Source organism: Mucilaginibacter sp. P5_A4 (assembly GCF_056400605.1).
Genome location: NZ_JBFUKX010000005.1, coordinates 1 through 115,343 on the forward strand (window position 1 = coordinate 1; position 115,343 = coordinate 115,343).

Annotated in this window: 109 protein-coding genes, 2 tRNA genes and 2 pseudogenes (1 of these 113 running past the window's edge); 61 read left to right on the forward strand and 52 right to left on the reverse strand. The window is 41.9% G+C overall.

Annotated features, from left to right (window positions below):
* A partial coding sequence (locus AC1DQW_RS04790) for a ligand-binding sensor domain-containing protein (RefSeq protein ID WP_477453072.1) occupies positions 1-1,781 on the reverse strand: 1,781 nt, incomplete at its 3' end.
* 383 nt (positions 1,782-2,164) lie between these two features.
* On the opposite strand from AC1DQW_RS04790, the gene AC1DQW_RS04795 reads away from it, so the two are divergent.
* Positions 2,165-2,911 (forward strand): hypothetical protein, encoded by a 747-nt coding sequence (locus tag AC1DQW_RS04795; protein ID WP_477453073.1) that lies wholly within the window; start codon positions 2,165-2,167, stop codon positions 2,909-2,911.
* 266 nt (positions 2,912-3,177) lie between these two features.
* A complete protein-coding gene (locus AC1DQW_RS04800) occupies positions 3,178-3,444 on the forward strand; it encodes a helix-turn-helix domain-containing protein (protein WP_477453074.1) in 267 nt (88 codons plus the stop codon).
* Between the two features lie 74 nt (positions 3,445-3,518).
* Here AC1DQW_RS04800 and AC1DQW_RS04805 read toward each other — a convergent pair whose 3' ends face one another.
* Positions 3,519-3,719 (reverse strand): hypothetical protein, encoded by a 201-nt coding sequence (locus tag AC1DQW_RS04805; protein ID WP_477453075.1) that lies wholly within the window; start codon positions 3,717-3,719, stop codon positions 3,519-3,521.
* Between the two features lie 276 nt (positions 3,720-3,995).
* On the opposite strand from AC1DQW_RS04805, the gene AC1DQW_RS04810 reads away from it, so the two are divergent.
* From AC1DQW_RS04810 to AC1DQW_RS04820, 3 genes are read left to right on the forward strand one after another with little or no spacing between them, the layout of a single operon-like run.
* Positions 3,996-4,373, forward strand: coding sequence for a plasmid mobilization protein (locus tag AC1DQW_RS04810; RefSeq protein ID WP_477453076.1), 378 nt, complete (start codon positions 3,996-3,998; stop codon positions 4,371-4,373).
* A complete protein-coding gene (locus AC1DQW_RS04815) occupies positions 4,363-5,343 on the forward strand; it encodes a relaxase/mobilization nuclease domain-containing protein (protein ID WP_477453077.1) in 981 nt (326 codons plus the stop codon). Before AC1DQW_RS04810 ends, AC1DQW_RS04815 begins: the two co-directional genes overlap by 11 nt.
* Before the next feature lie 43 nt (positions 5,344-5,386).
* Positions 5,387-5,989 carry a hypothetical protein gene (locus AC1DQW_RS04820; protein ID WP_477453078.1) on the forward strand — a complete coding sequence of 201 codons (603 nt, stop codon included), beginning with the start codon at positions 5,387-5,389 and terminating at the stop codon, positions 5,987-5,989.
* 477 nt (positions 5,990-6,466) lie between these two features.
* On the opposite strand, the gene AC1DQW_RS04825 is transcribed toward AC1DQW_RS04820, so the two are convergent.
* The 4 genes from AC1DQW_RS04825 to metG all read right to left on the reverse strand — a co-directional run bounded on the left by AC1DQW_RS04825 (position 6,467) and on the right by metG (position 12,439).
* Positions 6,467-8,152, reverse strand: a complete 1,686-nt coding sequence (locus tag AC1DQW_RS04825) for an RNA-binding domain-containing protein (RefSeq protein ID WP_477453079.1) — start codon at positions 8,150-8,152, stop codon at positions 6,467-6,469.
* 554 nt (positions 8,153-8,706) lie between these two features.
* Positions 8,707-9,924, reverse strand: a complete 1,218-nt coding sequence (locus AC1DQW_RS04830; RefSeq protein WP_477453080.1) for a tyrosine-type recombinase/integrase — start codon at positions 9,922-9,924, stop codon at positions 8,707-8,709.
* 248 nt (positions 9,925-10,172) lie between these two features.
* Positions 10,173-10,244 (reverse strand) — tRNA-Arg (locus tag AC1DQW_RS04835).
* A gap of 122 nt (positions 10,245-10,366) precedes the next feature.
* Positions 10,367-12,439, reverse strand: a complete 2,073-nt coding sequence (metG, locus tag AC1DQW_RS04840) for a methionine--tRNA ligase (RefSeq protein WP_477453081.1) — start codon at positions 12,437-12,439, stop codon at positions 10,367-10,369.
* A gap of 113 nt (positions 12,440-12,552) precedes the next feature.
* Here metG and AC1DQW_RS04845 point away from each other — a divergent pair, with 113 nt between their 5' ends.
* Complete coding sequence (locus AC1DQW_RS04845; protein WP_477453082.1) at positions 12,553-13,500, forward strand: S66 peptidase family protein; 948 nt, start codon at positions 12,553-12,555, stop codon at positions 13,498-13,500.
* 511 nt (positions 13,501-14,011) lie between these two features.
* Here the strand turns inward: AC1DQW_RS04845 and AC1DQW_RS04850 are convergent.
* Positions 14,012-14,638 (reverse strand): annotated as a pseudogene (locus AC1DQW_RS04850) (IS5 family transposase); the annotation flags it as partial.
* A gap of 284 nt (positions 14,639-14,922) precedes the next feature.
* On the opposite strand from AC1DQW_RS04850, the gene AC1DQW_RS04855 reads away from it, so the two are divergent.
* Complete coding sequence (locus AC1DQW_RS04855; RefSeq protein ID WP_477453083.1) at positions 14,923-15,330, forward strand: DoxX family protein; 408 nt, start codon at positions 14,923-14,925, stop codon at positions 15,328-15,330.
* 54 nt (positions 15,331-15,384) lie between these two features.
* On the opposite strand, the gene AC1DQW_RS04860 is transcribed toward AC1DQW_RS04855, so the two are convergent.
* From AC1DQW_RS04860 to AC1DQW_RS04875, 4 genes are all read right to left on the reverse strand, one after another.
* Positions 15,385-16,341, reverse strand: coding sequence for a carboxypeptidase-like regulatory domain-containing protein (locus AC1DQW_RS04860; protein WP_477453084.1), 957 nt, complete (start codon positions 16,339-16,341; stop codon positions 15,385-15,387).
* 243 nt (positions 16,342-16,584) lie between these two features.
* Positions 16,585-17,433 (reverse strand): BT_3987 domain-containing protein, encoded by an 849-nt coding sequence (locus tag AC1DQW_RS04865; protein WP_477453085.1) that lies wholly within the window; start codon positions 17,431-17,433, stop codon positions 16,585-16,587.
* A 19-nt stretch (positions 17,434-17,452) separates the two neighbouring features.
* The gene (locus AC1DQW_RS04870; protein WP_477453086.1) at positions 17,453-18,949 is read right to left on the reverse strand and encodes a SusD/RagB family nutrient-binding outer membrane lipoprotein; all 1,497 of its coding nucleotides are present in this window, start codon (positions 18,947-18,949) and stop codon (positions 17,453-17,455) included.
* An 11-nt stretch (positions 18,950-18,960) separates the two neighbouring features.
* Complete coding sequence (locus tag AC1DQW_RS04875) at positions 18,961-22,134, reverse strand: SusC/RagA family TonB-linked outer membrane protein (protein ID WP_477453087.1); 3,174 nt, start codon at positions 22,132-22,134, stop codon at positions 18,961-18,963.
* Between the two features lie 237 nt (positions 22,135-22,371).
* Here AC1DQW_RS04875 and AC1DQW_RS04880 point away from each other — a divergent pair, with 237 nt between their 5' ends.
* From AC1DQW_RS04880 to AC1DQW_RS04895, 4 genes are all read left to right on the forward strand, one after another.
* Entirely contained in the window at positions 22,372-22,704 is a 333-nt protein-coding gene (locus AC1DQW_RS04880; RefSeq protein WP_090639171.1) for a PadR family transcriptional regulator, read from the forward strand.
* Positions 22,705-22,728: 24 nt separating this feature from the next.
* Complete coding sequence (locus tag AC1DQW_RS04885) at positions 22,729-24,393, forward strand: PspC domain-containing protein (protein WP_477453088.1); 1,665 nt, start codon at positions 22,729-22,731, stop codon at positions 24,391-24,393.
* A gap of 31 nt (positions 24,394-24,424) precedes the next feature.
* Positions 24,425-24,625, forward strand: coding sequence for a hypothetical protein (locus AC1DQW_RS04890; RefSeq protein WP_477453089.1), 201 nt, complete (start codon positions 24,425-24,427; stop codon positions 24,623-24,625).
* 245 nt (positions 24,626-24,870) lie between these two features.
* Positions 24,871-27,321, forward strand: a complete 2,451-nt coding sequence (locus AC1DQW_RS04895; protein ID WP_477453090.1) for an outer membrane beta-barrel protein — start codon at positions 24,871-24,873, stop codon at positions 27,319-27,321.
* 100 nt (positions 27,322-27,421) lie between these two features.
* Here the strand turns inward: AC1DQW_RS04895 and AC1DQW_RS04900 are convergent, their stop codons facing one another.
* Positions 27,422-29,917, reverse strand: a complete 2,496-nt coding sequence (locus AC1DQW_RS04900; protein ID WP_477453091.1) for a M14 family metallopeptidase — start codon at positions 29,915-29,917, stop codon at positions 27,422-27,424.
* 564 nt (positions 29,918-30,481) lie between these two features.
* Here AC1DQW_RS04900 and recQ point away from each other — a divergent pair.
* The 3 genes from recQ to AC1DQW_RS04915 all read left to right on the forward strand — a co-directional run bounded on the left by recQ (position 30,482) and on the right by AC1DQW_RS04915 (position 34,539).
* The gene (gene recQ / locus AC1DQW_RS04905; RefSeq protein WP_477453092.1) at positions 30,482-32,650 is read left to right on the forward strand and encodes a DNA helicase RecQ; all 2,169 of its coding nucleotides are present in this window, start codon (positions 30,482-30,484) and stop codon (positions 32,648-32,650) included.
* Between the two features lie 42 nt (positions 32,651-32,692).
* Complete coding sequence (locus tag AC1DQW_RS04910; RefSeq protein ID WP_477453093.1) at positions 32,693-33,112, forward strand: putative quinol monooxygenase; 420 nt, start codon at positions 32,693-32,695, stop codon at positions 33,110-33,112.
* A gap of 83 nt (positions 33,113-33,195) precedes the next feature.
* On the forward strand, positions 33,196-34,539 hold the full coding sequence (locus AC1DQW_RS04915; protein WP_477453094.1) for a UDP-N-acetylmuramoyl-tripeptide--D-alanyl-D-alanine ligase: 1,344 nt from the start codon (positions 33,196-33,198) through the stop codon (positions 34,537-34,539).
* A gap of 139 nt (positions 34,540-34,678) precedes the next feature.
* On the opposite strand, the gene AC1DQW_RS04920 is transcribed toward AC1DQW_RS04915, so the two are convergent.
* The 3 genes from AC1DQW_RS04920 to AC1DQW_RS04930 form a co-directional block, all read right to left on the reverse strand.
* Complete coding sequence (locus AC1DQW_RS04920; protein ID WP_477453095.1) at positions 34,679-34,936, reverse strand: Txe/YoeB family addiction module toxin; 258 nt, start codon at positions 34,934-34,936, stop codon at positions 34,679-34,681.
* Positions 34,927-35,133, reverse strand: coding sequence for a DUF2683 family protein (locus AC1DQW_RS04925; protein WP_477453096.1), 207 nt, complete (start codon positions 35,131-35,133; stop codon positions 34,927-34,929). The genes AC1DQW_RS04920 and AC1DQW_RS04925 overlap by 10 nt, the downstream gene beginning before the upstream one ends.
* 79 nt (positions 35,134-35,212) lie before the next feature.
* Positions 35,213-36,349 (reverse strand): NAD(P)/FAD-dependent oxidoreductase, encoded by a 1,137-nt coding sequence (locus tag AC1DQW_RS04930; protein ID WP_477453097.1) that lies wholly within the window; start codon positions 36,347-36,349, stop codon positions 35,213-35,215.
* 328 nt (positions 36,350-36,677) lie between these two features.
* Between AC1DQW_RS04930 and AC1DQW_RS04935 the strand changes: the two genes are divergently transcribed.
* The 7 genes from AC1DQW_RS04935 to AC1DQW_RS04965 all read left to right on the forward strand — a co-directional run bounded on the left by AC1DQW_RS04935 (position 36,678) and on the right by AC1DQW_RS04965 (position 43,116).
* A complete protein-coding gene (locus AC1DQW_RS04935; protein WP_477453098.1) occupies positions 36,678-37,406 on the forward strand; it encodes a zinc metallopeptidase in 729 nt (242 codons plus the stop codon).
* A gap of 223 nt (positions 37,407-37,629) precedes the next feature.
* Entirely contained in the window at positions 37,630-38,211 is a 582-nt protein-coding gene (locus tag AC1DQW_RS04940) for an RNA polymerase sigma factor (RefSeq protein ID WP_477453099.1), read from the forward strand.
* A complete protein-coding gene (locus AC1DQW_RS04945; protein ID WP_477402820.1) occupies positions 38,208-38,711 on the forward strand; it encodes an anti-sigma factor in 504 nt (167 codons plus the stop codon). The genes AC1DQW_RS04940 and AC1DQW_RS04945 overlap by 4 nt, the downstream gene beginning before the upstream one ends.
* Positions 38,712-39,186: 475 nt before the next feature.
* Positions 39,187-40,275 carry a PAS domain-containing sensor histidine kinase gene (locus AC1DQW_RS04950; RefSeq protein ID WP_477453100.1) on the forward strand — a complete coding sequence of 363 codons (1,089 nt, stop codon included), beginning with the start codon at positions 39,187-39,189 and terminating at the stop codon, positions 40,273-40,275.
* A gap of 114 nt (positions 40,276-40,389) precedes the next feature.
* Positions 40,390-41,277 (forward strand): PfkB family carbohydrate kinase, encoded by an 888-nt coding sequence (locus tag AC1DQW_RS04955; protein ID WP_477453101.1) that lies wholly within the window; start codon positions 40,390-40,392, stop codon positions 41,275-41,277.
* Between the two features lie 138 nt (positions 41,278-41,415).
* The gene (gene ku / locus AC1DQW_RS04960; protein WP_477453102.1) at positions 41,416-42,186 is read left to right on the forward strand and encodes a non-homologous end joining protein Ku; all 771 of its coding nucleotides are present in this window, start codon (positions 41,416-41,418) and stop codon (positions 42,184-42,186) included.
* Between the two features lie 102 nt (positions 42,187-42,288).
* On the forward strand, positions 42,289-43,116 hold the full coding sequence (locus AC1DQW_RS04965) for an N-acetylmuramoyl-L-alanine amidase (protein ID WP_477453103.1): 828 nt from the start codon (positions 42,289-42,291) through the stop codon (positions 43,114-43,116).
* A 100-nt stretch (positions 43,117-43,216) separates the two neighbouring features.
* On the opposite strand, the gene AC1DQW_RS04970 is transcribed toward AC1DQW_RS04965, so the two are convergent.
* Positions 43,217-44,884 (reverse strand): glutamine--tRNA ligase/YqeY domain fusion protein, encoded by a 1,668-nt coding sequence (locus AC1DQW_RS04970; protein WP_477453104.1) that lies wholly within the window; start codon positions 44,882-44,884, stop codon positions 43,217-43,219.
* Positions 44,885-45,033: 149 nt separating this feature from the next.
* Between AC1DQW_RS04970 and AC1DQW_RS04975 the strand changes: the two genes are divergently transcribed.
* The 4 genes from AC1DQW_RS04975 to AC1DQW_RS04990 all read left to right on the forward strand — a co-directional run bounded on the left by AC1DQW_RS04975 (position 45,034) and on the right by AC1DQW_RS04990 (position 47,720).
* Positions 45,034-45,396 carry a TM2 domain-containing protein gene (locus AC1DQW_RS04975; RefSeq protein WP_477412554.1) on the forward strand — a complete coding sequence of 121 codons (363 nt, stop codon included), beginning with the start codon at positions 45,034-45,036 and terminating at the stop codon, positions 45,394-45,396.
* Positions 45,397-45,430: 34 nt separating this feature from the next.
* The gene (locus AC1DQW_RS04980) at positions 45,431-46,528 is read left to right on the forward strand and encodes a Nif3-like dinuclear metal center hexameric protein (protein ID WP_477453105.1); all 1,098 of its coding nucleotides are present in this window, start codon (positions 45,431-45,433) and stop codon (positions 46,526-46,528) included.
* Entirely contained in the window at positions 46,528-47,271 is a 744-nt protein-coding gene (locus AC1DQW_RS04985; protein WP_477402811.1) for a zinc ribbon domain-containing protein, read from the forward strand. The genes AC1DQW_RS04980 and AC1DQW_RS04985 overlap by 1 nt, the downstream gene beginning before the upstream one ends.
* 65 nt (positions 47,272-47,336) lie before the next feature.
* Entirely contained in the window at positions 47,337-47,720 is a 384-nt protein-coding gene (locus tag AC1DQW_RS04990) for a ribosomal maturation YjgA family protein (RefSeq protein ID WP_477453106.1), read from the forward strand.
* Positions 47,721-47,752: 32 nt separating this feature from the next.
* Here the strand turns inward: AC1DQW_RS04990 and AC1DQW_RS04995 are convergent, their stop codons facing one another.
* From AC1DQW_RS04995 to AC1DQW_RS05020, 6 genes are all read right to left on the reverse strand, one after another.
* Positions 47,753-48,823 carry a PA0069 family radical SAM protein gene (locus AC1DQW_RS04995; protein WP_477453107.1) on the reverse strand — a complete coding sequence of 357 codons (1,071 nt, stop codon included), beginning with the start codon at positions 48,821-48,823 and terminating at the stop codon, positions 47,753-47,755.
* A gap of 29 nt (positions 48,824-48,852) precedes the next feature.
* Positions 48,853-49,497 carry a response regulator transcription factor gene (locus tag AC1DQW_RS05000; protein WP_477412564.1) on the reverse strand — a complete coding sequence of 215 codons (645 nt, stop codon included), beginning with the start codon at positions 49,495-49,497 and terminating at the stop codon, positions 48,853-48,855.
* A complete protein-coding gene (locus tag AC1DQW_RS05005) occupies positions 49,463-50,293 on the reverse strand; it encodes a sensor histidine kinase (RefSeq protein ID WP_477453108.1) in 831 nt (276 codons plus the stop codon). Before AC1DQW_RS05005 ends, AC1DQW_RS05000 begins: the two co-directional genes overlap by 35 nt.
* Positions 50,260-50,688 carry a hypothetical protein gene (locus AC1DQW_RS05010; RefSeq protein ID WP_477453109.1) on the reverse strand — a complete coding sequence of 143 codons (429 nt, stop codon included), beginning with the start codon at positions 50,686-50,688 and terminating at the stop codon, positions 50,260-50,262. The genes AC1DQW_RS05005 and AC1DQW_RS05010 overlap by 34 nt, the downstream gene beginning before the upstream one ends.
* Positions 50,689-51,039: 351 nt before the next feature.
* Positions 51,040-51,543 (reverse strand): hypothetical protein, encoded by a 504-nt coding sequence (locus AC1DQW_RS05015; protein ID WP_477453110.1) that lies wholly within the window; start codon positions 51,541-51,543, stop codon positions 51,040-51,042.
* A 254-nt stretch (positions 51,544-51,797) separates the two neighbouring features.
* Complete coding sequence (locus AC1DQW_RS05020; RefSeq protein ID WP_477453111.1) at positions 51,798-52,151, reverse strand: hypothetical protein; 354 nt, start codon at positions 52,149-52,151, stop codon at positions 51,798-51,800.
* Positions 52,152-52,303: 152 nt separating this feature from the next.
* Here AC1DQW_RS05020 and AC1DQW_RS05025 point away from each other — a divergent pair, with 152 nt between their 5' ends.
* Positions 52,304-53,389 (forward strand): metallophosphoesterase, encoded by a 1,086-nt coding sequence (locus tag AC1DQW_RS05025; RefSeq protein WP_477453112.1) that lies wholly within the window; start codon positions 52,304-52,306, stop codon positions 53,387-53,389.
* A 71-nt stretch (positions 53,390-53,460) separates the two neighbouring features.
* Here the strand turns inward: AC1DQW_RS05025 and AC1DQW_RS05030 are convergent, their stop codons facing one another.
* The 3 genes from AC1DQW_RS05030 to rsfS form a co-directional block, all read right to left on the reverse strand.
* Positions 53,461-54,108: a LutC/YkgG family protein gene (locus AC1DQW_RS05030; RefSeq protein WP_477453113.1), complete on the reverse strand. Its 648-nt coding sequence runs from the start codon at positions 54,106-54,108 to the stop codon at positions 53,461-53,463.
* Positions 54,109-54,164: 56 nt separating this feature from the next.
* Positions 54,165-56,273, reverse strand: a complete 2,109-nt coding sequence (gene ftsH, locus AC1DQW_RS05035) for an ATP-dependent zinc metalloprotease FtsH (protein WP_477453114.1) — start codon at positions 56,271-56,273, stop codon at positions 54,165-54,167.
* A 90-nt stretch (positions 56,274-56,363) separates the two neighbouring features.
* Positions 56,364-56,738 carry a ribosome silencing factor gene (rsfS, locus tag AC1DQW_RS05040; protein ID WP_477407719.1) on the reverse strand — a complete coding sequence of 125 codons (375 nt, stop codon included), beginning with the start codon at positions 56,736-56,738 and terminating at the stop codon, positions 56,364-56,366.
* A gap of 47 nt (positions 56,739-56,785) precedes the next feature.
* On the opposite strand from rsfS, the gene AC1DQW_RS05045 reads away from it, so the two are divergent.
* The 4 genes from AC1DQW_RS05045 (at position 56,786) to pfkA (ending at position 60,903) form a co-directional block, all read left to right on the forward strand.
* A complete protein-coding gene (locus tag AC1DQW_RS05045) occupies positions 56,786-57,556 on the forward strand; it encodes a biotin--[acetyl-CoA-carboxylase] ligase (protein WP_477453115.1) in 771 nt (256 codons plus the stop codon).
* A gap of 3 nt (positions 57,557-57,559) precedes the next feature.
* Positions 57,560-58,012, forward strand: a complete 453-nt coding sequence (locus AC1DQW_RS05050; RefSeq protein WP_477453116.1) for a protein-disulfide reductase DsbD N-terminal domain-containing protein — start codon at positions 57,560-57,562, stop codon at positions 58,010-58,012.
* Between the two features lie 18 nt (positions 58,013-58,030).
* Positions 58,031-59,776 carry a protein-disulfide reductase DsbD family protein gene (locus AC1DQW_RS05055; RefSeq protein WP_477453117.1) on the forward strand — a complete coding sequence of 582 codons (1,746 nt, stop codon included), beginning with the start codon at positions 58,031-58,033 and terminating at the stop codon, positions 59,774-59,776.
* Between the two features lie 149 nt (positions 59,777-59,925).
* Positions 59,926-60,903, forward strand: a complete 978-nt coding sequence (gene pfkA, locus AC1DQW_RS05060; RefSeq protein ID WP_477453118.1) for a 6-phosphofructokinase — start codon at positions 59,926-59,928, stop codon at positions 60,901-60,903.
* Between the two features lie 128 nt (positions 60,904-61,031).
* On the opposite strand, the gene AC1DQW_RS05065 is transcribed toward pfkA, so the two are convergent.
* On the reverse strand, positions 61,032-61,574 hold the full coding sequence (locus AC1DQW_RS05065; RefSeq protein WP_477453119.1) for a 5' nucleotidase, NT5C type: 543 nt from the start codon (positions 61,572-61,574) through the stop codon (positions 61,032-61,034).
* A gap of 145 nt (positions 61,575-61,719) precedes the next feature.
* Between AC1DQW_RS05065 and AC1DQW_RS05070 the strand changes: the two genes are divergently transcribed.
* The 4 genes from AC1DQW_RS05070 to AC1DQW_RS05085 all read left to right on the forward strand — a co-directional run bounded on the left by AC1DQW_RS05070 (position 61,720) and on the right by AC1DQW_RS05085 (position 66,203).
* A complete protein-coding gene (locus tag AC1DQW_RS05070) occupies positions 61,720-62,247 on the forward strand; it encodes a 30S ribosomal protein S16 (RefSeq protein WP_477453120.1) in 528 nt (175 codons plus the stop codon).
* 79 nt (positions 62,248-62,326) lie between these two features.
* A complete protein-coding gene (gene rimM, locus AC1DQW_RS05075; protein WP_477453121.1) occupies positions 62,327-62,854 on the forward strand; it encodes a ribosome maturation factor RimM in 528 nt (175 codons plus the stop codon).
* A 126-nt stretch (positions 62,855-62,980) separates the two neighbouring features.
* Entirely contained in the window at positions 62,981-64,336 is a 1,356-nt protein-coding gene (locus AC1DQW_RS05080) for an APC family permease (protein WP_477453122.1), read from the forward strand.
* 214 nt (positions 64,337-64,550) lie between these two features.
* Complete coding sequence (locus tag AC1DQW_RS05085; RefSeq protein WP_477453123.1) at positions 64,551-66,203, forward strand: M28 family metallopeptidase; 1,653 nt, start codon at positions 64,551-64,553, stop codon at positions 66,201-66,203.
* A 191-nt stretch (positions 66,204-66,394) separates the two neighbouring features.
* Here the strand turns inward: AC1DQW_RS05085 and AC1DQW_RS05090 are convergent, their stop codons facing one another.
* Both AC1DQW_RS05090 and gltX read right to left on the reverse strand, forming a co-directional pair.
* A complete protein-coding gene (locus AC1DQW_RS05090) occupies positions 66,395-66,757 on the reverse strand; it encodes a TM2 domain-containing protein (protein ID WP_477453124.1) in 363 nt (120 codons plus the stop codon).
* Positions 66,758-67,112: 355 nt separating this feature from the next.
* On the reverse strand, positions 67,113-68,633 hold the full coding sequence (gene gltX, locus AC1DQW_RS05095; RefSeq protein ID WP_477453125.1) for a glutamate--tRNA ligase: 1,521 nt from the start codon (positions 68,631-68,633) through the stop codon (positions 67,113-67,115).
* A gap of 173 nt (positions 68,634-68,806) precedes the next feature.
* On the opposite strand from gltX, the gene AC1DQW_RS05100 reads away from it, so the two are divergent.
* A complete protein-coding gene (locus AC1DQW_RS05100; RefSeq protein ID WP_477453126.1) occupies positions 68,807-70,018 on the forward strand; it encodes a sensor histidine kinase in 1,212 nt (403 codons plus the stop codon).
* On the forward strand, positions 69,996-70,511 hold the full coding sequence (locus AC1DQW_RS05105; RefSeq protein ID WP_477412599.1) for a DinB family protein: 516 nt from the start codon (positions 69,996-69,998) through the stop codon (positions 70,509-70,511). The genes AC1DQW_RS05100 and AC1DQW_RS05105 overlap by 23 nt, the downstream gene beginning before the upstream one ends.
* 105 nt (positions 70,512-70,616) lie before the next feature.
* Here AC1DQW_RS05105 and AC1DQW_RS05110 read toward each other — a convergent pair whose 3' ends face one another.
* The 3 genes from AC1DQW_RS05110 to dusB form a co-directional block, all read right to left on the reverse strand.
* A complete protein-coding gene (locus tag AC1DQW_RS05110; RefSeq protein ID WP_477412601.1) occupies positions 70,617-70,991 on the reverse strand; it encodes a DUF6249 domain-containing protein in 375 nt (124 codons plus the stop codon).
* Between the two features lie 274 nt (positions 70,992-71,265).
* Positions 71,266-71,652, reverse strand: coding sequence for a Co2+/Mg2+ efflux protein ApaG (gene apaG, locus AC1DQW_RS05115; protein WP_477400872.1), 387 nt, complete (start codon positions 71,650-71,652; stop codon positions 71,266-71,268).
* 47 nt (positions 71,653-71,699) lie between these two features.
* A complete protein-coding gene (dusB, locus tag AC1DQW_RS05120; protein ID WP_477453127.1) occupies positions 71,700-72,692 on the reverse strand; it encodes a tRNA dihydrouridine synthase DusB in 993 nt (330 codons plus the stop codon).
* Between the two features lie 40 nt (positions 72,693-72,732).
* Here dusB and AC1DQW_RS05125 point away from each other — a divergent pair, with 40 nt between their 5' ends.
* The 4 genes and pseudogenes from AC1DQW_RS05125 to AC1DQW_RS05140 all read left to right on the forward strand — a co-directional run.
* Positions 72,733-73,680 (forward strand): lysostaphin resistance A-like protein, encoded by a 948-nt coding sequence (locus tag AC1DQW_RS05125; RefSeq protein ID WP_477453128.1) that lies wholly within the window; start codon positions 72,733-72,735, stop codon positions 73,678-73,680.
* Positions 73,680-73,892, forward strand: coding sequence for a putative signal transducing protein (locus AC1DQW_RS05130; RefSeq protein WP_477412607.1), 213 nt, complete (start codon positions 73,680-73,682; stop codon positions 73,890-73,892). Before AC1DQW_RS05125 ends, AC1DQW_RS05130 begins: the two co-directional genes overlap by 1 nt.
* Complete coding sequence (locus AC1DQW_RS05135; RefSeq protein ID WP_477453129.1) at positions 73,889-74,692, forward strand: phosphatidate cytidylyltransferase; 804 nt, start codon at positions 73,889-73,891, stop codon at positions 74,690-74,692. The genes AC1DQW_RS05130 and AC1DQW_RS05135 overlap by 4 nt, the downstream gene beginning before the upstream one ends.
* Positions 74,693-74,715: 23 nt before the next feature.
* Positions 74,716-75,369 (forward strand): annotated as a pseudogene (locus AC1DQW_RS05140) (phosphatidylserine decarboxylase family protein); the annotation flags it as partial.
* A gap of 462 nt (positions 75,370-75,831) precedes the next feature.
* Here the strand turns inward: AC1DQW_RS05140 and serS are convergent.
* Entirely contained in the window at positions 75,832-77,103 is a 1,272-nt protein-coding gene (serS, locus tag AC1DQW_RS05145) for a serine--tRNA ligase (protein WP_477453130.1), read from the reverse strand.
* A 149-nt stretch (positions 77,104-77,252) separates the two neighbouring features.
* Between serS and rsmI the strand changes: the two genes are divergently transcribed.
* The 3 genes from rsmI to lnt are packed head-to-tail and all read left to right on the forward strand — an operon-like array spanning position 77,253 to position 80,160.
* Positions 77,253-77,972: a 16S rRNA (cytidine(1402)-2'-O)-methyltransferase gene (gene rsmI, locus AC1DQW_RS05150; protein ID WP_477453131.1), complete on the forward strand. Its 720-nt coding sequence runs from the start codon at positions 77,253-77,255 to the stop codon at positions 77,970-77,972.
* Positions 77,973-77,979: 7 nt separating this feature from the next.
* Positions 77,980-78,516, forward strand: a complete 537-nt coding sequence (locus AC1DQW_RS05155; RefSeq protein WP_477453132.1) for a DUF1572 domain-containing protein — start codon at positions 77,980-77,982, stop codon at positions 78,514-78,516.
* 18 nt (positions 78,517-78,534) lie between these two features.
* Positions 78,535-80,160 carry an apolipoprotein N-acyltransferase gene (lnt, locus tag AC1DQW_RS05160; RefSeq protein WP_477453133.1) on the forward strand — a complete coding sequence of 542 codons (1,626 nt, stop codon included), beginning with the start codon at positions 78,535-78,537 and terminating at the stop codon, positions 80,158-80,160.
* Positions 80,161-80,186: 26 nt separating this feature from the next.
* Here the strand turns inward: lnt and AC1DQW_RS05165 are convergent, their stop codons facing one another.
* Genes AC1DQW_RS05165 through AC1DQW_RS05190 form a run of 6 tightly spaced genes read right to left on the reverse strand, consistent with a single transcriptional unit; the run spans position 80,187 to position 87,476 of the window.
* A complete protein-coding gene (locus tag AC1DQW_RS05165; protein WP_477400862.1) occupies positions 80,187-81,047 on the reverse strand; it encodes an N-acetylglucosamine kinase in 861 nt (286 codons plus the stop codon).
* Entirely contained in the window at positions 81,044-81,424 is a 381-nt protein-coding gene (locus AC1DQW_RS05170) for a response regulator (RefSeq protein WP_477412621.1), read from the reverse strand. The genes AC1DQW_RS05165 and AC1DQW_RS05170 overlap by 4 nt, the downstream gene beginning before the upstream one ends.
* A 47-nt stretch (positions 81,425-81,471) precedes the next feature.
* Complete coding sequence (locus AC1DQW_RS05175) at positions 81,472-82,791, reverse strand: TolC family protein (RefSeq protein WP_477453134.1); 1,320 nt, start codon at positions 82,789-82,791, stop codon at positions 81,472-81,474.
* Positions 82,792-82,796: 5 nt separating this feature from the next.
* Entirely contained in the window at positions 82,797-85,925 is a 3,129-nt protein-coding gene (locus tag AC1DQW_RS05180; RefSeq protein WP_477453135.1) for an efflux RND transporter permease subunit, read from the reverse strand.
* A 5-nt stretch (positions 85,926-85,930) separates the two neighbouring features.
* Positions 85,931-87,010 (reverse strand): efflux RND transporter periplasmic adaptor subunit, encoded by a 1,080-nt coding sequence (locus AC1DQW_RS05185; RefSeq protein WP_477453136.1) that lies wholly within the window; start codon positions 87,008-87,010, stop codon positions 85,931-85,933.
* A gap of 10 nt (positions 87,011-87,020) precedes the next feature.
* Positions 87,021-87,476, reverse strand: a complete 456-nt coding sequence (locus AC1DQW_RS05190) for a MarR family winged helix-turn-helix transcriptional regulator (protein WP_477453137.1) — start codon at positions 87,474-87,476, stop codon at positions 87,021-87,023.
* A 168-nt stretch (positions 87,477-87,644) separates the two neighbouring features.
* On the opposite strand from AC1DQW_RS05190, the gene AC1DQW_RS05195 reads away from it, so the two are divergent.
* The 11 genes from AC1DQW_RS05195 to rplS all read left to right on the forward strand — a co-directional run bounded on the left by AC1DQW_RS05195 (position 87,645) and on the right by rplS (position 94,767).
* Positions 87,645-89,399 carry a M61 family metallopeptidase gene (locus AC1DQW_RS05195; RefSeq protein WP_477453138.1) on the forward strand — a complete coding sequence of 585 codons (1,755 nt, stop codon included), beginning with the start codon at positions 87,645-87,647 and terminating at the stop codon, positions 89,397-89,399.
* 151 nt (positions 89,400-89,550) lie between these two features.
* Positions 89,551-90,492: a hypothetical protein gene (locus AC1DQW_RS05200; protein ID WP_477453139.1), complete on the forward strand. Its 942-nt coding sequence runs from the start codon at positions 89,551-89,553 to the stop codon at positions 90,490-90,492.
* Positions 90,492-90,911: a hypothetical protein gene (locus AC1DQW_RS05205; protein WP_477453140.1), complete on the forward strand. Its 420-nt coding sequence runs from the start codon at positions 90,492-90,494 to the stop codon at positions 90,909-90,911. The genes AC1DQW_RS05200 and AC1DQW_RS05205 overlap by 1 nt, the downstream gene beginning before the upstream one ends.
* An 8-nt stretch (positions 90,912-90,919) precedes the next feature.
* The gene (locus AC1DQW_RS05210; protein ID WP_477453141.1) at positions 90,920-91,120 is read left to right on the forward strand and encodes a helix-turn-helix transcriptional regulator; all 201 of its coding nucleotides are present in this window, start codon (positions 90,920-90,922) and stop codon (positions 91,118-91,120) included.
* A 15-nt stretch (positions 91,121-91,135) separates the two neighbouring features.
* Positions 91,136-91,522 carry a VOC family protein gene (locus tag AC1DQW_RS05215; RefSeq protein ID WP_477453142.1) on the forward strand — a complete coding sequence of 129 codons (387 nt, stop codon included), beginning with the start codon at positions 91,136-91,138 and terminating at the stop codon, positions 91,520-91,522.
* A gap of 34 nt (positions 91,523-91,556) precedes the next feature.
* Positions 91,557-91,928, forward strand: coding sequence for a VOC family protein (locus AC1DQW_RS05220; protein WP_477453143.1), 372 nt, complete (start codon positions 91,557-91,559; stop codon positions 91,926-91,928).
* Between the two features lie 115 nt (positions 91,929-92,043).
* Positions 92,044-92,718, forward strand: coding sequence for a tRNA (guanosine(37)-N1)-methyltransferase TrmD (gene trmD, locus AC1DQW_RS05225; protein ID WP_477453144.1), 675 nt, complete (start codon positions 92,044-92,046; stop codon positions 92,716-92,718).
* A gap of 163 nt (positions 92,719-92,881) precedes the next feature.
* Positions 92,882-93,448 (forward strand): RNA polymerase sigma factor, encoded by a 567-nt coding sequence (locus tag AC1DQW_RS05230; RefSeq protein WP_477453145.1) that lies wholly within the window; start codon positions 92,882-92,884, stop codon positions 93,446-93,448.
* 41 nt (positions 93,449-93,489) lie between these two features.
* The gene (locus AC1DQW_RS05235; protein WP_477453146.1) at positions 93,490-93,981 is read left to right on the forward strand and encodes a hypothetical protein; all 492 of its coding nucleotides are present in this window, start codon (positions 93,490-93,492) and stop codon (positions 93,979-93,981) included.
* 4 nt (positions 93,982-93,985) lie between these two features.
* Complete coding sequence (locus AC1DQW_RS05240; protein ID WP_477412645.1) at positions 93,986-94,231, forward strand: hypothetical protein; 246 nt, start codon at positions 93,986-93,988, stop codon at positions 94,229-94,231.
* Between the two features lie 188 nt (positions 94,232-94,419).
* A complete protein-coding gene (rplS, locus tag AC1DQW_RS05245; RefSeq protein ID WP_295720757.1) occupies positions 94,420-94,767 on the forward strand; it encodes a 50S ribosomal protein L19 in 348 nt (115 codons plus the stop codon).
* Positions 94,768-95,582: 815 nt separating this feature from the next.
* Here the strand turns inward: rplS and AC1DQW_RS05250 are convergent.
* The 4 genes from AC1DQW_RS05250 to AC1DQW_RS05265 are packed head-to-tail and all read right to left on the reverse strand — an operon-like array spanning position 95,583 to position 100,324.
* A complete protein-coding gene (locus tag AC1DQW_RS05250; RefSeq protein ID WP_477400842.1) occupies positions 95,583-96,098 on the reverse strand; it encodes a glutathione peroxidase in 516 nt (171 codons plus the stop codon).
* A 41-nt stretch (positions 96,099-96,139) separates the two neighbouring features.
* Positions 96,140-96,571, reverse strand: coding sequence for an rRNA maturation RNase YbeY (ybeY, locus tag AC1DQW_RS05255; RefSeq protein ID WP_477453147.1), 432 nt, complete (start codon positions 96,569-96,571; stop codon positions 96,140-96,142).
* Positions 96,571-96,993 (reverse strand): ATP-binding protein, encoded by a 423-nt coding sequence (locus tag AC1DQW_RS05260; protein ID WP_477400838.1) that lies wholly within the window; start codon positions 96,991-96,993, stop codon positions 96,571-96,573. Before AC1DQW_RS05260 ends, ybeY begins: the two co-directional genes overlap by 1 nt.
* A gap of 1 nt (position 96,994) precedes the next feature.
* Positions 96,995-100,324: a DUF4175 family protein gene (locus AC1DQW_RS05265; protein WP_477453148.1), complete on the reverse strand. Its 3,330-nt coding sequence runs from the start codon at positions 100,322-100,324 to the stop codon at positions 96,995-96,997.
* A 260-nt stretch (positions 100,325-100,584) separates the two neighbouring features.
* On the opposite strand from AC1DQW_RS05265, the gene AC1DQW_RS05270 reads away from it, so the two are divergent.
* A tRNA-Pro gene (locus tag AC1DQW_RS05270) sits at positions 100,585-100,658 on the forward strand.
* Positions 100,659-101,036: 378 nt separating this feature from the next.
* On the opposite strand, the gene AC1DQW_RS05275 is transcribed toward AC1DQW_RS05270, so the two are convergent.
* Positions 101,037-101,822 carry a hypothetical protein gene (locus AC1DQW_RS05275; protein WP_477412653.1) on the reverse strand — a complete coding sequence of 262 codons (786 nt, stop codon included), beginning with the start codon at positions 101,820-101,822 and terminating at the stop codon, positions 101,037-101,039.
* A gap of 624 nt (positions 101,823-102,446) precedes the next feature.
* A complete protein-coding gene (locus tag AC1DQW_RS05280; RefSeq protein ID WP_477453149.1) occupies positions 102,447-102,935 on the reverse strand; it encodes a hypothetical protein in 489 nt (162 codons plus the stop codon).
* A gap of 459 nt (positions 102,936-103,394) precedes the next feature.
* On the opposite strand from AC1DQW_RS05280, the gene AC1DQW_RS05285 reads away from it, so the two are divergent.
* The gene (locus AC1DQW_RS05285; RefSeq protein WP_477408686.1) at positions 103,395-104,111 is read left to right on the forward strand and encodes a LytR/AlgR family response regulator transcription factor; all 717 of its coding nucleotides are present in this window, start codon (positions 103,395-103,397) and stop codon (positions 104,109-104,111) included.
* A 252-nt stretch (positions 104,112-104,363) separates the two neighbouring features.
* On the forward strand, positions 104,364-104,687 hold the full coding sequence (locus AC1DQW_RS05290) for a hypothetical protein (protein ID WP_477453150.1): 324 nt from the start codon (positions 104,364-104,366) through the stop codon (positions 104,685-104,687).
* A gap of 303 nt (positions 104,688-104,990) precedes the next feature.
* On the opposite strand, the gene AC1DQW_RS05295 is transcribed toward AC1DQW_RS05290, so the two are convergent.
* The 6 genes from AC1DQW_RS05295 to AC1DQW_RS05320 all read right to left on the reverse strand — a co-directional run bounded on the left by AC1DQW_RS05295 (position 104,991) and on the right by AC1DQW_RS05320 (position 108,788).
* Positions 104,991-106,055 (reverse strand): fatty acid desaturase, encoded by a 1,065-nt coding sequence (locus tag AC1DQW_RS05295; protein ID WP_477453151.1) that lies wholly within the window; start codon positions 106,053-106,055, stop codon positions 104,991-104,993.
* Between the two features lie 49 nt (positions 106,056-106,104).
* Positions 106,105-106,428 (reverse strand): hypothetical protein, encoded by a 324-nt coding sequence (locus AC1DQW_RS05300; RefSeq protein WP_477453152.1) that lies wholly within the window; start codon positions 106,426-106,428, stop codon positions 106,105-106,107.
* A 1-nt stretch (position 106,429) separates the two neighbouring features.
* Positions 106,430-106,552: a hypothetical protein gene (locus AC1DQW_RS05305; RefSeq protein WP_477453153.1), complete on the reverse strand. Its 123-nt coding sequence runs from the start codon at positions 106,550-106,552 to the stop codon at positions 106,430-106,432.
* 64 nt (positions 106,553-106,616) lie between these two features.
* The gene (locus tag AC1DQW_RS05310; protein ID WP_477453154.1) at positions 106,617-107,348 is read right to left on the reverse strand and encodes an acyl-CoA desaturase; all 732 of its coding nucleotides are present in this window, start codon (positions 107,346-107,348) and stop codon (positions 106,617-106,619) included.
* 671 nt (positions 107,349-108,019) lie between these two features.
* Positions 108,020-108,250, reverse strand: coding sequence for a hypothetical protein (locus tag AC1DQW_RS05315; protein WP_477405943.1), 231 nt, complete (start codon positions 108,248-108,250; stop codon positions 108,020-108,022).
* 130 nt (positions 108,251-108,380) lie between these two features.
* The gene (locus AC1DQW_RS05320) at positions 108,381-108,788 is read right to left on the reverse strand and encodes a response regulator (RefSeq protein WP_477453155.1); all 408 of its coding nucleotides are present in this window, start codon (positions 108,786-108,788) and stop codon (positions 108,381-108,383) included.
* 163 nt (positions 108,789-108,951) lie between these two features.
* Between AC1DQW_RS05320 and AC1DQW_RS05325 the strand changes: the two genes are divergently transcribed.
* Positions 108,952-109,965: a LacI family DNA-binding transcriptional regulator gene (locus AC1DQW_RS05325; protein ID WP_477453156.1), complete on the forward strand. Its 1,014-nt coding sequence runs from the start codon at positions 108,952-108,954 to the stop codon at positions 109,963-109,965.
* Between the two features lie 88 nt (positions 109,966-110,053).
* On the opposite strand, the gene AC1DQW_RS05330 is transcribed toward AC1DQW_RS05325, so the two are convergent.
* Both AC1DQW_RS05330 and AC1DQW_RS05335 read right to left on the reverse strand, forming a co-directional pair.
* Positions 110,054-110,683, reverse strand: a complete 630-nt coding sequence (locus AC1DQW_RS05330) for a nitroreductase family protein (RefSeq protein WP_477453157.1) — start codon at positions 110,681-110,683, stop codon at positions 110,054-110,056.
* Positions 110,684-110,747: 64 nt separating this feature from the next.
* A complete protein-coding gene (locus tag AC1DQW_RS05335) occupies positions 110,748-112,982 on the reverse strand; it encodes a transglycosylase domain-containing protein (protein ID WP_477453158.1) in 2,235 nt (744 codons plus the stop codon).
* A gap of 118 nt (positions 112,983-113,100) precedes the next feature.
* On the opposite strand from AC1DQW_RS05335, the gene AC1DQW_RS05340 reads away from it, so the two are divergent.
* The 3 genes from AC1DQW_RS05340 to AC1DQW_RS05350 form a co-directional block, all read left to right on the forward strand.
* Positions 113,101-114,186 carry an Mrp/NBP35 family ATP-binding protein gene (locus AC1DQW_RS05340; protein ID WP_477453159.1) on the forward strand — a complete coding sequence of 362 codons (1,086 nt, stop codon included), beginning with the start codon at positions 113,101-113,103 and terminating at the stop codon, positions 114,184-114,186.
* A gap of 153 nt (positions 114,187-114,339) precedes the next feature.
* Positions 114,340-114,618 carry a NifU family protein gene (locus tag AC1DQW_RS05345; RefSeq protein WP_477406865.1) on the forward strand — a complete coding sequence of 93 codons (279 nt, stop codon included), beginning with the start codon at positions 114,340-114,342 and terminating at the stop codon, positions 114,616-114,618.
* 116 nt (positions 114,619-114,734) lie between these two features.
* Positions 114,735-115,343 carry the 5' portion of a hypothetical protein gene (locus AC1DQW_RS05350; RefSeq protein ID WP_477406867.1) on the forward strand. The gene runs 18 nt beyond the window's last position, so the window shows 609 of its 627 coding nt (coding positions 1-609); its start codon is at positions 114,735-114,737; the stop codon falls past the right edge of the window.

Genomic DNA, 115,343 nt, shown 5'->3' on the forward strand with positions numbered 1-115,343 from the left:
GCCGGGAGCCCGCTTTTTTTTGTCAGCGAGATAATAGTGTTTGTTTTGCGATTCACCACACACAATCCGCCCCCGGCCACTATCCATATCAAACCCCGGCTATCCTCATTGATATTGCTTATTTCATTGTCAATTAAACCATCTTTTGCGGTATAGTGGCTTGCCCGCCGGCCGTCTTTCCATATAACATCTACCACCCATCCTCCCCCTATCCAGATATTGCCATGTTTATCCTCGAAGATGGAGAATATGATGGTAGAACTGATATCAGCCTTCGTTAATGGGTGGTAAAATATTTTTTTTTCACGGTCGAAAATTTCGAGCCCCCCAAAAAGCGTTCCTATCCACAAACGGTGAGACGAGTCTTCCAAAATGCTAAATACCCGGTTATCTGCAATACTGGTGGCCACGTTATCGTTGTGTTTRTAATGGCTAAACGTTTTCCCGTCAAAGCAATCCAAACCGCCAAAATAGGTACCTATCCATAATTTTTGGTCATGATCTATACAAAGGCTAATAATTATATCGCTYGAYAAGCTGTTGCTRTCGTTAGGATTGTTTTTGTATTGGGTGTATACGCCCGTTTTGCGATTAAAATAAATGAGGCCGCCGCCATTGGTGCCGATCCATAAATTCCCCAGTTTATCTTCTACAAATTTATTGATATCGTTAAACYTTAAACTAGCCGGATCAGARTCTAAATGCCTGAAAAGCGGGAACTTGATAATATTTTTATGATAATAACTTATTCCCTTTTTATTAGTACCGGCCCATATAATACCTAAGTTATCCTTATAGAGTGTTGCGGTGTTTTGCCTTAATGAGGTAGGGTCATCTCCCTTATTTAGCAGATAGGTGATTGTCCAATTCTTTTTATCCAGCACATTTACCCCCCCATGGTCAGTCGCGATCCATATTAAGCCATCATTAGCCTGAACAATGTTGGTAATAAGGTTCGTTTTTAACTTTATCCCGGGTGATTCTTTATCAATATGCCTGAAAGTCCCTGTTGACGGCTGGTAATAAGATAGGCCCAAATCATTGTACGGCAAGTAAAACCATAAATCACCATCGCGGTCGACGAGCAGTGTATAACGATCTTTCTTATTATTAGTTACCTTGTTAAATATGCCGGTGCGATAGCTGATCGTGTTAAGTTTAACATCAAGCATCTCCACCATTCCGTCAGTATAAACTATCCAAATATTGCCTTTAACGTCAGAGGTGATATCTGCAATGGAACCTGGGTATAACGAGGGAACCCCGTTAACACTATGAAAATAACGCGTCGTCTTTTTGCTTATGGCGTTATATCTGTAAATGCCCGAATCGGCATATAAAAACCAAAAGTCTGCAGCGCTGCTGCGTTCAATTTTTTGAGGATCATTAACGGGTAGCTTCAAAGGACGTGACAATAATGACATATCATTATTAAACCGCTCGGTTTCCGGATCATAGAAACAGAAGCCGGTGGTGGTTGATATCCATAATTTTTTGTCAGGCCCTTCAAAAATACTTCTTATATAATCGAAATTAATAGAATTCTTATTATTTGCGTCGTGCCTGAATACTTTAAAGCTATAACCGTCATATCTGTTAAGACCTAAAGAAGTACCAAACCACATAAACCCCTCAGAATCCTTAAAAATGCTGGTGACCTGATTGTGCGACAGCCCGTTACTTATATCAAGGTGCGAAAACCGGTATTGATTGCCTTGCGCAAAATTGTTCGTGTAAGCAAAAAACAACACTGAAACAACAATATAAAGTTTTAAACGCATTAAAATTTAGTTGAGATCTTCGAAATCGGGAACCTGGCCCTTTAGCAAGCCGGTACTCTAAGATAGCATAAAAGTAAGATAAAATCGTAATTAAAGAGATAAAAGTGGCAATTCCTTATCTCATCACCAAAATATAAATAACCAATTTCTGAAGCAAACGGGTTGCCATGCTATGGTACGGACCATGCCTGAACTTACTGCTGTCTTTTCATCGAAAATCTGCTTGAGGGCATAAAAAAAGCCCTTTTATCGCTGTAAAAAGGCTTTTTAGAAAAGGGGTCCGAGACTGGGCTCGAATCAGTTATTTATGAAAGCAAATTCCATATTCTCTCAGTCATATAAACTAAAACTATGGTAACTCGTTTATCAAGAAATATTGTTGTATGCCTTCAGACACTTATTTCAAATTCCGCGGCCGGTTTGAGTTAAACCCTCATCGTTACGATATCGGCTGGCCGATATTTACAGACAGAGTTTTCGGTTTAAATTTCTTTGTCAATAAGATTTATAAGATCAAAAAAGATGAGTACGCTACGTTTTACAATTACCAGTTAAATCATTACCTTAAGGGGAACGTCGGACAGGAAGAGGCTTTTTTCGATCATGTTTATGATATTGTAAATACCAGGATTAAATTCTACAAAGGCCTTAAGCCATCTGCTCAGGGATTGAAATTTACCGCCAAACTGGAAGCGTTTCTGGCATACTTGGAAAGTATTGATCAGTGGCACAAAACACAGCCCTTGGAATCAGTCATCGCTGATAAAAATAAACAGATTGACCAGTTAGAAGCAAGAATCAAAGAACTAGAGAACCAGGTTAAAGAATACGTTAAATATGAAGCCGGTGAAAAGATCGTCATCAGTAAGGATGGTCTGCCGGTGTTCATTGACCTGATTGATCAGGTGAGGGATTTGAAATTGCCGAATGGCAATAAGCTGGTGAACAGCCAAACGGCAAGTCCTTGGTATAAACTGATCGCCAAGCACTTTCTCAATGGTGATAAACCCATAGCAATCGGCACCGCCCAGAATTATTTCCCGGCCGACAAGGATAACCCGCCGCCGAAATACACGATCATCAGCGAAAAAGATAAACTCTTCAAAGTTATTCAAAAGCCTAAGAAATAGGCTTTTGTCTTTTCATTCGTGACCAAACGCCTCCAATGGTCATTCATTTTGCTGTTTTAGCCCTCACTTTTGAACCATTGTATTCAGTGGCTGGTATTTTATTGTTCCGCTGAACGGGTTTAATAAAGAAAGGAGGGCATCGCCATGCAAAACTAAACAAGATGAAATAAACAAAAATTGGGGGTCACCCTATTAAAGTCCCCAAGCAATAAAATAGGGCTTGCCCAAATTTGGGCAAGAATTATTCACGAAAAAAATATATTAAAATGACAGCAATCGAATTGATCACCAAGGAGGATTTAAGGGACTTTAAAGGGGAGTTATTGACAGAGATCAAACAACTGTTACAGCCGGGACATGGACAATCTAAAAAATGGCTGAAGAGTGCGGAGGTAAGAAAGCTGCTGGGCATTTCGCCCGGCACCCTGCAAAACCTGCGGATCAATGGGACACTACGTTTTTCCAAAGTTGGCAGCATTATGTACTACAAACTGGAAGACATCAACAAGATCTTGGAGGGTGAGGACAAATGAAGTTGCAGAAGGAAATTTTTAGAGAATTGGCGGGATACACAAACCTGGTCAGACGCATGGAAAAGGACAACCGCTTACTGCCAACGCATCTCAGTTTGTTCACGGGCCTGTTTGTTTGCTGGCAGCGTAATGGTTTTGTAAGCCCGTTCACTGTGACCCGGAAAACGCTCATGGCGTTTTCCAAAGTCGCTTCGATAGCGACATATCATAAGTGCATCCGGGAACTGGATGAGTTTGGTTATATCCGTTATCAACCATCCTATCATCCAAAGCATGGTAGTCTAGTTTACTGGCCAGAAACCGTAGACAGTTAGCGGCGGTATGGCGGACGAATCCGCGCAAAGCTTCGCTTTGCGAAACCGGGAAACTGCATACCGCCTGCGGTATGCAGCCCATATACAGATAGCTGTATATATCAGGGGACAATTCTACGACCAGAAAGGAGCGAGTTAATGTTTTTGCTACACAAAAACCCGGATCGACCCCGTTGGGGTGATCCGGAACTCGCTCCCGTTGGTCGATTTTGAGGAGGGTTTTAAGGGATTTTTTTTATGACAGGATTAATTGAAAACGATAAAACACAAAAAAGGCGATTGCCCGGCAGACCGAAAAAAACGGTCAGCCGAAGCGATTTCCTGATGGTGAGGCTAACGCCAACAGAGCGGATTTTGATCGAAGGACGGGCAAAAAAAGCTGGGCTGAAATCCAGTGAATGGTTTCGTCGTGCTGCCAAAAGTGCAAAGGTTTTCCCGCGATTTACCGTAGAAGAAAGTAGCTGGTTCAGGATGCTGGCAGGGCTTGCCAATAACCTGAACCAGTTGACCCACCTCGCCCATGTGGCGGGATTATTTTCACTGGGATTGAAATGCCAGGCTATGCTTCAGCAGATCGATGAGTTATTAACCAAACTTAATAGCCATGATGGGTAAGCCGATAACCGGGAGAAGTTTTGGCGGCTGTATCCGTTACGTGGTCAATAAACAGGAGGCAAAAATCCTTTCTGCCGAAGGCGTGCGGATACAGGATGCAAACACGCTTATAAAAGATTTTAATCTCCAGCGAAAGATGCGGCCGGAGTTAGGTAAAGCGGTCGGGCATTTAGTACTTAGCTGGAGTAAGGAAGATCTATCCAAGCTGAGTGATGAGATCATGGCGGAGCGGGCAAAAGAGTATATGGCAAAAGTAGGTATCCGAAATACCCAGTATGTAATCGTTCGCCATAGCGACAGGGAACACCCTCACCTGCATCTGGTCTATAACCGGGTAGATAATAATGGAAAGACGATTACTGATAAAAACAACTTTGCAAAGAATGTCAAAGCTTGTAAGGAAATTACCTTGAAGTATGGATATCATTTGGGGGAGGGAAAAAATTTGGTCAACCGACAGGCATTACGGGGTAAGGAAAAGGTCAGGTATGAATTGTTTGATGCGATTAAAGCGGCGGTTAAACATTCCGTAAGCTGGAAGCAGTTGGAAGCTGCATTGCAAAAGCAGGGTATCACAATAGATTACAAATTCCGTAGCGGTACACAGGATGTACAGGGTATTTCTTTTCAGAAAGGGGATATCAAAATGAAAGGATCGTCAATTGACCGGAGTTTAAGCTATAGCAAATTAGGTGTGGCTTTGAACCGGAACCTGCAAGTTCAACAGTTCCACACAGCAAGAGAAGCTAATCAGTCATCATTGGCCATCCAGTTACGGGATGCAATTCAGCAAAGTGTTATGGCTGAACACGCGCGTAGCCCCGATGGCGGTAAAGGGCTATTGGCAACCTTGCTGGAACCTCAATTTACAGCAGCGCCTCCAGATCCAATGGGCGATGCGGATATAGCCCGCAGGAAAAGAAAGAAGCATGACGCGGAACATTTCCAGTCCCAGGTAATAAGCAGGTAAAATGATTAATTAATGTGAGTGTTAAACAATTAAATCAGGTGTTATGCAACAGGAAGATTTAGAAGAAAAAGTAACGATGCTGGAAGAGTTGATTCAGGGCTTTATCGGAAGAATGACGATCATAGAAACCGAAATGCCGGGATTTTTAAATACCTTTTTACAGCAATATAAGGAAACACTGGATAGGATCGCATCCCGGATAGAGCAATCAAATAAGAGATATGACGACCAAAAGATCCAGCAGCAGATAGATGAGGTAAAAAAACTGGTAGCGACTGTTCCCAAAGTCATTGGAGTTAAAACCAGCCATCATTTCGGACGATGGTCGAAAAGCTTGATTATAGGGACTGTAGTTGCTTTTATAGCAATGGCAGGATCTATTGGAACAGCTTTATACCTTAACCACCAAAATGACCGGCTAAACAGCGAAGCTTATAATTTTTGGTTAGTGAGGGCAATATATCCTGCAACAGCAGACAGTGTGCTATCTAAATTAAAGAGGGATCCGGATGGCTTCTCGGCAAAGGCAGCGAAGGCAATGGAGAAGCAACAAGCTATCGCAGCAGCAAAAGCGATTGCCGAACAGGCTGAAAGAGAACAGAAAGAAGCTAAAGAGAATTTGGAGAAGGTAAAGTCGGGCAGGTGATATCAATGAAAGCCATTCAGCTGCGGCAGGTGGCTGCATTTCACCACGCGCTGCGCTCCGGGTTTCATTCCGCCACCAGCCTCGCTGCCGCACATGCCGGAGTGTATTCGTTCCTCTTACACACCGGCCTTTCCCGCCCGCGGGTTAGCGGTTAGTCACAGCACCGCGGCCACAAAATTAGCTCACGCAGGAAAACGGTAAAGGGTATATGAACGGGGCAGGGTTGTTTGTTTTTTTATTGGCTTGCCCCGCCCTTGACCGTTTTCCTACTTTAAGCTACAGGTGTTTAAGCGATGCAATGACTGGGTGTGGCTGTAATAAAAGATAACTTATAAACCTTTCGACTGTTTAAATAACTCTACTTTTTCTCAACCTCTAATTAACTCTAATTAAATAGCCTGCTATTTATACTTAGAATTACTAATATCTCTAATTAAACTCTAATTAACATCGTTAATTAGAACTCTTTTATAACAACTATTCTTTTGATCTTTTTCTTTCCTCCTTCCCCAGCTTCCACTGTGGCTTGGAATCACTTCCTTCATTCCAAATCGATCCTTTCTTTCGCATCTCTGATATCAGATTGTTTATTTTAATTTTTTTCTGATGTTCATTCATCCAATCCGGTAACTTCGTCCACAACAATTCATCTATATCCTTCCGTTCCAAATGTCCATGTTGATGAATTGATTTCTTGACAAGATCAATGTAATAGGCTTTATCTAAAGCCCTATTTTTAGAATATTCCGCTTTTTGCCCTGTTTGACTGGCGACATCAAGTGAAATGTAATAATTAGGTTTTCTTCCTTCTATTAACTTCTTCATCCGAAGGTGCTTTTCCTCTACCGGCGTAAGTTTCTTCCTTTTTTGAACTTTATCCAACAGGATAATCTCATCTAAAGTGAGGTCTTTATGACGTGCCAATACCCTAGCGAAATCCATATCTAAAACTTTACCAGCCAAAGTCACTTTAACTTTACCACCAGTTAAATCATAATCAGGTAATGGGAACAATCGTTGCCTTTGGAAGTTAAAGATTTTCTTGATACCTCCTCCTGCCGTATCCACCATCTTCAAATTGAACATAGCGGTTGCTAAAAACTTATTACGGTAATGTTCTTCAGGTGCATCGTCCTTCACAACGCGTTCTACAGAACCGGGAATAAAAGAACCATAATTAGTGAATATCAGAGCTTCGTCCTCAATCTCCACTACATTAATTCTTCCACCTAATGTATAATCCTGGTGAGCAATACAATTGTTTAATGCTTCCCGGATACTATAAGGTTCGTAACGTAAAGTTTCTTCGGGAAATAAAGTCGTCTCTGTAATATATCGATATTTGAGGTTCCTTATCTTGGCATATACCTTGTCTACAGCCAGCAGTAGTGGGCAATTAAATATTTCGTAATCCTTGTCTGTATTGTGGGTGTCTTTCAGCACCCACCTGATCTTGATCTCTGCAGGGCTTAAAAAGTGTTCGGATTCTTCACGCCCTAAAAGAATGAGCGCTGTCCTGGTAATTTTATCCTTGATCGTTATTTTTGCTTTATTTAGAAAAGTAACATCATTCCAGGTGTCAATTTCTTCAGCTTTATCCGGAAACTTGCTTCTATAGTTTTCCCTTGCAATTTTTATTGCTTCAGGATCAAGATCTGCAATAATCGCTTCTTTAATAATACCTGCACTCCAATCCTCGCTGTTGCGTTGTGTACGGATACGCTCAATCTCTTCTATATTCAAAGGCACTAATTCTTCGCCGTCCCTGCCGTAATAGTGACCGTCGAAACTTACCGGCAACCCTCTGGGCGCTGGTGGGATTTGAAACATCAACACTCGTCCTTCAGGTAAAAAAACTTCATGGATTTCCATGAAAGTAATCCGATTACTCGTTTTATTAGCAATCTCCCCTTTAAGACTGTCCAAATCTTTTCGGCCGGGTCGAAAAGCTGTTCCTACAACGGTCTGATCATTTTTAACTCCCATGATAAACCAGGCATCAGCTCTGCCGTTAAGGTTGGCTTCATTGGAAAGCGCTGAGAAATATTTACCAAGCTTAGTTAGATCATAGGTATTCTTCGCTTCTTTAAATTCGACGGTCTCGGTTTCGGCTGGAAGTGCAATTAATTCCGCAAACTTTACTTGAAGCGATTTTTGATCCATTATTTTTATTGTACTGTATCCAAAGTTACGTTAAAAGCTACATTTATGAAAAGACCCATATTTGCTCAAAGATTACTCAAACACAAAATATAATTTTTTAAAGTAAGTCAGCAAGGTACCCTTCAGAGGTATTGTAAGTCCATTCAAACCGGTTACCTTTCGGTGCCTGCCGCGGATCACCCGACTGGTATATAATCAAGCACATTGTTTAAAGTTTTCCTGTTTACCCCATTGCACCTTTATAATAAAACTCGCGCCAGCAATCCCGGTACAAGTAAATCAAAGATCGCATTACCTTAATAGATCGTATCGCCGGTATATTCTGCCTTTTGTATACCACCGGATCAACAATGTGCTTTTCCCTTGAACACCTCGTTAATGAATTCAATTAGTAAATCACGTTTAGGACAATACCGAAAATCCTCTCGAAGCCGAAATGGATCATTAAATCAATATATATATTGTTTTTTTAGGCATGGTTAAATAATTAAACCGTTTCTATTCAAGGGAAATAGAAACGGCGAAATAAGCTATTGAATATTGAAAGATTAGAATCAGGCGGGCTTATACTTCTTCCGCAACATGGCCATGTCTGAGCCTACCTTGATATCAAGTACCTTAGCATAGTGTTGAGTCGTTTTTATACTGGTGTGTCCAAGCATTTTGCTTACACTCTCTATGGGCACGCCATTGGCTAATGTAACCGTCGTAGCGAAAGTATGCCGGGCCATGTGAAAGGTCAATAGTTTGCTTATACCACAAACGTCCGCGATCTCTTTTAGATAACTGTTCATTCTTTGGTTACTTAATACCGGTAACACAAGATTCTTATTTATGCATTGCGGATGATCGGCGTACCTTTTTACGATATCTTCAGCCGCAGCTAACAAAGGTATTCTTGATGCAGTATCCGTTTTCTTTCTGTTCGTAAAAATCCATTGTTCGCCATCAACGCCTTTCGCAATCTGATGGCGCTGTAATTTTTGGACATCAGCATAAGCCAGGCCCGTATAGCAGCAGAAAACGAAAGTATCCCGAACCTGGATCAGACGGTCAATGGTCAGCTCCTTATTCGCTATTTTCTCCAGTTCATCCTCAGTTAAAAACTCTTTTTCCTTAGCTTTCGCTTTTGAGCGGTAATTAATAAAAGGATTCTCAACGAGCCACTTGTTGTTTAAGCAGTTGTTGACAATTTTTCTAAGGTGTTTGATATATTTGGCAGCGGAAACGCCGCTGCATTTACAGGTGGTCTTTAGATAAAACTCGTAATTGAGTATAAAGGCATGATTCAGACTTTTAATGTCAACATCTGCAACACCATATTTATACTTTACAAATTCAGCGAGGTGCTTAAAAGAGCTACGGTAGCTTTTTAACGTATTCTCTTCAAATCCATTTCCGATCAATGCTTTTACCTGATCGTTGTGCTCACTAAATAATGCCACCACGTGGTAGCGCTTTTCAGCCCGTCCTATAAATTGATTACGCAATTTATCCGCAGTGATCGCTTCACCTGCAATCAGCAATTGCTGATGAGCACTATTTACTTTGGTGTGTAAGATATCCAGATAGCTGTTCAGCGCCCTTATATCTTCTTTAGTGCCAATTCCTCGCCCGGAATGGCTATTCCAACGGGATGGATCACACTCCCTTCCGGCAGAAAATTCTGACCTTTTACCGTCAACGGTGATCCGCATATAAATGGCAGCAGCGCCTTCTTTGTAGTTTTTTTGCTTCCTTAAGTAAAAAAGCAGATGGAAATTACTTTTCATAACAACGTACTTTAAATGATCAAAAGTAAGTTTGCGAGCATCTTCCATCAAGATGTTCATCTTTTGAACATATTGAATATCAATTAATTACGACATATTCGGTGAGTAGAGATTTGTTCTGGAGGTACTCACCGAATTTGACACCTTTTTGTTAAAAATCAGTGCATTTTTTGGTGTTTTGACCATAAAACAAAAGCCTGCAATCATTTGATTTGCAGGCTTTTATATCATTTTAATACTATTTTCAGTGGTCCCGACGAGAATCGAACTCATATCTAGAGTTTAGGAAACTCCTATTCTATCCGTTGAACTACGGGACCATTATGGCTGATAAAGGCAAAACCTCAATCAGCTTGCAAAGGTGCAAATTATCAATGAAAAATCACATGCCTTAACAGCAAATTTTTATCGGCAAAAATCTGCACATCCGTAATGTGCACATCTACCTAATTACTGCCCCGTTATGAAAATCATCTATCGGTGCTACAAAGCTTAGTTTCCCTTCACTGTTCTCAGCCATCAGGATCATTCCTTGTGATAGGATGCCCTTAATCTCACGCGGTTCCAGGTTTACCAGGATGCTTACCTTTTGACCAATGATTGCCTCCGGCTCATAATATTCCGCGATGCCCGATACTACCGTGCGCTCATCGATGCCAGTATCAATGGTCAGCTTTAGCAGCTTTTTGGTTTTGGCAACTTTTTCGGCAGCCTGGATAGTTCCGGTGCGGATATCCATTGCGGCAAAAATATCATAATTGATATTGTCCTTTGCGGGTTGCATATCAATACTTTGGAGCGGAGTTGCAGCTGCCTTTTTAGCCTGCAACTTTTGCAGTTGATATTCTATTACCTCGTCCTCTATCTTCTCAAACAACAACGAAGATGGGTTTAGCTGGTGCCCATTATTAAAAAAAAATTCCTGGTCGTAAGTAATAACTTCATTTGGCCAGTTAAGCATAGCTATGATTTTTTTAGCGGTTGCCGGTAAAAACGCCTGCGCTGCAGTAGTTAAATGACCTATGATGAGCAAACAGTTATGCAGGGTCTGCTTAGCATCCTCAGGATTGGTTTTAATAGTTTTCCAGGGTTCTTTTTCTGTTAAATAGCGATTGCCAAGGCGGGCTATATCCATTACCGCCTGTAGGGCCTGGCGATAGCGGTATGCCTCCAGGTTTTTCTCTATCTCGTCATAACAAATACCTATTTCAGTATTAAGGTATTCGTCGTTAAGCTCAATTTTATCAGTAGTGCCTTCAATTTTACCATTGTAAAATTTATGCATCAGTATCATCACCCGGTTTACAAAGTTGCCAAGTATAGCTACCAGTTCGTTATTGATACGGGCCTGGTAGTCTTTCCAGGTAAATTCACTGTCGCTGGTTTCGGGCAATATAGAGGTAAGTACATAACGCAGTTCGTCCTGCTTGCCAGGGAATTCTTCCAGGTACTCATGCAACCAAACAGCATGGTTACGTGAAGTAGAAAGTTTATCGCCCTCTAAATTTAAAAACTCATTGGCAGGTACATTTTGTGGTAAAATATATTCACCGTGAGCATGCAATATAGATGGGAAAATAATACAGTGAAATACAATATTATCTTTACCAATAAAGTGCAGCAAACAAGCATTATCCTGCTCATCGGCTTGTTTTTTCCAGTATAGTTTCCAATCTTTATTGTTGTCAATAGCCCATTGTTTGGTGGCAGAGATGTATCCTATTGGTGCATCCATCCAAACGTATAGTTTCTTGCCCTTAGCTTCTTCCAGGGGTACATCTATTCCCCAATCCAGGTCGCGCGTCATGGAGCGGGGTTGCAGGCCCGATTTAAGCCATGATTTACATTGACCAAACACGTTTGTTTTCCAGCTGCCTTCTTTGGTATCTATCCATTGCTCCAGCCAGGGTTGGTATTTATCAAGCGGAAGGTACCAATGTTTGGTTGGCTTTAATACAGGCGCTTTGCCACTTAAGGTTGATACCGGGTTAATCAGGTCGGTAGGATTTAGTGATGTACCGCACCTTTCGCACTGATCACCATACGCATTCTCATTATGGCAATTCGGGCAGGTCCCGATGATGTACCGGTCGGCCAAAAATTGCTGATAATCCTCGTCGTAGTACTGTTCGCTCATTTTTTCGATGAACTCATCCTTTTCATACAAATTCAGAAAAAACTCCTGCGAAAGATCATGATGTATTGGAGACGAGGTGCGGTGATAAATATCAAAGGCTATCCCAAACTCTTCAAAACTTTCTTTTATCTGCGTATGGTACTTATCAATAATAGCTTGCGGGGTTGTGCCCTCCTTTTTAGCCTTTATGGTAATAGCTGCACCATGCTCATCTGAGCCGCAAACATATAATACATCCTTTTTTTTGAGCCTTAAATGCCGCACAAAAATATCGGCAGGCAGGTAAGCGCCCGCAAGATGACCAATATGCAGTGGACCGTTGGCATAAGGTAAAGCCGATGTAACCGTATATCTTTTATATTTGTTGAGTTCTGACATTAATAAAGAGGCGTTATAAATAATTGGCAAAGATAAATTATTTAAGTTGGAAAAGCCCGGATACAGTGAAGTCCGAAATACAGATGCGAAAAAAAAATTATTATTATTGACCTATGGATAATCCCGCTCATACAGTTTCTTCCGGTCGTTCGGTTCCCCCTGCTTCCAGGCTCCCAAGCTATTTAAAAAAAGGAGATAAAATAGCTATCACCTGCCCTGCAAAAAAGTTGCCCGGGCCAATGACAGATGCCATCGTACTTTTACAATCATGGGGATTAGAGGTTGTATTGGGCGAAACCGTTGATGCATCATATCACCAGTTTGCCGGCGATGATGAGTTAAGGGCGAAAGATCTGCAGCGTTTTATCGATGATGATACCATAAAGGCTATTATAGCGGCCCGCGGCGGCTATGGAACTATCAGGGTCATTGACAGGGTTAACTTTAGCGCGTTTGCCCTAACCCCTAAATGGATTATCGGCTTTAGCGACATTACTGTGCTACATGCACACCTGTTTGCAAACTACCAGGCGCAAACCATACATGGGCAAATGCCTGTAAATATTCCCGATGCATCAAACCGCTCATTGGATACTTTGCGTAAAGCCTTATTCGGCGAGAATTTAAGTTATCAATTTACTTCGCATACTCAAAATCGCGTGGGCGAGGGTAAGGGGATACTGGTTGGTGGTAATTTATCGTTGCTGGTAGCTATCTCCGGCTCTGTATCGGATATTGACTATACCGGCAAAATATTATTTATTGAGGATGTAGGGGAGTATCTGTATAGTGTAGACAGGATGCTGCGCTGCCTGGATAGGGCCGACAAACTTAAAAGCCTTGCAGGTTTAATTGTAGGAGGCTTTACCGATATAAAGGATAACGACATCCCATTTGGACAAACTGTACCTGGTATAATTATGGATATCGTACAACAATATGACTATCCCGTTTGCTTTGATTTCCCGGCCGGACATATCCCCGATAATTGCAGTTTAATATTGGGGCGAAATATTAGTTTAAACGTACAGGAACAACAGGTAAGTGCTCAGTTTGTCTGAATCCGTATTTTCAGAGTGAAATAATCAACAGATCTAAGAGTCTGTTTAAATTTGATTTATTAAGTGTTCCATTTGAGCGCAGTGGAACACCCCGAACGCTTTGGAACGCATTATGGCTGATTATCAACAACTTACGCATTGTAAAAATCAACAAAGACCGGAACACTTATGCGACTGATAATCAACATTATAAACCCCAATATTAACTTGTGATTAAAATAAAGCTGACGGACTGTAGTTCGAGATCTGAATTTATCTCTCGCAAAGACGCTAAGACGCAAAGTGATTTACTTCTTTTTTCTTTGCTAATTAATTTCTATATAGTGTTCCTGTCTTCACTATAAATACACTTTTTTGAAGAAAAATCAATTTATATCGGGATATATAGAGCCGGATTAATTAGAAACTTATCATCCGCCCATCTCACAAATCCGGCAAATTTTAGCCTCAATTTAAGAACCACAAAAGGTATAAATCAAAAATCTATAGTTTAATGGCACTTAGAGGCTGTTTAAAAACGGTTCAACATAATTCTTATGGCGGATAAATGAACGATAGCTACACTTGTGGAGTTGAATCGCTCATAATTTTTAGCGGTTCTTCGATTTGTATCTATCCAGGCAAATGTTCGCTCTGCAATCCATCGTTTTGGAAGTACTTTAAAGATGTGTAATTCGCTTCTTTTAATTACCTCAAAAACTATTTTGAACATCTTCTTTACTTTATCAATTAATGCACCCCGGTAACCATTAACAGCAAATATTTTGATGACACCGTTCCATGTTTCACATAGCTTGGAGATCACCTCCGTCGCTCCGTCTCTGTCTTGTACTGAAGCTCCTTGAACAACGACTGCCAGAATCATCCCAAGTGTATCCACTATAATGTGGCGTTTAATCCCTTTTATTCTTTTTCCTGCATCAAATCCCCTGCTTTCACTGCTTACAAGCGTTGATTTGACGGATTGGGCATCAATTATGCCTACCGTCGGCTGTTCTTTTTTGCCTTGCTTTACCCTCGTCTTTTGAACCAGACTTTCCTGAATTACTTCAAAAACCTCCTGCCTTTTCCATGTGTTAAAGTAATAATATACCAGCTGCCAGGGGGCAAAATCTTTCGGAAGCATCCGCCATTGGCAGCCCGTTTTTACTAATTATAAGATCGCGTTTACGATTTCACGCAAGTCATATTTTCCGGCTGCGTTGCGAATCGAAATATTTTGATATAACTTGCCATTGGCCATCGCTTAAATTGCTCGGATAATTTGTCATACTAATTGAGTTTGTGGTTATTCACAATTAGTACTTATTCGGCCATTTGGCGATGGCCTTTTTACCCACTTTTTAACACATACTCTTTTATTTCATTCGTTTTTAAACAGCTTCTAATCAATAATAAATAAGTTAAAAACAATTATTACATATGGCACTACTCGGCAATTTAGGCAATTACAAAAACACGGGACTATTAATCATCCGCGTGGGTTTAGGCATTATGTTTATTTATCATGGCTATCCCAAACTCATGGGCGGCGTAAAAGGCTGGGAACATTTAGGGGGATCAATGAAGTATGCAGGCATTCATTTTTTACCTGTAGTGTGGGGATTCCTGGCAGCAGCAACCGAACTGTTGGGCGGCTTTCTGCTTATAATAGGGCTTGCTTTCCGGCCGGCATGCATCCTATTGTTGGTTACACTTATTGTTGCTACCTTAACTCATTTTGGCAGCGGTGGCGATTTAGGAGACGCGGCACACGCCATTGAAGATGCAATAGTATTTGCAGGGCTTATTTTTATTGGCCCTGGGAAATATAGTGTGGATAAGAAGTAACCCCGCAAAAAAGCCGGCCTCCGTTTTACAAAGGCCGGCCTTTATTATCACCAGTTACTGATTCATATACTCACCTAAACTTCTCAGGTAATTCTCATCAATATCGCTGTCATTATCAGCGAAGAATTTTTTCACCTTATCCGGCTCCGTAGTAAATGCCGCTTTTATCGCTTTACTTTTAAGCTCCGTCTTTTGTGGCACTCCTCCGGGTAATTTTACAACATAGTAAACATTTTCATCTTTATATTCATCGTAGTTATTGCCGCTTGATGTTATGCCGTTGGTACTAAAACTGGCTTTTATAAAAGTTGTTGACAAGTCTTTGTATATTTTGTATTTAGGGCCTGAGGTAAGTACCTGCACGTAATGTTTAGCATTAATAGCTTGCACATCCTCAAAAACATAGGGCTGCGCATTTTCATCATATAATGTAAATCCCTTTATCTCTTGCTTAACTACTAAAAGCGCGGTTGTTTTATTACGGGTAAATAATAAATTTCCACCAACTTTATCGTAATTAAACAGGTACTCATCATCTTGTTTTATTGAATCTTTGGGGGTTATTGCAAAACCGTGCACCCAGTCGCCAAATAAAAAACGACTGCCGTGTAATCCTTCCTGCCCGGTTCCTATCCTGTTAATCGATACGTTATGGTCAACTATGCTTTCATCACGCGTAAAAAAATTTGCCGCAGACGCTTTAATAATTGTGGTTTGACTTGATGAATCCCCCGTCATTACAACTTTAATATTAGCGAGGTTATTAAGACCGGCCCTTACCAAATTGTGAAATTTAGCGGTTATTATTAGGTTCGACCCAGGATCGACCATTAAGCTAAATGCACCGTTAGGATCAGAATAAGTAGCATAAGGATGCTGCGAATCGTTTATAAAAGCAAAGGGAATTGGTTTGCCCTTTTGATCGGTTACTGTACCGTTTACTGATACTGTGGTTTGCGCTATTGTTATTTTGCTTATTATAATAAGACCTAAAAGAATTACTTTGTGCATATATACGGCTGTTCGTGTTACTTATTGATGTACTTAAGGTTTATAAATATAAAACTTAACATTACTACTTATTGTAACTTATTTGTAGCATATACAATAATAATGAACAAAGGAAAAAAATTCCCGACGCTCAATAGTCTGCATTGCAAAAACCAGCATCCTCATCCTTCCACTACATAAAAGGCAAAAAAAACGTCCCGATGATATCATCGGGACGTTAAGAGTTTAAACCTTTTAAAGCTATTATTTGCGTTTCAACGTTTCTGAAATAATACGTGGCGCAGCCGCATTATAGAAATAATTTAACGTAAAAGTTTTCGTTGCAGGGTCATACTTATTAACAAGTCCAGGTATGTTAGCAGCACTTGGCTGGCTAACACTTGTTACGGTTACTGAATTATCAAGAGCAACAGTGATTTTTATATCCGTCTTTAAATCTGCTAAAGCACCTCCGCTAATTGATGTTGCACCTGCTGTTCCCATAGCGACGTCGTAGCTAAAGGTGAATGTACCAGCAGTAGGGTGAATCCTTGAACCACTTGCGGTATAAGTACCGTCATATTGGTTTTTAACCTGCACATTGTATAAAACAGTTTTGAAATTACTAATCTGCTGGCCACCGCCATCAACAATAGTTAACGGTAAAACAAAATTAGTACTTGATGCATCAATTAAATTTGATTTGACGTTGATCACAAAGTTAGCCGAGTTTTGATTAGCGGGTATAGTTGCAGTAAATGTGCTACTATAAACAGCTGCCGGCAATATTTCATAAGTAGTACTATTAGCTTTATTATATGCTGCTAATGCCGCAGGATCAACAGCCAATTTTACAGTTATTGCAGACGACAGTGTTTTAGGCGCTGCCAGGTTTACTTGTAAATTTATTGGAATTGGCGTTGAAGAAATATCAAGGGCCAGTGCCTGGAATAACCCTCCTTTTGCCCCAACACCTGTTGCAGATGGCAACTCAACTAATGGCACAGCACTTGCAAAATCCACATAATGCTTATCATCCTTAAGGCATGAGCTTAGGCTCGCCATGGAAACAAGCGCGACAAAAGCTGTTTTAATATATAATTTCGTTTTCATTTTCTTTTTGTTTTAAATGTTATTTAGCCCAAAATATTTTAGAGGTAAATACAGAGATCGTACCCTCTCCGGCCACGTTAGCCGCGTTGGTTTGATATTCTACAGATGGATACGGAATGCGTGTTACCTGGTTTGGAGGGTTTGCACCCGGATAGATTGACAATGGAATATCATTAGGATAGCCTGTTCTGCGGAATTCATTGAATGCCTCAAACGCTCCATAAATGGCAAGCGCTTTCCATTTCTCGTTAATAATAGCCTGTTCCTGAGCTGCGTCTGAAACGCCAGCCGGGTAAGGGTTAGCTGCGATGTACGTGTTTGCCTGCGCCTCAGTTAAACCAAGATCAGCGTATGATGCTGAAATACCAGCATTATACAATGTAGCTACGCTGATACCACTGGTTGTAATGTATCCGCTTTTTACTCCTTCAGCCTGTAAAAATAAGGCCTCAGATGCCGACATGATAACCGCATCCATAGTTGCCGATTTTAGCAAACCTGTTCCAACTTTACTTGGTGCAACAGTCGGCGGTTGTGTTTCGCCAAACCTGGTTGAACTGATGGTACCCGTTGAGGTAGGTAAATACACTGCGAAACCGCGAACGTCACTATTTTGTGTAAGCTTTGTTGCACCATAAGTATTAGCCTGGTATTGGTTTTTATTGGCCTGAGAACCTCCGTTTTGAGTAGTACCATAGTTTCTCCAAAGCGGGCTTTGCTGACCACCGGTTGCGTCACTATTCAAATAACCCGGATTTACTTTAGCAGCACTGGAAGCGTCGATATAACCTATGCTCTGTGTGGCCGTTACAGCTGCTTTTAACGCCGCTGTTTTTGCTGTAACATTACTTTGGCGTAATGCTATCCTTAATTTAATAGTGTTAGCAAATTTCAACCATTTGGTCATATCGCCCTGATACATAATATCTTCAGCGCCAGGAGAAGCAGGAGGCACCGCAGCCTTTTGGTTGTTTTGAATACTTGCAATGGCTGCATCAATGCGTTTTAGCAGGTCATCATATATAGCCGAACCTTTGTCGTACTTAGGGTTCAGGTTTTTTGTGCCCTGTAATGCCTCTGTATATGGAACATTGTTATAATTATCAACCAATGCCTGGTAGTCAAATACAAGCATGATTTCGGCAATCGCCTGGTAATATGGCTGAGTGGTTGAAGCTTTCATCGCATTATAATTTGCTATGTTAAGATAAAGCGGGGTCCATGAATCATAAGATGCAGAGGTGATCTGGTACGACTCAAGCGCTACGTTTGCCTGGAAACCTGTGCTCCAGCTTAGGTAGCCCATCCAGTTGGCGTACATCACATAGCCACCTAAACCACCGGGACCAACGTTATTGGTGATATCGGCTGTTGTTTTTAATGCACCGGTTAAGGCCAGCTGTGGCGTTGTTGTTACCGGCTGGTTAGGGTTAGTTGACAACTCCAGGTAATCTTTTTTACAACTGCTTCCCACTATAGTAAGCGTTGCAAATATGATAGATAAATACTTTTTCATTGTTAAATTAATTAAAATGTCAGTGTTAGGTTAGCGCCATAGATACGGCTTGCAGGCATTTGCTGGGTACTGTTAACACCAATATCTCCATTAGTAGAACTGTTGGCAAATTCAGGGTCAACCCAGTTGTTGGTTTTTGGCCTCCACATAAATAGGTTACGGCCAATTATAGCAAAGTTAGCACGTTTGATAAATCTTGTCTTTTTGATCCATTTTGACAGATCGAATGAAAGATTTGCCTCACGCAGTTTCCAGAAAGCGCCGCTTGTTACATAAGTGCTTCCGGATGTATAGTAGGCGCCATTATCCCAGAAACCAAGATTACCATCCTGCACACTTACAGTTGTGTTGGGTGTATAAACCGGTGCAGCATCAGTACCTGTATTGATTACTGAATTTGGGAAAATAAAACGCTGACGATCTGATGATACCGAGAATTGGGACACACCTGCCGCAGTAGCTGATCGTAAACTTTGACTATATATTACGTTACCTGAACGGTATTCTTCAGTTACTGATAAGGTAATGAATTTATAGCTGATTGTTTGTGTTAAACCTAATACGTATTTTGGAGTGGTTTGCCCGGCGTTAATAAGGTTAGGGTTAGCTGATGGATAGCCTGTAACCGGGTCAACAATAGCACGGCCCTGTGGATCGCGGTTAATATCAGTAACATATAAAACGCTATATGGCTGGCCAACTACCGCACGGGTATTAGCATTGGTATAACCACCTAATGATAGTTGTTTAGTTTCGCCAAACAGCGATAATACTTTTGAGTTTTGGATTGCGAAGTTACCGCCTAAGGTAACACCAACCCCGGTTGCTGTTTTTTGCAGCGGTGTTACGTCTAACTTAAATTCGTAACCTGTATTTTGTGTTTCACCAATGTTAAGAACGGTACCGGTATAACCTGTTGTTGGCGATACTGAAATTGGCAAAGTTTGATTTTTTGTATGGGTATTGTAGTAAGTGGCGCTTACGTTAACGCGTCCGTCAATAAAACCCAAATCGGTACCAACCTCAACTTCCGAGGTAAGCTCCGGTTTCAGGTTTTTATTGTTTAAAGTGGTGCTCAAACCTAATGCCCCCAGGTTACCATAAGGGAAACCAGAAGTTGAGTTAAAAGTACTAAGCAGGCTGTATGGGCCTACGTTCACATCACCCACCTGGCTATAACCACCCCTTACTTTACCATAGCTTATGATCTTGTTATTTTTTAACGACTCAAAAGCCGATGTAAATACAAATGATCCCTTTACTGATGGATAGTAGATTGAACGGTTAGCTGCAGAAAGCCTTGAATCGTGGTCGTTACGTATTGTACCTTCAATAAACGCGTAATCTTTCCATCCTAACGATAAATCGGCAAAATAAGCTACCTGACGAATCTTGAAAGTGCCTTGACTGGCGCTGGGCACACCTAACAAACTGCTTACGTTATAAAAATCTTTTACAAGCAGGTTGTTTGTTCCGTTTTGAACATAGTCTGCATATTCCTGCCAGATAGAGTTACCTACTAATAAATTTGCTTTCAACTGATCATTTAAGAACGATTTATGGAAATTTAAAAGGATATCCTGTTGCAAGCGGTTGTAGCCTTGCGGGCCGGCGAAGTCGTTATTGGTAGGGATACTACCATCGCCAAATACTTTAATATTATTCACAGTACCCGGATTAATTAACGCACCATAGCTTGAAGCAACAGTACCACCACCATTGGTAGGGTCACTATGAGCGTATGGTGTGTAGTCGATTTCGGCACGCCTGTTTTGTTCCTGGTAAGTACCGCCGTTGTAGCTTAAACGGTAAGTAGCATCAAACCATTTGGTTGGGGTTAACACACCCGAAAAGCTACCGTTAAATACATCTGTACGTTTTATTGTCCTTGAGTTTTTTATACTCCAGTATGGATTAATACCATATGAGTTAAAATATGTACTTGGATCAGCAAAAGGCTTGGTTGGGTCTTTATAGTTTTGAAGTGGTACCCAACCTGGTGTGTTGAATATGGTGCTCAATATATCACCATAGTTACCATAGGTATCGGTGTTGCCCTGCGAAAAACTGGCTGTTCCGTCAACTTTGAATATTCCGACTGTTTTACTACCAGAAATACGGATCTGGGTTTTGTTATATTTATCATCAGGGACAATGCCAGATTGATCTAAACGAAAAGCCGAGAAATTGAATGAGTTAGCGGCATCACCAGAGGAGTATGATATGTTGTTTTGATCGCTGTGACCTGTTTCGAAGAACCTGCGTGCATAGCTTTTTCCCTTGGGGGCAGCGTATGGAAAAGATTGAATTGTACCATCCTCAAGCGGTATACCTAGCATTTTTGTGCTGCCATCATAAGCAGGGCCGTATGACTGATTTTCATAAGGCACGTAACCGGTAATGAAACCTGTAACAGCATCCTGATAAGGAGTTCCCTCACCGCCGTAACCACCAAATTTATTTTGCAAAGCCGGCATGTATGAAACTGACTCCAGCAGGTAAGTGTTTGAATAGTTAATGGTTGGTTGGCCGGTTGCGCTACCACGTTTGGTTGTAATAACCAACGCACCGTTTGATGCTTCAGAGCCGTAAAGGGCGGCAGCACCAGCACCGTTCAGCACGTTCACGCTTTCGATATCATCCGGGTTAATTGTTGTAACCTCATTTGGCGATACCGGTGTGCCGTTTAGTACTACAAGAGCAAAGTTGTTACCAACAATGTGACGGCTACCGCGTAACGTAAAACGCGTATCGGGGTTAAGACCGTTGTTTACAGTACTAACAACCAAACCGGCAACCTTGGCAGTCAAACCGTTAGTAAAGTTAGTAGGGCGGGTTTCGGTAAGTTGCTTTGCGGAGATGTTAGTTGCAGCRTAACCAAGCTCTTTAGCCTGACGCCTTACACCCAACGCACCTGTTACCTGTACTTCACCAAGGCTTCTGGCCGAAGACTCTAACACAACTGCAATAACACTTTTGGTGCCAACAGGTACTTCCTGGGAAGCATAACCGATAAAGGAAAATAAAAGCGTACCGCCTGCTGGTACATTGATTGAATACTTTCCATTGGCTGCCGTTTGCGTACCCATGGTAGTACCTTTTAGTTTTACTGATACTCCCGGGAGGGGAAGGCCATCATCTTTGGCCGTAACCGTACCAGTAACTGTACGATTTTGTGCGTGCACCTGTGTTAGGCATAACAACAGAAAGCACAAACTTGCTAGTAGAAGTTTTTTCATTTTGTTAATAATAAGATCAGTTAATAGTTAATTAATGTTAAAAGTAATGTTACGTTATCAAAAAGTCAAGTATTTTCTTAAAAAAGATGATTTTTTTTTAAAAAAAGCATGTTTAATAAGAAAAATTAATAATTTTAGTACTATGTATTGCATAATACAATCCAAAACATATATCTTTGTATTATGATCGTTGAAAACACACAAACCCAAATGAGGAAGGGCATACTGGAGTACTGCATTCTTTCCATCATAGCCAAGGGCGAAACATATGCATCAGACATAATTGCTGAACTTAAGAAAGCCCAACTGCTTGTAGTTGAGGGTACTCTGTACCCATTATTAACCCGTTTAAAAAACAATGGCCTGCTCACTTACAACTGGGTCGAGTCCATTTCGGGCCCCCCGCGAAAGTATTATGTCCTGTCAGACGAAGGCCGAAACGTGCTGGAACAGCTGGATAAAACCTGGCAGGAATTAGTTTATGCCGTGCAAACGGCCATTGGAGACAGAAAATAAAAAAAACGGAAATTATTACGCATCATGAACAAAACTATCATAATTAACATAAACGGCATCGTATTTCACATCGAAGAGGATGCTTACGACGTACTTAAACTTTACATGACCGATGTAAAGCGTCATTTTTCTACCTCTGCAGACAGTTTGGAGATCACAACCGACATCGAAAACCGGATTGCCGAAATGTTTAACGAAATTTTAGCAAGTCAAAGCAAACAGGTTATTGTTGAGCAGGATGTTAAGCTGGTTGTTGAGCAAATGGGCACCGTAGAGGATTTTGAATTCGCAGAAAGCGATGCAAAAACTACTGGGGGCAATAACTATACCTATAATACGGAGCGTCGCAGGCTTTTCCGCGACCCTGACGATCATTTGGTGAGCGGTGTTGCAGCCGGTATTGCCAATTATTTTGATATTCCGGCTGTTTGGGTAAGGCTTGCATTCGTTATTTCATTTTGTGTTGCCGGGAGCGGTTTCTTTCTTTACGTAATTTTATGGATTGTAGTGCCCAAAGCCATGACCCGTGCCGACCGTATGGCCATGAAAGGCGAAAAGCAGGATCTGAAAGGTTTTAAAAAGAACTTTGAGGATGAACTAAGCACTGTTAAAGAAAACCTGCACAACTTCAAGCATGAAGCCAAACCATTTGTGTATAAAACCCGCGATTTTATAAGCGATTTTTTTGATCACCTGGGCGTATTTTTAAGAGGAGCGGGTAGTTTGGTTGGTAAATTGATAGCCGGGGCGATATTACTTACCTGTTTCGGTCTTGCAATAGCACTCATTGTAGCCGTTGTTGGATTGATTGCCTTCGGCAAAACTGATATATATCATATCCCTCCGTTTAATTTTGTTAACCAGGAAACCAGCGTAATATTTATTGCCGGGGGCTTTTTATTACTGGCAATACCCTTATTATCAATTATACTGGTAATCATAGGCTTCTTGTTTAAAAACGCATCATTTAACCGTACAATTGGCACAACCTTATTATGCGTATGGCTGGCCGCTTTGGGGGCCGTTGTTTACTACGGCGTAAGGGCTTCGGCCGATTTTAGAGAAGGGGCAAAAATGAGCAAGACTATCAACATTAAAGCAACACCAAACAGCACCTATTACCTGCAACTTAATGATGCCAAATATTTAAGCAATGAGGATAGTACCCGACTGCGCATCAAAGAGCGTTTTAATGGTATGATAATTTTAGATGATGATTTTAATGGCGACGATGATTTTGGCACAGAACCGGTGAACATTAATATAGAAAAAAGTGATGTTCCGCAACCTGTGCTTGTTGAATCATTTACTGCAAGGGGCCGCGACGATGAGGATGCGCTGATCAATGCACGGAACATCAGCTATCGTTTTACACAAAAAGATTCGGTAATAAAATTCGATCGCCGACTGGAAAGACTTGCAGGTACCAAATGGCGCGGTCAAAAGCTATATATTACATTAAAAGTTCCTATAAACTCAACCCTGGTTATTGACAACAAGCTTGACAGGAACATGGGTTTTAACCTTTATGATTGCGGGCAAAACAATAAGCCGGTTAACCCTAATGGTTCGGTATTTGTGATGACGGCAAATGGCTTAGAGTGCAAAATACCACCCGTTCCCCAAGCTACAATTGATAGTCTCAGAAAACAAGAGGTAGTAGACAGCATTAAAAACGCAGATCAATAGTACTTACCCAGAACCTACCTATATGAGAGCCTTGATAAAATATATAAGCCTGCTATTATTTAGCGGGCTTATTATTCCTTTTTACAGTATTACATTCTATGCCGCCAGCCCAACTCTTGTTAAACCTGCATCTTTAGCTTCTGCCAATAGTAACTACCCTTTAGGTCAGGCTATCATAATCGGTATGGCCCAAAACATCTTCCCTGCATTAAAAAGTTTAATTTCTCTGTAACCAATCACCCCTATTGTGCATCTTATACAAAAAGACGCACAAATTACAGACCGGGGCTTACAAGGTTACAGCATTACCATCGTCCCTAAAACTGATACACTATGAAACAAACTGCTTATATACAATAATTACTAAACACACTAAAGGCTAAGCGCCAAAACACCTGACAACTTATTTACACAATTTTTAAAAGGAGCTTTTTCCTTAATGGCTTTTTACTGCCCAAACATTTTAACAACACAACAATGAAAACTAAAATCAACCATATATTATATACGTTCCTGCTTGTAGTTATCAGCTGGAGTGTATCTTTTGGCCAGACCGGCAAAACCGGCAGCGCCAAAGTATCCGGCTCCCTTGTAAACGATCAGGGTAAACCCCTTGATTACGCCAGTGTAAGCATCATCAAAGCATCAGACTCAACCGTAGTTAAAGGCGCTTTAAGTAACGACAATGGTGTTTATTCCTTTGATAAAGTACCAACGGGCAAATACCTGATAAAAGCTACTGTAGTTGGCTATACAAAAGCCATCAGCCAGCCATTTACCATTACCGGAAATTCAGCAAATATAGCGGTGCCGGTTTTAAACCTGCAACAGGGGAACAACACCCTGAAAACTGTTAATATTACTGCTACCAAACCATTGATAGAACGCAAGATTGATCGTACGGTAATGAATGTGGAGGGCAGTGTACTTGCAGCGGGCAACACCGCTATGGAAATATTAGCGAGGGCTCCCGGCGTCACCGTTGATAAAGATGATAACATCAGCCTTAAAGGCAAACAAGGTGTAACGGTAATGATAAACGATAAACTCACTTATCTTACTGCCGCGCAGCTGGCAACCCTGCTACGCTCAACAGATGGCAACACCATCAAATCTATCGAGATCATTACCAATCCATCGGCTAAATACGATGCGGCAGGCAACTCCGGCATCATCAACATCAAGCTAAAAAAGAATACCCAATCGGGTACCAACGGTAGTGTTACTGTAGGTGTTGCCAAAGGAAAATACTGGAGAGATAACAGCAGCTTAAACCTTAACCATAAAGACGGCAACCTTAATGTGTTTGGCACATTTAGCCGGGGCGATAGAAAACGCGGGCATGATTTACTGCTTGACCGCGTTGTTAGCAACGAGCAGGGTATTACCAATTATTTTAACCAGCAATCGTCTATGCCCAGCACCAATCATTACAACAACTACCGCGTAGGTGCCGATTACGACCTTACACCTAAACATACTATAGGTTTTGTAGTGAGCGGTTACTCAAATACCGAAAATGATAACAACAACACATCTACCATAATAGGTACGAAATATGGCGTTGCCGATTCGTCCCTGCGCACTACATCCGTTTTCCACCAGGCTTACAAAAACATCGCGGTAAATCTTAACGACAGACTTAAAATTGATACCAGCGGCCAGGAACTGAGCTTCGATTTTGATTACTCTAAATTTAACAACAGCAACAACGCGCAATATACTACTGATTATTTTTTAGCCGATGGCAGCGCCCAACGCCCAACGCAATTGCTGCGCAATCAAAGTCCTTCAAAAATTACCATATACACCGGCAAGGTTGATTATACCAAGCCGCTAACCAAAACCATAAAACTGGAAGCCGGTGCCAAATACAGCAATGTTAAAACCGATAACGACTTAAGGGCCCAAATTGATAGCGGCGGTACCTACATTAATGACAAAGGCCGCAGCAACCACTTTATTTACGACGAAAAAATTGAGGCCGGCTACATTAACCTGAACAAACAATTCAAAAAAACATCGGTACAGGTTGGTTTACGTGCCGAATACACCCGATCAAACGGCAACCTGATTGGCTATACGCCGGTAAATCGCAGCTACCTTAACTTTTTCCCAAGTGCGTTTATTAATCATACCATAAATGATAAAAATGAGGTAAGTCTGTCGTACAGCCGCCGAATCGACCGTCCGGGCTATGATGATCTAAACCCATTCATCTATTATCTTGATCCATACACCTTTAGTAAAGGTAACGCCTTCCTTAACCCTCAATACACCCAAAACTTTGAGTTTAATTATACCTATAATAAAACCATCAATGTTAGCCTGGGCTATAGCCACACTACAGATGCTATTACCGAGCTGATTTTGACTGAAGGCGAAAAAACATTTCAAACCAATAAAAACCTGCAAACACAAACAAATTACAACGCCAATATCAACAGTCCTTTCACTATCACCAAATGGTGGGAAGGAAATATCAACGTAACAGCCTTTTATTTAGGCTTTAAATCTGATTCGCTTGCCGGCTACAACTTTAACGATGGCCAATGGGCATACCAGGCGCGTACAACCCAAACATTTAAATTTGCCGGCGCCCGTTTGGAAGTCATGGGCGATTACCAATCGCCATTAACTTACGGCATTTATAAAATAAGGCCCCGCTACTCCGTTGATCTTGGTATCAGCAAATCATTTTTCGATAAAAAATTCAATGTTAAAGTAGCTTGCGATGATGTATTCAACATGCGCCGTAATAACCTGAGCAGCAACGCGCTCAACAACAATTTCACCATCAGGCAACGAAATGACACGAGGGTTGGAAGGTTAACGCTCACCTACAACTTTGGTAACAATTCCATCAAAGTTCGCCAGCACCGCAGCGGCGCCGATGACGAAAAAGGTAGAGTGAAGGGGAATAATTAGACCACAGCCCCCCGACCCCCTGAAGGGGGAGCATATAAAGTATTGTTTTGCCAATATGCAAATCAAAAGCTCCCCCTTCAGGGGGCTGGGGGGCTGCACTTTACTGCCCTACCATAAACACAGCATTGCTAAACAGCAGTTTGCCATTTTCCCAGAAACTGCGGAACAACGGATCATCAACCATATAAACTACCGAGCCACGGCCCATGGATTGCACACCAAGCAGCAAACCATTATTGATCTTTTGTTTGGCTTGCGCACCCGCGAAACCCGATACATAGCTGTCTTTTTTAATGGTGCCTACATTCCAGCCATCTTCGCCGCCAAAAAGCTCGTAGATATCATCGTTTAGTTTTAATGAATAATAGTAATCGGGCAAACCGAAACCAAGCGGATGGGTATTATCAAGGTTAAGTTTAAATATAGCGCCGGGGATCATACCGCGGATGGCATCGCGATCACGGTCGCCATAAATTTTAACGGTTTTGTCTTTATCCTTGTCATCTTTTTTATCCTCCTTCTTTTTTATCAGGAAACCTTTTTTATCAACCAGTAATGCAACGGCATTATCTACAGCAATAAGCTTCCCTCCATCGCGGATCCAATTCTGCAGTTTCTCTGATGGGAAATCATCATACCTGCCGTCTGGAAAAACAGCTACGTCAAAATCGGCCAAACGCGTGCGGCCAATATCCTGGTATCTAACCAGGGTAATGGGGTAACCCAACTGTGTCTCAAAAAAATGCCACACCTCTCCCATCGCTTCGGAGTTTACGCCATCGCCTGCAACCAGCATAACTTTAGGCTGGCGAATATACCTTACCGCATCTGAGCCAAGATCAGATCCTTTATCAACAAATCCAGATGACAGTGGCGTAACCTCCTGGTTAAGCCCAGCGGCGGTTTGGGTAACGGTCTGGTCAAAATCGGCCCGATCATTACCGGCACGGGTTATTAATAATGATCCTGGTGCAAAATGCTTCCCGGCTGCATCAAATGGTTTTTCGGAATAACGTACCCTTATCTTCTTTTTAAGCAATGCTGCCAGGAATTTTACATCACCAACAGATTGCCATGCCGATACATAAGCGTAAGCGTGGGTATTCACCAAAGCTTTGGGCGCCACAATGCTCCATTCGGCGCTTGCCGGTTTAAATGATTCCTTAACGCCATATGCCTTCAAACCAAAAGCATAAGGGAGCGACCACGCGGTAATATCATAGGTATTTGAATCAGGAATAAAAGTTCTGGGCTCCAGCAACACATGTAGCAATACGGCTTTAGGCTGATAGGCATTTACCACCAGGTCATTAGGCCCCACCGTATACTGTTCGGTTTTACCGGTTATATAATCATAACCTGTAACCGCTTTATTGCCTATCCCAAAGCCATATTGTATTCCGTTGCGGGCAAGCAATTTGGCCATAGCGTTTATTTTATTGTTGTTATCGTTTTTAATAACATAGGTTTTGTACTCGCCCGGCGGGTTGGCGCGGCTGTTATCAAAAAACCTTTTAAACTCATCTTTCAGTTTTTGCGCATTGGCCGATGCTGTTTCGATAGTACTTAAACCTGTTGAATGGTGATGAGCCACGCGCTGGGCAAGGGTAAGGGTATCGCCACTGCGGGTAACAACCGCCAACCCGGCGCTGATACCACCCTGCTCATAGGTCATTCCTATCGAGCCATTGTATAGGGGGTAGGTGTCGCCATACGAAGGGTAAAGCAGGTCGAACTCATATTTGGTAAAATACATCCAGCCATTTTGGTCAAAGTATTTAGCGTTGTTTTTACCAATAGTAACCTGGAAATCGCGTTGCCATTGGGTAATATCCCTATGATACGGCTCGGCTGCCGGGGCAAAGTAATACGGGGCATTGTACCCCTGCTCGTGGTAATCAACATGCACCTGTGGCAGCCATTGGTTAAATAAACCTACACGGGCCTGGGTCTCTTTTTGTTGCTGCCATGCCCAGTCGCGGTTAAGATCAAAATAGTAATGATTCACCCGCCCGCCCGGCCATGGTTCGGCATGTTCACGTGATGTTGGGTTGGCATCGGGCACAGCTCCCTTTACCGAGTTATAGAAATTAACGTACCTATCGCGCCCATCGGGGTTTAAACAGGGGTCGATAACCACCAGAGTATTATTAAGCCATGCCTGGGTGGTCGTATTTGTTTGATCAACAAGGTCATATAAAGTCCACATCGCCGCCTCGCTTGAGGCAGGCTCATTACCATGCACATTATAGCTTAACCAGGTAATTACGGGTGCATTTGTAAGCACTGGGCCGCTTTCTATTCCGGCTACACGTAAGTTATTATGACGGATCTCTTCCAGCCGGCCAATGTTTTCGTCGGATGCAATAAACATAGCCAGCAGCGGTCGTCCTTCGTTGGTAGTGCCAAATTGCCGCAACTTTACATTTTTTGATGCTTGGGCTATGTATTTAAAATATTCAACGATACGATAGTGCGGGGTAAACTGCTCGCCCTGCTTGTAGCCCAAAAACTCTTCGGGTGATTGTATTTTTTGAGCAAAGGCCGAACAGAAGAAGCTGACAAAAACAAAAAGGAGTAAATGTTTTTTTACCATGATATATGCGTAGGATAAGAGATACGCTAATATGCAGAATTTATTTTTAAATGCGCAGGTATGCAGATTTCGAGTGTGTAGATTGTTACAATAACAGATATGCAGATTTCAGATATGCAGATTCCAAATGTGCAGATATGCCGGTTAAGGTCATCTAGGGCTTCGCCGTTTCAGATATGCCTATGAAGCACCCAACTCACACCTTTCATATACCGTTCATGCACCTTGCGAATCATCTTACGTACATGAACCTTTGTTATCCTTTTGATCACCCGGCCATGCCCCTTTATATTTCTGTAATTGATTGAAAAAGAGAATATTGCAACAAAAAACAGCGACTTTAAAGCCTTTTTTAAGGAGAGTTGTTAGATAAAAGCCGGAGTGGTTATTTAGTGGCTGATACACAAATTTACAAAAATTAAATAAATCTCCCCAGCTGGCAGTCCTAAAAAATCTAAAAATTTTAGCAATTTGCCTGATAATTTGTAATTTGCACATCTAAAACCGTGAAGCCGTAAAAAAATCTAATCTGCACATCTGCACATCTAAAATCTGCATATCTTTATGACCCCATTACAAGCCCTGCAAAAATATTTTGGTTATAGCGCTTTCAGGCACCAGCAGGAGGCTATTATTCAGCATGTTTTAAATAAGCAGGATGTGATGGCGCTTATGCCAACCGGTGGCGGTAAATCATTATGTTACCAGCTACCTGCAGTATTGTTGAATGGACTTACCATTGTTATATCGCCGCTTATTGCGTTGATGAAAGACCAGGTTGACAGCCTGAATGTAAGTGGCATCCCCGCAGCATTTTTAAACTCGGCCCAAAACCCCGATGAGCAGAGGCGATTGGTTGAACAGCTTAGAAACAACCAGGTAAGGCTCCTGTACTTAGCTCCCGAACGCTTGTTTGGCGGCGATAATAAAATGATCGCCTTTTTAAAAACCCTTCCGGTAGTACAGATAGCCATTGACGAGGCGCATTGCATTTCGTCATGGGGACATGATTTCAGGCCGGAGTACCTGATGCTGGCACAGCTAAAAACCGAGTTCCCGAATGTGCCTGTCATAGCGCTTACCGCTACTGCCGACAAGCTGACCCAAAAGGATATCCTTGAAAAGTTAAATCTTCATAAACCTGCGGTATTTGTATCCTCATTCAACCGGGCTAATATTACCTACCGGGTTGTACCCAAAAAGAACAGCTTTAATCAGCTTATTGCTTTTTTGAACGAACGCAAGGATGAATCGGGCATTATATATTGCTTGTCGCGTAAATCAACCGAAGACCTGGCTGCCGACCTGAAAGATGAGGGCTTTGTCGCGGAGGCCTACCATGCCGGTTTAGGTAATGAATTAAAAGTAAATAACCAGGAAGCTTTTTTGCGTGATGATGTAAAGATCATTGTAGCAACCATAGCCTTCGGGATGGGCATCAATAAGTCAAATGTGCGTTACGTGGTGCACATGGATCTGCCTAAAAACATTGAAGGCTATTACCAGGAAACCGGCAGGGCCGGACGCGACGGCCTGGCATCAGAGGCATTATTGCTTTATTCGCCGGGAGACGCGGGTAAATTGCAGCACTTTGCACGCATTGAGGGCAACGAAGCACAAAGCCGCATTATGCTCAATAAGCTGAACGATATGGTGAAATATTGCCAGCTGCAGGCTTGCCGCAGGCAGTATCTGATGAATTATTTTGATGAGGCCTTCCCCCCAAATTGCGGCTCCTGCGATTTTTGTTTAACCGAGTTTAAACGCTTTGATGGTACGCTGATAGCCCAAAAGGCGCTATCGGCTGTTGCCCGTTTAAATGAACGCTTTGGTGTTAACTATGTGATAGACTTTTTACGCGGATCGAAAACCGAAAAAATCCGCGATGAACATAAACAGCTAAAAACCTATGGCATTGGCGCCGATATCAGCAAACCCGACTGGCAGCGCTATATACGCGAGCTGATTACGATGGATTACCTGCACATTACCGATGATGGTTACCCTATAGTAAAACTAACCAGCAAAAGTGCTGCCGTATTAAAAGGCCTGCAAAAGGTTGAATTTATTGAAAGCGAGATAACAGAAGAAACCCATACCCATGTACAGGCGCCACCACATGAGGCCGAATTATTGAGCCGAATTAAGAGTGTACGTAATGATATTGCCAGGCTGGAAAATGTACCGGCCTACATTATCGTCTCTGATGCTACCCTGCTTGAAATGGCCACCTTTCTGCCCCAAAGCCTGGATGAACTGCGTTTGATCTCGGGCTTTGGAGATGTTAAACTGGCCCGTTATGGCCGCGAGCTGTTGCAGCCTGTTAAAGATTATTGTAAAGAAAAAGGGCTGGAATCCAAAATAGCCTATAAATCGCCAAAGCGGGAACGCAAACCCAAAACCGACCGGGTGGAGCGAACCCCGAAAGCACGCAAAACCAACGATACCCGTACCGAAACTTTTACTATGTACCGCCAGGGTAAAAGCATACCCGAAATTGCAGCCGCCCGTGGCTTATCTCCAATGACCATTGAAGGTCACCTGAGTCACTTCATTGAATCGGGCGAGATAGATATCCTGGAGATAGTGCCCCAGCAAAAAATCCCTGCCATTAAAGATGCGGTGGAGAGCTATGGCAGCCAAATGCTTTCGCCCCTAAAACAAATTTTGGGCGATGATTACAGCTACGGCGAAATTAAAGCTGTAATAAGCTGGATGAACAAAGATCAATGATATATGTTGTCTATCTTTAGGTTGGTTAAAATCTTCTATAACATGCAGGTATTTAAAATTAATTTTAGTCAGATCCGCTCCCTGTTTTTAATTGTTATCGCAGGTATTTCCGCACTGTCTTTTAGCAATAAGGCTATGGCACAGCAAAAAAACCAAATGGTGAGGCTGGCGAAGATCCAGGTTAATCCTGCGCAGTTAAATCAGTATAACGCCGCTTTGAAAGAGCAAATGACAACCGCTGTTCATGTTGAGCCCGGGGTATTAACTTATTACGCCGTGGCCGATAAAGCAAATCCGGCACACATCACCATCCTCGAAATATATGCTGATACAGCCGCCTACAAATTACATATAGAAACACCTCATTTTAAAAAATACAAAGAAACGGTTCAGCATATGGTAAAATCATTGGAGCTTGTTGATGTTAGCCTGATTGGCTTTGCCAAAAAGCCCGATATGTAATTTTATACGCGCCCCAGCCAATATATACTTATCAATCAATTAACTTTGTTGCTTAACATGCCCTTAACGCGGCCAAATTACGTATGACTACTACCCAACAACTTTACCAGCTATATCTGCAACATCCTGTTATCAGTACCGATACCCGTAAAATTGCTGCAGGCAGCCTGTTTTTTGCCCTTAAAGGTGATAAGTTTGATGCCAATACCTTTGCCCAAAAAGCAATTGAAACGGGAGCGGCCTATGTTGTAATAGATAACCCGGAATACCAGCTTGGTGAAAAGTATTTACTGGTAGATGATACGCTAACTGCTTTACAGGACCTTGCGCGGCACCACCGCAGGCAATTAAAGATCCCGGTTATTGGCCTTACCGGCACTAACGGTAAAACCACTACGAAGGAGCTTATCAACGCCGTACTATCGCAACATTTTAAAACGCAAGCTACACAGGGAAATTTAAATAACCATATAGGCGTACCGCTTACCATCTTAACCATTAATGCCTCGCATCAAATGGCGGTTATTGAAATGGGGGCCAATCACCAGAAAGAGATTGAACTGCTTTGCAGCATAGCCCAGCCATCGCATGGGCTAATCACCAATGTAGGCAAAGCGCATTTAGAAGGTTTTGGCGGGATTGAAGGTGTTAAGAAAGGCAAAGGGGAGTTGTACGATTATTTAACTGGTGCGGGGAGCGAGTTTCGGGGAGCGGGTGTTACGTTTATTAATAGCGACGATAGTACTTTGCTTGAAATGGCTGCTGCGCGCAAATTGAGCAATGTTGTTTATTACGGTACTAATACTATTGACGATTTGATCAGCGGTGAACTGGTTGAAAACTCTCCTTTACTTACCCTGGAGTGGACTAACAATAAAACCGGCGAAAGCCATACCGCAAAAACACAGCTTACCGGCGCCTATAACCTGCATAATATATTAGCGGCTATAACCATTGGCACTTATTTTAATATCCCCGCTGCCGAAATCAACGCAGGCATCGTGGGTTACCAGCCTAAAAACAACCGCTCACAAATTGTTAAAACAGCTACCAACACGCTCGTTTGCGATTACTATAATGCCAACCCAAGCAGCATGTTTGTAGCTATCGAGAACATCGGCAAATTAGAAGCTAATCGAAAAGTACTTATCCTCGGCGATATGTTTGAAATGGGGCCAGAATCGGCTGTTGAGCATACTGCGGTTATTCAAAAAGCTTTGGATACCGAAGTTGATGAACGGATTTTTATTGGGAAGGACTTTTTAAGTCAAAATTCAAAATTCAAAATTCAAAACCAGGAGGCTACTTTCTATGCTACTGCAGAGGATGCCATCGCCGGCTTAAAAGCAAATCCGATAACCGGTTCAACTATCCTGATAAAAGGCTCAAGAGGGATGGCTTTGGAGCGGTTGGTGGAGTTGTTTTAGTGCCCTAAAGTCATGCCGAACTTGTTTCGTCCAACACACACAAGGTGTAAAGCATGGGTGCACTTGTCTTTTAATATCCTGAAGCAAGGATCTATCGCGGAGGAATCCGAAATTCCACTTCAAATTGTTTAAGCTTAACCTAATAATGCCCCTTTAACGAGTAAATCGTGATGGTTTCATCAAGCACTTCATAAATTATACGGTGCTCTAAATTAATTCTTCGGGACCATAGTCCGTTCCATTGATATTTTAATTCTTCAGGCTGACCAATTCCACCAAATGGATTTTCCTTAATAGCTTCAATTAATTGTGATATCTTTTTTTGCGCCTGGACATTCCCGCTCTTTTTCCAATACGACAGATCTGATAAGGCCTTATCCATGAATTTTACTTCCACAGATCCTCTATTTTAATTATAGTTCCCTTCCCTTCCCTTGCTTCTTTTCTGCCTTTTTCAATTTCAGCCATAAATTCAGCATCATAAATCGGTTGGGTTTCAGGCTCTTCGTCATAAGGCACCTGTAAAGCCTCCAATACAGCTTTAACAGCCTTAACCTGGGCCTCGTTAGTAGGGTGTACGGCGAAAGTGTTCATTTTGCAAACTTTTATAGTTAAAACACTAATTTACAAATTTTTCTTTTATTTCTCTGTTTTCTATATTAACAGGATTACGTTAATGCCCTTCACGCATCGCCAGCTCCGCCACTTCCTCACCCACCAAACTTCCCATTGCTACGCCCATACCGTTACACCTAACCGCGCAAAAAACACCAGGCTTTACCTCCTTCACTATCGGGCTTAACTCCTCGCCAAAGCCCATAATGCCGCTCCACCAATAATCAACTTCAATTTGCTGATCAGGCAGGATCACTTCATGCAGATAGCTTAGCAGTTTTTCCTTTACAATATCGGTATGCCCAAAGTCCCAGGTTTCTTCGGCTTTATAATCCAGGTTGCGGCCGCCGCCAAATAGCACGCGGTTATCAATATTACGGAAATAATAATAGCCTTCATTAAAATGATAGGTGCCCCTCAGCTTTAAACCTGATACTGGCCGGGTAACCAATACCTGCCCCCTGCCTGGAATCACATTAAGCTCGGGATATAATTGGCTGGCAAAGGCATTGGTAGCCAGTATCACCTTGCCTGCCTTAAAGTTTCCCTGGGTTGTTTGCAGGCAGATGTGTTTGTTTTCCTGTTCAATTGTCGAGATCTGCACATTGTTTAGCACCAGCACTCCCAGTTGGTATACATTATATAATAAGGTACGCATCATTTCACCGGTATGAATTTGCCCTTCAAACGGATTGTAGATCATGTGGCCTACCTTATTAAAGCCAAAACCTGCAATTTTTTCATCAGCCACTGAATAAATGTCAGGCCTGCCTATGACTTGCCGCAATAATTTATTGAGGTGATCTACACGGTCGAAAGCACTTTTTGCAGCATCGGCTTCATCCTCCATAAATAACTCATGCCCACCGTATTGATGATAGCCAATATTCTCGTCGCCCAGGTTTTGCCTTAAGCGCTGCAGGCCGCGCCATTTGTAATCAACCAGGCGCATCGCTTCGGCTTCAGATGAGCGATTTATTACTTCAATTTGTTCACTTACTGTACCAAAACAGGCAAATCCCGCGTTTTTAGTACTGGCTCCCGATGGTAAAAAGCCCCGCTCCAACACCAACACTTTTAAAGCAGGTTGCTGCTTTTTTAAATGCAGGGCGGCGCTTAAGCCAACAAGGCCGCTACCGACGATAATTACATCGGCATTATCAATAAACGCTGTACGTTCCCAGTATGAATACATTTTAAGTCAAAAGTAAAAAGTAAAACTCAAAAGCCTTGCAATTGGGTATTTACTTTTGACATGAATTAAGACCGGAATAGTTTTTGAACAGGTTTATGGAGGCTTTGACAGAGAAGAATAATGTTTTAAAAGGTTTGTCATCCTGAACGTAGTGAAGAATCTATTCGCAGACTGTACAGGGCGACGAAGCATGGCGAATAATAGATGCTTCACTTCGTTCAGCATGACAAAAGGCTTGCAAACACTCATGAATATGCACGAAGCAACGACGGTGGAAATCTAAGATCTAAGAGAATTTTGACTTTTTAATTTTGAATTTTAACTTAATATGAATCATCTATCATTAATTATGGGATACATCGGCTTTAACTCGGCATGGTTACTGATGATTTTGGTTGCCCTGGTAAGCTTTATTGTACAGTGGCGATTTAAAAGTAAATTTAAACGATATTCGGAAATCGGCTTACTATCAGGTCTTTCGGGCCAGGAAGTGGCGGTAAAAATGCTGCGCGCACATGGCATATTTGATGTGCAGGTAATGTGTGTTGAAGGCCAGCTTACCGATCATTATAACCCCGAAACAAAAACTGTTAACTTAAGCCAGGATGTTTATTATAGCAGAAGTATAGCCGCGGCGGCTGTTGCCGCTCATGAATGTGGCCATGCCGTTCAGCATGCGCAGGCTTATGCGTGGTTAAGCTTTCGCTCGGCTATGGTGCCGGTTATCAATGTGGCATCAACGCTAACCCAATGGACCCTTTTCATTGGCATAATGTTGTTGTTTTTTGCCAATAACTCTATCGTATTAGCCATAGGTGTTGCCGCCCTGGCACTGGTTACTTTCTTTAGCTTTGTAACCCTGCCGGTTGAGTTTGATGCAAGCCGCCGCGCATTAGCCTGGCTTAATAACAATTATAGCATTATACAAACCACCGATGAACATGAGCTGGCTAAAGATGCCCTGTGGTGGGCCGCCATGACCTACGTTGTGGCCGCCGTAAGCGCACTGGCTACGTTGGTATATTATGCCTCGTTTTTGTTTAACCGGCGGAATTGAGGATGTGCGGATATGCAGATGTGCAAATGATGTTATTAGGAGAAGATGGCCTTTCTAAAAAAAAGAAAGGCCATATCTCTTATACCTGCTTCCTTAATAGGGGACCAAAACTTTCGCACCTTATTTACCATCTGCATATCTGAAATCTGCACATTAAGTTCATTATATTTACATAACAAGTGTAACCTAAGTAAAAGTCCAGTAGTCAGAGAGGTTGTAACACATGCAAAGCAAGCTTTCAGATATCGATCTTATAGAACAGACACTGGCTGGCAACCAGTCGGCTTATGCCGACCTGGTAAAGCGGCACCAGCGTTTTGTGTTTACGCTGGCTATGCGTTTTGCTAAAAGCCGCGAGGATGCTGAGGAAATTGCACAGGATTGCTTTATAAAAGCTTACCGCTCGCTGGCCATGTACCAGGCGCAATCTAAATTTACAACATGGCTGTATACCATTGTATATAATACAGCCATGACATTTTTGAGAAAAAAAAGAGTGGCCACCGAGTCTATAGATGACGAGGGCACTTACATACAGGTTAAAAACCATGAGTCGGCTTATGATGCTGATAATGTGGAAAATAAATCACGATCGTTTTACCTGAACCAGGCCATTGAGCAACTGTTACCTGATGATGCCACCATCATCACCTTGTTTTATAAGGGCGAGCAATCTTTAGAAGAAATTGCCCAAACATTGGGAATGGAGGCCAATACGGTTAAAGTAAAACTATTTAGGGCGCGCCAGCGTTTAAAAGATAAGCTGGAGCGTAATTTAAAACATGAGGTTAAAGAACTGATATGAACACCATTGAAGAAAAACTCTGGAACTACATTGATGGTACCTGCACACCGGCTGAGCAGGATGCCATTGCCCTGCTTATTGAGCAGGATGAGGTATACAGGCAAAAATACCAGGAGCTGCTGCTGCTAAACCAGGAGTTTGCAAACATGGAACTTGATGAGCCATCAATGGCCTTTACCTATAATGTGATGGAAACCATCCGTACCGAAAATGCAAGCAAGCCTTTAAAGGCGGCTATTGATAAACGCATCATTATGGGTGTTGGCATCTTTTTTATTTTTACCATACTGGCATTGTTAGTGTTTACAATAGCCAACATTCATTTTTCCGGTTCGGCTGTTGATGTAAAGGTTACCCTACCGGCCAGCATTAAAATGCCCAACATGGGCCATATTTTTAGCAGCCAGGTATTTAAATGGTTCCTGGTATTTGATGTAGTGCTGGCTTTATTTTTAGCCGATAGCTATCTGCGCAGAAAAAAGACGGTAAAACAGGCATAAAGTGTTTTGTATGGTGTACAACAAAAACGACAGTTGTTAACACAATTGTTCAGTTACCGGTAATAACTTAAAAAAACGCTCATTTTTTGAAGCAGAAAAGGTATTGAAATCAACTTGATAAAAAAAATCATAAAGTAGCCTACTTTGGTATAGTAATTGTATGATTGTATATGAACTGGTAATCTTACCGGTTTAATTGTGATAAGGTTTAGGTTGAAAGTCTCCCGACGCAAGGTTGGGAGGCTTTTATTTTTAAAGATTATCTGAACCGTAATTTTTGCACCAACAGAAGTGAATTTATCATCTGCTCATCTGAAACTGAGAAGCCCTCGAAGTTAATCTGCACATCCTATTTATCATCTGCAAATCCATACTCGTCTTTAAATTTGTTACAAACAATTTTTTTCTCTTTCCGTATAACCTGTTGTAACTAATAGCCCTTCCCCCTGATGGCTGTAATAAAACCAATTTTCTTATGTTCAATAGTGTTAATCCAGGTAATGACACTGATTTTAATTTCGAACGTTTTTTTGAACTATCCGCAGATCTTTTTTGTATTGCCGGCTACGATGGTTACTTTAAAAAGGTAAACTCAGCAGTATCAAAAGTACTGGAATATACCAATGAAGAACTTTTTGCCCGCCCTATAAATGAGTTTGTACACCCCGAAGACCAAGGTATCACCTCACTAAACCGGGATAACCTGACACGCGATATCCCACTTTTAAATTTCGAGAACCGGTACGTAACCAAAAGCGGCAAAATTGTTTGGCTTGCCTGGACATCGATGCCTGTTGATAGCGAGCGGCTGGTTTTTGCTATTGCCAAAAATATCACACACAAAAAGAAGCAGGAAGAAGAACGAAACGCCCTCATAACCCATCTTACCACAATAAACAACAAACTAAAGCACCTAACATATACCACATCGCACGATCTGCGGTCGCCTGTGAGTAATTTGCTATCGGTATTTAATTTTATAGATATTTCAAAGATACAGGATGAAGAAACGGTTGAATTTATAGGCATGCTGAAAGCCGCTTCGGAAAGTTTGAAAGATACATTAAACAATTATGTTGATGTTTTGAGCCAGAAAGATAGTTTAAATGTACATGTGGAAGAATTGGACATTAATGATTCATTAAACACAATTTTACATTCGCTAAGCTCATTATTACTGCATTCAAACGTTACCATAAATGTAAACTTTGCAGCAAACAGCACCATCAAATTTAACAAAGCATACCTGGAAAGTATTTTCCTGAACCTTATCACCAATTCCGTAAAATACGCGCGTCCGGATGTTCCACCAGCCATTACCATTAGTTCGGGAATTAATAATGGTATCAAACAAATAATATTTGCCGATAACGGACTGGGCTTTAACATGGAAAATGTAAAAGACAAGATTTTTGGCCTTCGCCAAAAATTTCATCAGCATCATGACAGCAAGGGCATAGGGCTTTACCTGGTACATAATCACATTACCAGCCTGGGCGGGCAAATAGTACTTGAAAGTAAACCCAATGAGGGTGCTAAATTCACTTTATCGTTTAAAAACTAACCTGCTCATATTTTTGCCTGTATTAAAAACCTTACATTAATTAAACATTGATATTACATACCTTTGCGGTTTGCTCCTGGTTGGTAAGGCGCTTATTCAAAATAGATAAAAAGCATGTACGATATTTGTTGTGTAGGGCATATTACATTAGATAAAGTGGTAACACCTCGCGCGGTTGCACACATGGCCGGCGGCACCTCCTTTTATTTTTCCAATGCCATCCGCAATATGGATGTCAGCTATACACTCGTAACCACTCTTGCCCAAAGCGAAATGGTTGTTGTTGAAAAACTACGCACCAAAGGGATTAAGGTAAATGCATCTGTAGGCGGGCTTTCTGTTTATTTTGAAAATATCTACTCCCAAAACCAGGACCACCGTACCCAGCGGGTATTGCAAAAGGCCAATCCTTTTACTGTTGAGCAACTGCAGCAAGTAGATGCTCAAATTTTTCACTTAGGGCCGCTATTGGCCGATGATATGCCTGTTGAGCTAATTAAAGAACTGCATAGCCGCGGCCGTGTTTCGTTAGATGTGCAGGGCTATTTACGCAAGGTTGAAAATACAAACGTGGTGCCTGTTGACTGGGCCGATAAACGGGAGGCTTTGCGCTATGTAGATATCCTGAAAGCCAACGAATACGAAACCGAAGTACTTACAGGCAGTAGCGATATTTTTGAAGGTGCGCGTATTTTGGCCGACTGGGGGGTTAAAGAAGTGGTGCTTACCCTGGGCAGTATGGGCTCTGTTATTTATACCGATGGTGTTTTTTACAATATTCCCGCTTATGCACCTATAGCGGTTGTAGATGCTACAGGCTGTGGCGATACCTATATGGCAGGTTATTTATACCAGCGTATAAAAGGTGCATCATTTCAGCAGGCAGGCGAGTTTGCAGCAGCTATGGCCAGTTTTAAAATTGAATCATCGGGACCATTTACAGGCACCGAAGAGGATGTAATGAACTTACTGGAGAAAGGCGTGAAGGTATACAGTTACTGAGCCTTTAATTTTTTATAATTTATACAGACCAGCCATAAAGCTTAGTTAACAGCGCTATATTCAGTTAACTAATACGCATTTCTATAAAACCCTTTCGCACTTTTATTAGTTATATCAATGTATTAAAACGCATTGGTAATGAGATCTATCTGGAAAGGTTCAATTGGTTTCGGGTTGGTGAGTATACCGGTTAAGCTGTATTCGGCCGTGCAAACGTCGTCACTTAACTTTGATATGCTTGATGGCCGGGATCATGCACGCATCCGTTATCAGCGGGTAAATGAGCGCACACATAAGGAGGTGCCTTATGATAAAATTGTAAAGGGCTATAAGCTGAGCAATGATGACTATGTGATAGTTGAAGAGCAGGATTTTGAGGATGCCGCACCCGGGAAAAGCAAGGTAGTTGAAATAGAAAGCTTTGTTGATATTGCCGATGTGAACCCCATGTTTTATGAAACATCCTACTACACCGAACCCGATACCCCGAATAATAAAGCCTATGCATTACTGCTGAAAGCGCTCACCCAGTCAAAAAAAGCCGGGTTGGCGCGATTTGTTTTACGCAGCACCGAGAGCCTTTGCATAGTGCACCCCGTTGAAAACGTATTGGTCATTACCCGCATTCGTTTTGGGCAGGAAATACGCGGTACAGAGGAGCTTAATCTTAGCCATGACGTTGGTATAAGCAAAAAGGAGCTGGATATGGGCCTCGCGTTGATAAACCAGTATGCCGAAGATTTTGATGTATCTAAATTTAAGGATGAATACAATGATGAATTGCTGAAGATCATCAAAGCAAAATCAAAAGGCAAACGTGCTACTGTTAAAAAACTTAAACCCCATAAAACCAGCAGCGATGACCTTTATGATCAGTTAATGAGTAGTTTGAAAACAAAAAAAGCCTGATGTATGTTATTCCTGGCTCAAATGAGCACGACTATCAGGGATGGACAGAATCGTTAAATAAACTGTTATTTACTTACTTTAGCGAATAAGCTTCCATCGCCTATGAAAACTATTGTTTACGCTATATTTATTGGGGTTGCATTTGCCGCCCTCGGCTCCTGCTCGCCCAAAGGACCATACGCCATAACCAACAAAGTGTACAGGCACCAGGCGGATTCGGTACTGAAGGTCATCAGTCGCGAGCAACCGGCCACGTTGGTTGATAGTCTCGGTGCTGCCATTCCCAGCGAATGGGTTGGCACCGTAAACTTCAACGCCCGCAAGCCAAACTATGTAATTATTCACTACACTGCGCAGGATTCGGCCAAACAAACACTTAAAACTTTTACATTGGTAAAGCCCCAGGTGAGCGCCCATTATGTAGTTGGCAAAGATGGCAGGGTATACCACATGCTTAACGATTACCTGCGCGCCTGGCAGGCCGGCATTAGCAGCTGGGGTAGCATAAGCGATATGAATAGTTGTTCTATAGGTATCGAAATTGACAACAACGGCCATGAGCCTTTTAATGATGTACAGGTAAAGAGCCTGCTGGCCTTACTGGCCCAGCTTAAAAAGACTTATAACATCCCTACAGCAAACTTTATCGGCCACCAGGATATTGCCCCCGCCCGCAAGTCAGATCCCGGTCCGCTGTTTCCATGGAAACTGTTGGCCCAAAAAGGTTTCGGCTATTGGAGCGACGAACTGCTGGAGCTGCCACCCGACAACTTTGACTATGCAACAGCCCTGCGCCTCATAGGCTATGATACCAGCAACCTGCCAGCCGCAATAACAGCCTTTAAACGCCATTTTGTACAAATTGAAGACAGCCCGGCCATGACGCAGTTGGATTTGAATGTGTTGTATAATGTGTATAGGAAGTATTAGCCCCCTAACCCCCTAAAGGGGGAATTTTTGATTTACGGCTTCTTATAAAAAAGGCCATTCACTTGTGTAGCGAATGGCCGTATGCTTTATACCTCCCCCTTCAGGGGGCTGGGGGGCTCTTCCACCCGTCTTTTAGCGTAACAGTTCTGTTGAAAACTAATTTATCGGCTGTTGAGTACTTATCCAGTGTAAAATAGCCTTTGCGCATAAACTGTACCGGAGTGCCGGGCTTGGCATTGGCCAGGTCGGGCTCAATGTATGCTGTTTTGATTATGTGCAGGCTGTTGGGGTTAATGTAGTCCTTAAAGTCACCCTCCTCGCTTTGCGGATTCTCTACCTGGAAAAGGCGATCGTAAAGCCTCACCTCGGCGGTTTTGGCGTGTGGTACGCTTACCCAGTGAATAGTTCCCTTAACGTTGATGCCGCTGGTATCATTACCAGATTTAGATTCGGGCAGGTAAGTACAGTGGATCTCAGTTACATTGCCATCGGCATCCTTAACAAAGTCGTCGCAACGAATAATGTAAGCGTTTTTCAACCTCACCATCAGCCCAACACCCAGCCGGAAGAACTTTTTAGGTGGAATTTCCATAAAGTCCTCACGCTCTATCCACAACTCCCGGCTAAAAGGGAACTCGCGGCTACCGTCACCACCCTCAACCTCGGGGTTGTTTTCGCCATGCATCGTTTCTACTTCACCTTCGGGGTAATTAGTCAGGATACATTTTATAGGATCCAGCACAGCCATACGGCGCCATGCGGTTTTGTTCAGGTCCTCGCGGATACAAAACTCCAGCAGGCCAACATCTATCATGTTTTCGCGTTTGGCCACGCCAATACGCTCGCAAAACTCGCGGATACTGGCAGGGGTATAACCCCGGCGGCGCAAACCGCTAATGGTAGGCATTCGCGGGTCGTCCCAACTCTCTACATACCCTTCTGTAACCAGTTGCAGCAGCTTACGCTTGCTCATTACAGTGTAGTTGAGGTTTAGCCTTGCCATTTCATATTGTTTGGATGGGAAGATACCTAACTGTTCAATAAACCAATCGTATAAAGCACGGTGGGGTATAAATTCCAGTGTACAGATGGAGTGGGTTATCTCCTCAATAGCATCCGATTGGCCATGGGCAAAATCATACATCGGGTAAATGCACCAGGCATCGCCTGTACGGTGATGGTGCGCATGCTTAATGCGGTACATCAAAGGATCGCGCAGATGCATGTTGGGTGCTGCTAAATCAAGTTTAGCCCGTAACACCTTGGCGCCATCGGGGTATTTACCGGCTTTCATATCGGCAAACAGCTCCAGGTTCTCTTCCACCGATCTGCTGCGGTACTGGTTGGGTGTACCAGGTTCTGTAGGTGTACCTTTCTGTGCGGCAATCTCCTCTGCAGTACTATCATCTACATAAGCCAGGCCTTTTTTGATGAGGGCAACAGCAAATTCATATATCTTGTCGAAATAGTCAGATGCGTATAATTCTTCGGCCCATTCAAAGCCCAGCCATTTTACATCCTCCTTAATACTGTCAACATATTCAACATCCTCTTTAACGGGGTTGGTATCGTCAAAGCGCAGGTTGGTTTTGCCGTTATATTTTTGCGCAAGTCCAAAGTTTAAGCAAATGGATTTGGCATGGCCGATGTGCAGGTAACCATTAGGTTCGGGCGGAAAACGGGTTAACACCCGGCCTCCGTTTTTGCCGGCGGCTATATCTTCTTCAACAATTTCCTCTATAAAGTTCAATGATCTTTCTTCGCTCATAAACAACAGTTATCAATAACCACAAAAGTAACAAAATTTTTAAGCCGCTAACTTTATAAACGGGAACTGGTGTATTGACAATTAGCACATGGTTATTATGATAAAATAATTAAATTTGAAACAGCTTAAATCAAAAACCTATACAGAATATGAACACGTACCAGGATCCTTACACAAATTTTCAGGATATGACGCCCGAAGAAATGGGCTTTTTACAACAAGCCACCGCTGGACTAAATGAAAATCAAACAAAATACTTTTACATGGTTTACACCAGCAAACGCAAAAACGCGCAGGAAATATTATTGTTTACCTTACTTGGTTTTATTGTAATTGCAGGTGTACAGCGTTTTGTACTCGGGCAAATTGGTATGGGTTTACTTTATCTTTTTACCGGCGGCTTTTGCCTTATTGGTACTATTGTTGATTTGATAAACAATAAATCGCTCACGTTAGAGTATAATAAAAACATGGCTTATGAAAGCCACCGTATGGCTATGTTAACTCCATAAAATTAACCTTGCCATCTTATAGTTAAATTTGTTCATGAAACTATCCATCCTTACCGCCTACCTTGAAAGTTTTGCACCACTGGTTTACCAGGAAGATTACGATAACGCAGGCCTTATAGTAGGTAACCCCGACCAGGAAATAACACAGGCCCTGCTTTCTTTAGATTGTACCGAAGCTGTGGTTGATGAAGCCATCGCTACCGGTTGTCAGGTAATTATATCGCACCATCCTATCGTTTTCAAAGGGTTAAAAAAGTTTAATGGCAAAACTTATGTAGAACGCGTGGTTGAAAAAGCCATCCGCAACCGCATCGCCATTTACGCCATCCACACTAATCTTGATAACGTGATGACCGGGGTAAATACCCGCATTTGCGATACACTGGGCTTAAAAAACTGCCGAATACTGGCACCAAAACACAACCTGCTTAAAAAGCTGGTAACATTTGTACCCCATAGCCATGCTGATGCCGTGCGCGATGCTTTATTTGCGGCGGGAGCAGGCAATATTGGTAATTACAGTGAAGTTAGCTTTAATGCCGAGGGACTGGGCACTTTTAAAGGCAATGATGCTACCGTACCCTACATTGGCGAACCGGGTAAACGCCACCGGGAAAATGAGATTTGCATCCAAACAATTTACCCGGCCAACCTGGAGAGTAAAATAATCATGGCGCTGATACTGGCCCATCCATATGAAGAGGTGGCTTATGACCTTTATAGCTTAACCAACCAAAACCAGCAGGTTGGCTCGGGTATGATAGGTGAGCTGGAAGTGCCGCAGAACCAGGAATCGTTCCTGTTTCATGTAAAAGATAAGATGCGTACACATGTAATAAGGCATACGGCATTTACAGGCAAACCCATTAAAAAAGTAGCCGTTTGCGGTGGCGCAGGAGGCTTTTTACTGAAGCATGCTATAGCCGCCGGAGCCGACATTTTTATCACTGCCGACTACAAGTATCACGAGTTTTTTGATGCCGAAGGAAAAATAGTGATAGCCGACATCGGACACTTTGAGAGTGAACAATTTACGGTGCAATTAATGTATGATATAATTAGAAAAAAATTCCCTATCTTTGCCGTCCGTTTAACAGAAGTAAATACAAACCCCGTCAAATATTTTATTTAATGGAACAAACCGTAGAACAAAAGCTTAAAGCTTTATACGAACTACAAACCATCCACACTAAAATTGATAGAATTCGCCAGGTAAGGGGTGAGCTGCCAATGGAAGTTGCCGATTTGGAAGATGATGTTGCTGGCCTTGAAACCCGCATACAAAAGATCAAATATGAGCTGGATGATGTAGAGGATGAGATAGTAACCCGCAAAAACCTGATCAAAGACGCCCAGGCAAATATTAAAAAATACGAAGCGCAGCTTAACGAAGTTAAGAATAACCGTGAGTATGATGCCATATCAAAAGAAATTGAGATACAGGGATTAGATATACAGGTAAGCGAGAAAAAAATAAGGGAATATGGTTTTGAAATCTCCTCAAAAACGCAGGTGTATGAAAAAGCCCTTGCCGACCTTGAAGCACGCAAAAGCGACCTGGAAGCTAAGAAGGATGAGTTAGGCGTTATTACTGCCGAAACAGAAAAAGAAGAGAACGATCTTGTTGCACAGGCAGAAAAAGCTATTCCAAACATCGAGGAGCGTTTGCTTACAGCTTACAACCGTTTGCGCCAAAATGCCAAAAATGGTTTAGCTGTTGTAACTATTCAGCGCGATTCATGTTCAGGTTGTTTTAACCAGATCCCGCCTCAGCGCCAGTCTGATATCCGCCAGCGTAAAAAGATCATCGTTTGCGAGCATTGCGGACGTATCCTTGTTGATGAGCAGATGGCCTTAGAAGCAGAGACCATATAAGCAAAGCACTTAATTAATATGAAAGGCATCTTTTTTAGGATGCCTTTTTTTGTGAAACAGTTTTTATGCCCAGATCAAGGATTCTTTATTTCATGCTTTCGGTCGCAACCATTATTATTGGCCTGCTATCCCGGTATTTTAAATTTATTCCGCTGTTTATCGGCGATATTCTTTGGGCGCTGATGGTTTTCTTTATCATGCGTTTTCTACTTATTAATAAGCCTTTAAAATACGCCATTATAGCAAGCCTTTTATTTTGCTATGCTATAGAGTTTAGCCAGCTTTACAAAGCGCCCTGGATAAATGATTTGCGGCATACTATTTTTGGCAAGCTGGTTTTAGGAGAAGGCTTTTTGTTTAGCGATCTATTGTGCTATACCGTTGGGATAGGGGTTGGTGTTCTGTTAGATTTATACACCATCAAGAAAAAAGCACAAACTCGTTTTTAGATAATAATTGATTTACAGATAACATTCGTAGCTCAAAACATACTTGTCTGCCTGCCCTTCTTAGGCACAAATAAACTGTAATCATAATCCGGCATTTCACGGCCCGCCATAAAACGATTACAAGCCATTCTGAACATCTGGTGGATAGATTCGGCTATCTTACCTTCGCCGCTCATCCGTCGCCCAAAATTGCTGTCATTTAGCTGCCCGTCGTGACATTCGCGAATCATGTTCAGCACTTTTTCCGCTCTATCAGGAAACGCTTTGTGGATCCAGTCGCTAAATATTTCGGCAATGCTGCCGTTAAGGCGCACAATGGTAAACCCGGCAGCCAAGGCGCCCCTGTCAGCCGCAGCTTTAATAATGTTGGGTACCTCGTTGCTATTCAGGCCCGGGATGATAGGAGCCGCCATTACCCTAACGGGAATCCCTTTCTCTGATAGTTTTTGCACAACGGCAAGCCTGCCCGTTGCAGTTACCGTACGCGGTTCGAGCTTTTGGCGCAATTGCTCGTTAAGCGAGGTTATAGAGACGTTAACATGCACCAGGCTCATGGCGGCCAGCTCGGTTAAGATATCAAGGTCGCGCAGGATAAGGTTATTTTTGGTGATGATGGCAACCGGATTTTTATACTTCAAAAAAACCTCCAGCAGTTTTCTCGTTATTTGTAAGCTACGCTCAATCGGCTGATAGCAATCAGTATTGCCCGATAGCAGGATGCACACGGGTTTATAATTCTTTTTATTAAAATATTGCTCCAAAAGCTCGGGGGCGTTCCGCTTTACAATTATTTTGCGCTCAAAATCAAGCCCCGCACTAAAACCGTAATATTCATGAGTATTACGGGCATAGCAATAAATGCAGCCATGCTCGCAACCCTGGTAAGGGTTTATAGAGTACATATGGCTAAGGTCGGGACTGTTTGATTCGCTTACTATTTTTTTGGGTGTCTCCTCAAAAAGCTGGGTTAAACCATTTTCAAGGAAGGGTTCGTCGAGCCCTTCAATATGGTCGGCCACATATTTGTTTTTCAGGAACTTATTGTGGGTATTAACCTGCGCCCCCCTGCCTTTAAAAAAGTCTGGGTTATCTTCATGTGCCATATGGCAAATTTGCTAATTTAATTAGCAAATCACAAATCAACCAGCTTGTTTTTTATGCTGTATAAAACCAGGCCAACGCGGCTTTTAATTTGCAGTTTTTCAAAAAGCTGGTCGCGGTAACTATCAACAGTGCGCACGCTTATGCACATGGTATCTGCAATTTCCTTGTAGGTAAGTTCGGTGCTGGTAAGGCGTAAAAATTCAATTTCACGCGGATTTAGCTTTACCTGTGCCGCTTTATCGATATTAAAATTATTCAGCAGGTGCTTGGTAACAAAATCGGGGTAAAAAAGCTCACCTTCCGAAACTTTACTCAATGCCCTTTCAAACTCATCGGGCTCCGCGTCTTTTAACAGATAGCCCTTTACCCCTGCCATCACCATTGACAACACCTTTTCGGCATCCTCAAACATGGATAGAATGATAACACGGATAGATGGATGATGCTTTTTAAGCCATTGGGCAGTTGACGTACCATCCATAACAGGCATATTAATATCAAGCAAAATAATATCAGGTATAATCCCCTCTGTAATATTGTCTATCAGCTCTTTACCGTTTGCGGCCTCAAATAGAATGCTATAGCCGCCAAAACTATCTATTAGCGCTGCCATGCCGCTCCTAAAAAGGCGGTGATCGTCAACCAGGGCTATTTGAATCGGTTCCGTTAGCATAAATTTCTTGTACCAGGGGGTTCAATGACAGCTTAATAGTGCAACCTTTTTGGGGTGAGCTGCTTATAACCGCCTCTGCTCCAATCAAACCTGCCCTGTTTGTCATGTTACGCAACCCCGATCCACTCTTGTCGTTAAGCAATTCGGGCTGGAAACCAACGCCATCATCTTCGATGGTTAAATTAAACATTTGTGTGTTATAATGCAAACCTATTTTAATGTTTGCGGCATCTGCATGTTTCAACACATTATTTAACGCCTCCTGGAATACCCTGAACAAAACCAATTCGCGCTGTTCGCCCAAACTGTAAACTTCGCCTTCCACCGTTACATCCACATGAATAAGCCCGCTTTTATTGATCCGGACAGCCTCCATCTCTAATGTTTTTACCAGTCCCAATGCGCTTATATGCTCAAAGCTGAGACTTTTTGAGAGGTTACGCAGATCTGTAATGGTTTGGGCTACAAGTTCACGGGTATCATTTAATTTTGCCTGCTCATCACCATCAAGCTTTTTACCCAACAGGCCAAGGTTAAGTTTTACAAATGATAATACCTGGGTAATATTGTCATGCATTTCGCGACTAACATAATTAAGGGTTTCCTCCTGGATCTCGATACGGGTTTTTAGCAATTCCTGCTTAAATGATGATTTTAATTCGGCTTTTTCGAGCGCGTTTTTGTTCTGCTTTTTTTGAAACATCAATAAAAAACCAACCATAAAAAACCCAAGCAACAGCAATAATGCAGTACCTGCAATTATTATAAGGATAACTTCTTCGTCTTTGAAAAGCATAAAAAGGCAGATATTAAGAGTGAATTGAGCAACAAATTTGAAAGCCCCGGAATAGTTGCTGCCAAAATATAAAAATGATAATTGTTTTTATATACCATGTAGCTAAAACACGAAAAATAAAAACTCTTTGAAAGAAAATAAAAAAGCAAGCCCGTAGCAACTAAAAACGGCGGATGCTTTATAAGCACCAAACCCACCTCTGCTTCTTCGAATAAATTATGATAATAAATGCAAATTAAAGTCAAAATAAATAGGGCTTGTACTAACATTGCTATGGTATTCAACTTCCAAACTCCCTGGATAAAGGCCATATCAATAAGTGAAAGCAGTATTACAAAAGCAGCAAGTGAGTGCATTTTCTTTTTATATGATGCACTTTTTGCAAGCGATGTCATATAATAGGCAAAAAGAATAAATTCTATTAATTCTTCGATGTTGCCCGCCCAGGAGTTGGTGTGATTAATTATAAGCCAGTTAAAAAAATTCGCCGTTTCGAAAACAACAGCAAATGCCAGGTAAGGCATAAACCACTTAAGGTTGCTATCCAACTGCTTATAAGCATATAAACAGAAGAAAAAAGTTACAATTAGGGATATGCAATAAAGATTGTATAATAACATGCGGTACTTATGAAGCTAAATAAGAACAATATGCCTTGGTTTTATCCTGAGATGATTAGCTCCATCTGCCCATGTATTTTTAAATGTTGCCAAAAAGCCAATACAAGCAATAAATGCGACCCGCAATTATTTCAAAGATAACTTCTTCGTCTTTGAACAGCATACAAAGGCATAAATTAAGAGTGAATTAAGCACCAAATTTGAAATTCCAGGAATAATTGCTGCCAAAATATAAAAATGATAATTGTTTTTATATACCATGTAGCTAAAACATGAAAAATAAAAAGTAAGGGAAAGAAAATAAAAAAGCAATCCGGTAGCAACCAAAAACGGTGGATGTTTTAACAGAAAAAGATGCTCCCGGGCTTCCTCAAGCAGGTTATAGTAATAAATACAAACCAACGATAAGATAAACGACCCCTGTAGTACAATGGCTACTGTAGCTCTTTCCCAAAACCCCTGAATACAAAAAATATCAATAAAGGATAATAGTATTACAACAGCAGATAGGATACGTGCTTTTCTTTTATATAATGGTCTTTTATCCTGCGATATTATAAAATACGTGAACATCAAAAAATCCAATATGTCTTCTAAATTATTAGCCCATGCATTACTGTGCTTAATCATCAACAGGTTAAAAAAATCTGCGGTTACGTATACAATTACTAAAGCAAAGTATGGCAAAAACGGCTTAAAGCTATCATCGAACGATTTATACGCGTAGAGGCACGCAGCAAACGTTAAAGGGAGAGAAAGAAGATAAAGGTTAAATAATAGCATTCAATATTTATGATCTTATAAAATGCTAAAATAGTTCATCTACAAGCATCTTTCTAAAATTATCACAAATATTGAATGTAATCGTTCTGGTCGCCAAAAAATCAAGGACAGATTGGAGGACAGGTTTTACCGCCATTTGCGGGTTCTAAGCCAGCAGCAAGCACAGTACTGTCTAAAACAGTGTCTGTATGACTGCTCTCTTTACTAACGGTTCCAGCAAAAACAACAGTTGTCTGGTTTGGTGATTTTGTTTCTGTTTCATCATGAGAAGCAAAATGAACCCTTACGCCAGTTGCTTCCGCAGGCAGACTATTTACAAAGTTTTTAAATGACTCAATATCAAACCAAACTGATTTGGTATCATTAATACCATGAGTTTTGTCGATAACGGTTTTCCGGGTGGTGTGATAGTGATCCACCATTTTTTTTGCGGTTTTTAAATCAATAATTTTCATATATAATCGGGGATTAATAAGTAAGCAATATATAATTTACAAAGCAATATTGCTATCCGTTTTTAAACGGTATTTTTCACCGTTAAAAAACGGATAGGTGCCCTTTTAGCTTCATTTATTACCACAAAAGTTTTATATTACGTTAAAAACCCATGCGCAAATTTTTGCAAAAGCTGCTTACAAAACGGGTAGCCATACTGGCCGACAGGCTATCGTCGAGGCCTGATAAGAAGCGGGTGGATAAGGCATTAAGCCGCCTGTATAAAAACATACTTACCAGGCCCGGAAAAAAAGGGCTGGTGATTCCCTTTGATACCGGCGTAGATAAATTCATCATCTTTTCTGATCAGCATAAAGGTGCACGTGATGATATGGACATTTTTGCATTGGCCGAGAAAAACTATCTTACAGCACTTGACTATTATGAAGAGCAGCGTTTTTGTTATATTAACCTGGGTGATAGTGAAGAGCTTTGGGAAAACCTCTTCATCACCATAAAAAGGCACAATAAAGCAACCTTTGAAAGCGAAAAGCGCTTTATTAACCGCAAAGCTTTCTTCAAGATATTTGGCAATCATGACCTTTATTGGGGTAATGATCCACTTGCTATCGCGGGGTTAATACAGATATACGGGCAACTGATAAACATCTATGAAGGTGCCGTATTACAAACCGAAGTAAATGGTATGCCGCTTAATATATACCTTACTCACGGCCACCAGGGCGACCTGCAAAGCGATGGCAACTGGTTTAGCAAATGGTTTGTATCTGATATTTGGGGGCCGCTCCAGGCCTATCTAAAGGTGAATCCTAACACCCCGGCCAACAACGACCTGCTAAAAACAGATCACAACCGGATTATGTACGAATGGGTGGCTAAACGCGAAAACACATTGCTTATAACCGGGCATACTCACCAGCCGGTTTTCAGGTCCCTCACCCACCTGGAAAGATTATACGATGAAATGGCAAGGGCAAAAAAAACAAACAACACTGCTGCCATTGCCGAAATTCAAAAGCAAATTGTAAACAGGAATTTAAAGGGCGATATAGTTCCCGATTTTAGCGCGTATAAACCTTATTATTTCAACAGCGGTTGCTGCTGTTTTGATGATGGTGATATAACCGGCATTGAAATAGCCGATGGCTTCATAAGATTAATAAAATGGGAATATGATAATAAAAAGAAAAGTAACAGGATTGTACTGGAAGAATGTACGCTTGAGGCGTTAATTTAAGATGTTTTTTGCATATGGATTTTTATATAGCAGGCTTTGCAAATCAGCAGTCACCTGGCACGACCCCCAACTTACAACACAGAATCATCAATTAAAAACACAAACAGTTCTTTTGGTCCGTGAGCGCCAAGCACAAGCATTTTTTCGATATCGGCAGTGCGGCTTGGACCAGTTACATTGCTGATCATGGAAGGCAGGCGGTTGCCATATTTACTTTTAAGAAGCTTGAAACCATCCTTAATATCCATTACCATTTGTGAAGTATAAGCCAGCACAATATGTACCGGTGGATAAATACTTAAGCGCCGGCCAGCCATATTGCCGTTTGATAGCAAAATGCTCCCGTTGCGCGCTATTAAAGCTTCGCAAAGGGTAAATCCAACTTCGGCCTGGTCAAAATCTTTATCCGTTTCGTAAAAAGGGTACTCAAAGCGGGTAAGTATTTCCTGTAGGGCGGGCTCCCAGCAGTATATTTTACGCCAATTACGTTCTTCGGCCAGGGTAAGCAATGTTTCAATGAATTGCATCTCGTCTTCGCAAAAAACAAACTGACCGTTAACGGCGGCGAATTGCTCTGCAAAAACAACTTCAGGAATTTCCTCATCGGTTGCATAAAGCGGCAGGTCTTCCAGCTGGGGATACGGGTTGTCCCTTTTTTCCAGCAAGGCCTTGCGGATCTTTTTAAGCAGTTTTTCTTTTGATGTGGTAATATCCCTCATAGTGTAAAAAAGGAAAGCCACCAGCTACGCTGGTGGCTTTTTATAATATTATTGTATTAAACCTTTGAATCCTGCGCGTCAACCCTCGATAACTCAGGATTAGTTACATTCTCGGGTATTGCATTGTTGTCAATCTCTGGATTCAAAGCGGCTTCGCCGTTTACAAACTTATCGTAAGTGGTTCGTTCGTCAAAGGGGCGTTTTCCTAATATCTCTTCCAGGTCGCTCTGGAACAGCACCTCTTTCTCTAATAGCTTTTGAGYAATTTTCTCTAAGCCATCCCGTTTTTCGTTCAACAGCACCTTGGTTTTCTGATAAACATCGTCAACCAGCTTGCGCACTTCATTGTCTATCATTTCGGCAGTGGTATCAGAATATGGTTTGTTAAACTGGTACTCTCCCTGCGGATCGTAGAAGGATACATTACCCACATTACCGTTCATACCATAAATTTTTGTCATGGCATAGGCAAGCTTGGTAATTCGTTCCAGGTCGCTTAAGGCGCCGGTTGAAATTTTGCCGAAAACAATATCTTCAGCAACACGGCCGCCCATTGAAACACTCATTTCATCAAGCAGTTGCTCGGTTGTATACAAAAACTGCTCTTTTGGCAGATATTGAGCATAACCTAATGCCGCAACACCACGCGGAACGATAGATACCTTAACCAATGGATCGGCATGCTCCAGGAACCAACCGGCAATAGCATGACCGGCTTCGTGGTATGCTACTATCCGTTTTTCTTCGGGTGATATTATCTTGTTCTTTTTCTCCAAACCACCAATCACACGGTCGATGGCATCCTGGAAATCGGTCATATCTACCGATTCTTTATTTTTACGGGCGGCTATCAAAGCTGCTTCGTTACAAACGTTAGCAATCTCGGCGCCTGCAAAACCTGGTGTTTGTGCCGATAGCTTTTTAGCATCAACACCGTCATTAAGTTTAATGGGTTTCAGGTGAACCTTAAAAATCTGCTCACGACCAATCAAATCGGGCTTATCAATAGATACCTGCCTGTCAAAACGACCCGGGCGCAGCAATGCGGAATCCAGTACATCCGGACGGTTGGTTGCAGCAAGAATAATAATACCAGAATCGGTACCGAAACCATCCATCTCCACCAATAACTGGTTCAAGGTGTTTTCGCGCTCATCATTGCCACCAACTATATTATTTTTACCACGGGCACGGCCAATGGCATCAATCTCATCAATAAATATAATACATGGGGCCTTATCCTTAGCCTGGCGGAACAGATCACGAACGCGTGACGCACCCACACCTACAAACATCTCCACAAAATCAGATCCTGAAAGAGAGAAGAAAGGCACCTGGGCTTCACCCGCAACAGCCTTGGCTAACAATGTTTTACCCGTACCTGGTGAACCAACAAGCAATGCGCCTTTAGGTATTTTACCACCCAGGTTGGTGTATTTTTTGGGGTTCTTCAGGAAATCTACAATTTCCATTACCTCTTGCTTGGCTTCTTCGAGGCCGGCAACATCATTAAACGTAACCGAAACCTGTGCTTCCTTATCAAACAGGGTAGCTTTTGATTTACCTATGTTAAATATCTGCCCGCCCGGACCACCGCCAGAACCGCCAGACATGCGGCGCATAATGAAAATCCATACGGCAGCAAACAGGATCACCATAATAACACCCTGTACCAACCAGTTTGATAAAAGACTTTCGCGGCCCTGCTGTAGTTCAACCGAAACTTTAGGAGCCGTAGGGTCTATACTTTCTGCTGCTGCGATAGATTTTTTTAGGCTTTCGTATGAATCGTCAGTAAAAGTATACTGAGGGCCACTGCCCGAAGCGCTAAATAAATGTTGTTGCTTACCGCTATCGGTAACGTAACGTTGTTTACCCAGGCTTTCCTTTTTTATATAAACCTCGGCAATTATCAAATCGCCGCTTTTGTAAGCAATTATTCTGTCAACATCATGCTGTTTCAGCATATTTGTTTCAAAATCCTGGTAGGTGATACGTGTACCATTTTCACCGCCTAATAAGGTAGACGCCAGCAAAAATGCCAAAACAATAATACCATAAATCCACATAATGTTAAATTTAGGTGGTTTTGGAGGCGTTTTTTTATTTAGAATCTTCCTTATCGGTTTCGGACTTTCTGATTTATTATCTTTATTATCTTTCATTTCTTTGTTACGAGCTCAAACTCAATATCTATAATTTAAAATACACGGTTATTAACATGACGCAGTTACCGGCCCTTATGTGACCAATAATTAAGCGCTTTTGAAATATTTAATTTCTGCATCTCCCCACAGTTCCTCTACACCATAAAACTCCCGCTTATCGGTTCGGAAAATGTGAACTACAACATCCACATAATCAAGCAATATCCATTCGCCGTATTCAAGCCCTTCCTTGCGCCATGGCTCTTGCTGGGTCGCTTTAAAAATTTCGTCTTCAACGCTATTCGCTATAGCTTTAACCTGTGTGGTTGAGTCGGCATGGCAAACTACAAAGTAATCTGTTACCGAACTATTTAAGTTACGAAGGTCTAACCTTACTATCTCATTTCCCTTTTTTTCCTGAATGCCATGTATAGCCAATTCAGAAATATAGGTTGATTGATTCCCCTTTTTATTTTTTACCATCAAAAAGAATTAGTTTTGAACGTTTTTTGGTTAAAAATTATTACACTTTGCAAAATAACATATTTTCGGGATTATTTGTTGGTCAAAATTTGGTAACAATTAAAGAAGTTGATTCAACCAACACATTCCTTAAAACATTACTGTCAAATTCCAAGCCATTGCCCGAAGGTACGGTCATTATGGCAGAAAGCCAATATGCAGGCCGGGGTCAGCAGCAAAACAAGTGGCACAGTGAGCCAGGCAAAAACCTTACCTTCAGTTTATTGCTAATGCCCTCATTTTTACCCGTTTCTAACCAATTTGACCTTACCCGGGTGGTAAGTTTAGGCGTTTGTAAAGCCCTTGAACCCATACTGGGCGATAAATTAAAAATAAAATGGCCAAATGATATTTATTATGACGACCATAAGCTTGGCGGTATTTTAATTGAAACCAACCTGCAGAGCGACAGGATTAAAAACGTCATAATTGGCATTGGCCTTAACATAAACCAGGAAAGTTTTGAACCGGGAGCCGGCAATGCTATCTCGGTAAAGCAAATCTTACACAAAGATTATGATTTACGAACTTTATTATCTGAAATTTGCGCTCATATTGAGGCATACTATCTTAACTTAAAGGCCGGTAAGTTTGACCTTATACGGAATGCTTATTTAAACCGGCTATACTGGTTAAACGAAATAAAGGATTTCAGGTCAAACGGTGAGGTTTTTAAAGGAACCATTATTGATGTAAAAGATGAGGGCTTACTGGTTGTTAAAAATAATAACGAAAAACGGGAGTTTAACTTAAAACAAATTGAATTTTTAAATAAATAATAAATGAAAAAATTGTCGATGATGATGGTGGCGCTTGTGATTTGCGCCGCAGCTTATGCACAAATAGAAACACCGGTAAGGTGGTCATACGCGGCAAAAAAGCTAAATAGTAAAGAAGCTGTTGTTTTTTTAAAAGCAACCATCCAACCCGGCTGGCATATCTATTCGCTTAATGTTGGTGATGGCGGCCCTATAAAAACATCTTTTGAGTTTGCGCCATCAAAACTTTACGCAACAAGCGGTAAAACTACCGAGCCAACTCCAATATCTAAATTCGAGAAAGCATTCAGCATGAATGTTACTTATTTTGAAAAGGAAGTTGTTTTTCAGCAAAAGATCAGCCTTAAATCATCTACAGCAACCAATGTAACAGGCAAGCTAACTTACATGACCTGTAACGATAAAAAATGCCTGCCGCCAGAAGATGTTGACTTTACCATTCCATTAGGCAAATAAACATTCCCTGGTATATCCATGAAAATATTTAGCAAAATCAACTGGTTGCCTACATCTATTGCTGTGGTAACCTTACTCATCATATTTGGCATAAACGCGCCAAAGCCGGTTTATGCAGCGCAAAAAGGGGGCAAGGATACAACTGTATTAACCGGCGACATCCAGTTTACCGATATACCAACCGCTGCCGATAGTATAGCCATCAGGAAAAAAGCTGCCGACTCTGCTGCTAAGGCGGCGACTGCCAAAACCGTTATTAAGCATGACGCGCCAAAACCCGCGAAAGCCAAAACCCTTTGGCAGATATTTATAGAAGGCCTCATCGGCGGTTTTACTGCTGTTATTTTGCCTTGTATTTATCCATTGTTGCCATTAACTGTAAGCTTTTTTACCAAAAAGAGCGGCAGCCGAAGCAAAGCCGTTATGCAATCGCTTATTTATGGCATATCCATCATTGTTATATATGTAACACTGGGCTTGCTTATCTCTATCATATTTGGGTCAAGCGCATTAAATGAGCTTGCCACCAATGGTATATTTAATATTTTCTTTTTCCTGCTGCTCATCGTATTCGGGGTCTCGTTCCTGGGTGCATTTGAGATTACGCTGCCAAGCTCATTAGCCAACAAGCTGGATGAAAATGCCGATAAAGGCGGCCTTGTCGGCATTTTCTTTATGGCATCAACTTTGGTAGTGGTTTCATTTTCGTGCACCGGCCCCATCATAGGCACTTTACTGGTTGATGCCGCGTCAAAAGGCGATAGGCTTGGGCCGGCAATGGGCATGTTTGGCTTTTCCCTGGCCTTAGCCCTTCCATTTACTATTTTTGCCCTGTTCCCATCAGCCTTAAAGAGCTTACCAAAATCGGGGGGGTGGCTAAATAGCGTGAAGGTAGTTTTGGGTTTTCTGGAACTTGCTTTCGCATTAAAATTTTTATCCAATGTGGATTTAGCTTATCATTGGAATTGGTTGGACAGGGAAATATTTCTGTCTCTTTGGATAGCGATCGGGCTGCTGATCGGCCTTTATTTAATAGGAAAGATCAAGTTTTCGCATGATAGCGATGTGCCTTACATTTCCATACCAAGGGTGTTTTTATCAATAATTGTATTCGCTTTTGTTATCTATATGATTCCGGGTCTGTGGGGGGCGCCGCTAAAATCTATCAGCGCGTTTTTACCGCCGGAAGCTACCCAGGATTTTAACCTGTCGCAAATACCAGGAGGTACCGCGAATCCCTCTTCAACATCTTTAGTCAAGACAAGCATCAAAGAAAAAAAATACGAGGCAAATTACGCCCGTTTAAAAGTTCGTGGACTTGATTCGTGGTATGATTATGACCAGGCCTTGCAGGTCTCAAAAGAGCTGCACAAGCCCATTTTAATTGATTTTACCGGCTTTGCCTGCGTAAACTGCCGTAAAATGGAAGCCAACGTATGGTCGGATCCGGAAGTATTTAAAAAACTGAGGGATGATTTTGTGCTTTTACAATTGGTTGTTGATGACAAGGCCATGTTAGATCCAAAAGATCAAACCATATCAACCTATAGTGGAAAAAAAATAACCAGCATTGGTGATAAATGGAGTGATTTGGAAGCAAGTCGGTTTAACTCAAATTCGCAGCCATTATATGTAATGCTTGATAGTGACGGAAATGTACTCACCGATAAAAACGGAACAGAGATTCCCTCTTCCCCGGCAAATTACGACATCCCATCCTACATAAAATTTTTAGATAGCGGCATTGCGGCTTACAAAAAGTAACATCGTTTAAAAATTAAGTGTAAATTCGCGGCAACTTTTAAAAGTTTGCCGCGTTTTTAATATACGGGGCAGGCCGCTTTAAAAATACTTAATTTTTTTATTATTCAATTTTTTAAGGTAGGGTTAAGCCAACCTTATCAGGATAAAAAATGACGCAGATTAAAACTATCGGACTTTTTACTTCAGGTGGAGACTCGCCGGGAATGAACGCAGCTATAAGGGCGGTTGTACGTACGGCTATATATTATGGAATTGATGTTACTGGCATCCGTCGTGGTTATGAAGGAATGACCAAAGGTGACTTTTTACCGATGAACCGTAAATCGGTATCAAACATTATACAACGCGGCGGTACTATTTTAAAAACCGCCCGCTGTGATAATTTCAGAACTTCCGAAGGTCGTAAACAGGCCTATGACCAGCTAAAAAAACATAATATTGATGCCCTTATTGGTATTGGCGGCGATGGTACATTTACCGGTGCCAAGGTATTTGGAGCCGAATATGACATCCCTATTATTGGCCTGCCCGGCACTATAGATAATGATTTAATGGGTACCGATTTTACCATCGGCTATGATACAGCTATTAATACGGTTGTTGAGGCTGTGGATAAGATCCGCGATACGGCAGAATCGCACGACAGGTTGTTTATTGTTGAGGTAATGGGTCGCGACTCCGGGCTTATAGCTTTGCGTACAGGTATTGCAGCCGGTGCCGAAGCCATTTTGATACCCGAAAGCAAGGGCGGCATGGAAGGCTTATTTAACCGCCTTGAAAATGGCCGTAAAGACAAAACCTCGAGAATTGTAATAGTTGCAGAAGGCGAAGAAGCCGGCGGTGCATTTGAAGTTGGCCGCCTGGTACAGGAAAGATTCCCTAATTATGATACCCGCATCTCGATACTGGGGCATATACAGCGGGGTGGTGCACCAAGTTGTATGGATAGGGTGCTGGCAAGCCGTGTTGGCGCTGCTGCCGTTGAAGCATTAAGAGATGGCCACCGTAACGAAATGATAGGCATCATTCACAACGAAATTGCCTATACACCTTTCGAACACGCCATTAAACACCATGTCGAGATCAATCCCAACCTGTTAAAGCTTGTAGAGATCTTGTCAATGTAATTGGCGCAATCTTTACAATATCAGACTTACGAAGTAATTAAACTTCGTAAGTCCCTAATCGCTATGCCATCTCCCTTCAGATGACGTGATCCGTTTCATAGTAGACAACACTTTTACGGGCTATTGAACTATGTGTTTAATAGCTTTTCTGCTACTTCCTGCCAGCTATTAACCCTTTCATAACCATCTATCAATAAGTTATGCGGTGAGGTAAACAGCAGTTTACGGCCTTCAAAAGTCACAAAGTTTTTTATCCGGTCGTCTATCATAATATCCACATCCAGTATTTTGTGGCCGCAAAAAATGATATTAGTCCAGGATATAAAAGGGAAATGCTCCTCCAGCCACTCCTGCTTATCCTCCAGCGAGTGTTTAAATTCCATGGCTGCCGAGGCTATATATACATCGTATTTTTCCATAAGGGCCTTTACCACTTCCTGGCTCCCCGGCATCACTTTCAGATCACGGAAAAAGCCTCTCTCGTTAACGTATTCCCTTACAGAACTAACCAGGTGCGGGGGCAGGGTTTCGCCAAATTCCTTGCCGTGCATATCGGCCAGTAATACTTCTGTTTCATGACGGTCTTTATATACTTCGATAAATTTATCAATGGTATCCGCCAATACCTCATCCATGTCAATAGCAATGCGTGGTTTTCTGTTGATGCTCATGGTGGCTCAAATTGCAATTTTTTTTATTGAAATGGTAACCAATAAATAATTAATTGCAAGGCTTTTAAATTGTTAAGAATAATTTATACCTTTGCATCCCCGCAGAAAGAACTCCGGGGACATGTTGAATACATAAAATAAAGAAATGGCAACTAAGATCAGACTGCAAAGACACGGTAAAAAAGGAAAGCCTTTTTACTACATCGTAGTAGCAGATGCCCGCGCTCCACGCGACGGTCGTTTTATTGAGCGTTTAGGTTCATACAACCCAAACACCAATCCTGCAACTATCGACATTAATTTCGACAAAACTTTAGAGTGGGTTAACACAGGTGCCCAGCCTACCGATACTTGTCGCGCCATCCTTTCATACAAAGGTGTGCTGTACAAAAAACACTTAGAAGGTGGTGTTAAAAAAGGTGCTTTAACTGAAGAACAAGCCGCAGCAAAACTTGCTGAGTGGACTGATTTGAAAGAAGGAAAGATCACCGGCAAAAAAACCAGCCTGGTATCTGCAAAAGACGAAGCACGTAAAGCTGCTTTGGCTGCTGAGGCTAAAAAGAAGGAAGAAAAAGCTGCTGCAATTGCTGCTAAAAACGCTCCTGTTGCCGAAGAAGTTGAAGCCACAGCTGACGAAGAAGCTCCGGCTGCTGATGCTGAAAGCGCAGAATAATTTTTTGATTAAAATTTACATAATGGCGAAGCAACCTCACAATAGGTTCTTCGCCATTATTGTTTAATAACGATTTTTTATGAAGACCGAAGATTGTTTCAGGGTTGGCAGTATCTTAAAAACCAAGGGCTTAAAAGGCGAAATGCAGATCTATGTAGATTTCGATGACCTTGATGCTCTTAAATTCGACGCCGTTTTTATTGACATGGCCGGCAAAATGATCCCTTATTTTGTGCAATCCATTAAATACCTGCAAAAAAGCAATGCCTATTTGTTTTTGGAGGATGTGGATACCATTGAAAAGGCTGCCCTGATGGTAAAAAGAGACATATACCTGCCCAACAAACTAAAACCTAAAAAGAAAAAAACAGAATTCACCCTGAATGATGTGGAAGGCTTTATAGCTATTGATGAAACGCATGGCGAGCTGGGCGAGATAGCCCAGGTACAGGAATATCCACAGCAGCTAATTGCTACGGTTCAATACAAAAACAAAGAAGTACTGTTCCCTCTTAATTTAGAAATCATTAAAGGAATTGATATTGAAGCCGGCGAGATCTATATTGATTTGCCGGAGGGTTTGCTGGATGTTTATTTACAAGATTGAGGATAAAGGCATATTTTAAGATAATCAGAGCTAAGTGCGGGTAGATTACGGATTTGTGAGCATCACATTTTAAATAAAGCGTACAAAACTTCGACAATTAGCGCTTAAATTATATTTTTATACCTTATGCCATCACCCGCTGCATTAAGAAAGATAAGGCCCGTACAGCTTGTTGCTGTTATTTTCTTCACTGTATCCGGCGGCCCTTATGGTTTAGAACCGCTTTTGAGCTATGCCGGCGACCACGCCGCACTGGCAATACTCCTGCTTACCCCACTTTTATGGGATGTACCGGCCATATTTACCGTGTTAGAGCTTAACAGCATGATGCCGGTAACAGGCGGTTATTATAAATGGGTAAAATATGCATTGGGCACGCGTTGGGGATTTTACGAAGGCTGGTGGACCTGGCTTTATACCTTTGTAGACCTGGCTATATACCCCGTACTTTTTGTACAATACGCCTCCTTTTTTTTTCCGGTTTTACTGCAGTACCAGGTACCGGTTTGCCTGCTTATCATCTGGGCATCCGCGGGGTTAAATATATTGGGTATAGTACCGGTTGGCAAAGTAAGCCTGTTTTTAAGCGCCGTTGTTTTAGCCCCGGTGTTAATTTTAATTGTTTTGGCAATCTACCACCATCCCGGGCCATTAACAATCCCTGCACCATCATTACAGGGCCTTACGTTCCCTTCTTTCGGCATGGCCCTGTACACTGTGATGTGGAACTGCCTGGGCTGGGATAACATTACCACTTATGCCGAGGAGGTTGAAAAGCCCGTGCGCTCATACCTGGTATCTATGTTTATCGCCTTTGCCCTGGTAATAATTGTCTACTTTTTTATCACCTGGATTGCACAGCAATCGGGCATTAACCATGATACCTTAACAAACAATGGCTTCCCGGCCTTGGGCTTGCTCATTGCCGGAAATTGGCTGGGTGTCGTAATTGCAATAGGCGGAATGGCCAGCACTCTGGGAATATACGCGGCTGTATTATTATCTGTATCCCGTGTGCCCCAGGTAATGGCGGGGGACAATTTATTACCCTCCGGCCTTAACAAATTGCACAAAAGGTTTAAAACACCATATATATCAATCGTTATTTGTTCATTGGTGGTAAGCTTCATGATCCTTTGGACCTTTGCTGATCTGCTAATCATCGATGTTACCGTTTATGGAGCTGGTTTATCATTAGAGTACATCGCCTTGGTACAGTTACGGATAAAAGAGCCGGATAAAAAAAGGCCCTTCAGGATTCCCTTAAGCATAACCGGCCTTTGCCTTGTTCTTTTATTACCATTTATAGTGTATGGCGTTGCATTGGGTGGCGCGCTTTCATCAACACCAAAAGCACTTACAGCCGCGGGCTTTGCCATAACCGCCTTATTAAGTGCGGAGGTGGCATGGCGTATAATTTTACTGAGCAGGCCACATTTGAAAAACAGTTTCCCACGACCCCATTCATCGGAAAAAAAATAAAGGGTTGTCTGCTACCTTGCTTCATCAAGAATATGCATTGTAAAAATTCGGCTATGTTGCATATGCGTGGTTTTACAACTACCCTCCCCCGCAAATAAACCGCTACCTTTAGGTGGACCAATCATATTTTTCAGATAGCCAAAAGTACAACATTAAGCCATACCCCCCGTTGCAATATAAACTTCAATTTATTTACATTTGAAAAAACATCCATATGAATATTAAACATAATTGTTTTTTGCTGTTAACAGGTGTTGCTTTATTTGCAGGTTGTAGCTCAAATAACAAAACGCAGGAAGCGAAAAAAGCGATAACACCCGATGAAATTAAAGCGCAGATTGCCGTATTGGCCGCCGATTCGTTAATGGGCCGCAAGCCATTTACCGAAGGTGAAAATAAAGCTATAGCCTACATCTCATCGGAGTTTAAAAAAGCAGGTTTAGCGCCAGGCAATAATGGCAGCTATTTCCAGGATGTACCTATGGTAGAGATCACAAGTACACCATCGGAAACAATGGAGATTGGCGGCGGTAAAACCTCGATGACTCTGCATGCCGGGGCCGATTTTGTAACCTCCACCCGCCAGGAAGTAAGTGGAGTCGAACTAAAAAAGTCACCATTGGTATTCGCCGGTTATGGCGTTGTCGCGCCTGAATATGGCTGGAATGATTATGCCGGGCTTGATGTAAAAGGTAAAACCGTAATTGTATTGGTTAATGATCCCGGGTTTAAATCGGGCAGTTCAGATTTTTTCAAAGGCGATACCATGACCTATTATGGTCGCTGGACCTATAAGTACGAGGAAGCCGCCCGCCAGGGCGCAGCCGGGGTAATTATTGTACATCAAACAGAACCGGCCAGCTATGGTTGGAAGGTAGTGCAAAACAGTTTTGCCGGTGCCAAGCTTTACCTGCAGCAAAAAGACAAACATATGTCGCGCTGCAAGGTGGAAGGCTGGATAACCGAAGATGCCGCCAAAAAACTATTAGCCGATGCCGGTATAAGGGACGACATCCGCTCCACTGCCCGCAAAAAAGGTTTTAAGGCCGTCCCGCTAAACAGAGATATCTCTTTAACTATTAGCAATAAATTAAAATACTCCACATCGCGTAATGTTATAGGTACTATAAAAGGCAGCACAAGGCCGGATGAGTATGTATTATATACTGCCCACTGGGACCACCTTGGTATCGGCAAGCCAGATGCAAAAGGCGACAGTATTTACAATGGCGCGGTTGATAATGCCAGCGGTGTTGCTGCACTTATTGGCGTAGCCAAAGCCTTTAAAAATGCCAGGGATAAACCTCAGCGTTCTATAGTTTTCCTTGCGGTTACTGCAGAAGAACAAGGCTTATTGGGTTCAGAATATTATGCTACCCACCCGGTTTACCCGCTCAATAAAACCGTTGCCGACTTGAATATGGATGCCCTTGGCAGCTATGGCGAAACCAAAGACATTGCAATTACCGGCAAAGGCCAAAACGACCTGGAAAATTATGTGGCCGATTTTGCCAAACAGGATGGCCTAACCATAGTGGGCGACCGCACACCGGGCTCGGGAAGTTATTACCGCTCAGACCATTTTAACTTTGCAAAACTTGGTGTGCCTGCATTGGATATTAATAACGGCAGCATCAGCAAAACCCAGGGAGCAACCTATGGTGCCGATAAACAAAAGGAATATGTTGACCAGCGCTATCACCAGGCAGCCGATAACTACAGCAGCGATATGGACGCTACAGGCATGGCCCAAATAGCCGATATCCTTTTCCGGGTGGGCACAAAACTAAGTAACGAAACCTCCTTCCCCGGCTGGAAACCGGGATCGGAGTTTAAGGCGGTTAGGGATAAGGCGATAGGAAAATAGAGAATGAGATGCAAGAGTCAAGATAAAAGAACCGTTAAAAGTCTGAGACTCGTGTGCAGAAGCCTTACCCACCATGGCTCGCCAGGCTCACCATGATAGCCAATCTTTATAAAACTAAAAAATCCACCCCGTAACAGAAGGTGGATTTTTTTGACGTATATATAGTGAAACTAATGCCCCGAGGGACAAACTTAGTTGCTCATTTTAGCGATGTTGAAGCTTTCGAAAGCCATTTTTTGGTTGTACTCGTTGGCCATGCTCTTATAATTGATCAGGTCGACAATGGTACCGATAAAGCAAAAGCCGGCTGTGAAAAAGTATAGCAAGCCCATGCCAATTTGATCGGTAAGGAAACGTTGAACACCGGATGCCCCTACAAAACCTAATAAGGTAGCCAGCATCAAATCTTGCGGGTTTCTGCGTTTTCCGTAGTAAACGCTCATAAAATATCTTTGCTGATTTTCATTCAGGGATGCGGTAGCTTGTTGTAAAAAGGCATATTCTTCGGGAGTCATTCCGTCGAATATCATATATGGGTTTTGGTAAGTGTCCATTTTCTTAAAGGTTGAGTTTGTGTTTGTTTTATGATATAAAGGTATATCGACACACCATAAACACCTATACATTATAGGTTAGCAGGGGAAACAAGTCGGTGAAATAGTAGGTTTCGGCGGTGAATTTTCCGGGAGGAAGAAGCTAATGGCCCAGTAATCATTACCATCGGCAGGGGCCGGGCAATTACGCCAAAAGAGTCTACAAAATTATGAGCTTCGGAAGGACGAGTCTCGGGAAGGAACATTGGAACTGCGCTAAACAGGTTAAATAAGCGCCTTATCTTATTATTTCAGTGGATAATAAGACAAAGCGGTTATTCCTAAGCATTTACAAAATCAAGGATGGCAATTTGTATTAAGAAGTAAAAGCAATTGTTGCCTTTCCTATCCTGCTAATAGTTTCCTCTTTACCCAACAAAGCGGCTATATCAAACACATGCGGACCAAACTTGCCACCAACCAGCATAATACGGAAAGGCAGCATCACATCACCTACCTTTAACGCCTTTTCCTCGGCAAGGGCTTTAAATTTAGTTTCCAGATCCTGGGCTTCGATATCGCCATCGGCGCTTAACAGGCCCGTTAATGCCCTAAAGAAATCCGTTTTAGCCTCTGTCCATTTTGGTTTTACAGCATTTAGGTCATATTCCTTAGGCTGCTCAAAAAAGTAGCCTGCCTGCAGATAAAAATCCGGTAGTAACACACAGCGGTCTTTTACCAGGTTGATAACCGTTTCCAGTTTTCCATCATCGGTAACAACAGTCCCTTTATCTGCTAAAATCTTGCTAACTGCCAGCTTTAAACTGCCAACTTCCGAGCGTTTTATCCACTCGGCATTAAACCACTTAGCTTTTTCAAAATCGAATTTCGCGCCGGCCTTGCTAACCCGATCTATCGAGAATTTTTCTATCAATTCATCAAGGGTAAATATCTCCTGGTCGGTACCATCATTCCAGCCCAGGGTCGCCAGTAAATTTAAAAATGCTTCCGGCAAGAAACCCAGCTCGCGGAAACCAGGGGTAAGCTCTCCTGTTTTGGCATCAAACCAACTCATGGCATATACCGGAAAACCCAGGCGTGCGCCATCGCGCTTGCTCAGTTTGCCGTGCCCATCGGGTTTTAATATCAGCGGTAAATGTGCCCATTGCGGCATATCGGCTTTCCAGCCAAGGTATTCCCAAAGGAGCAGGTGAACCGGCGCAGATGGCAGCCATTCTTCACCCCGGAAAGCATGCGAAATTTTCATCAGGTAATCATCAACCACAACTGCCAAATGATACGTCGGCATTCCGTCGGCCTTTAGTAAAACCTTATCGTCAACCTGGTTAGTTTCAAAGCTTACGTGCCCGCGTATCATATCATTAAAGCTTACAGTTTCATCTGCCGGCATTTTTATGCGAATTACATGGGGCGTATGAGCATCCAACAAAGCATCAACCTCATGTTGTGGCAGTGAAATAGAATTACGCAATGTTTCGCGGTAAAACTGCCCATATTGAAAGTTAGGAATTTCTTTACGGTTCTTATCCAGTTCCTCGGCAGTATCAAATGCATAATAAGCATGTCCCTGCATTACCAGGCGTTCGGCATACTCACGGTAAATAGCCTTACGTTCGCTTTGGCGATAGGGCGCAAACGGGCCGCCGGCAACCGGGCCTTCGTCCGGGTGTAAGCCACACCATTTAAGACAATCTAAAATATACTGTTCTGCACCCTCCACATAGCGGGTTTGGTCGGTATCCTCAATCCTCAAAACAAAATCACCATGGTGTTTTTTGGCGAATAAATAGTTAAACAACACGGTGCGTACCCCTCCCAGGTGCAAGCCACCTGTCGGGCTCGGTGCAAAACGAACTCTTACTTTTTTATCGGTCATGATGGCGCAAAGATAAGTTTATTTTAGATGTGCAGATTTCAAATTACAGATGTGCAGATAATTTGAAAATGATAATTTCAGATTTATTATTTTAAAAATTCGCACCTATGAAATCGGCATCTACGAAATCTCCACATTTAAATAAAAATCACGTTATTTGAGCCTTGGCCAGCATGAACCCATATCAGCGAAAAAAACGGTGGAAGTATTTACTGCTCGCGTTTGCGATTGTAATAGCCAGCGGATCTTTAATTTATACCAGGTACCTGGTTAAAAACATTGCCCGGTCTGAACGCACGCGGGCACAGGTTTGGGCTATGAGCATGAGGCAGATCCTAAACTCCGACGATAACGACTTTTTGCAATATACCATAGCCGTACGCGATAGCTTAATTGTACCGGCCATTGTTACTGATGGCAAAGGCGATATTCGCTTATCGCGCGGATTGGATACTACAAAAACCTTTATTGACCTTCCATCCGCAGATAATAAGAAAAAATACGATCCGGAGTATTTTAAGGAAGAGTTGGAGTACATGAAAAAACAGCATGAACCAATAAGAACCCAGATTTTGGGAGAGGAGACCCTGGTTTATTATAAAGATTCGCCCCTTTTGCAGCAACTTCGCCTTTTTCCATACATCCAGTTAACGGTAATCGCTATATTTTTGCTGATGGCTTATACTGCCTTCAGCTCTGCCCGCAAATCTGAGCAGGACCAGGTTTGGGTTGGTTTGGCCAAAGAAACCGCGCACCAGCTGGGCACGCCAATATCATCGTTAATGGCATGGATAGAACTGATGAAAGAAAAATTCAACGCCGAAGATGATGTACTGGTGGCCGAAATGGAAAACGACGTAAAACGGTTGGAAATTGTGGCTGATCGTTTCTCAAAAATAGGATCAAAACCAGTATTGGAAGAGCACGGCGTTTATGAAGTAGTAAAAGATTTTGTTGATTACTTTAGGGTGCGCGTAAGTAAAAATATAAGTTTTGAAATGAGTGGAAACCCTCACCTTAACGCGGGCCTTAATGTTCCGTTGTTTGATTGGGTAATAGAAAACCTGCTTAAAAACGCCGTTAATGCCATTGATGGTAAGGGCAGCATAAAGGTTGATATTACTGGTAATAAAATAAAAAACCAGGTATATATTGATGTAACCGATACGGGTAAAGGCATCCCGCGTTCTAAATTCGATACCGTTTTTCAGCCGGGATACACCACCCGCAAACGCGGTTGGGGCTTAGGTTTATCCTTAACCAAACGGATGATAGAGAACTACCACAACGGGCAGATATTTGTAAAAGATTCGGAAGTGGGCAAGGGAACAACTTTTAGAATAGTATTAAAAAACACACGCAATGATAAGCAAACCCAATCCTGATGAATATTCGCCATTTGCGGCAGGCTATGTTGGCCTTGTACCCAATGAAAATGTAATTGACTTATTGGAGCAACTAATGGCATCAAGTTATCAACTGTTTAGCAACATTACTCCCGAACAGGCAAATTTTGCCTATGCACCCGGCAAGTGGACCGTTAAACAGGCCCTCGGCCATATGATAGACACCGAGAGAACCTTTGCCTACCGGGCCATGGTATTTTCGCGTAACCATATTGAACTGCCTGGGTTTGACCAGGATGTTTATGTTGCTAATACTGATGTAAGCGGAATTAGCATTAAGGACCTGGCCGGGGAATTTAAAGCCACCCGCTTATCAAACATATACATGATCAAAGGCTTTAGCAATGATCAGCTATTACGCGATGGCATTGCAAGCAATAGCCGGTTTACGGTCAGGGCATTTGTTTACATGCTGGCCGGGCACGAACTGCACCATCTGAATATTTTTAGGGAGCGATATAACATTGGGTAGAGTTTCCAAAAACCATCATGCTGAAACTGATTTCGGCACGAGTTCCGGTAAATGAAAACGCCCTCATTAATTAATGAAGGCGTTTTATTTTAACTTAGATCGCTCTTATTTCTGCATACTCACTTCTTCCCTATCCAATACTTCCTTTTTTTCGATCTTATATGACAGGAACAAACCAGCACCGCCAAAGATGGCTATAAGCGATAAGTAAAGAAAGAATACATCGTCGTCCATGTTTTGAAATACCGAATGATCCAATATAAACGCAAGGAACAACCCAATACCCGAACCAATAAGCAGCAGTCCCCATTTTAAGTTTTGATAAGGCGCTGATTGTGGCTTGTAACTGCGTGGGTCCATACCCCTTTCAATCATTGCCATTCTTTCGCGTTTATATAAATAAACAACGGCAAAGATCATGGCGAAAAAGCCTAATGATATAACGATGCCTGCTAATATTCCTAAATTCCCGGTGTCCATTTTATTTTAATTTTAATAAGTTAATAAATTTCGTTTTTTAACCACCATAACTGGTGTATTTGTAAGTTATGACAACATGGATTTGAAGCAGGTTACAGGCCCGCATAAAAATAATTGAAAATAAGTGTTAGGTTTTGTAAATGAATGGTAGTAGCTGGTCCTGAGCTATCTGCCCCCCTCCGGCTATCTAAAATTTTGACAAAAAAAAGCCCGGACAATTTCTCATTCGGGCTTTCAATATATTTTTATTCCTTCCCCCTGAATAGGCCGGGGTTTAATTCATCCTATAAGGTGCAATCAAATAAAATTCTGGGATCTGTACATTAAAGCTTGCATTATCAAGCAGGCGTATCATTTGGTATTCACCTTTCATGCTGCCCATATCGGTTTTAAGATTGCAGCCAGACACATATTCGTGTGCATGACCGGGTTCTATAACTGGTTGCTGACCAACCACGCCTTCACCCTCAACTTCGCGCTTGGCTCCGTTTGAGTCAAAAATATACCAATGGCGGCCAATTAATTGTATCGCATAGTTGCTCATGTTCTCGATATTCACCTTGTAGGCAAACATAAAATGATCATTAGCCGGATTAGAATATTCGGGTTGGTATATGGTCTCTATAGAAACCTTAACGCCTTCTGTTATAGTGGTAACCATGTGCATCAGTCTCTTATTACTTCAAATATAATGAAAGAGAGCAAATATTACGCCATTTCAATGGCATATTTTTCATCTATTTCGGCAAGTATCTGTTGTACTTCGTCTAAAGTACCCGCTGTTACCAGCCTCATCCGAAACTCTTTAAAGTGATCTACTCCTTTAAAATAGTTAGAATAATGCCTGCGCATTTCAAAAATTCCGGTTTTAGGCCCTTTCCACTCTATGGATTTTTGCAAATGCGTTGAGCACGCTGCAATACGCTCGGTAATGGTTGGCTTTTCTAAGTGCTCCCCGGTTTTAAAAAAATGCTTTATTTCCCTGAATATCCATGGATAACCAATTGCCGCACGGCCTATCATCATGCCATCAACGTCAAATTCCATTTTCCAATTCGCGGCTTTTTCTGGTGAATCGATGTCTCCGTTGCCGAAAATGGGGATTTTTATCCGCGGGTTTTTTTTAATATCACGAATCAACGACCAATCTGCAACACCTTTGTACATCTGCGCGCGGGTGCGGCCATGTATGGTAAGGGCTTTAATACCCACATCCTGCAGGCGCTCGGCCACTTCATATACGTTTTTGGTATTATCGTCCCAGCCAAGACGCGTTTTCACGGTTACAGGCAGGTGTGTTGCTTTAACAACGGCTTTGGTCATGGCCACCATTTTATCAATATCCTGTAACAAACTGGCGCCGGCACCGCGGCAGGCCACCTGTTTTACAGGACAGCCATAATTGATATCCATCAGATCGGGGCCGGCTAGCGAGGCTATTTCCGTGGCTTCGCGCATGTGGTCGATATCACTGCCAAAGATCTGGATGCCGATGGGGCGCTCATACTCAAATATATCCAGCTTTGCACGGCTTTTGGCGGCATCGCGGATCAATCCTTCTGATGAGATAAATTCGGTGTACATCATATCCGCACCGTTTTGCTTGCACACATAACGGAATGGCGGATCACTCACGTCTTCCATCGGCGCCAGCAGCAGCGGGAACTCTCCTAAATCAATATTTCCTATTTGTACAGACATGCTTATCTTTAGCGTTGCAAAAATAAGCATTTTACCCCAAATGATAAAAGAACCCATAAAGGACTACATACCACAGACAAACCAGCCCGCCATATTTGTACAGCTTTTAGCTATTGTTGGCATAACCATTGGCTTAGTAATTATTTTTTCATTTATTGCAGCGGGAATTATACTTGCAATATTCGGATTTAAAACCCTTACAGATACTTTCAGCTTCGATACTCAAAACCCGCATGTTGGCACCACATTATGGATATTGCAGATAGTTAGCACCACGCTGCCGCTGTTTGTTGCACCTTTGCTTTTTGCCCGGTTTATCGTATCAGATACATCAACATATTTAAAGCCTACCTTTAGGTTTCTGCCTGTTTTTTTATTGCTGATATTCACTGTCATGCTGTTTTCATCGCCCGTTATGGAGGTACTTAGCAATATCAATCAAAAGCTAACATTGCCGGCGGCGCTTAAAGAGCTTGAGGATAAAATGCGCGCAATGGAGCTATCGGCACAAAAAGCAACCGAGGCTATGCTAAAAATGAAAACTATCTGGGCCATGCTTTGGGCTGTGCTTGTGGTTGGCCTGCTAACGGCCATTGCCGAAGAGTTTTTATTCAGGGGCGTAATTCAAACCATTTTTGTTCAGTGGACCAAAAACAAACATACTGCTATCTGGATAACAGCAATCCTGTTCAGCGCTTTTCATATGGAGTTTTTTACCTTTTTACCCCGGGTGTTCCTGGGCGCCCTTTTTGGCTATTTTGTTGCCTATAGCGGCAGCATCTGGACGGGTGTTTGGGGTCACTTTTTAAATAATGGCTCGGCCGTGGTTATTACCTACTTATACCAGCGTAAAACCATTACACTGGATCCCGATGATCAACATGTATTTAATTATCCTGTGTATGCTTTTAGCTTAATAATTGTTTTATTTTTGCTTTTTATATACAGGAATATCGCAATGGGTAAAAAACCGGAGTTAAGTAATTGATGGAAAAAAACTGGATCAAAATATTTAGTTCATCCAATTTTTATCAATCAGAGATTGTTAAGCAAGTGCTTACCCGGCACCAAATTGACACTGTTTTATTAAACAAACAAGACTCTTCGCATCGCGCCTTTGGCGATATTGAAGTCTATATTCACCAGGAGGATTTTAGCAACGCCATTGAGATCATGATCCTCAACCAAATTAATTTATGAGATTACGCGCCATTACCGGCTTCTTTTTTATCATCGTGATGATTGCCTCCAATTTACTGGGGGCGTATGTTTTTAGTGTGTTTTACTTATTGCTTGCATCATTTTGCCTGTTTGAGTTTTATAAACTGGTAAAAGAAGGCGGAATAAAAGCCAGCCGCGAAAGCGGCATCGTCAACGGAGCATTGCTTTTTGCTTTCTTTGCGGCCAATTGTTATTTCCCTGCGTGGCGTTTTATTTTCTTTTTACCGGTAAGTTTTAGTGTCATTTATATACAGGAACTTTATAAAAAAACCCCGGCCCCATTCAGTAATATTGCCTTTACTTTTTTAGGGATAATGTTCGCGGTTGTGCCCTTCATTTTTTTTCATGCCCTGGCCTTTATTAATGGTGCTTTTAACTTCCACATTCCATTGGCATTTTTGATCATTTTGTGGAGCAACGATACCGGGGCCTATTTAGTAGGAAGCAAAATGGGTAAAACAAAGCTGTTTGAGCGGCATTCGCCCAAGAAAACATACGAAGGCTTAATTGGCGGCATAATCATCAGCGCTGTAGCCGCACTGATATTGAGTCGTTTTTATGTTGAGCTTGCCTGGAAACAGTGGGTAACTATATCTGTCCTTATTTCTTGCTTCGGTACTATGGGCGACCTGGTAGAATCTATGTTCAAACGCAGCATTAATGTAAAGGACAGCGGGGGCATATTACCTGGCCATGGCGGCCTGTTAGATAGGTTCGACGGCTTATTAATGGCTGCGCCTATTGTTTATGCATACCTGTACTTCATTTCAAATTTGTAGCTTTGTAATAAATCATCTATAATATGACTTTTCATAAAGAAGGATACACTTCACTGGCACTCACCATACTGTTCATTTTTGTGCTGAATGCGCTGATACAGTTTTATTTCCCGCAAGCGCATACGCTAAAATGGATCATCTACATTTTATCTGGATTTTTCTTTTTGGTGATTGTGCAGTTTTTCCGCAGTCCATTCCTTGATATCAGTACCGATGAAACTACTGTGCTTTGCCCTGCCGATGGAAAAGTAGTAGTAATTGAAGAAACAGAAGAAACAGAATTTTTAAAAGATAAACGGATCCAGTTATCGGTATTTATGTCGCCGGTAAATGTGCACGTAAATCGCAACCCGATTGCCGGTGTGGTAAGCTATTTTAAATATCACAAAGGTAAATACCTGGTAGCCTGGCACCCCAAATCATCAACCGAGAATGAGCGGACCACAATTTGTGTTCAAAACAGCGAGGGCGTATCGGTATTATTCAGGCAAATTGCAGGCGCTTTGGCCCGCCGTATTGTATGGTATGTAAAAGAGGGCGATATTGTTGAGCAAGGTCAGCAATTTGGCTTTATCAAATTTGGTTCGAGGGTTGACGTGTTTTTACCATTAGGCTCCAAAATATTAGTAAACATTGGCGATGTTGTAAAAGGTGGCAGAACCATCCTGGCCGAACTGCCAAGTGCATTATCGGCAGTAACAGAAAAAACAGCCGCCAAAGTAATGCCGGTTAATGATGCTGAGCCAACCATGATCATCAATGAAAGCCATCAGCAGGAATTACCATTGGTTATTGATCATCCCGAGGTTGAAAAACCAAAGCCGGCGGAAAAAAAGGCCGCCCCGAAAAAGAAGCCTGCTGCTAAGCCTAAGAAGACGGAAGAGTAATCTTACTAACAATAAGACAACACCATTTTGTCATCCTGAACGCTGTGAAGGACCTGTTATTCGCCGTACACTTTAGCCTGTGCAGTCTGTAAATAGATTTCTTCGCGATGCTTAGAAAGACGATCTTTAAAACGTCGTTTCTCTTTAATCCCCCTGGATTTTACGACAAATACATAATTGTAAATAAAGAGAAAGGCCACGGATTCCCGCGACCTTTCTCTTTTCCAATACTCCCGAAATGTGGACAGTGGGTTAATCAATCCATTCAAACTTAGTATATGGTACCAGCACCTCGGGCACTTTAATGCCTTTTTCGGTTTGGTTGTTCTCAAGTAATGTAGCCACAATACGGGGCAAAGCCAGTGCGCTGCCATTAAGTGTATGCGCTAATTGTGTTTTACCTTCGGCATTGCGGAAACGCAGTTTAAGGCGGTTGCTCTGGAACGTCTCGAAATTCGATACAGAAGAAACTTCCAGCCAGCGTTGTTGCGCGGCACTCCAGGTTTCCATATCATAAGTTAAGGCCGAGCCAAAGCCCATATCGCCTCCGCAAAGGCGAAGCACACGGTAAGGCAAGCCCAGTTTTTGCAACAGGCCTTGTACATGGGCGCTCATTAGCTCCAGCGTTTCATATGATTTATCGGGGTGTACAACCTGTACAATTTCTACCTTATCAAACTGGTGCAAGCGGTTAAGCCCACGTACGTGCGCGCCATATGAACCTGCTTCACGGCGGAAACAAGGCGTGTGCCCGCAATTTTTAACCGGTAACTCATCTGCCTTTAATATTACATCGCGGTATAAGTTGGTAATTGGCACCTCTGCAGTAGGGATCAGGTATAATTCATCTTCGTTTACAAAATACATCTGCCCCTCTTTATCAGGAAGTTGCCCGGTACCAAAACCAGAATCCTTATTAACCATCAGCGGTACGCTAACTTCGCTGTAGCCCGCTTTTTCGGCTTCGTCAATAAAATAATTAATCAAAGCGCGTTGCAATTTGGCACCCTTATTTTTATATACCGGGAAACCGGCGCCTGTTATTTTAACACCCAGTTCAAAATCTATCAGGCTGTATTTTGCCGCCAGCTCCCAATGAGGCAATGCATTTTGGGGTAATTGAGGCACTGTTCCGTTCTCTAAAACCACCTCATTTTCCTCCGGGGTTAACCCTTTTGGTACCGAGCTGTGTGGCAGGTTGGGCAGCAAAACCAGTTTTTGGTATAGTTCGTCTTCGGTAATCGCTAACTGATCGCCAAACTTTTTTATATCTTCTTTCCAGGCGCCTGTTTTTGATTTTATTTCCTCGGCCTCGGCTTTTTTTCCGGCGCGCATCAACTCGCCAATTTGTTTTGCAGCTGCATTGGCCTCGGCCGAAACGTTGTCCATACTGGTTTGAGTTGAACGACGTTTATCATCTAACCCTATTATCTCATCAACCAGTTCGGGCTGTTTAAAATTTTTTACAGCCAAACGTTCTAAAACCTGTTCCCTGTTATCGCGGATATAACTAACTTGCAGCATTATTTTATTTTTTGACAAAGATATAATTTGTTTTAGTTAATAGTCCATGGTCCATAGTCGATGGCCCCTGGAATTATGTTTAATGATTTGGTTTTTGAAGAAAAAAACTATGGGCTATCGACTATGGACCATCGACAAAAAACGTATAAATGCCCGGTAAACTATACTTAGTACCCACCCCAATTGGCAACCTGGAGGATATCACCTTCCGGGCGATTCGTGTTTTAAAGGAGGTCGACCTGATCCTGGCTGAGGATACACGTACATCGGCTCCGCTATTAAAACATTTCGATATCCACCAGAAAGTATTTGCACATCACCAGCATAATGAGCACCAATCATCAAACGAGATCATTAAGTTTTTGCTGCAGGGGAAAAATATTGCGCTGATATCTGACGCCGGTACACCTGCCATATCCGATCCCGGCTTTTTCCTGGTTCGCGAAGCTTTAAAGTTTAATATCGCGGTAGAATGCCTGCCTGGCGCTACGGCTTTTGTGCCCGCTTTGGTAAACTCAGGCTTCCCTACAGATAGGTTTTGCTTTGAAGGCTTTTTGCCATTGAAAAAAGGCAGGCAAACCCGGTACAAGTTTTTGGCGCAGGAAGAGCGCACCATTATACTATACGAATCACCCCATCGTTTATTGAAAACGCTGGATGAAATGGCTACTTATTTTGGTGCCGACAGGCAGATCTCGGTATCGCGCGAGCTAACCAAAATGTTCGAGGAGACTGTACGGGGCACGGTCGCCGAGGTTAAACTATATTTTGAAACGCATCCTTTAAAGGGCGAGTTTGTAATGTGTGTGGCAGGGGCCGAAGCAAAACCATCAAAGGATAAGTACAGGGACGAAGAAACCGAAGAATAAGGCGATTATGGAAAATTATTTAGATAGCGTCATAAAGCGATTTGCGTACTACAAAATGCTTGGAGAGCAAACATTTGAGCAATTGAATGACGCCGACTTATTTTGGCGTTTTAATGAAGAAAGCAACAGTATTGCCATTATAGTTAAACACCTATCGGGCAATATGCTATCGCGCTGGACAGATTTTTTAAACGCCGATGGAGAAAAACCATGGCGCCATAGGGATGCCGAGTTTGAAGATAAAATTAACACCCGTGCCGAACTGCTAAGTATCTGGAACGAGGGCTGGGAATGCCTGTTTGCTGCTTTAAACTCCATAGCTCCAGATGATTGGCAAAAAGTTATTTACATCCGTAATGAGGCACATACCGTTGTGGACGCTATTAACAGGCAGCTTGCACATTATCCATATCATGTTGGTCAGATTGTATTTATTGGAAAAATGATAGCCGGTTCAAAATGGAAGTCGCTATCAATCCCCAAAGGCAAATCGGAAACGTTTAATGCAGATAAATTTTCAAACCCCGACGGCGCAGTCAAATAGATCTACATAATATATTTAATGAAAAAAAATCTTCCGTTAGCTATACTTTCCGGCTTATTACTGTGGATAGCATGGCCGCCTACCCCATATACCACGTTCCTGCTTTTTATTGGTTTTATACCGATGCTGCTGGCGATGGAGAACATTATTCAATCAGCATCCCCCAAAAAAGGTAAGCAGATCTTCAATGTAACCTTTATCGGCTTTTTTGTTTGGAACACAGCATCTATCTATTGGGTATATAACGCCCTTAAGCAGGTAGGCAATTTAGTAGCTATCCCTATTACATTAATACCATACGCGCTTGGTCCGCTGCTGATGGCTACGGCCTGCTGGTTGTATTACCGCCTGCGTATTTTAACTAAACGCAGTTTAGGTTTGGCCGGTTTGGTATGCTTGTGGATTGGCTACGAATACCTGCACCAAAGCTGGGATTTGAATTTCCCCTGGATGACTTTAGGAAACGGGGTTGCTGTAACCCACCAATGGGTTCAATGGTATGAGTATACCGGAGTTTATGGGGGTACAATTTGGATATGGGCTGTAAATATCCTGGCTTTTTTAATTTATGCAGGCCTGCGCGAAGCCCAAACAAAACAGGTAAGGCTTAAGCTTATTACTGCTTTTGTGCTTATATTGCTGCTGCCACTATGCTTTTCGTTATACACCTATTACAATTATACCGAACAAAAAAACCCTTCAAACATAGTAGCTGTTCAGCCTAATATTGATCCTTATGAAAAAGGAGGAACTATACCTGTAGCCACACAGATAGATATACTTATCCGCCTGTCGCAAAGTGTGGCACAGCCTAATACTGAGTTTTTTTTATGGCCCGAAACCGCCATTCCCGACTATATAGATGAGGATAGGATTCTTGAAAGCCAATACTATAAGCAGGCCCACCATTTGCTACTTAATTATAAAAATGGAAACCTGGTAACCGGGAGTGAAACATACCGGTTATTTAATAGCCGCGCCACACCAACCGCAAGCCCTACACAGCAACCAGGCTTATTTGCTGATAGCTATAGCTCGGCGCTTAATATAGAAAATGGGGATAAGGTGCAGTTCTACCATAAATCGAGGCTAGTGCCAGGAGCCGAATCATTGCCATTTGGTAATATATTATCATTTTTAAAACCAGTTTTTGAACATTTGGGGGGCGCTACAGGCGCTTATGGCAGTCAGCCTGATGCGGAGGTTTTTTATTCGCAAAGCGGCATCGGGGTTGATCCCGTTATCTGTTTTGAATCAATCTGGGGCGCATATGTTGCCCGTTCTGTAAAAAAGGGCGCCCAGTTCATCGCTGTTATCACAAATGACGGTTGGTGGGAAAATACATCAGGGAAAGATCAGCACCTGGATTATGCCAAGCTTCGCGCTATCGAAACCCGCAGGTGGGTAGCCCGATCTGCAAACACCGGTATTTCGGCTTTTATTAACCAGCGCGGCGATATTGTACAGCAAACCAAATGGTGGACAAAAACCGCTATCAAGCAGGATATCAACCTTAACTCCGATATTACATTTTACGTTCAGCATGGCGATTATTTACCAAAAGCAGGAAGCGGAATTGCCGTATTACTGATGCTGTTTATTATGATAAAGCCACGGTTGAAAAAGAGGGTAGCTGCAGCGTAAATGAAAATGTTGAAATAACAGGTTATTTACGCCAGCTGTTCGTTCCGCTTTAAAATAAATGCCATCAGATCATTTATTGGCTGCTTAATAACCTTGCCGGTTTTTACACCCTGCTCATGGCAAAGTGCAATAAGCTCTTCGGCAAAAAAGTAGGCTATGGACCCTACAAAATGGCACTTGTATTTGTGGTACTCGTGGTACGATTTAATGTTTGTCTTGATGAACTCCATCAACCCCCGCTCTAAAATTTCCTGCCCGTATGGCGTGGTCTTTATCTCGCTTACAAATTTTGAGAAAGAAGCCAGGTAGGTGTTACCATTGGGTTTCTGGTAAACATTTTTGATGACGATATCTTTGTTCAGGTGATAGGCTTCTTCAAACCTTGTATTGATCACCTCTGGCATCCGGCCATATAAAAAATCGGTAATCAGGGTTTTGCCAAACCATGTGCCCGAGCCCTCATCGCCCAAAACATAACCCAGGCCGTGTTGGCCCTCAAATATTTCCTCCCCATCAAAAAAGGATATGTTTGACCCGGTACCCATCACGCAGCAAATGCCCTTTTCATGACCACAGGTTGCATAGGCGCAGCCTAAAAGGTCGCTATCTACAGAGACATATGCTTTGGGAAAATACAGGCTGATAGCATTGGAAACAATCTCGTGCCTGTCCGGGCTCGAGCAACCCGCTCCGAAGAAATAGATTTCCTCAATCTTATCGGCATAGGCAAGCATACCGGGTGCCTGATCATGAATTACCTTGGCGATTTCTTTTTCGCTCAAAAAATATGGGTTTAAGCCCGCGGTTTTAAAAGACACCGAATCCTGCTGACCAACGTGCAGCAACCAGTCTGTTTTTGAAGATCCGCTATCAGCTACTAAAATCATGCACTAAGTTCTTCAAGGGCTTTTGTGGTTAATGGCTTATGTATATGCTGAGTAATATATTTATTGTTTGCCGATTGCTCCATTTCAGTAGGATCAAGCGAAGATGAAAGCATAAATATTTTTATGCTTTCCTTATCAATTTCTAACAGGTCATATTCCTGCAAAAACTCAAAACCGCTCATTGTAGGCATACGGATATCGAGGAAGATAACATCCGGTTTAACGATTCCCAACCTAAGCGAATCAATAGCTTCGGCAGGCGATTGGCGCACAATTATAGTTTCCGCAAAATTGCTGGCCTCTAAAACCTTACGCGTAACAAAGTTGTCGATGTAGTTATCATCGATCAATAAGCAAATTTTGTAGGGGTTAGACATACATCAAATATATATCTTTTTACAAACAAATTATAAAATATGCCTTTTTATTGAATATTTATGGTATTGGTTATTTGTTTAAGTGTAATTTCCGCTTGCTTTGACTGGTACTGGGCTGCAAAAAACTTTGATTGCGCATCAAGGTAGTTGCGTTGCGCTTCGCGAATCTCCAGTGGGGTGATATTGCCCAGTTTATATTTTTCGAGCGAAATATCCAGGTTCTTCTTGGCTATCACTACGTTAGCCTGCCCTAATTTTATCAAATCAAGGCCGGATAGGTAAGCGGCATAAAGGCTGTTTACCTGAGTTTCTATATTCAGCTGAACTTGCTTTGCATTAATATTTACGTTGTCTATCTGTATCCTGGCGTTTCGTTCGCGGCGGGTTTGGTTAAAGCCATCAAAAATATTAATGGTAGCGGTTAGCCCGTAGTTTAAGCCATGGGTGTTTTGCTGTAAAGTAAAACCCGCCGGGGTTTTGTTATTGCTAAAGGTATAACCGGATGATACAGCTACCTGCGGATAGCGGGTTGATTTTACCTGTTTCAGGTTGATCTCGGCCAGGCGGCGGTTTATCTGTGTAGATAGAATAGCCGGATTTTGCAATTGTGCTTTGGATAAAATATCGCCCAATATCAGCTTATCATCAACCACAATGGTGTCAGCTACGGCAAAATCGGTTTGCAGGTCGCGCACCAGGATCTGGTTTAGTTGAATTTTGGTTGTTTTAAACAGCTGGTATTGCGTAACCAGGTTGGCGGTATCTGTATTTAAATTTACCTGCGCGTTTAAAACATCCAGTCTTGATGCCCGGCCAACGTGAAACTTATCATTGGCATAACGTAGTTGCGTACGCGAAATATCAATAGCACCTTTCAAAGCTTTTATTTGTTCATTTTGGCTGATAAGGTCATAATAGGTGCCTATCACATTGGCAACTGTGTTTTGTAGGGTATCCTGCAGTTGTAAAGCGCCCAGCTTATCCAGCTGTTGCAACTGATCATAAGTGGCAAACATGTTAAAGCCATCAAAAATGGTCCAGTTAAGCGCAACACCATAGTTAACACCAGTATTTGCCGCATTGCGGATGTTGTTCACGGTACCGTCGCTACGGGTTTGTTTGGTTGTTTGACGACTGTTGGTTGATGCAAAATTGCCGTTCACCTGCGGTAAAATACCTGCATTGCCCAGTGTAACGTTGTTGGCAGCAATGGTTTTATTGTTTTGCGATAGCTTTATATTATAGTTGTTTTTTAAAGCTATTTCAACCGCATCCTTTAATGTAAGCAGCGGTGCATCCTGCGCCCATGTATTTGTACCCCAAAAGGTACAGCAAAAAACCAGGAAAGCTATTTTTTTAATGATCATATCGCTTAAAAATTTTCAATAAGTTTTATTGGTTTTTTCTTTGGTTTGGATTCTTCTTCCGGCTCTTCCTCGGGATCGCGACGCGTTTTTGAAGCAAAGATCACATACATCATTGGAATGATATACAGCGTTAATACCAGGGAAAACAGCATGCCGCCCATAATTACAATACCCAACGATACCCGGCTTTTTGCCCCTGCGCCCAACGCGAATGCTATAGGTACCGAACCCAATACTACGGCCAAACTGGTCATCAATATGGGACGTAAACGGGCCGTGGCGGCTTCAACGGCGGCTTCGTATTTGGTGATGCCATGCTCCATACGCTGGTTGGCGAATTCAACAATCAGGATCCCGTTTTTGGTTACCAGCCCTACCAAGGTAATTATACCTATCTCGCTGAAAATATTAAGTGTTTGATTGAATAGCCATAAGGACATAAATGCCCCCGAAATAGCCAACGGCACAGTAAGCATAACAATAAATGGATCCATAAAGCTCTCAAACTGTGCTGCTAATACGAGGTATATCAGCAAGAGGGCAAAGCCAAAGGCAAACAGAATATTTGATGATCCCTCGGCATAATCACGTGACGGTCCGCTTAAAGCAGTACTGAATGTTTCATCAAGCAGGCTTTTTGCTATGCGGTCCATTTCGGCAATGCCATCACCAACGGTTTTGCCGGGAGCCAAACCAGCTTGTATAGTTGCCGACTTATATCGGTTAAAATGGTAAATAGCCGGAGGGGTTGCACCTTCGGTAGTTTTTACCACGTTATCCAGCTGTACCAAACCACCCTTGCTGCTTCGTACATAAACCGATCTCAGATCGAGTGGTTGATCGCGGTTAGCCCTGTCAACCTGGGCAATTACCTGGTATTGCTTTCCGTTTATCAAAAAGTAATCCAACCGGCCGGCGCTATAATACAATTGCAGTGTTTGGGCAATGTCATCTACAGATACGCCTAAATCACGGGCGCGGTCACGATCGGTAACCACCCTTAACTCGGGTTTGGTAAATTTAAGGTTCACATCTGTTCCCTGGAAAACAGGGCTGCGGGATACTTCGGCAAAAAATTTAGGTAATACCGCACGAATCTTTTCAAAATCCTGGTTCTGTATAACGTATTGAACCGGTAATGAAGTACGCGCACCGCTACCACCACCGCTTATGGTTTGCTCCTGTATTACAATGGCGCGGGCATCGGGCATTTTACCCAGTTTTTTGTTCATCCAGTCGGCCAGTTGTTGCTGGGTTCGCGTTCGCTTATCCGGTGCCACCAAACCAATCCGGCCAAAGCCGGAGTTAGTGGAGCCGCCACCGCCAAAAGATGGTGAAACGATTTCCAGGTTAACATTGGCCTCGGGAATAGAATCCTCCACAAGATTCGATACCTTATCCATGTAGCGGGTCATATACTCATATGTTGCGCCCTCTGATCCGGTTACACTGTAACGTAATAAGCTGCGGTCATCCAACGGTGCAAGCTCTGATGGGATCACCCTTACAAGAATCCCGATAATTAATAAAGATACCGCGAGGATTACAAACGAAACCCATCTTACCTTCATAAACTTAACCAGTGTTTCGGTATATGAGTTGGTCATGTTAACAAAGAATGGCTCTGTTTTTTCGTAGAATTTTGATTTCTTGTTATTCTTACGAATCAGTTTAACGTTCAGCATTGGTGTTAACGAAAGGGATACAAAGGCCGATATCAATACAGCCCCGGCAACTACTACAGCAAATTCGCGAAATAGTCTGCCTGTAAAGCCCTGTAAAAATACAATAGGTAAAAATACCGCTGCCAAAGTTACCGAGGTAGAAACTACCGCAAAAAAGATTTCGGCCGAACCTTCAAAGGCCGCCTTACGGATAGCCATGCCGGCCTCAACCTTTTTATAGATATTCTCTGTTACCACAATACCATCATCAACCACCAGCCCTGTAGCCAGTACAATGCCCAACAAGGTTAATATATTGATGGAAAACCCAAAAATGTACATGATAAAGAATGCTCCTATCAATGATACCGGGATATCAATTAGCGGGCGGAAAGCAATGAGCCAATCCCTGAAGAACAGGTAAATGATGATTACCACCAGCACAAACGAAATGAGAAGTGTTTCCTGCACTTCGGTGATGGATTGATTGATGAACCGGGTATTATCCAATGCTACTTTTACCGAAATATCTGGTGGAAGATCCTTTTTAATCTGTTCCAGGCGGACGTAAAAGTCCTTTGCTATCTGTACATAGTTGGCACCGGGCTGTGGCACAAGAGCTAAACCAACCATTGGCACACCCGACTCCTTAAATATGGTTTCCTCATTTGCCGAACCCAAAACCGCGTAACCTATATCGCTAAGGTGGATCACCCGGTTGCTATCAGCGCGGATAATGAGGTTATTAAAATCTTTTTCGGTTGATAATTTACCCAGGGCCCTTATGGTTACCTCGGTATTATTGCCCTCAATTTTACCTGCCGGAAGTTCCACGTTTTCCTTTGCAAGGGCAGCGCCAATATCCGTTGCGGTAAGGCCCAGGGCCGATAGTTTGTTAGGGTCAATCCATAGGCGCATTGCATATTGCCGCTGTCCCTGTATGTTAATGGTACTTACACCAGGAATGGTTTGCAGGCCTTCCTGCAAAACGTTTTCGGCATAATCATCCAATTGGGTAATATTACGGGTATTACTGCTTACGGTAAGGGTTATTATATTATCAGCGCTGGCATCGGCCTTTGTAACTACCGGCGGGGCGTTAATATCCTGCGGAAGCTGGCGTTGTGCCTGCGAAACTTTGTCGCGCACATCGTTAGCGGCAGTTTCAAGGTCGGCATCCAAATCAAATTCAACCGTAATATTGCTTTGCCCAACAGAGCTTGTTGACGAAATATTGCGGATACCGGGCACGCCGTTGATGGATTTCTCCAACGGCTCCGTTATCTGCGATTCAATTACATCGGCATTGGCGCCAGAGTAACTTGTGGACACTGAAATAATAGGCGGATCTACCGAAGGGAAATCCCGCACCCCTAAAAATTTATAGCCAATAATACCAAACACAACAATAACTACTGACATTACTGTTGCCAATACCGGCCTTTTTATACTAACTGAGGATAAACTCATAACGGTTACTTAATAACTTTAATAATTTTTAAAGGAACTTTTGGTCGCATTTGTATAAGGCCCGATACAACAACACTATCGCCAGGTTTTAGGCCGTCTATAACTTGTATTTTGGTATCGGTTCGCATGTCGGTTTTTACCGCTTTGGTAATAGCTACACCATTATGGTAAATATAAACCAGGCTGCTTTTTAAATCAGGAATAACAGCCTGGGTTGGCAGCAGGATGGTTTTAGGGATCTGATCGAGCGTTAAATTTATTTTAGCAAAACTACCTGCGGTTAATAATCCTTTGGGATTGGGCGCTTTTGCACGCACGGTAATGGTACGCGAGTTAACATCTATTGATGGCTCAATAGCGTATACAGTACCTGTAAAGTTTTCCCTGGAGCTCTCTATATTAAACATCACTTTACTGCCTGCCCCAAGAATAGAAAGGTACCTTTCAGGAACGGAGAAAGTAAGCTTTGCCGGATCGATATTTACAAGCTGCGCAATTGGGGCGGCCGGTGATAAATAGCTACCCGGGCTAACATTTCGTAAGCCGATGGTGCCGGAAAATGGGGCCCGAATCTCTGTCCGGCTTATCTGTGCTTTAATTACATCAGCGGCGGCTTTTAATGAGTTTAGCGAGGTTAGCGAGGTATCGTATTCTTCCTGGCTTATGGCTTCTTTTTGCAGCAATACCTTGTTGCGGTACTCAACCTGCTTAGCCAGGGTTACCTGGTACTGGTTTTGTGCCAATGATGCCTCCAGGTCCTGGTTATAAACCTTAACCAACAGTTGCCCTTTTTTAACTTTACTTCCCTCTGTAAAATAAATACCTGTAATGTTGCCGGCTGTTTGGCTTACCAGGCTTACTTTTTCGTTGGCATCAATGCTACCGGTTACATCAATAATATTGTTTACAGCGGTATCCTTTACAATCATGATGTTAACTGCTACAGGGCCGTTTTTCTTTTTGCCGCTTTTGCCGCCGGCATTAGCAGCGGCTGTTTCTTTGGCTTTTTKGCTAAAAAACTTGTTGTAAACTAAAAAAGCAACCAGCAATGCCAGCGCTATGTAAATGATATACCTTGTTCTCATTTTGCATTAATCATTTTGTGATTTGTAAATCGGGTTGGGTTGTATGGGGGTTAATATTGTTTTGCATTTTTTGCAATACGCTTTCAAATATCTTCATTTCATGTGCCGAGATCCCCTTGGTAATATCAGAATTAATATGTTCAAATGTTTTCACTATCTGCGGTACGGCCAGTTTTGCTTTTTCGGTAACCTTAAGCAAATGTTCGCGCCGATCATTGGGGTTGGTTTCACGGTAAACAAAGCCTTTGGCCGTAAGCATATTAATGATGCTCACCATAGCCGATTTATCTTTATCCAATATCTGCGCCAATGCGTTTTGCGTAAGCTGTCCGTTGTGGTAATAGATCAGCGATAAAATAAAATGGTACCGGGTAACATCCAGGTGGGCAGTATGCCTGGCCAGCACGTTAAGGTATAATTTACCTAAGCGTATAAGTTTCCGGGATATAGGCTCTACCAACTTCATCTTAATAAATGATTGCAAACTTAATCCGCCTGTATTTATAATAGTTACATGTATCAACCATTTTACAAGTGCTTAAAAGCCTTATATTTTAAAAAACCATAATTTTTATAACTTGCGGGCATGAAACCTATTAAGCTGACCTCAACTGTATCATTAATTTTACTATTTATGAATTTATCCGCCAGTAAGGCGCAAGCCACGGCTATTATATCTTATACTGTTTCGTTTCCAGAAGCGCAGGCCCATTATGCCGAGATTGAAATGCATATCTCCGGATTAAAGCAAAACACACTCGACCTTAAAATGCCTGCCTGGACACCCGGATCATACCTGATAAGGGAGTTCGCCAAAAATATAGAAGCCTTTAGCGCCAGTATAAACGGCAAAATTGTGGCATCGCCCAAGATGAATAAAAACACCTGGCGCATTAATACAAAAAACATAAAGGAGATAACGGTAAGGTACCGCGTTTATGCTAATGAAATATCGGTACGTACCAGTTATATCGATGCATCGCATGGTTTTCTGTCAACATCGGGTATATTTATTTACCCCGCCAATATGCTGCATTCGCCATCAACGATCATCATAAAACCTTATAACGACTGGGCAAAGGTTTCAACCAGTTTAGAAATGGTAAATGGCAATCCGTTTGTAAGGCATTCGCCTAATTTTGATATCCTGTTTGATTCGCCCATCGAAGTAGGAAACCAGGATGTTTTTGGTTTCGATGTATCGGGCGTTAAATACGAGGTGTGTATGTACGGGGGCGGCAATTACGATAAGGAGCGCGTTAAAAAAGATATGCACGCCATTGTTGAGCAGGAGGTCGGCATATTTGGCGAAAACCCGAACCGGCATTATACCTTTATAGTACATAATCACCTTCGCGGCGGCGGTGGCATTGAGCATTTGAGCTCAACAGTTTTGGGTGCCTCGCGTGATAATTATAGTAATGAAAAAGGCTACCAAAGTTTTTTAAGCCTGGTAGCCCATGAGCATTTTCATTTATGGAACGTAAAACGCCTGCGACCAATTGTTTTAGGCCCGTTTGATTATGATAATGAAAACTATACTACCAACCTTTGGATAGCCGAGGGCTTTACTGAGTATTACCAGGAGATAGCCATACGCCGTACCAATCTTTATTCGCCTGAAAACTACCTGGATCAGATAGCCAATGAATTTAACATATTGGAAAACCTGCCGGGCAAAGATGTACAAACGGTAGCCGAATCGAGCTTTGATGCCTGGATCAAGGCCTATCGTCCTAATGAGAACTCCAATAATACCACTATATCCTATTATACAAAAGGAGCTATAATAGGTATGATGCTCGACCTGGAGATCATCAACAGCTCAAACCAAAAACACTCGCTTGATGATGTGATGAAGTATATGTATACCATGTACTACAAAACCAAACAACGCGGCTACACCGATGCAGAGTTTAAAAAAAGCTTTGAAATGTTTTCAGGCAAAAAGCTGGATGATTTTTATAAAAAATACATTAACGGACTTGATCCTGTTGACTACAATAAATACCTGGGTTACGCCGGCTATAAAGTAAACGATGATCTGGCCGACAATAATGAAGCGGCCCTGGGTATTACAACCGCCACAACAGCAGTTAAAAAAGTAATTGTAACCGCTGTAACCCGCGGTACTGCAGCTTATATTGATGGCATTAATGTAAACGATGAAATAACTGCCATTGACGGCAACCCCATTACCGATCCCTCTACCATGATAAGTGGCAAAAAGCCCGGTGATAAAATACAGGTAACTGTAAACCGCGACGGCCAAAATATTATTTTGCCGGTTACCTTGCTGAAAAACACAAGGGTGAAATATAAAATTACATCGATAGATAATCCCAATACCCAGCAATTGGCCGTAAGAAAAAAATGGCTGAGTTTGTAATCCGGGCTTTATAAAATTTTAAGGCTGGCTGTCTATCGCCGGCCTTTTTTGTGTTCAGTAACTTATTTAAAAAAGCGCGAAAAAAAATTTGTCAAATGTTTTTGACATTTGTAAAGTTTGTTTTACATTTGGTAAACCAAACTTTACAAATATGAAATCGCATCTTTTATTTCCTGCCCGTTTCAGGTACCTCGGAACCCTTTTGGCAGCACCCGGATTTATATTAGGATTCCTGTTTCTGTTTTATAATTATACCATCCCCGGATTTGGTAAATACCCCGATCAGCACAACAATATACCGGGCGTATTTGAAAACTATACCAATGAGCTTGCTTTGGTATTAATTGTTGCCGGATTGCTGTTAATAGCATTTTCAAAAATGAAAAACGAGGATGAGCTAACCGCCAGCATTAGGCTTAATGCCTTGTATTGGGCAATATTTGTAAATTACCTATTATATATCACCTGGGTAACTTACGAAGTAGCGGGCCTAGTTTTTAATACATGGCTTCCAGATTATATCAGCCCTATGGCTCAGCAATTTATTATGTATAACCTTTTTATGCCCCTGGTTATATTTATATTCAGGTTTTATTACCTCATTTATCGAACAAAAAGCGAATATAAAATAGCGCCATTGCACTTCTTACCCTATAAGCCATTTTACAAAATAGCTAAAATATTATCTGTTTTGTGTATTATAATAGCCATTCCCCTGGTAGTTTATTCTTTTTTAAATAATTCATGGTTTCTCATTACTATAAATGAATCTACGTGGGTAATGTACAGTGATGGGTTATATTATATAATGCCATTTATATTACTATTATGGGTATACTCCAAAGAACGTAAAGAAGATGAGTATATCAGCACAATCAGGCTGGAGGCTATGCAGATTGCCGTATACGCAAACTATGTCATTTTACTCGTTTCAAATTTCTTTTTCTTTAGCCTTGATTTTCTCCTGATCCAGACACTTAACCTGAGTACTATTCCGCTCATCTTTATAATCGTATTTCAATCTCGGCTATTACGCTTATCCTGGCTGGTGAATGACAAAAAGAACAACAATTTAAACTTAAACATATTATAATGAAACCATTATTCTTATTCCCTTACTGGTGCCGCTATTTGGGTTACTTTTTGGTATTTGTGCACATCCCTTTTGTATTGTACAAAAAACAGCTAATGGGCCTTCACGCAGACGATGCGGACACGGGTATCTTTAATGGCCGGCATCTGTTTTTTATGTCGACAACCTTATTAATGGCTGTTGGTTTATTCATTGCAGCATTTTCAAAGGAGAAAATTGAAGATGAACAAATAGTACAATTGCGGCTCGATTCGTTACAATGGGCCGTATATGTTAATTATTTGTTTTTGATCATCAGTCTGGTCTTTTCTACAGATACCGAGCATATATTGTTTTTAAACTTACTGGTTCCCCTTGTATTCTTCATTGTCCGTTTCAGGTGGAAGATATTCCAGAATAACCGTTTAATTAAGGAGTAAGCACAGCCATGAAAAACAACATAAGGGTAGAGCGAGCCATCAAAAACATAACACAGGCCGACCTGGCCGAAGCTATCGGTGTATCGCGCCAGACTATAAATACCATCGAGAGCAACCGCTATGTGCCATCAACTGTACTGGCCATGAAAATAGCCCGCGTTTTCGGCAAACCGGTTGAAGAAATTTTTACATTGGATGACGAGGATTAATTAAACCATATAATTATGAAAGATAAACCAATTTTTGCCCCCATGCTGGCCATTCCCGGCGGGGTTACCGATATCAGTTTTTATATCAATGCCTTCGGCGCCCGGGAACTCCGGCGGTTTGGTAATGATGATGGAAGTATTCACGTATCCGAGCTCTCCATCAATGGGGCTATGTTTCACCTGCACGAAGAAACCCCGTATTCCGGATTTTTTAGTTTGAATAAAAATAAGCCATCGGTAACCATCGGTCTTTTTGTAGATGATGTGCATGCCGTAATTGATCAAGCTGTTGCATTTGGTGCAAAAATAAAATCGCCCATACAGGATTATGATTACGGCTATCGCCAGGGCGAGATTGAAGACCCCTTCGGTCATCGCTGGCAGATCCAGAAATCCATTTGAAGATAAAAGGCTAAGGCCAAAAAATTAAATCATCATGGCAAACGAACCAACTTACGGCAATGGCAAGATCTGTTATATCGAAATTCCGGCAAATGACATTACCAAATCGGCTATATTTTTTCAAAAAGTTTTTGGTTGGCATATCCGAATCAACAACGAGGGCTTCGCCTCTTTTGATGATGGCGTTGGCCAGGTAAGCGGCATGTGGGTAACCGGGCGAAAGCCAATGACAGAAGCCGGCCTGCTCATATCTATCATGGTTGATGATGCCGAAGCTACGGTTGAGTCTATATCGACAAATGGCGGTGTAATAACCCAGCCCATAGGCAAAGATTTCCCAGAGATAACCGCGCATTTTACTGATCCGGCCGGGAATTTATGGGGTATCTATCAACATAGGGGGTAGATTAGATATTGGGACAAAGGAGCAAGGACAAAAATTTTTTTGACGAATGAAGTTCCATAAACCTTTTCTTTTCTTCATTTGCGCATTTGAAATCTGAAATTTGCACATTTGCACTATGCGTTTCGATATCATTTCTGTATTACCCGGTTTGCTTGATAGCCCATTTGCACATTCTATTTTGCAGCGCGCTCAAAAAAAGGGCATCGCCGAAATACATGTGCATAACCTGCGCGATTACTCTACCAGCAAACAAAAAAGCGTTGATGATTACCCTTATGGTGGTGGCAGCGGCATGGTAATGACCATTCCTCCGTTTGCAGCCTGTATCGAAAAGCTAAAAGCTGAACGCGAGTACGACGAAGTGATATTCATGTCGCCCGACGGCGAGCGGCTTAACCAGGCCATTGCCAACCAGCTATCAATTAAAGGCAACATCATTATTTTATGCGGGCATTATAAAGGTATAGACCAGCGCATCCGTGATATTTATGTAACCCGGGAGATAAGCATAGGCGATTATGTATTATCCGGCGGCGAACTCCCGGCGGCGGTTTTGGTTGATGCTGTTGTACGGCTCATCCCCGGCGTACTGAGTGACGAAACGTCGGCCCTATCCGACTCCTTCCAGGACGATATGCTTGATGCCCCTGTATACACCCGCCCAGCCGATTGGAATGGCTACAAGGTGCCCGAGATCCTGTTAAGCGGCAATACCCCTGAAATTGAAAAATGGCGCTTTGAGCAGGCATTGGAACGCACCAGGGTGCGCAGGCCGGATTTATTGGAGTAAATTGGTGAGGGGTTAACTTGCTTAATACCGAAGCACGGTCACTCCCACGACAAGAGTTCTTCAATAAACCTGAGTATTCCCCTATTCAACCAAAACCCATTCACTTTCCCTAAATTAGATTGCAACCAATTGATGCCTATTGCATTACAGGTATATTGCAACTATGAACCCCAGCCAGGAAGCCCAGCTTATTGAACAATGCAGAACAGAGCCCGCTGCTTTTGGGCAGGTGTTTGATAGGTGGTATAAACCTGTTTTTGGATATATTATGCGCCGCACCGGTGATTATGACCTTTCAAAGGATATTGCCGCCGAAACATTTTTAAAGGCGTTCCTCAAGATTGGCACTTTTCAATGGAGGGGCATTCGCTTATCATCCTGGCTGTACCGCATTGCCACCAACGAGCTTAACCAATATTACCGCAGTAGCAAATACAAACCGCAATCGCTACAACAATTACTGGAGAACCCGCAGATGGAGAAGCTATTGCACGAAAATGCTGATAATGAGCGGGAAATAATGGAGCAGGAGATTAAAGCATACAATGATTATAACTTAATACGCCAGAACCTGCTTAAGCTTGATATCAAGTACCAGGAGGTTGTGGCGCTGCGCTATTTTGAACAAAAAACCAATGCCGAGATCGGCGAGATCCTGGGTAAAAATGAGGGAACAATAAAATCATTGCTATCCCGTGGCTTAGAAAAATTAAGAAATATGTTGTTTTAATGCAACCAAATTCAACTAAATGCATTTTAAACGTAATTAACATGAAAAATAACGATGATTTTTTACAGCAGATGGAAAATTTAAAAGTACCGGATATAAATCCTTCACATCATCAAAATACGGTGAAGATGGCCATCATGAACGCAAGCCGTTCTGCAGCCCTTGGGGTTTGGCTTATTGCAGTGCCCTGCTATTTTTTACTATGTGTATTTATGTTCTACTTTTTTCATGCCCGGATGGGCTGGTTTGCGGCTATGTTTACGCTGCTGTCTGGCCTGGCAAAAATTCCTTTTATAGATTTCCTGGGACCAATAGTATTATTTGTTTTGCCTATTGTATGCATTATTATTAATGTACTATCCATTTTGCATGTACAGGTTCAACAGATTGACCCCGATCGGCGCAAAGTAAGGGAGCTCAGTATCACCGTAAAAATAAAATTATGGAACATTTTGCTGATCCTTATCAGCCTGGCTATCGTGTTTGTTTTTATAGGTTATGTAATGACAGAAAGTATCTCCATTAAAAATTAAGATCATGAAATTAAACTGGTTCACCCGCAAAGGAATTATTTACCTTCCCGCAGCAGTTGCCGGCTGGGTAATATTGGTTATAGCATTTGCTTACGCGGTTTATACATTTATTGATATCGACAGCCGCTCGCATTCGGTAAGCGATACCCTTATTAACTTTGTATTTAACCTGCTTATTATTGGTTTGGGATACACCGTGGTGGCCTACTTTACCGAAAAAAAGCCGGATGCCCCGGTTTTAGAGGATTAGTTATCTTTGACCGTTGATTTACCGATAATGAAAACAAACCGCCCACAGAATCAATATAATCACCATCAAATTGTTAACAAAATGCAAATTGTGGAAATTTTTAAAATAGACTTTCATTTATAAAAAATAATCCCTATAATTGCAATCCGATTTTTACGGGCTAAAAATCGCTTTAAGAGCTAAAAATCATGGATTTAGTAAAATTTGTTGAAGAGCAATCAATAGAAAAAAGACAGTTTCCTTCCTTTAAGGCTGGTGATACTGTAAGTGTGCATTATAAAATCAGAGAAGGAAACAAAGAACGTATCCAGGTTTACCAGGGTGTTGTTATACAACGTAACAGTGCAGGTAACTCAGAAACATTCACCGTTCGTAAAGTTTCTAATGGTATAGGTGTTGAGCGTATCTTCCCTATTAACTCTCCAAACATTGATAAAATTGAAGTGAACAGTCACGGTAAAGTGCGTCGCTCTAAATTATACTACCTGCGTGCCCTTACCGGTAAAGCAGCTCGTATCAAATCAAAAAGAGTTTAAATTACCCTTCCTCTTTTTTAAGAGGGCATACAAAAGCTTTTAAAAAGGCCTTTTCTGATCTTATCGGGAAAGGCCTTTTTTATGGTGAAAAATTGGGCGGATAGGAAAAGCTTTAGTCATCCTGAATGCAGTGAGGGATCTATTGGCAGACTGTACAGGGCGAAGAGGCATGACGAATAAACTGTTACACGCAATCCTCTTAATCGTCATTGCGAGGCACGAAGCAATCCCCAAAATACAGAGTAGCTATGCAGATCCGCTCTATATAGTTGGGGATTGCTTCGTCGTACCTCCTTATAATGATATGATTGCAAGTCATTGATTATCAATGTGTATTTTTCTTACACATAAACCTCTTACCCGTCATTGCGAGGAACGAAGCAATCCCCGATTTACAGAGTAGCTGTGCAAATCCACTCTGTATTTTGGGGATTGCTTCGTCGTACCTCCTCGCAATGACGATCACGAGGTGATTGTGGTACCCATACATGTCATTACTATTTTTTCCAGCTCGGCTGGTGGTTACTCGCAATGACGATCACGAGGTGATTGTGGTATCCATAAATGTCATTACTGTTTTTTCCAGCTCGGCTGGTCATACCTCGCAATGACGCTCTTTTTTAAGATGTCATCATTGTTTTCCCTGGGTTTTTACAGTGAGTCCCACCCATTTGTCATTCCCCCTTCAGATTTTTGCGAAATTTTACAACTCAGCATAACAGAATGTTTTTTTGCAAACACGTCATGGGTAACTTCCACAACAAAAAAAGGCCCCGGTAAACCCAGGGCCTCGCTATATATTATATCAGCCTACCTTAGTTAAGGTATTTGGTAATATCGTCAGATAATGGTGTGGTTTGCGATCTGAAACGGTGTATAAGTTTGCCGTTCTCGTCAACCAGGAATTTTTCGAAGTTCCATTTGATGTCGCCTGTAAATTCCGGGTTTGGCGCTGTGGTAAGGTATTGAAACAAGGGATCAATATCCAAACCTAAAACACTCACCTTGCCGCTCATGGGGAAGGTAACATTAAAGTTTTCTTTGCAAAAGGTTTTAATATCCTGGTTGGTGCCGGGCTCCTGTCCGCCAAAATTGTTTGCCGGAAAGCCTACTACCACCAGTTTACCTTTGTATTTTTCGGCCAGTGCTTCAAGGTCTTTATACTGCTTGGTAAAGCCGCATTTGGAGGCTGTATTTACAATAAGTACTTTCTTGCCTTTGTATTTGGCCAGGGAAAAGTTGTCGCCATCGATGGTTTTTAATTTAAAATCATAAACCGAGGATGGGGGCGACATTAAAAAGAAAGCTAATATTAGCGTAATTAATTTCATGGTTATAAATAATTGATGGTTAAACAAATGACTAAGTAAAATTAGCTAATAAAATTTCTCTTAGCCAAGTACTCATCCTCTTTCTGTGTCATTTTTTTCTTTGTAACAACACTTTTATCTGTATAGCCTAAAAGATGCAGCGCACCATGAATAATTACCCGGTGAAGTTCCTCTGTTTCGGTTATCCCAAACTTTGCAGCATTTTCGCGGATGCGCTCTACGGAGATAAAAATGTCGCCCACAATGGCGCCTTCTGTCTCGCTGTTATCAAAGGTGATAATGTCGGTATAGGTATCATGATCAAGGTATTGCTGGTTAAGCTGCAGCAGGTACGCGTCTGAACAAAAGACATAAGTAAGCTCTTTAAGTTTAAAACCCTCGGTGGTAATGGTATCTTTTATCCATTGCCGTACCTGGGTTTTATTTTTTAATTTGTAGCTGATATCTTCTTCAAAAAACTGGATTGCCGGCATTATATTTTAAAATGTAGTTCTATTTCGTTGCCGGCAGTGTTAAAAATACATTGATCGGCCAGGTGTTTAATAATGAACACGCCGCGTCCGGTAAGGTTTTCCAGGTTTTCGGGGGCCGTTGGGTCGGCCAGGTGATCATAGTCAAAGCCTTCGCCCTCATCAGTCACTGTCCATATAATGCGCTTGGGCTCAACCTCGGCATTAACGATCACTTTTTTTGATATATCGAGTTTATTGCCATGCATAATGGCATTTATAGCTGCTTCGTTTAAGCAGGTCATCATGTTGGCAAAGGTATCCTCAGCAACATTATGTTTATCAGCAATCTCTTCTATCAGCGCTTCAAGCTGCGTTATGCTCTCCGGGGTCGACGGTAGCTGTAACGTGTATAATTCGCTGGTTCGAACATTTGCCTGTTCCATATTATTTGGCATTAAGTTGATCAAAGTATGATTTTATTTTTTGCTTGTAATACAAATTAAGTGCCGGAGATACAGTTTTTATCTGCTCTGTTTGTTTTGCTCTCTGTTGCTGGTATCCCTGCAGTGCTTTTATGTACCCCGGAGGTATATCTTTGCCGGTTTTACTTTCTCTTTGCTGGTCTTGTTCCCGTTCCTGTTGTGCCTTCTCAGCTTCCAATAACCGGCTCTGAATTTGTTGTTGCCTCTTCAGCGTTTCATTTGTAATCTTCCTGTTTACGAGATCATGCTCATTTTGTTCCATTTCTTGCGAAATTTTATCTAAATTACCTAAATCACCCGTCCCATTCTTATTTTCTTCCCTATTTATCTGCTCCAGTTGCTGTCTTATCATTTGCTGCTGGCGGGCCATCCGGGCCAGTTGCTCGCTCATATTTCCCTGGCCGCCCTGCTTTTCTTTACCCTGGTTGCCCTGCTGCTGCATCTGCTCCCGCGCCTTTTGCATATTTTGGTTTAGCTGCTGCTGCATTTTTGATAGCTGCGATAGCGACTGGGGCTTGCCTTTGCCCCCCTTACCCTTGTTCATCATTTTTTGCAGCTGATCCAATGCCTCGCTCAGCATCAGGGCCAGGTTATTCATGGATGTCATGGCATATTGCTGGTTGCGGTTGGCTTCGGCCGTGCGCCTTTCGCCAAGGTTATCCAGCGCCTGGTCAATATGGGTATTAATACTGGTGATCTCCTGGTTTACGGTCGACTGGATTTGCGGAATCCGCCTGCTCAGCGCATATAAACTATCTTCGGCGGTTTTCAGGTTATCCTTAATATCTTTTTGATTTTGCGATAACGTAATATAAGATGGATCTGTAGGACTGGTGCTTTTCAATGTCTGCATCAGCTTTTCCTGGCTAAAAGAGCTGTTTACCAGGTTTTTCAACAACTCGCGCAGTTGCTGGGCATCAATTGAATTTTCCTTGCTTTCGCCCTCCTGGTCTTGTTGCTGCAGCTTACCGGCCAGTTGCTGCATTTCTTTAGCCGCCTGCTGCTGCGCCTTGCTGGCCTTGCTCTTGTTGTTCTTTTGCAGTTCGCCGGCACTTTGCTCCATTTGTTGGTCTATACTCTGCGTTTCTTTTTCGGGGTTCTTAAAGTCGCTTTTGTGTTCGGCCTGGTCATTTGTTTTCTGCAGGTCATCAAGCCCTTTTTTAACATCTTCAAAGTCTTTTTTCAGGTTATCCTGCTCCTGCTGTAATTGTTGCTTATCGGCGCCCTGCTGGTTGGTTTTTTCGGATAGCTTTTGTTCCTTATCGGCCAGTTTATTAAGCTGATCTATATGCTGATTCAGTTTTTGGTCAAATTCCAGCTTTTTATAAAGCTCCAGCATGCGGTCGAGTTCTTTTTTCAACGATTTATTATCCATCTGCATTTTGGATAAATTGTCGCGTGTGGCATCTTTTTGCTGCTCGTTTAATAGCCGCTGCAGGTTTTGAAGCAACTCCTTTGTTTTTTGATCCAGCACGTTATTAAACAAATCTTCTATTTGTTTTTGTTTGGCTAATATTTCTTCGTTCTGTTGTTGGTTTTCCTGGCGGTTGTACAGGTTTTTCTTGTTGTCGTCCTTAATTTCCTTCACCAGGTCTTCCAGGTCTTTCCGCTTTTGCAGCAGGTCTTCCACCTGCTTTTTTTCATCAAAAGAGAGGGTGTTTTTATTAAGCAGTAACTGGTTCAGTTTTTGCGAATCGTGCTCAACCTGCCCTGCCAGTTTAATGGCCGACTGCATTTTTTGTTTGATAGCCTGTGTGCCGGCATTCAACTGCTCATTTATCTCCTTTGCATCGGGCAGGTTTAGCGTACGCGCGGGGGTGCGGGCCTTTTTAGGTCCGTTTACTCCATCGTTATCGGCAACCTCGAAAAAGTAGGATACCTGGTCGCCGGGGTTGATACCCAAATCCTTTAAATTCCAGAAATAGAAGAAATCCGCCTGCGTTTGCCTCATATCTGCGTCCACCCGTTTTATAAAGGTTTTGGGATTGGCCTTATTGCCGGATGACTGTACACTATAATGGAAATTTAAAGCCGAAAATCCATGGTCGTCCTGTATTTTTCCATTAAAATATAACGACTTCATGCTTACCGAATCCGGCTTCTCCTCTACGCTGATCACCGGCGCTTCATCCAATACCACATTGATATGATAGGTAGCAGAATCGCTATGGTTTACCTGTGCATTTAGTGGGCTAAGCTTATAAACGGCATTTTTATAAACCTTTTCGCTATGCTCAAAAACGTCGTTACCACGGGATAGCGTCGGGCGTATAACATTGTTCATTAAAAACGTTAAGCCGGTAGCAAATTGGGTATGCAGCTGCCATTTAATATTGGTGCCGGCCGCCACCACCAGGTCGCCGGCGTTTACCAGTGTTTCATCTTTTTTATGCAGGTAGGCGGGGTAGTTCAGCTCCACATCAAAATGCAGCAGTGCGGGCTTCTGGTTTACCTTAATCTCGTATAATTGCGAGGCAAAGCCATTCGCCCTAAGTTTAAACCGGGTGTTTTGCTGAAGGTTGCTGAACAGGTAATGAAACCGGCTGATGGTTTCTTTATCCAGCTTAAAAGTATTATTGGCGGTTTCTATATATACATCGGCCGGTAGTTTATCCCCATCCAGTTTTAAGTCGATTTTAAGGTCATCGCCCTGAACAACGGACAGTGTTTTGTTTAGCACATTAAACTTAAAAGGCGCGGCCGGTATAAAATATTCATTATGCCTGATAAGCCTTTTTGTACTTTCGGTTAAAACAGATGGTGCAGCAAAGGCAATTACTATAATAACGGCTGCCGGAGCCAGGATCCATTTTAAATATTTGGTGTTCTCGCGGATGTTGATAGCCGATGGAAAGCTTACCGGCTTTAACGATTCTATCTTTTGATCAATACTGGCCTCAATAAGCGCCCGGTGATTTACATCGGCAACGGCTAATTTTTTAAGCTGAAGCGTATTAAGCAGCTTATCGTTCACATCATGAAAATGCCTGCCAATAATTTCGGCGGCTTCGTCATGTGTAAGTGATTTGCCCAGTTTAAGCCAGGCTAACAATGGCGGCAATATTAGCCAGCATACCAAACCAATATTAAGCAGGATGAAAAAGTAAAAAAGAATGGTGCGGAAAAGGGTATTAAAGTTGCCGAAATACTCGCTAAGTGTAATAACAACATAGGCCGTAAACAAGCCTGCGCCCAGGAATATTAAACCGCGCAAAAAATTATTGAAATAATACTTTCTTATAAAGACGTTAATCTTTACTATCAGTAATTCATAATTTTCAACAGACGGCATAGTTTAGCACTAAAGTATCGGATACAAAATTAAACGGAAAACATCGGCAAATAATATTTTATCAAGGCCGTTAAGTTAAAAAATCAAAATCGCAATAATATGGTATACTTATAATATTTAACAATAAAATGGCATAAGCCCGCTTTGGGGGTGGTAAAACAATTGAAAAATGATTTTTTGGGTTCGAAAAAGGGATGGTAATTAATTTACAGTTTTAAATTATACCTGCAAATTATATATTTGCAATCCCTACATTATTTCGGGATGTAGCGTAGCCCGGTATCGCGCCAGCATGGGGTGCTGGAGGTCGGAAGTTCGAATCTTCTCATCCCGACAGGAAACAAAAGCAAAAAAGAGCATATTTGAAAGGTTTTAGGACCGATTGGATATGCTTTTTTTAGTTTTGCAGACTGCCCTGTTGACCTCCGTGTTAGCCTTTACTGTCTGTGAATGGCATTCAAGTAGTTGTAAATTGTGTTTATACGGATTACAGTCATGCTGATTATATTGCATCTTTAAGCCTTATCACGTCATGAATCTATTTGAAGGAGAAAAAATCCTTCCAAAAATAAGACAGCAACATCGTTATAGCAGTTATCCTGTTTTACTTGAATTCGCGTGCATCATGGCCTTTGCAGCGACACTCATAGGTGTAAAGCCGGTGATGCAACCGCAACGCAAGAATTTTCACATCATTTTTAAATAAGGGATGTTATTTGACTCGCTTGTATATTTCTACAGATCGGCCATTTGTAGCGCTATTAATCACCTGGGTATATTCGTCATGACCATTCATCGTGACTTTAACAGTAAATTTATTGCCCTGAAGAAGCCTGTAATTTGATATTTGCTCTTCTTCCTTAAGCGTATCATTACTAAAAGAAAATACCCCGGTGCCAAACCCATTTTTAAAGATGGTTTTTTCCTTATTCTGAGCGAACCTGTGTATAAAAATAAAATGTCCTCCCCAGAATATTTTATACTGTGTTACATCAGTTGGGATCGTGTCTTTGCCTTTTATTGTATAGGTTTTTTCCATTTTCCACAAACCATCAAGTACAGAGCTATCTGCTGGCGGGAATTTTTTGTAATCTTCTTTCAATACATATTTTACACCTCTTACTGTGGCAAAGTCAGGAATGACCTGGGTATAACCACCAGGTTTTCTTGTAATCTCAAGCTTATAGGTGAGGGGTGAGTCAATAGCTCTGCTGGTATAGATACTATGTTCTTTAAGTCGGTTGGCCGAGTCAAGTGTATAAGCGCCTACGCCAAACCCAACAGATGAATCAGGTACTATGCTGGCATACACATAGTTACGATCTGTGTAGATTTTAATTTGAGTTCGTTTAATCGTAGAGTCTTTGCCTCCGCGATCGAGTACTTGTTTTTCAAGTTCATATACACCTGACAAACCTGCCTCGGGCGACTTCTCTTTTTTCTTACATCCCCAAATTAAGAGGCTAAATAAAGCTGCAAAAATTAAAATCTTACTCATAATGTTTAAGTTTTATATGATATAGGCATTTATTTCATCTGGTGGCGGTTCTTATTTGGCGGTTTAACAACTTAATTATCTCAGTAAAAAAAGCACCAAGTACGGACAAAATAAATGTCTAAAATTTTACCACCATAAATAATTCATTTAGGTTACATAAACTTACATATAAAGTATATAATACGCAATTTGTTATTGAATTGTTTAAAAAAAGAAAATTAGCTGATTAAATAAGGGACAATGTGAATGCGAATCAATATTTATTGATTTATAGTAGCCCCTGTCGCGCCAACATGGGATGCTGGAGGTCGGAAGTTCGAATCTTCTCGTCCCGACATTAAACAAAAGCAAAAGAGAGCATCTTTGAAAGATTTTAGGACCGATTGGATATGCTTTTTTTTAACTAAATAAGCCGATTGTTTACGATTACAGACTACTCTACAATTTAACTTTTAAATCATGTCATCACTTTTTTTCCAGCCTGGCTGGTGGGTACCCGCAATGATTGTTGTTGGGTTTTAATATCAGCGCATAAATGTAGAAAGGCTATCCTTTTGAGACAGCCTCTTTCTTTGAATTAAAAATATATTTCTTGTTAACTTCCTGTTTTATTCTTACACGGCCTCATACTTTGTTAATTTTATCTAAAACATCCATAACACCATCTACTACTCTTAACACAAAGTATTGTTTGCCATCTTCAATATTAACAATCCATGCACTCTTTCCTTCATACTCTACTTTAACAGTGGAGTTAATTGTATAATCGAAATATTTACTTTTTACAATAGTTCTGATATCGGCAGGCATTTCCTTTTCGTACCCAAAAGCCATATGATACACTAAATCGCCCTTTCTTGTAAACTCCGCTTTGTTTTGCTGGTTATCCATTATAAATCTAACTACAAAATTTTTATCAGACTGAAACCATTTAGGTTCCTGAGCACCTACAAATAAACTGGCGAATGAATCTGAGACCTGTTTTGATACCTGAACCCTGATTGGTGCTCCCGAAATAGTAACCTCTTTCAGTTGGACCTGGGCAGACGCACTGTTGACCCCTAATGTTAATATTAGTCCGCTTAACAAAAAGGGAATAATTAATTTTTTCATGGTGTCTTGATTTAATTTTAAATAAAAAGAATTAATATAAAGTGTAAAACTAAATCGCTTTTGAGGGGTTAAATTATAGTGTGGATATATGCAGGCTATCTGGATTTATTCGACACCATTATGTGGATAAACTGCGTTAATAACAGGTAAATGTCGTTGGTCCATGGAGATGAGTTGTTGGTTACTTTTTTGGTTATTTATCTAAAATTAACGGCTTTTGTGTAACTATTAATAAATTAATGCGTCATATAGATGATGGRCACAAAGTGTTTATTTTAGTTAAGCAGGTTCTTTTTATAAAAATTTCGATTCTTAGTTAAAATGCAAATACATCAACCCGAAAAATAGTAATGAGAACACCATTGAAGGGCCTATTTTAACTTTGTAATAGTTTAATGCTATCTTTATTTACCCGTTGTTTAAAATACAATGCGGAAAATAAAATAAACTTTTTAAAATATGCGGTGGAGATGCTTAATCATAGACGATGATCCACTTATTTTAATGACAATTAAAAAGTGGACCGATAAGGTGGAGCAGCTTGAGGTTGTGGCTGTATGTGACAGCGCTTTACGATCACTGGAGATCATGAAAACAGAAAGGATAGATTTACTCTTCCTGGATATTCGGATGCCTGAATTATCGGGAATTAGTTTTCTAAGAGCCTTACAAAATCCCCCCAAAGTAATTTTTATAACTGCTTATCAGGAATTTGCCGCCGAAGCTTTTGATTTAAATGCGGTGGATTTTTTACTAAAGCCACTAAGTTTAGAGCGTTTTTTAAAGGCTGTTAATAAGGTGATCGATGCGGGCATTTCTCCTGAAGAAGGCCTGAATATGCATGTGGAACGCGAATGCATATATTTTAAAGCAAACAGAAAAACACTTAAGATTTTTTTAGACGAAATTGTTTATATAGAAAGCGCCAAAAATTACATCAAGATTTACAGGCTGCTTAATACCCCTTTAGTGGTTAAGTATTCTTTAACTGCATTGGCAGCAGAGTTACCTCATAATTTATTTGCCCGGGTTCATCGGTCTTTTATTGTGGCAATTAACAAGATTACTGCCTTTACCCATTACGATGTTGAAATTGGTAAAATTGAAATACCAATAGGAAGACAATATTTGGGGCAATGGAAAAAATTGTCGGATAAAAGTAAGGTGTTGGCATAGAAAAGCGGTCAACACTATTTTTCACATGGGTAGCTTTTAGTCGCTAAAGACGCTGTAGCGCCAGGCACAATATTACAAACGCTTGAAATAAGTAGTTTTAGCCTGTTATCTTGTCCTTCCTAAACACACATGGTAAAGAAGCAGATCAACCAAATAGTATTACACTTTAATATTGGAATCGCCTTGACGATAAGTTCTTGTAATTGGGGTCGAACTCCGAGCAAGAAGCGGTTTGAACAAAACGCCCAAATTGTGATCCCCTTAGATACCAAAGTGCTTAGAGACGAGTATGAAGATATGGGCTCTGACTATGCTATCTATTATAATTTACAATTTAATGTGTCGTCGTTAAATAGCTTTACCAATAGCATCAGGCACTCCGATTACTATAATAAAGACGTGGGTATAAATGAGACTATTAATGAATCAATGTATAAAATAGTTAAAGGTGAAAAAGGGGTTTGGCGAAAAAGGCACTACGGATATCAGTTTTATAAACACCGTGAAGATACAGAGTATATTATAGATGTTGATACTGTGGTTAAAAGAGCACAATTTCAGGAGTTGTCCCAATAAATCTTAACCTGAGTATTATTACCCATCATTACATCTTTAAAATAAGAAAGCAAAGGACAAGAGTTGGCTGCCATCGTGGACAGTATGCCACAATCATAGAAGCACCGGAGACCGGAAGTTCGAATCCCCAACCCCCGCTTAAAAAATTAAGGCTTTATGAACAATGTTCATAAAGCCTTCTTCTTTGATATAACGTGGATGCAATAATCAGCTGGTTTTTTAACCAGTGGGGGTTGATTAAAAACGGGCAAACGCACTAACCAAAGGTAAACAGGGGTAAGTAAATATACCAAAAGCAGAAACTCACACCTGGGAATCGGCTAATACGCGTTTTTTCGAGTTTTTACTATGCTGATAGGGCCGTTCATACTGTTCGTAAAATTGCTTTTTATTGTCTTTATAATGGCTAATAGCGCCCAGCCAGCTCATTAATTTGATATAATACCAGGCAAGGTCAACCTGGTGCGGCTTAAAACCGCTCCTGGCGCTTTTGGGGAACAAATGGTGATTGTTATGCCATTCGCCGGCTACAAAACCGGGCCACAGCTGGTTAATTGATTTATCCTTTTTACTATAGTCGGTACCCTCGTGTTGTTTGTCTTTCCCTTTTGCATGGCCTTCATAATTAAATGTACGTACCCCCACCGCCCAGAATGCGGCAGCACCAAATAAGCTGAAAGCCAGGGCATGCCCACCTGTTAAATAAAAAACCGCGTACCAGAAAGACCAGTTCAGGATCCACGACATAACCGCGCGCCCGGGGTTTACATACGAGCCCCAGCGCTGGTATTGCGCGTAGGTATTTGCCTTTACACCGGTATGTTTCATCAATTGTTTAACCCGGTTGTAGTCGCCTTCATTCAGGGATTTGGCAATTGGCTGGTGATTTACATCGGCCAAAAAGCAATATAAAAACCCGGCCTGGGCGTTATAAGGGTCGCCGGGCTGATCGGATTTGGAATGATGCACATGGTGCGATATTACATAGATCTCCTCGGGGATAACACTGATGGTTAGGTTCTGCGTTATAAAGCGCCAGAATTTGTTGCTAAAAGTATAGGCTCCATGGGTACAGTAACGATGATGCCAGATGGTGCCATGCGTACCCATAATGATCATTCCATAAACAAAGGCCGCCGGTACTGTCCACCAGCTCAAAAAGTAAATGATGAAGAACACAAAAAACGGTACCAGGCACAAAACCTTCAGCCAGCTAAAAAATGGCAACCAGTTTTTCCGGCTTTTAATGGGGTTTAACCTCGAAAAAAACTCGGTTAACATTTGTAACACAGTCGGCTTTATCAAAGCTCCCTGTGCATCCTTCCAACCGTATGAAGGGGTTTGCAGTACATAATCTAAAAAAGGCATCGGCTAAAAAATTTAATAGTGATCGGCTCGGATAAAAACTGGTAATTATTTAGGATCGTTGCCGTTTTGGATTAAAGGCAATGAGGTATTGTATTTGGTTTTTTATAATTGTTTTAGTGTCCCATGTTTTTTCCTGGTCGGATTGTGCCAGGATTAACTTTTCTTTAATCAGCYCAAATAACTCTGCCAATTGCTCGGGTAAAACTTTTACCGAAATGGTGGGGTAATATTTCTTTTCCATGGCAGATCTTTCATCGTCTGTGGCTAAGCTTACCTCCCAGGCTTCTTCTGTTTTAAACCAATGTTCTTTGGCGCTATTGCTCAGGTCAAATAAAAACATGTTGGCCTGCAATTCAACTGTTTGGCCGGCCATGTTAGTTGTGTGTTTTATTGGCAGATACGACCTCGGTTTTAGACGCCTGGTAATCAGACATCGTTTTTTTGCCGTTTGTGGCTGGCCCTTTTTTGTGGGCTTTACAGCCTTTATCTTTACTCATTGTTTTGTTGTTTAATGTTAATTGATAATCCGTGAGGGCTGATTACGCGCTTATCGCGTAAATTTTAAATCGCTTTACGGAGTTTAATAATCCGCATCCAGTGCATCAGCTTCATAACCGGGTAAACCGGGTCTATCTCAAACCATTTTTTTCCGAAGTTGGCGCTATTGGGGTGTTTGTGGTGATTGTTTTGAAACAGTTCGCCCAGCATCAGGAAGTCGAAAGGTGTGGTGTTTTTTGATTTGTCTTTATTGTCGAAATTAGTATAGCCATATTTATGCCCGCACCAGTTTACAATTGCGCCATGAATTGGCCCCATCAAAAAATGGATGGGCAACAGCAGGAACATCCACCAGTGGGCGGCAAAAAAAATGTAAAAGCACGTGTAAGCGGCGCCAAACAGCAGCCTGGATAGTATCGAAGAACCCATCCTGTCAATCAGCGGCCATTCAGGGTAGTTACCGGCAAAGCGGGCTTCGGGGTTCTTTACTCTTTGCAGGTGATCGCCAAATGTTTTAAAGGTGGCCTTTGTCATCTGGAAAATATCCGTAAAAAAATGGGGCGAATGCGGGTCCTTTTCCGTATCGCTGTAAGCATGGTGTTCCCTGTGCATTAAAGCGTAGGCCCGGGGATTTAAAAAGGAAGCTCCTTCAAATAGGTAGGCCATAATATAAAAAACGCGTTCCCAGAATTTGTTCGTGGTGAACATACGATGAGAGGCGTAGCGGTGTTGGAAGAAAGTTTGAAAAAACAGAGACAAGAACCAGTGCGCAATAAAAAAAATCAGGATCAGCATAAAAATAGAATTAATAGCAGGTACTAAATACGGTATAATGCAAGCATGGTAGCCCCCTTAAAGGGATCGTGCCTGTTGGATGTGGTGTAAACAGATGACGTTTTGTTCTCTGTGGCCTGAATGCCTGATGAGATGCAAGCTTAAAATTTAAGAAGCGCTTGCGGTCAACGGGAAAAATGTTTTGGTTTAAAACCCAAAACGGCAGGTACTTTATAGTAAATCTTAAAAGACTATATTATAATAACCTTTAATTAAGCAATTTGTTATTTAATTTAAAAAGTTTTTTTTCGCCCTGCCGGCAATACCATCCACAAGGCTTTCTATCGATAGATATATTCTATTCGTCGATACTTGTTCTCATTTAATGGGGGTTATAGTAGGTTTGTAATGCAAATCGGGGCTTCTCCCCATTGTGATAAGGTTTAGGTAGAAGCCTCCGCGCTGCGAGAGCAAGGAGGCTTTATTTATTTTAAAGCCACAGCCAAACCGGCAATTACTCCAAACCATATGAAAAGCGCCTCTATCGAATAAAAAAATCCGAAATACTATAAACAGGAAATAAATTGTAATTGCAGGACCCTAATTTTAGGTTCGGCGCCAGGTATTATTATATTAGTTGGGATCTAATATCTAAAATGAGTTTGCAGCCCATGTTTGCTGCTCAATCCTGCCTACATTCTGAACCTTAAAGAAACCGATCTTCCTAAAGCCTGTGCCAGTTCGGGGTCAATTAACGGGCCGTCGCCTTGCTGTACCCATACACTACGCTCATCTTTTTGAAGGGTGATTTTTTCGCCATTCAATAAAATTTCAAGCTCGCTGGTCGTCTTGTTAATCGGCGATGTATTGATCTGATACACGTGGTCGGTATCATTATATGTTATTCTTAGTGGCAGTCCCATCTTTGTCTTCTCTCCGGGTAAATATACAAATCCAATACCCTAAAAATACAAAAAGATGTGATAAACCTCACCATATAGTTGTAAGTTATTAATTTTAAGCACGTTAAACTAAAAATGAATTTGTGTCCTATCAGGCCGCAAGCTGATATTTAACCTTATCTAACAGGTTATTTATACCAAATGGTTTGTGCAGCACATCGTCGGGGGCGCCTTTTGGGGATAGTGAGTCGTCAATATCATCATTACTTGAGCAGATGATTACAGGCAGGGTTTGCGTATCCCTGTTCAACTTTATCAGCTTGCATATATCGCGGCCATTCATACCCGAAAACAAACCATCAAGTATTACCAGGTCTGGATGGGTGGTCCTGATATTGTTCAGGATGTTATGCCAGTCGTTATATGATACTACATCGTAACCATTGCTGCTTAAAATGTAGGTCATTACATCAATCATCAACTCGTCGTCATCTACTATCAATATTTTCTTTGCCATGATCTTTTCCAACCTTGCCAGGTAATGTTGTACAAAGGGCATGCCATTGATTAACTTACAGTTAAACCATTTTGCCAGCTTGTGTAATATTGCAGGATTTAGGATATTATTTAATACAATTAACAACAAATACAGTTGAATTTTGGGTCTTAAACAGATCAGTTTTATTACATTTGACTGAATAAACCAGATTTAGCTGAGCATAATGGATATTGTTAATATAAAGAAACTGGCTAAGGAGCTCAATATATCTACTTCAACTATTTCGAGGGCATTTAATGGCAGCCCGGATATTAATAAAAACACCAAGGAGCGGATTCTGGCCTTTGCCAAAGAGCACAACTTTTTACCCAACCACTACGCCAGTAATTTAAGGGACAAAAAAACCCGCACACTGGCGGTGATAATTCCTGAAATTGCCAACGACTTTTTCTCGCAAGCTATAAACGGTATTGAGGAGGTTGCCCGTAAAAAAGGTTTTTACATTTTACTTTACCGAACGGATGATATCTTCGAAAAGGAAGTATCGTTTGTAAATTATTTAAACAACGGCAAGGTTGATGGCATCATCATGTCGGTATCGGGCGAGGCTAATGACCATAACTACCTGCGTCAGCTGGAATCAAAAAATGTCCCCGTTGTGTTTTTTGACAGGGTTTATGAAGATATTGATGCCGCCAAAGTAACCACCAACGATTATGACAGCAGCTTTGCTGCTACCGAGCACCTGCTGGAAACCGGTTGCCGCAAAGTGGCATACCTGGTGATAAACAAAAACATATCTATAGGGCAGGTGCGGATGCAGGGTTATATGGATGCTTTAAAAAAGCACGATATAGCTTTTGATGATGAGCTTGTAATAGACTGCAGCAACGACGAAAAGGTAAACTATAAGGTATTGACCCGCGTACTTCAGGAAATTAAGCCAGATGGTATTTTCAGCTCGGTTGAACGCTTGGCCTTTGCTACTTACTATGTGTGCAACGACCTGGGGATCTCTATCCCCCGGGATCTCAAGATGATCAGCTTCTCGAGCCTGGGTATAGCGCCGTTGTTAAGCCCGGCATTATCAACCATTACACAACCCGCCTATGAAATGGGTATTAAAGCGGCTACCCTGCTGTTTGAGGCCCTGGAACAAAAAAATGCGTCAAACCATAAACGGCACGTGGTTTTAAAATCGAAGCTGTTTATCAGGAAAAGTTCGGGCGGTGAATAGAGAGTAGTTGATTAAATGAGTGGTAAAGTAATTGCCTGGATGAGAAAATTAACCCAATCAACCACTCACCTAATCAACCATTCACCAATTACACATGAATAAACAACTCACTTTTAGGCCGGCGTACTTTGATCATTTTGCTGTAAACATCATCTTCGGCACGGAAACCAACTGCGGCGATAACGGAGGTTGTTAATCCTTTTTCTTTGAGGCCTAAGATTTCATCAAATTGCGCGGCATCAAAACCTTCCATGGGCGCTGCATCAATGCCCAATTCAGCGGCTTCTGAAACCAATACACCCAAAGCGATATATGTTTGCTTGTGCGACCAGGCCAGTTTCTGCTCATCGGTACGGCTGCTTAATGTGCCTAAAACCGCTTGTTCAAAACCTTCAAGGCTTGTGCGTTCAACGCTACGGGTATCGGCAACAAGATCTATGAATTTTTTGCCGAAGGTTTCATCTAACGTTGTTAACGAGGCGAAAACAAATAATGCGGAAGCATCGGTGATCTGGGGCTGGTTATAACCTGCTGCACGCAGCTTTTCCCTGGTTGCTGTATCCTGCACAACAATAACTTTAAATGATTGAAAGCCCCATGATGACGGGGCCAGTTGTATTGCACTTTGTAACTGATCTAATTGTTCGGTGCTTATTTTTTTTGATGGGTCGAATTTTTTAATTGCGGCCCTTTTTTGTAATTTTTCTACTAATGACATGATTCTTCAATTGCTCAAACAAAAATAGATGTTTGAACATTTAATTGGGTCATTGTATCGTAAACTAAAGTTTGGCTTTATCTTTTAGCTCCTGTTCCTTGTCTTTGGCTTCTTGTTTAAGCCTGCGTTTTTCTACACGGATATCCTTACGGGTTTTACCTGCGGTATCAATGTGGTCTATGCGGTTCTTATAATCCTGTTTAAGCGCCTCAATTTGCTCATTTAGTTTTTCTTTAGCGGTCTTTTCTTTTTCTTCCTGCTTTTGACTGGTTGTATCTTTTTTACCAAATAAGCGTTGGAAAAAATTAGGCTTTTTGGCCGGCTCTTCTATTACAGGCAGTATTTCATTGTCATCACCCCCCTGTTTCATCAGGCTATCAGCTTTTGCTGTATCAATAGGTACAATGGTTTGCCTTAAACCCTCCCTCAGGCGTACACCATAAAAGCCATAGGCGCTGGTATCCCGCTGCGTAAGTCCTTTACCGGCCATTAATCTGCCTATCAGGTTAAAGTAGCCATGCAGCCCGGGGCGCAGCGTTCCATCGGGCTGAAAGGCGTATAATCCCCCTTTAGGGTACGGAACAATACTGGCCAGGTAAATACTCTCCCCGAGGTTAAGTTCTGATGGCGACTTGCCAAAGTAAAAATGCGAGGCCTCGGATATACCGTATATATTACGGCCCCATTCAATTATGTTCAGATAAACCTCCAGCATCCGGTTTTTAGTCATGATGCGGTTATTTTCTATCATCCACACAATCAGGATCTCTTCAATTTTACGCGCAAGCGTTTTTTCGCGGCTTAAAAAAGCGTTTTTAACCAGCTGCATCGAAATTCCGCTACCGCCGCGTTTAAATTTTTTAGTCTTAAAGTCGGTAACCAGCGATTTACGGAATGCCTCCTCAACAAAGCCATGGTTGGTATAAAAGGACGGATCTTCGGCCGTCATCACCGCATTGCGAAGATTGGGCGCGATTTCATTAAGAGGAGTAAACTCCGGGTTTTCTGGCCCAATGAGGTGTGGTGCCATCGGTTTGCCTTTTTCGTAAGGGGTGTGTACAAACGTGCTGTTCAGCTTTGATAGATCTGTTTTGCCATATTTCACAATCCGGAAACCATTTTTATCCAGCCGCGAATCAAACTGCAAATCATCGGGTTTTGATGAATCCATATAAAAGTTCATGGCATAGTTTAATTTGCCTGTAACCTGTATCCCATCCAAAGCATCAAACATCCCATGGGGGAAAGCATCAAAAATATCAGTAGCGTTTAGCCAGCCTGTATTCATTTTGAGCTCGTAAATTTTAACCGGCTTAAGGGTATATTTAAGATATGGCCTGGCGGTTAGCTTTTTAATATGTATCATAGATGAGCTATCAACAGATACATAATTACTGCCCACAAAAACGTTGGCATCAATGGCTGCATCCGGGAACACGATGTCGCCCGATGAGAGTGCCGGGTGGTTTAGCAACAAATTATGAACCGCCCACGAACCGTATATTTTTGTTTCGCCGCCGCTGTGCTCAACTTTGGTTAATTTGGTGCTTATGGTATCAAAATTTATCTTAAGTCCCAGCTTTTTCTGGATGATGGGCAGTTCTACTTTTGCACCGTCTGCATAAAGTTTTACATCGATATTTTTATCTGAGGGGTGCATTTTGCCATCCATATGCCAGGTTGCCGCGCCATTATCAACATCAATTGTTGATGTAAGATCTCCGTCTTTGATGGTCGCGGTTTTTGCAAGTAGTTTTACCTTGTTGCTATCATCCTTAAAGCTTATGGAAAAATTATTAAGCGTTAAGTTATCCGGGATCTTGTATAACAGCTCGTTAACCAGGTTGTTGGCAAGCTGACTCAAATCTACCTTGCGTGTTGATGTAGTATCTCTTTTCTTTTTAAACAGGAAATCGAAGTTTTTTACCCCTTTTATATTGGTTAGGTTGATAAACCCGTCCTGTAATAAAACGTCAGATAATTTAATATCGCCCACAATCAGCGGCAGTAGCCTAACACTTACCACAAAGTTTTTAATATTAAGCAAGCTGTCGCGCTGCTCGGGCACTATGCTAACATCTGAAAAAGACACCGTGCTGGTACCCGTAAAATGGGCCGAGCCTATTTTTACATCTAAATTATAATCGCGCTTTGCTTTTGCTGTAGCTTTGCCAATAGCCGCCTGAAGCAGGGCTTCGCGTTTTGACCAGGCGATATAGCAGCCAGTAAGCAATATAATAAATAAGGGAATAAGGATAAATGCGGTTATGCGTATGTATTTAGGGTTGAGGCGCTTCATGAGTAAATTTTTCCAAAACTAAACTAATTCTTATCCCCTCCAAACGGTTGTTTCTGTAAATTGTTTCCTTAACAAACATAAATCAACCACCTGTTTTTATAAATTTGCCCGTAATAATATGATAATCACTAAAGAACAAGTTTTACAAGCACTGGGTAATGTTGAAGAACCAGACCTGAAAAAAGACCTGGTTACCCTTAACATGATACAGGATATACATATCGAGGGCAACAACATTAGCTTTTCGGTCATATTAACCACACCGGCGTGTCCGCTAAAAGCGTTAATAGAAAATGCCTGCCGTAATGCCATCAGCTACTTTATAAGTAAAGAGGCGGTGGTAAGCATCAACATGACATCGCACGTTACTACGCAAAAAAACACCGGCGTACCGGGGGTTAAAAATATTATTGCTGTAGCATCGGGCAAAGGCGGCGTGGGCAAATCAACAGTAGCGGTTAACCTTGCCCTTGGCCTTGCATACTCGGGCGCTAAAGTAGGGTTGATAGATGCCGATATCTATGGCCCGTCGATCCCTATTATGTTCGGGCTGGAGGGCGTTCGTCCGCAGGCCAGCGTTGTGGATGGCAAAACCCGGATTGAGCCCATTGAGAAATATGGTATTAAACTATTATCAATAGGTTTTTTTACTGACCCTAACCAGCCCGTGCCATGGCGCGGGCCAATGGTATCAACGGCTGTAAAACAATTATTTAACGATGCCGATTGGGGCGAGCTGGACTACCTGGTGATCGATCTTCCGCCCGGAACTGGCGACATCCACATCACTGTTACGCAAACCTTCCCGGTTACTGGTGCTGTTATTGTAACAACGCCGCAAAACGTAGCGCTGGCTGATGCTAAAAAGGGAATAGGCATGTTTATGATGCCGGCCATTAATGTGCCTATACTGGGTGTGGTTGAAAACATGTCGTACTTTACTCCGGCCGAACTTCCTGATAACAAATATTACATTTTTGGCAAGGGAGGCGGGCAAAAGCTTGCTCAGCAACTGGATGTTCCGTTTTTAGGAGAGATCCCGCTGATTAAAAGCATTAGTGATTCCGGCGATTCGGGCACTCCTGCTATATTGGAAGAAAACGGCGCGATGACCGCTGCCTTTATAAATATGGCGCAACGGGTGGCGCAGCAGGTAGCCATTTCAAATTTTGATAAAAGTCTGGAAAAAAAAGTTGAGGCATAAAGTTTAGGGGCGGGAGCCAGGGGGCAACCAAACAACGCACTAACATAAAAAGAGAATATTTTCGTTGATGTTATAACAACATCCGGGCAAAATATTGGACCAAAGAATATTGTAAATTATTAATAACTTTACTTTAGTTATAAATTAGTAAAAATGAGTTTATTAAGTCAGGTTGAAGCAGCTTTAGATACAATTCGTCCGTATTTAGAGGCTGATGGCGGGAATGTTTCTGTTGAAGAAATCACCTCTGAAGGGGTTGTTAAATTAAAATTGCTTGGCTCATGCGGGTCATGCCCAATGAGCATCATGACCCTTAAAGCAGGTATTGAGGAGGCCATTAAAAAGGCTGTGCCCGAGGTTACCTCAATTGAAGCAATAAACCTTACGGATATTGACGATCCTAACGCGGTACTGCCAGAAAATTTAAGATAGGTGTTAAGAATTGTTAAATACAGGTTATATTTACTGTATTACCGTATTTTTGAGCAACATTTTGAAACCTTTTCCCTTATATTAAAGATAATAAACAGCGGAAAAGAGACAGGTATATGAAATATTTGGTTTTTATATTTTTATTATTTGCATCGGCTGCCACGTTTGCGCAAAGTCACGAGGAACGACCAGTTGTGCAATTTACTGGTATAGTTCATAATGCCGATAGCGCAAAGGTGATTGTTCCTTATGTTACCATCACCAATACGTCGTTCCACAATCAGGTTAATTTAAGCAACTACAAAGGCTATTTTTCTTTTGTTGCGCATGAGCAGGATACCTTGCGCTTTACCTGCGTAGGTTACGGACAAGTCACCGTTGTAATACCGGCTAACCTGCCCGGTAAAAGTTATACCCTGCAGGTAAGCATAAAGCCACAAATTATTAACCTGCCGGCATTCCATGTATTTCCCTGGGCCACTACCGATGAGTTTAAGAAAGATTTTTTAGCTATAAAACTGGCGGATGATGACCTGGAGATAGCCCGCAAAAATATCAGTAAAGCATCACTTAGCGCATTGTTTAATACCCTCCCACGGGATGCGCAGGAAATTCAATCGGCAAATGCGCAAAGCATGCACACCAGCATCCTCAACTCGCATTCATTAACGCCCAACCCCTTGCTAAACCCACTTGCCTGGGGAAGCCTGATCAAACAGATCTCT

What these genes read in the sequence shown, in the direction of transcription:
- AC1DQW_RS04795 (WP_477453073.1), top strand. Translation starts at nt 2,165, where the DNA reads ATGCCTTCAGACACTTATTTCAAATTCCGCGGCCGGTTTGAGTTAAAC.
- AC1DQW_RS04800 (WP_477453074.1), top strand. Translation starts at nt 3,178, where the DNA reads ATGACAGCAATCGAATTGATCACCAAGGAGGATTTAAGGGACTTTAAA.
- AC1DQW_RS04805 (WP_477453075.1), bottom strand. Translation starts at nt 3,719, where the DNA reads ATGCTTTGGATGATAGGATGGTTGATAACGGATATAACCAAACTCATC.
- AC1DQW_RS04810 (WP_477453076.1), top strand. Translation starts at nt 3,996, where the DNA reads ATGACAGGATTAATTGAAAACGATAAAACACAAAAAAGGCGATTGCCC.
- AC1DQW_RS04815 (WP_477453077.1), top strand. Translation starts at nt 4,363, where the DNA reads ATGATGGGTAAGCCGATAACCGGGAGAAGTTTTGGCGGCTGTATCCGT.
- AC1DQW_RS04820 (WP_477453078.1), top strand. Translation starts at nt 5,387, where the DNA reads ATGCAACAGGAAGATTTAGAAGAAAAAGTAACGATGCTGGAAGAGTTG.
- AC1DQW_RS04825 (WP_477453079.1), bottom strand. Translation starts at nt 8,152, where the DNA reads ATGGATCAAAAATCGCTTCAAGTAAAGTTTGCGGAATTAATTGCACTT.
- AC1DQW_RS04830 (WP_477453080.1), bottom strand. Translation starts at nt 9,924, where the DNA reads ATGAAAAGTAATTTCCATCTGCTTTTTTACTTAAGGAAGCAAAAAAAC.
- metG (WP_477453081.1), bottom strand. Translation starts at nt 12,439, where the DNA reads ATGTCAGAACTCAACAAATATAAAAGATATACGGTTACATCGGCTTTA.
- AC1DQW_RS04845 (WP_477453082.1), top strand. Translation starts at nt 12,553, where the DNA reads ATGGATAATCCCGCTCATACAGTTTCTTCCGGTCGTTCGGTTCCCCCT.
- AC1DQW_RS04855 (WP_477453083.1), top strand. Translation starts at nt 14,923, where the DNA reads ATGGCACTACTCGGCAATTTAGGCAATTACAAAAACACGGGACTATTA.
- AC1DQW_RS04860 (WP_477453084.1), bottom strand. Translation starts at nt 16,341, where the DNA reads ATGCACAAAGTAATTCTTTTAGGTCTTATTATAATAAGCAAAATAACA.
- AC1DQW_RS04865 (WP_477453085.1), bottom strand. Translation starts at nt 17,433, where the DNA reads ATGAAAACGAAATTATATATTAAAACAGCTTTTGTCGCGCTTGTTTCC.
- AC1DQW_RS04870 (WP_477453086.1), bottom strand. Translation starts at nt 18,949, where the DNA reads ATGAAAAAGTATTTATCTATCATATTTGCAACGCTTACTATAGTGGGA.
- AC1DQW_RS04880 (WP_090639171.1), top strand. Translation starts at nt 22,372, where the DNA reads ATGATCGTTGAAAACACACAAACCCAAATGAGGAAGGGCATACTGGAG.
- AC1DQW_RS04885 (WP_477453088.1), top strand. Translation starts at nt 22,729, where the DNA reads ATGAACAAAACTATCATAATTAACATAAACGGCATCGTATTTCACATC.
- AC1DQW_RS04895 (WP_477453090.1), top strand. Translation starts at nt 24,871, where the DNA reads ATGAAAACTAAAATCAACCATATATTATATACGTTCCTGCTTGTAGTT.
- AC1DQW_RS04900 (WP_477453091.1), bottom strand. Translation starts at nt 29,917, where the DNA reads ATGGTAAAAAAACATTTACTCCTTTTTGTTTTTGTCAGCTTCTTCTGT.
- recQ (WP_477453092.1), top strand. Translation starts at nt 30,482, where the DNA reads ATGACCCCATTACAAGCCCTGCAAAAATATTTTGGTTATAGCGCTTTC.
- AC1DQW_RS04910 (WP_477453093.1), top strand. Translation starts at nt 32,693, where the DNA reads ATGCAGGTATTTAAAATTAATTTTAGTCAGATCCGCTCCCTGTTTTTA.
- AC1DQW_RS04915 (WP_477453094.1), top strand. Translation starts at nt 33,196, where the DNA reads ATGACTACTACCCAACAACTTTACCAGCTATATCTGCAACATCCTGTT.
- AC1DQW_RS04925 (WP_477453096.1), bottom strand. Translation starts at nt 35,133, where the DNA reads ATGAACACTTTCGCCGTACACCCTACTAACGAGGCCCAGGTTAAGGCT.
- AC1DQW_RS04930 (WP_477453097.1), bottom strand. Translation starts at nt 36,349, where the DNA reads ATGTATTCATACTGGGAACGTACAGCGTTTATTGATAATGCCGATGTA.
- AC1DQW_RS04935 (WP_477453098.1), top strand. Translation starts at nt 36,678, where the DNA reads ATGAATCATCTATCATTAATTATGGGATACATCGGCTTTAACTCGGCA.
- AC1DQW_RS04940 (WP_477453099.1), top strand. Translation starts at nt 37,630, where the DNA reads ATGCAAAGCAAGCTTTCAGATATCGATCTTATAGAACAGACACTGGCT.
- AC1DQW_RS04945 (WP_477402820.1), top strand. Translation starts at nt 38,208, where the DNA reads ATGAACACCATTGAAGAAAAACTCTGGAACTACATTGATGGTACCTGC.
- AC1DQW_RS04950 (WP_477453100.1), top strand. Translation starts at nt 39,187, where the DNA reads ATGTTCAATAGTGTTAATCCAGGTAATGACACTGATTTTAATTTCGAA.
- AC1DQW_RS04955 (WP_477453101.1), top strand. Translation starts at nt 40,390, where the DNA reads ATGTACGATATTTGTTGTGTAGGGCATATTACATTAGATAAAGTGGTA.
- ku (WP_477453102.1), top strand. Translation starts at nt 41,416, where the DNA reads ATGAGATCTATCTGGAAAGGTTCAATTGGTTTCGGGTTGGTGAGTATA.
- AC1DQW_RS04965 (WP_477453103.1), top strand. Translation starts at nt 42,289, where the DNA reads ATGAAAACTATTGTTTACGCTATATTTATTGGGGTTGCATTTGCCGCC.
- AC1DQW_RS04970 (WP_477453104.1), bottom strand. Translation starts at nt 44,884, where the DNA reads ATGAGCGAAGAAAGATCATTGAACTTTATAGAGGAAATTGTTGAAGAA.
- AC1DQW_RS04975 (WP_477412554.1), top strand. Translation starts at nt 45,034, where the DNA reads ATGAACACGTACCAGGATCCTTACACAAATTTTCAGGATATGACGCCC.
- AC1DQW_RS04980 (WP_477453105.1), top strand. Translation starts at nt 45,431, where the DNA reads ATGAAACTATCCATCCTTACCGCCTACCTTGAAAGTTTTGCACCACTG.
- AC1DQW_RS04985 (WP_477402811.1), top strand. Translation starts at nt 46,528, where the DNA reads ATGGAACAAACCGTAGAACAAAAGCTTAAAGCTTTATACGAACTACAA.
- AC1DQW_RS04990 (WP_477453106.1), top strand. Translation starts at nt 47,337, where the DNA reads ATGCCCAGATCAAGGATTCTTTATTTCATGCTTTCGGTCGCAACCATT.
- AC1DQW_RS04995 (WP_477453107.1), bottom strand. Translation starts at nt 48,823, where the DNA reads ATGGCACATGAAGATAACCCAGACTTTTTTAAAGGCAGGGGGGCGCAG.
- AC1DQW_RS05000 (WP_477412564.1), bottom strand. Translation starts at nt 49,497, where the DNA reads ATGCTAACGGAACCGATTCAAATAGCCCTGGTTGACGATCACCGCCTT.
- AC1DQW_RS05005 (WP_477453108.1), bottom strand. Translation starts at nt 50,293, where the DNA reads ATGCTTTTCAAAGACGAAGAAGTTATCCTTATAATAATTGCAGGTACT.
- AC1DQW_RS05010 (WP_477453109.1), bottom strand. Translation starts at nt 50,688, where the DNA reads ATGACATCGCTTGCAAAAAGTGCATCATATAAAAAGAAAATGCACTCA.
- AC1DQW_RS05015 (WP_477453110.1), bottom strand. Translation starts at nt 51,543, where the DNA reads ATGATTAAGCACAGTAATGCATGGGCTAATAATTTAGAAGACATATTG.
- AC1DQW_RS05020 (WP_477453111.1), bottom strand. Translation starts at nt 52,151, where the DNA reads ATGAAAATTATTGATTTAAAAACCGCAAAAAAAATGGTGGATCACTAT.
- AC1DQW_RS05025 (WP_477453112.1), top strand. Translation starts at nt 52,304, where the DNA reads ATGCGCAAATTTTTGCAAAAGCTGCTTACAAAACGGGTAGCCATACTG.
- AC1DQW_RS05030 (WP_477453113.1), bottom strand. Translation starts at nt 54,108, where the DNA reads ATGAGGGATATTACCACATCAAAAGAAAAACTGCTTAAAAAGATCCGC.
- rsfS (WP_477407719.1), bottom strand. Translation starts at nt 56,738, where the DNA reads ATGGTAAAAAATAAAAAGGGGAATCAATCAACCTATATTTCTGAATTG.
- AC1DQW_RS05050 (WP_477453116.1), top strand. Translation starts at nt 57,560, where the DNA reads ATGAAAAAATTGTCGATGATGATGGTGGCGCTTGTGATTTGCGCCGCA.
- AC1DQW_RS05055 (WP_477453117.1), top strand. Translation starts at nt 58,031, where the DNA reads ATGAAAATATTTAGCAAAATCAACTGGTTGCCTACATCTATTGCTGTG.
- pfkA (WP_477453118.1), top strand. Translation starts at nt 59,926, where the DNA reads ATGACGCAGATTAAAACTATCGGACTTTTTACTTCAGGTGGAGACTCG.
- AC1DQW_RS05065 (WP_477453119.1), bottom strand. Translation starts at nt 61,574, where the DNA reads ATGAGCATCAACAGAAAACCACGCATTGCTATTGACATGGATGAGGTA.
- AC1DQW_RS05070 (WP_477453120.1), top strand. Translation starts at nt 61,720, where the DNA reads ATGGCAACTAAGATCAGACTGCAAAGACACGGTAAAAAAGGAAAGCCT.
- rimM (WP_477453121.1), top strand. Translation starts at nt 62,327, where the DNA reads ATGAAGACCGAAGATTGTTTCAGGGTTGGCAGTATCTTAAAAACCAAG.
- AC1DQW_RS05080 (WP_477453122.1), top strand. Translation starts at nt 62,981, where the DNA reads ATGCCATCACCCGCTGCATTAAGAAAGATAAGGCCCGTACAGCTTGTT.
- AC1DQW_RS05085 (WP_477453123.1), top strand. Translation starts at nt 64,551, where the DNA reads ATGAATATTAAACATAATTGTTTTTTGCTGTTAACAGGTGTTGCTTTA.
- AC1DQW_RS05090 (WP_477453124.1), bottom strand. Translation starts at nt 66,757, where the DNA reads ATGGACACTTACCAAAACCCATATATGATATTCGACGGAATGACTCCC.
- gltX (WP_477453125.1), bottom strand. Translation starts at nt 68,633, where the DNA reads ATGACCGATAAAAAAGTAAGAGTTCGTTTTGCACCGAGCCCGACAGGT.
- AC1DQW_RS05100 (WP_477453126.1), top strand. Translation starts at nt 68,807, where the DNA reads ATGAACCCATATCAGCGAAAAAAACGGTGGAAGTATTTACTGCTCGCG.
- AC1DQW_RS05105 (WP_477412599.1), top strand. Translation starts at nt 69,996, where the DNA reads ATGATAAGCAAACCCAATCCTGATGAATATTCGCCATTTGCGGCAGGC.
- AC1DQW_RS05110 (WP_477412601.1), bottom strand. Translation starts at nt 70,991, where the DNA reads ATGGACACCGGGAATTTAGGAATATTAGCAGGCATCGTTATATCATTA.
- apaG (WP_477400872.1), bottom strand. Translation starts at nt 71,652, where the DNA reads ATGGTTACCACTATAACAGAAGGCGTTAAGGTTTCTATAGAGACCATA.
- dusB (WP_477453127.1), bottom strand. Translation starts at nt 72,692, where the DNA reads ATGTCTGTACAAATAGGAAATATTGATTTAGGAGAGTTCCCGCTGCTG.
- AC1DQW_RS05125 (WP_477453128.1), top strand. Translation starts at nt 72,733, where the DNA reads ATGATAAAAGAACCCATAAAGGACTACATACCACAGACAAACCAGCCC.
- AC1DQW_RS05130 (WP_477412607.1), top strand. Translation starts at nt 73,680, where the DNA reads ATGGAAAAAAACTGGATCAAAATATTTAGTTCATCCAATTTTTATCAA.
- AC1DQW_RS05135 (WP_477453129.1), top strand. Translation starts at nt 73,889, where the DNA reads ATGAGATTACGCGCCATTACCGGCTTCTTTTTTATCATCGTGATGATT.
- serS (WP_477453130.1), bottom strand. Translation starts at nt 77,103, where the DNA reads ATGCTGCAAGTTAGTTATATCCGCGATAACAGGGAACAGGTTTTAGAA.
- rsmI (WP_477453131.1), top strand. Translation starts at nt 77,253, where the DNA reads ATGCCCGGTAAACTATACTTAGTACCCACCCCAATTGGCAACCTGGAG.
- AC1DQW_RS05155 (WP_477453132.1), top strand. Translation starts at nt 77,980, where the DNA reads ATGGAAAATTATTTAGATAGCGTCATAAAGCGATTTGCGTACTACAAA.
- lnt (WP_477453133.1), top strand. Translation starts at nt 78,535, where the DNA reads ATGAAAAAAAATCTTCCGTTAGCTATACTTTCCGGCTTATTACTGTGG.
- AC1DQW_RS05165 (WP_477400862.1), bottom strand. Translation starts at nt 81,047, where the DNA reads ATGATTTTAGTAGCTGATAGCGGATCTTCAAAAACAGACTGGTTGCTG.
- AC1DQW_RS05170 (WP_477412621.1), bottom strand. Translation starts at nt 81,424, where the DNA reads ATGTCTAACCCCTACAAAATTTGCTTATTGATCGATGATAACTACATC.
- AC1DQW_RS05175 (WP_477453134.1), bottom strand. Translation starts at nt 82,791, where the DNA reads ATGATCATTAAAAAAATAGCTTTCCTGGTTTTTTGCTGTACCTTTTGG.
- AC1DQW_RS05180 (WP_477453135.1), bottom strand. Translation starts at nt 85,925, where the DNA reads ATGAGTTTATCCTCAGTTAGTATAAAAAGGCCGGTATTGGCAACAGTA.
- AC1DQW_RS05190 (WP_477453137.1), bottom strand. Translation starts at nt 87,476, where the DNA reads ATGAAGTTGGTAGAGCCTATATCCCGGAAACTTATACGCTTAGGTAAA.
- AC1DQW_RS05195 (WP_477453138.1), top strand. Translation starts at nt 87,645, where the DNA reads ATGAATTTATCCGCCAGTAAGGCGCAAGCCACGGCTATTATATCTTAT.
- AC1DQW_RS05200 (WP_477453139.1), top strand. Translation starts at nt 89,551, where the DNA reads ATGAAATCGCATCTTTTATTTCCTGCCCGTTTCAGGTACCTCGGAACC.
- AC1DQW_RS05205 (WP_477453140.1), top strand. Translation starts at nt 90,492, where the DNA reads ATGAAACCATTATTCTTATTCCCTTACTGGTGCCGCTATTTGGGTTAC.
- AC1DQW_RS05210 (WP_477453141.1), top strand. Translation starts at nt 90,920, where the DNA reads ATGAAAAACAACATAAGGGTAGAGCGAGCCATCAAAAACATAACACAG.
- AC1DQW_RS05215 (WP_477453142.1), top strand. Translation starts at nt 91,136, where the DNA reads ATGAAAGATAAACCAATTTTTGCCCCCATGCTGGCCATTCCCGGCGGG.
- AC1DQW_RS05220 (WP_477453143.1), top strand. Translation starts at nt 91,557, where the DNA reads ATGGCAAACGAACCAACTTACGGCAATGGCAAGATCTGTTATATCGAA.
- trmD (WP_477453144.1), top strand. Translation starts at nt 92,044, where the DNA reads ATGCGTTTCGATATCATTTCTGTATTACCCGGTTTGCTTGATAGCCCA.
- AC1DQW_RS05230 (WP_477453145.1), top strand. Translation starts at nt 92,882, where the DNA reads ATGAACCCCAGCCAGGAAGCCCAGCTTATTGAACAATGCAGAACAGAG.
- AC1DQW_RS05235 (WP_477453146.1), top strand. Translation starts at nt 93,490, where the DNA reads ATGAAAAATAACGATGATTTTTTACAGCAGATGGAAAATTTAAAAGTA.
- AC1DQW_RS05240 (WP_477412645.1), top strand. Translation starts at nt 93,986, where the DNA reads ATGAAATTAAACTGGTTCACCCGCAAAGGAATTATTTACCTTCCCGCA.
- rplS (WP_295720757.1), top strand. Translation starts at nt 94,420, where the DNA reads ATGGATTTAGTAAAATTTGTTGAAGAGCAATCAATAGAAAAAAGACAG.
- AC1DQW_RS05250 (WP_477400842.1), bottom strand. Translation starts at nt 96,098, where the DNA reads ATGAAATTAATTACGCTAATATTAGCTTTCTTTTTAATGTCGCCCCCA.
- ybeY (WP_477453147.1), bottom strand. Translation starts at nt 96,571, where the DNA reads ATGCCGGCAATCCAGTTTTTTGAAGAAGATATCAGCTACAAATTAAAA.
- AC1DQW_RS05260 (WP_477400838.1), bottom strand. Translation starts at nt 96,993, where the DNA reads ATGGAACAGGCAAATGTTCGAACCAGCGAATTATACACGTTACAGCTA.
- AC1DQW_RS05265 (WP_477453148.1), bottom strand. Translation starts at nt 100,324, where the DNA reads ATGCCGTCTGTTGAAAATTATGAATTACTGATAGTAAAGATTAACGTC.
- AC1DQW_RS05275 (WP_477412653.1), bottom strand. Translation starts at nt 101,822, where the DNA reads ATGAGTAAGATTTTAATTTTTGCAGCTTTATTTAGCCTCTTAATTTGG.
- AC1DQW_RS05280 (WP_477453149.1), bottom strand. Translation starts at nt 102,935, where the DNA reads ATGAAAAAATTAATTATTCCCTTTTTGTTAAGCGGACTAATATTAACA.
- AC1DQW_RS05285 (WP_477408686.1), top strand. Translation starts at nt 103,395, where the DNA reads ATGCGGTGGAGATGCTTAATCATAGACGATGATCCACTTATTTTAATG.
- AC1DQW_RS05295 (WP_477453151.1), bottom strand. Translation starts at nt 106,055, where the DNA reads ATGCCTTTTTTAGATTATGTACTGCAAACCCCTTCATACGGTTGGAAG.
- AC1DQW_RS05305 (WP_477453153.1), bottom strand. Translation starts at nt 106,552, where the DNA reads ATGAGTAAAGATAAAGGCTGTAAAGCCCACAAAAAAGGGCCAGCCACA.
- AC1DQW_RS05310 (WP_477453154.1), bottom strand. Translation starts at nt 107,348, where the DNA reads ATGCTGATCCTGATTTTTTTTATTGCGCACTGGTTCTTGTCTCTGTTT.
- AC1DQW_RS05315 (WP_477405943.1), bottom strand. Translation starts at nt 108,250, where the DNA reads ATGGGACTGCCACTAAGAATAACATATAATGATACCGACCACGTGTAT.
- AC1DQW_RS05320 (WP_477453155.1), bottom strand. Translation starts at nt 108,788, where the DNA reads ATGCCCTTTGTACAACATTACCTGGCAAGGTTGGAAAAGATCATGGCA.
- AC1DQW_RS05325 (WP_477453156.1), top strand. Translation starts at nt 108,952, where the DNA reads ATGGATATTGTTAATATAAAGAAACTGGCTAAGGAGCTCAATATATCT.
- AC1DQW_RS05330 (WP_477453157.1), bottom strand. Translation starts at nt 110,683, where the DNA reads ATGTCATTAGTAGAAAAATTACAAAAAAGGGCCGCAATTAAAAAATTC.
- AC1DQW_RS05335 (WP_477453158.1), bottom strand. Translation starts at nt 112,982, where the DNA reads ATGAAGCGCCTCAACCCTAAATACATACGCATAACCGCATTTATCCTT.
- AC1DQW_RS05340 (WP_477453159.1), top strand. Translation starts at nt 113,101, where the DNA reads ATGATAATCACTAAAGAACAAGTTTTACAAGCACTGGGTAATGTTGAA.
- AC1DQW_RS05345 (WP_477406865.1), top strand. Translation starts at nt 114,340, where the DNA reads ATGAGTTTATTAAGTCAGGTTGAAGCAGCTTTAGATACAATTCGTCCG.